At 61.4% G+C, this 113122-nt stretch carries 104 protein-coding genes (2 of these 104 cut by a window edge); 68 read left to right on the forward strand and 36 right to left on the reverse strand.

Annotated elements, in window-relative coordinates:
• A protein-coding gene (locus ACZ1HH_RS04865) for a helix-hairpin-helix domain-containing protein (protein ID WP_472636021.1) crosses the window boundary here: on the forward strand, positions 1 to 293 show its end. It extends 364 nt beyond the left edge of the window; 293 of the gene's 657 nt are visible here — the last part of the coding sequence; the start codon falls outside the window, past its left edge; it ends in the stop codon at positions 291 to 293.
• A gap of 119 nt (positions 294 to 412) precedes the next feature.
• Here the strand turns inward: ACZ1HH_RS04865 and serS are convergent, their stop codons facing one another.
• On the reverse strand, positions 413 to 1705 hold the full coding sequence (gene serS / locus ACZ1HH_RS04870) for a serine--tRNA ligase (RefSeq protein WP_011538337.1): 1293 nt from the start codon (positions 1703 to 1705) through the stop codon (positions 413 to 415).
• Positions 1706 to 1960: 255 nt separating this feature from the next.
• Between serS and yajC the strand changes: the two genes are divergently transcribed.
• The 9 genes from yajC to ACZ1HH_RS04915 all read left to right on the forward strand — a co-directional run bounded on the left by yajC (position 1961) and on the right by ACZ1HH_RS04915 (position 8323).
• Positions 1961 to 2245 (forward strand): preprotein translocase subunit YajC, encoded by a 285-nt coding sequence (gene yajC / locus ACZ1HH_RS04875; RefSeq protein WP_011538338.1) that lies wholly within the window; start codon positions 1961 to 1963, stop codon positions 2243 to 2245.
• A 34-nt stretch (positions 2246 to 2279) separates the two neighbouring features.
• A complete protein-coding gene (gene secD, locus ACZ1HH_RS04880; protein ID WP_472636022.1) occupies positions 2280 to 3944 on the forward strand; it encodes a protein translocase subunit SecD in 1665 nt (554 codons plus the stop codon).
• Positions 3945 to 3947: 3 nt separating this feature from the next.
• The gene (gene secF / locus ACZ1HH_RS04885; protein WP_011538340.1) at positions 3948 to 4916 is read left to right on the forward strand and encodes a protein translocase subunit SecF; all 969 of its coding nucleotides are present in this window, start codon (positions 3948 to 3950) and stop codon (positions 4914 to 4916) included.
• 245 nt (positions 4917 to 5161) lie between these two features.
• Complete coding sequence (locus tag ACZ1HH_RS04890) at positions 5162 to 5515, forward strand: Mth938-like domain-containing protein (protein ID WP_011538341.1); 354 nt, start codon at positions 5162 to 5164, stop codon at positions 5513 to 5515.
• 84 nt (positions 5516 to 5599) lie between these two features.
• Positions 5600 to 6214, forward strand: a complete 615-nt coding sequence (ccmA, locus tag ACZ1HH_RS04895) for a heme ABC exporter ATP-binding protein CcmA (RefSeq protein ID WP_416368235.1) — start codon at positions 5600 to 5602, stop codon at positions 6212 to 6214.
• Positions 6211 to 6867 carry a heme exporter protein CcmB gene (ccmB, locus tag ACZ1HH_RS04900; RefSeq protein WP_011538343.1) on the forward strand — a complete coding sequence of 219 codons (657 nt, stop codon included), beginning with the start codon at positions 6211 to 6213 and terminating at the stop codon, positions 6865 to 6867. The genes ccmA and ccmB overlap by 4 nt, the downstream gene beginning before the upstream one ends.
• 44 nt (positions 6868 to 6911) lie before the next feature.
• Positions 6912 to 7646 carry a heme ABC transporter permease gene (locus ACZ1HH_RS04905; protein WP_472636023.1) on the forward strand — a complete coding sequence of 245 codons (735 nt, stop codon included), beginning with the start codon at positions 6912 to 6914 and terminating at the stop codon, positions 7644 to 7646.
• Positions 7639 to 7794, forward strand: coding sequence for a heme exporter protein CcmD (gene ccmD, locus ACZ1HH_RS04910; RefSeq protein ID WP_011538345.1), 156 nt, complete (start codon positions 7639 to 7641; stop codon positions 7792 to 7794). Before ACZ1HH_RS04905 ends, ccmD begins: the two co-directional genes overlap by 8 nt.
• Complete coding sequence (locus tag ACZ1HH_RS04915) at positions 7787 to 8323, forward strand: DsbE family thiol:disulfide interchange protein (RefSeq protein ID WP_472636024.1); 537 nt, start codon at positions 7787 to 7789, stop codon at positions 8321 to 8323. The genes ccmD and ACZ1HH_RS04915 overlap by 8 nt, the downstream gene beginning before the upstream one ends.
• Before the next feature lie 2 nt (positions 8324 to 8325).
• On the opposite strand, the gene ACZ1HH_RS04920 is transcribed toward ACZ1HH_RS04915, so the two are convergent.
• From ACZ1HH_RS04920 to acnA, 3 genes are all read right to left on the reverse strand, one after another.
• Entirely contained in the window at positions 8326 to 9030 is a 705-nt protein-coding gene (locus ACZ1HH_RS04920) for an SDR family NAD(P)-dependent oxidoreductase (protein ID WP_472636025.1), read from the reverse strand.
• Positions 9031 to 9214: 184 nt separating this feature from the next.
• Positions 9215 to 9562: an antibiotic biosynthesis monooxygenase family protein gene (locus ACZ1HH_RS04925; RefSeq protein ID WP_011538348.1), complete on the reverse strand. Its 348-nt coding sequence runs from the start codon at positions 9560 to 9562 to the stop codon at positions 9215 to 9217.
• Positions 9563 to 9702: 140 nt separating this feature from the next.
• Complete coding sequence (gene acnA / locus ACZ1HH_RS04930) at positions 9703 to 12450, reverse strand: aconitate hydratase AcnA (RefSeq protein ID WP_472636026.1); 2748 nt, start codon at positions 12448 to 12450, stop codon at positions 9703 to 9705.
• A 219-nt stretch (positions 12451 to 12669) separates the two neighbouring features.
• Between acnA and ACZ1HH_RS04935 the strand changes: the two genes are divergently transcribed.
• Positions 12670 to 13377 carry a DUF1223 domain-containing protein gene (locus ACZ1HH_RS04935; RefSeq protein ID WP_472636027.1) on the forward strand — a complete coding sequence of 236 codons (708 nt, stop codon included), beginning with the start codon at positions 12670 to 12672 and terminating at the stop codon, positions 13375 to 13377.
• 3 nt (positions 13378 to 13380) lie between these two features.
• Here ACZ1HH_RS04935 and ACZ1HH_RS04940 read toward each other — a convergent pair whose 3' ends face one another.
• From ACZ1HH_RS04940 to ACZ1HH_RS04965, 6 genes are all read right to left on the reverse strand, one after another.
• Positions 13381 to 14301, reverse strand: a complete 921-nt coding sequence (locus ACZ1HH_RS04940; RefSeq protein ID WP_472636028.1) for a lysophospholipid acyltransferase family protein — start codon at positions 14299 to 14301, stop codon at positions 13381 to 13383.
• 154 nt (positions 14302 to 14455) lie between these two features.
• Positions 14456 to 15559 carry a flagellar motor switch protein FliG gene (locus ACZ1HH_RS04945; RefSeq protein WP_011538352.1) on the reverse strand — a complete coding sequence of 368 codons (1104 nt, stop codon included), beginning with the start codon at positions 15557 to 15559 and terminating at the stop codon, positions 14456 to 14458.
• Positions 15560 to 15637: 78 nt separating this feature from the next.
• Entirely contained in the window at positions 15638 to 16183 is a 546-nt protein-coding gene (locus ACZ1HH_RS04950; protein WP_416368243.1) for a tetratricopeptide repeat protein, read from the reverse strand.
• Between the two features lie 141 nt (positions 16184 to 16324).
• Positions 16325 to 17629: an adenylosuccinate lyase gene (purB, locus tag ACZ1HH_RS04955; RefSeq protein WP_011538354.1), complete on the reverse strand. Its 1305-nt coding sequence runs from the start codon at positions 17627 to 17629 to the stop codon at positions 16325 to 16327.
• 114 nt (positions 17630 to 17743) lie between these two features.
• On the reverse strand, positions 17744 to 18004 hold the full coding sequence (locus tag ACZ1HH_RS04960) for a DUF6455 family protein (protein WP_472636029.1): 261 nt from the start codon (positions 18002 to 18004) through the stop codon (positions 17744 to 17746).
• Between the two features lie 84 nt (positions 18005 to 18088).
• Positions 18089 to 19360, reverse strand: a complete 1272-nt coding sequence (locus ACZ1HH_RS04965) for a bifunctional alpha/beta hydrolase/OsmC family protein (protein WP_472636030.1) — start codon at positions 19358 to 19360, stop codon at positions 18089 to 18091.
• Between the two features lie 128 nt (positions 19361 to 19488).
• Here ACZ1HH_RS04965 and ACZ1HH_RS04970 point away from each other — a divergent pair, with 128 nt between their 5' ends.
• Together ACZ1HH_RS04970 and ACZ1HH_RS04975 are read left to right on the forward strand one after the other, a co-directional pair.
• On the forward strand, positions 19489 to 20076 hold the full coding sequence (locus ACZ1HH_RS04970; protein ID WP_472636031.1) for an NUDIX hydrolase: 588 nt from the start codon (positions 19489 to 19491) through the stop codon (positions 20074 to 20076).
• Positions 20077 to 20129: 53 nt separating this feature from the next.
• Positions 20130 to 20981: an endonuclease/exonuclease/phosphatase family protein gene (locus ACZ1HH_RS04975; RefSeq protein ID WP_472636032.1), complete on the forward strand. Its 852-nt coding sequence runs from the start codon at positions 20130 to 20132 to the stop codon at positions 20979 to 20981.
• Between the two features lie 18 nt (positions 20982 to 20999).
• Here ACZ1HH_RS04975 and dddP read toward each other — a convergent pair whose 3' ends face one another.
• The gene (dddP, locus tag ACZ1HH_RS04980) at positions 21000 to 22343 is read right to left on the reverse strand and encodes a dimethylsulfonioproprionate lyase DddP (protein WP_472636033.1); all 1344 of its coding nucleotides are present in this window, start codon (positions 22341 to 22343) and stop codon (positions 21000 to 21002) included.
• A 192-nt stretch (positions 22344 to 22535) separates the two neighbouring features.
• On the opposite strand from dddP, the gene ACZ1HH_RS04985 reads away from it, so the two are divergent.
• Entirely contained in the window at positions 22536 to 23303 is a 768-nt protein-coding gene (locus tag ACZ1HH_RS04985; RefSeq protein WP_472636034.1) for a heme-dependent oxidative N-demethylase family protein, read from the forward strand.
• A 37-nt stretch (positions 23304 to 23340) separates the two neighbouring features.
• On the opposite strand, the gene ACZ1HH_RS04990 is transcribed toward ACZ1HH_RS04985, so the two are convergent.
• The 3 genes from ACZ1HH_RS04990 to ACZ1HH_RS05000 form a co-directional block, all read right to left on the reverse strand.
• Positions 23341 to 24345 carry a hypothetical protein gene (locus ACZ1HH_RS04990; protein WP_472636035.1) on the reverse strand — a complete coding sequence of 335 codons (1005 nt, stop codon included), beginning with the start codon at positions 24343 to 24345 and terminating at the stop codon, positions 23341 to 23343.
• Between the two features lie 261 nt (positions 24346 to 24606).
• A complete protein-coding gene (locus ACZ1HH_RS04995) occupies positions 24607 to 25419 on the reverse strand; it encodes a lytic murein transglycosylase (RefSeq protein ID WP_011538362.1) in 813 nt (270 codons plus the stop codon).
• Positions 25420 to 25506: 87 nt separating this feature from the next.
• A complete protein-coding gene (locus tag ACZ1HH_RS05000; protein WP_011538363.1) occupies positions 25507 to 26769 on the reverse strand; it encodes an Hsp70 family protein in 1263 nt (420 codons plus the stop codon).
• A gap of 164 nt (positions 26770 to 26933) precedes the next feature.
• Here ACZ1HH_RS05000 and ACZ1HH_RS05005 point away from each other — a divergent pair, with 164 nt between their 5' ends.
• The gene (locus ACZ1HH_RS05005) at positions 26934 to 27395 is read left to right on the forward strand and encodes a hypothetical protein (protein ID WP_044027069.1); all 462 of its coding nucleotides are present in this window, start codon (positions 26934 to 26936) and stop codon (positions 27393 to 27395) included.
• Between the two features lie 146 nt (positions 27396 to 27541).
• Here the strand turns inward: ACZ1HH_RS05005 and glnA are convergent, their stop codons facing one another.
• Positions 27542 to 28948, reverse strand: coding sequence for a type I glutamate--ammonia ligase (gene glnA / locus ACZ1HH_RS05010; RefSeq protein ID WP_011538365.1), 1407 nt, complete (start codon positions 28946 to 28948; stop codon positions 27542 to 27544).
• A gap of 87 nt (positions 28949 to 29035) precedes the next feature.
• Positions 29036 to 29374 (reverse strand): P-II family nitrogen regulator, encoded by a 339-nt coding sequence (locus tag ACZ1HH_RS05015; protein WP_011538366.1) that lies wholly within the window; start codon positions 29372 to 29374, stop codon positions 29036 to 29038.
• A 168-nt stretch (positions 29375 to 29542) separates the two neighbouring features.
• On the opposite strand from ACZ1HH_RS05015, the gene ACZ1HH_RS05020 reads away from it, so the two are divergent.
• Positions 29543 to 31129 carry an NAD(P)H-hydrate dehydratase gene (locus tag ACZ1HH_RS05020; RefSeq protein WP_487320410.1) on the forward strand — a complete coding sequence of 529 codons (1587 nt, stop codon included), beginning with the start codon at positions 29543 to 29545 and terminating at the stop codon, positions 31127 to 31129.
• Positions 31130 to 31143: 14 nt separating this feature from the next.
• Here ACZ1HH_RS05020 and ACZ1HH_RS05025 read toward each other — a convergent pair whose 3' ends face one another.
• Positions 31144 to 31674: a Hint domain-containing protein gene (locus ACZ1HH_RS05025; RefSeq protein WP_472636038.1), complete on the reverse strand. Its 531-nt coding sequence runs from the start codon at positions 31672 to 31674 to the stop codon at positions 31144 to 31146.
• A gap of 268 nt (positions 31675 to 31942) precedes the next feature.
• On the opposite strand from ACZ1HH_RS05025, the gene ACZ1HH_RS05030 reads away from it, so the two are divergent.
• The 9 genes from ACZ1HH_RS05030 to ACZ1HH_RS05070 all read left to right on the forward strand — a co-directional run bounded on the left by ACZ1HH_RS05030 (position 31943) and on the right by ACZ1HH_RS05070 (position 49645).
• Entirely contained in the window at positions 31943 to 34732 is a 2790-nt protein-coding gene (locus tag ACZ1HH_RS05030; RefSeq protein WP_416368255.1) for a bifunctional aconitate hydratase 2/2-methylisocitrate dehydratase, read from the forward strand.
• Between the two features lie 503 nt (positions 34733 to 35235).
• Positions 35236 to 37518 carry a methyl-accepting chemotaxis protein gene (locus tag ACZ1HH_RS05035; protein ID WP_472637301.1) on the forward strand — a complete coding sequence of 761 codons (2283 nt, stop codon included), beginning with the start codon at positions 35236 to 35238 and terminating at the stop codon, positions 37516 to 37518.
• A 638-nt stretch (positions 37519 to 38156) separates the two neighbouring features.
• Entirely contained in the window at positions 38157 to 41903 is a 3747-nt protein-coding gene (locus ACZ1HH_RS05040; RefSeq protein WP_487320411.1) for a chemotaxis protein CheB, read from the forward strand.
• 4 nt (positions 41904 to 41907) lie between these two features.
• Complete coding sequence (locus ACZ1HH_RS05045; RefSeq protein ID WP_011538372.1) at positions 41908 to 42291, forward strand: response regulator; 384 nt, start codon at positions 41908 to 41910, stop codon at positions 42289 to 42291.
• Between the two features lies 1 nt (position 42292).
• Entirely contained in the window at positions 42293 to 44653 is a 2361-nt protein-coding gene (locus ACZ1HH_RS05050) for a transporter substrate-binding domain-containing protein (protein ID WP_472636041.1), read from the forward strand.
• Positions 44650 to 45045, forward strand: coding sequence for a response regulator (locus ACZ1HH_RS05055; protein WP_472636042.1), 396 nt, complete (start codon positions 44650 to 44652; stop codon positions 45043 to 45045). The genes ACZ1HH_RS05050 and ACZ1HH_RS05055 overlap by 4 nt, the downstream gene beginning before the upstream one ends.
• A gap of 471 nt (positions 45046 to 45516) precedes the next feature.
• Positions 45517 to 46638 carry a porin gene (locus ACZ1HH_RS05060; RefSeq protein ID WP_472637303.1) on the forward strand — a complete coding sequence of 374 codons (1122 nt, stop codon included), beginning with the start codon at positions 45517 to 45519 and terminating at the stop codon, positions 46636 to 46638.
• A 297-nt stretch (positions 46639 to 46935) separates the two neighbouring features.
• Positions 46936 to 48267 carry a trigger factor gene (tig, locus tag ACZ1HH_RS05065; protein ID WP_011538376.1) on the forward strand — a complete coding sequence of 444 codons (1332 nt, stop codon included), beginning with the start codon at positions 46936 to 46938 and terminating at the stop codon, positions 48265 to 48267.
• A 436-nt stretch (positions 48268 to 48703) separates the two neighbouring features.
• Positions 48704 to 49645, forward strand: coding sequence for a GGDEF domain-containing protein (locus tag ACZ1HH_RS05070; protein WP_472636043.1), 942 nt, complete (start codon positions 48704 to 48706; stop codon positions 49643 to 49645).
• 144 nt (positions 49646 to 49789) lie between these two features.
• Here the strand turns inward: ACZ1HH_RS05070 and ACZ1HH_RS05075 are convergent, their stop codons facing one another.
• Both ACZ1HH_RS05075 and ACZ1HH_RS05080 read right to left on the reverse strand, forming a co-directional pair.
• Positions 49790 to 51748: a bifunctional 2',3'-cyclic-nucleotide 2'-phosphodiesterase/3'-nucleotidase gene (locus ACZ1HH_RS05075; RefSeq protein ID WP_472636044.1), complete on the reverse strand. Its 1959-nt coding sequence runs from the start codon at positions 51746 to 51748 to the stop codon at positions 49790 to 49792.
• Between the two features lie 287 nt (positions 51749 to 52035).
• Entirely contained in the window at positions 52036 to 52506 is a 471-nt protein-coding gene (locus ACZ1HH_RS05080; protein ID WP_416368262.1) for a transglycosylase SLT domain-containing protein, read from the reverse strand.
• 485 nt (positions 52507 to 52991) lie between these two features.
• Here ACZ1HH_RS05080 and ACZ1HH_RS05085 point away from each other — a divergent pair, with 485 nt between their 5' ends.
• From ACZ1HH_RS05085 to ACZ1HH_RS05100, 4 genes are all read left to right on the forward strand, one after another.
• Positions 52992 to 53840: a flagellin N-terminal helical domain-containing protein gene (locus tag ACZ1HH_RS05085; protein WP_472636045.1), complete on the forward strand. Its 849-nt coding sequence runs from the start codon at positions 52992 to 52994 to the stop codon at positions 53838 to 53840.
• A gap of 329 nt (positions 53841 to 54169) precedes the next feature.
• Positions 54170 to 55015, forward strand: a complete 846-nt coding sequence (locus ACZ1HH_RS05090) for a flagellin N-terminal helical domain-containing protein (RefSeq protein WP_011538382.1) — start codon at positions 54170 to 54172, stop codon at positions 55013 to 55015.
• Between the two features lie 290 nt (positions 55016 to 55305).
• Positions 55306 to 56157, forward strand: coding sequence for a flagellin N-terminal helical domain-containing protein (locus ACZ1HH_RS05095; protein WP_044026718.1), 852 nt, complete (start codon positions 55306 to 55308; stop codon positions 56155 to 56157).
• Positions 56158 to 56479: 322 nt separating this feature from the next.
• Positions 56480 to 57046, forward strand: coding sequence for a hypothetical protein (locus ACZ1HH_RS05100; protein WP_487320412.1), 567 nt, complete (start codon positions 56480 to 56482; stop codon positions 57044 to 57046).
• Between the two features lie 267 nt (positions 57047 to 57313).
• On the opposite strand, the gene ACZ1HH_RS05105 is transcribed toward ACZ1HH_RS05100, so the two are convergent.
• From ACZ1HH_RS05105 to rpsF, 4 genes are all read right to left on the reverse strand, one after another.
• Entirely contained in the window at positions 57314 to 57598 is a 285-nt protein-coding gene (locus tag ACZ1HH_RS05105; RefSeq protein ID WP_044026720.1) for a hypothetical protein, read from the reverse strand.
• A gap of 185 nt (positions 57599 to 57783) precedes the next feature.
• Positions 57784 to 58401 (reverse strand): 50S ribosomal protein L9, encoded by a 618-nt coding sequence (gene rplI, locus ACZ1HH_RS05110; RefSeq protein WP_472636046.1) that lies wholly within the window; start codon positions 58399 to 58401, stop codon positions 57784 to 57786.
• 13 nt (positions 58402 to 58414) lie between these two features.
• Positions 58415 to 58642 (reverse strand): 30S ribosomal protein S18, encoded by a 228-nt coding sequence (gene rpsR, locus ACZ1HH_RS05115; protein ID WP_005608650.1) that lies wholly within the window; start codon positions 58640 to 58642, stop codon positions 58415 to 58417.
• 30 nt (positions 58643 to 58672) lie between these two features.
• Positions 58673 to 59026, reverse strand: coding sequence for a 30S ribosomal protein S6 (gene rpsF, locus ACZ1HH_RS05120; RefSeq protein WP_005608637.1), 354 nt, complete (start codon positions 59024 to 59026; stop codon positions 58673 to 58675).
• Positions 59027 to 59446: 420 nt separating this feature from the next.
• On the opposite strand from rpsF, the gene ACZ1HH_RS05125 reads away from it, so the two are divergent.
• From ACZ1HH_RS05125 to ACZ1HH_RS05135, 3 genes are all read left to right on the forward strand, one after another.
• Positions 59447 to 59980 (forward strand): hypothetical protein, encoded by a 534-nt coding sequence (locus ACZ1HH_RS05125; protein ID WP_011538387.1) that lies wholly within the window; start codon positions 59447 to 59449, stop codon positions 59978 to 59980.
• A 270-nt stretch (positions 59981 to 60250) separates the two neighbouring features.
• Positions 60251 to 60826: a YceI family protein gene (locus ACZ1HH_RS05130; protein WP_011538388.1), complete on the forward strand. Its 576-nt coding sequence runs from the start codon at positions 60251 to 60253 to the stop codon at positions 60824 to 60826.
• 235 nt (positions 60827 to 61061) lie between these two features.
• Entirely contained in the window at positions 61062 to 61844 is a 783-nt protein-coding gene (locus ACZ1HH_RS05135) for a substrate-binding periplasmic protein (RefSeq protein ID WP_011538389.1), read from the forward strand.
• A gap of 147 nt (positions 61845 to 61991) precedes the next feature.
• Here ACZ1HH_RS05135 and ACZ1HH_RS05140 read toward each other — a convergent pair whose 3' ends face one another.
• Positions 61992 to 63224, reverse strand: a complete 1233-nt coding sequence (locus tag ACZ1HH_RS05140; protein WP_472636047.1) for a cytochrome b/b6 domain-containing protein — start codon at positions 63222 to 63224, stop codon at positions 61992 to 61994.
• 246 nt (positions 63225 to 63470) lie between these two features.
• Here ACZ1HH_RS05140 and fabD point away from each other — a divergent pair, with 246 nt between their 5' ends.
• From fabD to ACZ1HH_RS05260, 24 genes are all read left to right on the forward strand, one after another.
• Positions 63471 to 64406 carry an ACP S-malonyltransferase gene (fabD, locus tag ACZ1HH_RS05145; protein WP_472636048.1) on the forward strand — a complete coding sequence of 312 codons (936 nt, stop codon included), beginning with the start codon at positions 63471 to 63473 and terminating at the stop codon, positions 64404 to 64406.
• Positions 64407 to 64426: 20 nt separating this feature from the next.
• Entirely contained in the window at positions 64427 to 65164 is a 738-nt protein-coding gene (gene fabG, locus ACZ1HH_RS05150; RefSeq protein ID WP_011538392.1) for a 3-oxoacyl-[acyl-carrier-protein] reductase, read from the forward strand.
• Positions 65165 to 65548: 384 nt separating this feature from the next.
• Positions 65549 to 65782, forward strand: coding sequence for an acyl carrier protein (locus tag ACZ1HH_RS05155; RefSeq protein ID WP_005645147.1), 234 nt, complete (start codon positions 65549 to 65551; stop codon positions 65780 to 65782).
• Between the two features lie 183 nt (positions 65783 to 65965).
• Entirely contained in the window at positions 65966 to 66709 is a 744-nt protein-coding gene (locus tag ACZ1HH_RS05160; RefSeq protein WP_011538393.1) for a 1-(5-phosphoribosyl)-5-[(5-phosphoribosylamino)methylideneamino]imidazole-4-carboxamide isomerase, read from the forward strand.
• 560 nt (positions 66710 to 67269) lie between these two features.
• Positions 67270 to 68538, forward strand: coding sequence for a beta-ketoacyl-ACP synthase II (gene fabF, locus ACZ1HH_RS05165; protein ID WP_011538394.1), 1269 nt, complete (start codon positions 67270 to 67272; stop codon positions 68536 to 68538).
• A 1-nt stretch (position 68539) separates the two neighbouring features.
• Positions 68540 to 69694 (forward strand): endolytic transglycosylase MltG, encoded by a 1155-nt coding sequence (mltG, locus tag ACZ1HH_RS05170; RefSeq protein WP_011538395.1) that lies wholly within the window; start codon positions 68540 to 68542, stop codon positions 69692 to 69694.
• A gap of 318 nt (positions 69695 to 70012) precedes the next feature.
• Positions 70013 to 70366: a hypothetical protein gene (locus ACZ1HH_RS05175; RefSeq protein WP_416368268.1), complete on the forward strand. Its 354-nt coding sequence runs from the start codon at positions 70013 to 70015 to the stop codon at positions 70364 to 70366.
• Complete coding sequence (locus tag ACZ1HH_RS05180; RefSeq protein WP_487320413.1) at positions 70335 to 71636, forward strand: DNA-packaging protein; 1302 nt, start codon at positions 70335 to 70337, stop codon at positions 71634 to 71636. Before ACZ1HH_RS05175 ends, ACZ1HH_RS05180 begins: the two co-directional genes overlap by 32 nt.
• Before the next feature lie 248 nt (positions 71637 to 71884).
• On the forward strand, positions 71885 to 73090 hold the full coding sequence (locus ACZ1HH_RS05185; RefSeq protein WP_472636049.1) for a phage portal protein: 1206 nt from the start codon (positions 71885 to 71887) through the stop codon (positions 73088 to 73090).
• Positions 73083 to 73307 (forward strand): GTA head formation protein, RCAP_rcc01685 family, encoded by a 225-nt coding sequence (locus ACZ1HH_RS05190; protein ID WP_011538399.1) that lies wholly within the window; start codon positions 73083 to 73085, stop codon positions 73305 to 73307. The genes ACZ1HH_RS05185 and ACZ1HH_RS05190 overlap by 8 nt, the downstream gene beginning before the upstream one ends.
• A 35-nt stretch (positions 73308 to 73342) precedes the next feature.
• A complete protein-coding gene (locus ACZ1HH_RS05195; RefSeq protein ID WP_472636050.1) occupies positions 73343 to 73915 on the forward strand; it encodes an HK97 family phage prohead protease in 573 nt (190 codons plus the stop codon).
• 20 nt (positions 73916 to 73935) lie between these two features.
• Positions 73936 to 75132 (forward strand): phage major capsid protein, encoded by a 1197-nt coding sequence (locus ACZ1HH_RS05200; RefSeq protein ID WP_472636051.1) that lies wholly within the window; start codon positions 73936 to 73938, stop codon positions 75130 to 75132.
• Between the two features lie 178 nt (positions 75133 to 75310).
• On the forward strand, positions 75311 to 75913 hold the full coding sequence (locus ACZ1HH_RS05205) for a head-tail connector protein (protein WP_472636052.1): 603 nt from the start codon (positions 75311 to 75313) through the stop codon (positions 75911 to 75913).
• Entirely contained in the window at positions 75910 to 76248 is a 339-nt protein-coding gene (locus ACZ1HH_RS05210) for a head-tail adaptor protein (protein ID WP_472636053.1), read from the forward strand. Before ACZ1HH_RS05205 ends, ACZ1HH_RS05210 begins: the two co-directional genes overlap by 4 nt.
• Positions 76245 to 76652: a DUF3168 domain-containing protein gene (locus ACZ1HH_RS05215; protein WP_472636054.1), complete on the forward strand. Its 408-nt coding sequence runs from the start codon at positions 76245 to 76247 to the stop codon at positions 76650 to 76652. The genes ACZ1HH_RS05210 and ACZ1HH_RS05215 overlap by 4 nt, the downstream gene beginning before the upstream one ends.
• A 35-nt stretch (positions 76653 to 76687) precedes the next feature.
• Positions 76688 to 77101 (forward strand): phage major tail protein, TP901-1 family, encoded by a 414-nt coding sequence (locus tag ACZ1HH_RS05220; RefSeq protein WP_416368276.1) that lies wholly within the window; start codon positions 76688 to 76690, stop codon positions 77099 to 77101.
• 3 nt (positions 77102 to 77104) lie between these two features.
• Positions 77105 to 77428 carry a gene transfer agent family protein gene (locus ACZ1HH_RS05225; RefSeq protein ID WP_472636055.1) on the forward strand — a complete coding sequence of 108 codons (324 nt, stop codon included), beginning with the start codon at positions 77105 to 77107 and terminating at the stop codon, positions 77426 to 77428.
• Complete coding sequence (locus ACZ1HH_RS05230; protein ID WP_472636056.1) at positions 77425 to 77640, forward strand: rcc01693 family protein; 216 nt, start codon at positions 77425 to 77427, stop codon at positions 77638 to 77640. Before ACZ1HH_RS05225 ends, ACZ1HH_RS05230 begins: the two co-directional genes overlap by 4 nt.
• Before the next feature lie 3 nt (positions 77641 to 77643).
• Complete coding sequence (locus tag ACZ1HH_RS05235) at positions 77644 to 78303, forward strand: phage tail tape measure protein (protein ID WP_487320414.1); 660 nt, start codon at positions 77644 to 77646, stop codon at positions 78301 to 78303.
• Between the two features lie 13 nt (positions 78304 to 78316).
• Entirely contained in the window at positions 78317 to 78949 is a 633-nt protein-coding gene (locus ACZ1HH_RS05240) for a phage distal tail protein, Rcc01695 family (protein WP_472636057.1), read from the forward strand.
• Positions 78949 to 79827 carry a DUF2163 domain-containing protein gene (locus ACZ1HH_RS05245; protein ID WP_472636058.1) on the forward strand — a complete coding sequence of 293 codons (879 nt, stop codon included), beginning with the start codon at positions 78949 to 78951 and terminating at the stop codon, positions 79825 to 79827. The genes ACZ1HH_RS05240 and ACZ1HH_RS05245 overlap by 1 nt, the downstream gene beginning before the upstream one ends.
• Positions 79824 to 80261 (forward strand): NlpC/P60 family protein, encoded by a 438-nt coding sequence (locus ACZ1HH_RS05250; RefSeq protein WP_472636059.1) that lies wholly within the window; start codon positions 79824 to 79826, stop codon positions 80259 to 80261. The genes ACZ1HH_RS05245 and ACZ1HH_RS05250 overlap by 4 nt, the downstream gene beginning before the upstream one ends.
• A gap of 12 nt (positions 80262 to 80273) precedes the next feature.
• Positions 80274 to 84194, forward strand: a complete 3921-nt coding sequence (locus ACZ1HH_RS05255) for a baseplate multidomain protein megatron (protein ID WP_472636060.1) — start codon at positions 80274 to 80276, stop codon at positions 84192 to 84194.
• Complete coding sequence (locus ACZ1HH_RS05260) at positions 84191 to 84502, forward strand: DUF7742 family protein (protein ID WP_472636061.1); 312 nt, start codon at positions 84191 to 84193, stop codon at positions 84500 to 84502. The genes ACZ1HH_RS05255 and ACZ1HH_RS05260 overlap by 4 nt, the downstream gene beginning before the upstream one ends.
• 112 nt (positions 84503 to 84614) lie before the next feature.
• Here ACZ1HH_RS05260 and ACZ1HH_RS05265 read toward each other — a convergent pair whose 3' ends face one another.
• A complete protein-coding gene (locus tag ACZ1HH_RS05265; RefSeq protein WP_011538414.1) occupies positions 84615 to 84821 on the reverse strand; it encodes a cold-shock protein in 207 nt (68 codons plus the stop codon).
• A 358-nt stretch (positions 84822 to 85179) separates the two neighbouring features.
• Between ACZ1HH_RS05265 and cysE the strand changes: the two genes are divergently transcribed.
• Together cysE and ACZ1HH_RS05275 are read left to right on the forward strand one after the other, a co-directional pair.
• The gene (gene cysE, locus ACZ1HH_RS05270) at positions 85180 to 85986 is read left to right on the forward strand and encodes a serine O-acetyltransferase (protein ID WP_011538415.1); all 807 of its coding nucleotides are present in this window, start codon (positions 85180 to 85182) and stop codon (positions 85984 to 85986) included.
• Between the two features lie 169 nt (positions 85987 to 86155).
• Complete coding sequence (locus tag ACZ1HH_RS05275) at positions 86156 to 86455, forward strand: DUF1330 domain-containing protein (RefSeq protein WP_416368284.1); 300 nt, start codon at positions 86156 to 86158, stop codon at positions 86453 to 86455.
• A 148-nt stretch (positions 86456 to 86603) separates the two neighbouring features.
• On the opposite strand, the gene ACZ1HH_RS05280 is transcribed toward ACZ1HH_RS05275, so the two are convergent.
• The 4 genes from ACZ1HH_RS05280 to ACZ1HH_RS05295 form a co-directional block, all read right to left on the reverse strand.
• A complete protein-coding gene (locus ACZ1HH_RS05280; RefSeq protein ID WP_472636062.1) occupies positions 86604 to 87944 on the reverse strand; it encodes a pyruvate dehydrogenase complex dihydrolipoamide acetyltransferase in 1341 nt (446 codons plus the stop codon).
• Positions 87945 to 87955: 11 nt separating this feature from the next.
• Positions 87956 to 89332: a pyruvate dehydrogenase complex E1 component subunit beta gene (locus ACZ1HH_RS05285; protein WP_472636063.1), complete on the reverse strand. Its 1377-nt coding sequence runs from the start codon at positions 89330 to 89332 to the stop codon at positions 87956 to 87958.
• A 17-nt stretch (positions 89333 to 89349) separates the two neighbouring features.
• Positions 89350 to 90363 (reverse strand): pyruvate dehydrogenase (acetyl-transferring) E1 component subunit alpha, encoded by a 1014-nt coding sequence (gene pdhA, locus ACZ1HH_RS05290; RefSeq protein WP_011538419.1) that lies wholly within the window; start codon positions 90361 to 90363, stop codon positions 89350 to 89352.
• A gap of 429 nt (positions 90364 to 90792) precedes the next feature.
• Positions 90793 to 91092, reverse strand: coding sequence for an FtsB family cell division protein (locus tag ACZ1HH_RS05295; RefSeq protein WP_011538421.1), 300 nt, complete (start codon positions 91090 to 91092; stop codon positions 90793 to 90795).
• 314 nt (positions 91093 to 91406) lie between these two features.
• Here ACZ1HH_RS05295 and ACZ1HH_RS05300 point away from each other — a divergent pair, with 314 nt between their 5' ends.
• Entirely contained in the window at positions 91407 to 91805 is a 399-nt protein-coding gene (locus tag ACZ1HH_RS05300; RefSeq protein WP_472636064.1) for an Imm10 family immunity protein, read from the forward strand.
• 488 nt (positions 91806 to 92293) lie between these two features.
• Here ACZ1HH_RS05300 and ACZ1HH_RS05305 read toward each other — a convergent pair whose 3' ends face one another.
• Together ACZ1HH_RS05305 and ACZ1HH_RS05310 are read right to left on the reverse strand one after the other, a co-directional pair.
• A complete protein-coding gene (locus tag ACZ1HH_RS05305; protein WP_487320415.1) occupies positions 92294 to 94066 on the reverse strand; it encodes a methyl-accepting chemotaxis protein in 1773 nt (590 codons plus the stop codon).
• 304 nt (positions 94067 to 94370) lie between these two features.
• Positions 94371 to 95561: a phosphoglycerate kinase gene (locus tag ACZ1HH_RS05310; RefSeq protein WP_487320416.1), complete on the reverse strand. Its 1191-nt coding sequence runs from the start codon at positions 95559 to 95561 to the stop codon at positions 94371 to 94373.
• A 392-nt stretch (positions 95562 to 95953) separates the two neighbouring features.
• On the opposite strand from ACZ1HH_RS05310, the gene ACZ1HH_RS05315 reads away from it, so the two are divergent.
• Entirely contained in the window at positions 95954 to 96460 is a 507-nt protein-coding gene (locus ACZ1HH_RS05315; protein ID WP_011538425.1) for a peptidylprolyl isomerase, read from the forward strand.
• The gene (locus ACZ1HH_RS05320) at positions 96453 to 97001 is read left to right on the forward strand and encodes a peptidylprolyl isomerase (protein ID WP_472636067.1); all 549 of its coding nucleotides are present in this window, start codon (positions 96453 to 96455) and stop codon (positions 96999 to 97001) included. Before ACZ1HH_RS05315 ends, ACZ1HH_RS05320 begins: the two co-directional genes overlap by 8 nt.
• A 91-nt stretch (positions 97002 to 97092) precedes the next feature.
• Here the strand turns inward: ACZ1HH_RS05320 and ACZ1HH_RS05325 are convergent, their stop codons facing one another.
• The 5 genes from ACZ1HH_RS05325 to ACZ1HH_RS05345 form a co-directional block, all read right to left on the reverse strand.
• Positions 97093 to 97725, reverse strand: coding sequence for a calcium-binding protein (locus tag ACZ1HH_RS05325; RefSeq protein ID WP_472636068.1), 633 nt, complete (start codon positions 97723 to 97725; stop codon positions 97093 to 97095).
• Between the two features lie 387 nt (positions 97726 to 98112).
• A complete protein-coding gene (locus ACZ1HH_RS05330; protein WP_011538428.1) occupies positions 98113 to 98634 on the reverse strand; it encodes a bactofilin family protein in 522 nt (173 codons plus the stop codon).
• Positions 98624 to 99955 carry a DUF5930 domain-containing protein gene (locus tag ACZ1HH_RS05335; protein ID WP_472636069.1) on the reverse strand — a complete coding sequence of 444 codons (1332 nt, stop codon included), beginning with the start codon at positions 99953 to 99955 and terminating at the stop codon, positions 98624 to 98626. The genes ACZ1HH_RS05330 and ACZ1HH_RS05335 overlap by 11 nt, the downstream gene beginning before the upstream one ends.
• A 227-nt stretch (positions 99956 to 100182) precedes the next feature.
• The gene (locus ACZ1HH_RS05340) at positions 100183 to 101025 is read right to left on the reverse strand and encodes a ferritin-like domain-containing protein (protein ID WP_472636070.1); all 843 of its coding nucleotides are present in this window, start codon (positions 101023 to 101025) and stop codon (positions 100183 to 100185) included.
• A 526-nt stretch (positions 101026 to 101551) separates the two neighbouring features.
• A complete protein-coding gene (locus tag ACZ1HH_RS05345) occupies positions 101552 to 102013 on the reverse strand; it encodes a peroxiredoxin (protein WP_472636071.1) in 462 nt (153 codons plus the stop codon).
• Positions 102014 to 102074: 61 nt separating this feature from the next.
• Between ACZ1HH_RS05345 and ACZ1HH_RS05350 the strand changes: the two genes are divergently transcribed.
• The 7 genes from ACZ1HH_RS05350 to uvrA all read left to right on the forward strand — a co-directional run.
• Positions 102075 to 105542 (forward strand): YhdP family protein, encoded by a 3468-nt coding sequence (locus tag ACZ1HH_RS05350; RefSeq protein WP_487320417.1) that lies wholly within the window; start codon positions 102075 to 102077, stop codon positions 105540 to 105542.
• 224 nt (positions 105543 to 105766) lie between these two features.
• The gene (gene queA, locus ACZ1HH_RS05355; protein WP_011538433.1) at positions 105767 to 106816 is read left to right on the forward strand and encodes a tRNA preQ1(34) S-adenosylmethionine ribosyltransferase-isomerase QueA; all 1050 of its coding nucleotides are present in this window, start codon (positions 105767 to 105769) and stop codon (positions 106814 to 106816) included.
• 270 nt (positions 106817 to 107086) lie between these two features.
• Complete coding sequence (locus tag ACZ1HH_RS05360; protein ID WP_416368293.1) at positions 107087 to 108361, forward strand: MFS transporter; 1275 nt, start codon at positions 107087 to 107089, stop codon at positions 108359 to 108361.
• 149 nt (positions 108362 to 108510) lie between these two features.
• Positions 108511 to 109089: a DUF924 family protein gene (locus tag ACZ1HH_RS05365; RefSeq protein WP_011538435.1), complete on the forward strand. Its 579-nt coding sequence runs from the start codon at positions 108511 to 108513 to the stop codon at positions 109087 to 109089.
• A gap of 276 nt (positions 109090 to 109365) precedes the next feature.
• Complete coding sequence (gene lpdA, locus ACZ1HH_RS05370; protein ID WP_168610712.1) at positions 109366 to 110760, forward strand: dihydrolipoyl dehydrogenase; 1395 nt, start codon at positions 109366 to 109368, stop codon at positions 110758 to 110760.
• 157 nt (positions 110761 to 110917) lie between these two features.
• Positions 110918 to 112102, forward strand: a complete 1185-nt coding sequence (locus tag ACZ1HH_RS05375) for an MFS transporter (RefSeq protein ID WP_487320442.1) — start codon at positions 110918 to 110920, stop codon at positions 112100 to 112102.
• A gap of 103 nt (positions 112103 to 112205) precedes the next feature.
• On the forward strand, positions 112206 to 113122 hold the beginning of the coding sequence (gene uvrA / locus ACZ1HH_RS05380; protein ID WP_472636075.1) for an excinuclease ABC subunit UvrA. Its footprint extends 1975 nt past the window's final position; 917 of the gene's 2892 nt are visible here — the first part of the coding sequence; the start codon lies at positions 112206 to 112208; its stop codon lies off the right edge, out of view.

The following is a 113122-nucleotide window of genomic DNA, read 5'->3' on the forward strand; positions in this document are numbered from 1 at the left end:
GCGAAAGCCTGCAAAGTGCGGTCGCAGCGGCAGAGGCCGCACGTCTGGCGGCGGAAGAAAAAGCAGCCAAGGCCGAGGCCAAGGCGGCCAAAGCTGCCAAGAAGGCCAAGGCGCTGATGGCCCAGTTTGCTGAGGCCAAGGAAAAAGCCTCCTCCAAAGCCGCCAAGGAAAAGACCAAAGCCAAGAAGGAAATCGCCAAGGAGAAAGCCAAGGCGAAGAAAATCCTCAAGGAGCAATCGGACGAAAAACCAAAGAAGAGCAAAAAAGCCAAGAAAAAGAAGAAAGACAAATAGACTTTGTGGCTTAGGGCCTTTGAGTGAAAAAACCGGTGCGATGTCGCACCGGTTTTTCTGTTTTAACGCTCTGTTGCGATGGGCTGGGGGACACCCCTCGGCCCGGCAGGCGGTTTAGATCAGGCCAGTTGGCCCTCTGCGGTCAAGGTCAACTTGCCGCCAAGATAAGGCGCAAGCGCGTCAGGCAGTTTTACCGACCCATCCGCCTGCTGGCCGTTTTCGAGCACCGCAATGAGACAGCGCCCCACCGCCAGACCGGAGCCATTGAGCGTGTGCAGGAACTCCGGCTTGCCCCCATCTGCGGGCTTGAAGCGCGCGTTCATGCGGCGGGCCTGAAAGTCGCCCGTGGTCGAAACCGAAGAAATCTCACGATAGGTGTTTTGCCCCGGCACCCAGGCCTCGATGTCATAGGTGCGACGCGCGCCAAAGCCCATGTCGCCGGTGCAGAGCACGACGGTGCGATAGGGAATGCCGAGCTTTTCCAGAATGCCCTCGGCGCAGCCCAACATGCGCTTTTGCTCCTCGTCGGAGGTCTCGGGATGCACGATCGACACCATTTCGACCTTCTCGAACTGGTGCTGGCGCAGCATGCCCGAGGTGTCCTTGCCCGCGGAGCCTGCTTCCGAGCGGAAACACAGCGTATGCGCGGTGTAGCGGATCGGCAGCGCGGCCTCGTCGATGACGTCTCCGGCCACCGAATAGGTCAGCGGCACCTCGGAAGTGGGCACCAGCCACCAGCCATTGGTGGTCTGATAGCTGTCCTCGCCGAATTTCGGCAGCTTGTCGGTGCCATACATGGCCTCATCCCGCACCAGCACGGGCGAGTTCACCTCGGTGAGGCCGTTTTCGTCGACATGGGTGTCGACCATGAACTGCGCCAGTGCGCGGTGGATCCGTGCGACAGCGCCTTTCAGCACCACAAAGCGCGAGCCGGAGATCTTGGCAGCGGTTTCAAAGTCCATCGCCTTGGCGACACCGGCGATCTCGAAATGCTCCTTGGGGTCAAAATCGAACGCGGGCACATCGCCCCAGCGCTTTACCTCGACGTTGTCGTCCTCGTCTGCGCCGTCCGGCACATCTTCGGCCGGGCTATTGGGGATGCGCGCGAGCATGTCGGTGAGCTTGGCATCCAACTCCTTGGCTTCGGCCTGCATGGCGGCCACTTCGGCCTTCTTGTCGGCCACTTCGGCGCGCAGGCGTTCAAACTCGGCCTCATCGCCCTTCGCCTTGGCGGCGCCGATGGCTTTGGCGGCCTTGTTCTGGTCGGCCTGAGCGGTTTCGGCCGCGAGGATCTTGGCGCGGCGGGCCTCGTCGAGTTCCAGCACCTGAGACGACAGGGCAGAGTCTCCACGACGGGCCAGGGCGGCGTCGAAAGCGGCCGGATTCTCGCGGATTGCACGGATATCATGCATGGGTCTGCTCCTGTGATGCAGTTTGAATCAGTGACGCTAGCTATGCCCGAGAGGGGCGCGAAGGGGAAGGGGGCAGGGGCTGTGTTCCAGGCCCTGTGGCGCGTGGTGTGGCATAGATGGACGAAAAGCGCCCCTCAGAACGTATTCCGGCACCAGAACAGCATCGCCCCGCCTTGCAAAGCCCTGATGCACCGCATAGGTTCCACGCAAAATCCGGGCGCTGACGTGGCCCCCAAAGACAGAAGGAAATACCCCATGGAAGGTGGCGCAATCGCCCAGTTTATCCCGCTGATCCTGATCTTTGCGATCATGTACTTCCTGCTCATTCGTCCGCAGCAGAAGAAAATGAAGCAGCATCAGAACATGGTCGAGGCCCTGCGCCGTGGCGACCAGGTTGTCACCCAGGGTGGCGTGATCGGCAAGGTCTCCAAGGTCAAGGAAGACGGCGAGCTTGAGATCGAGATCGCAGAGGGCGTGAAGGTGCGCGTGGTGAAATCCACCATCGCTCAGGTGCTGAACAAGACCGAGCCCGCATCCTGAACCCCGCCGCTGAGGCAACGAAAAAGGCAGGGTAATGCTGCAAATTGATACCTGGAAGAGGGTTCTCATCTGGCTGGTCTGTGTGGCCGGCCTTTTGGCTGCCCTGCCCAATGCGTTCTACACCCGTGTAGAGCAATCCAATGACGCCTGGGCCGCGATCGAGCTTGAAGTCGAAACACCGGAGCGTCTGGATGTGGCCGCGCAATGGCCCGAGTGGATGCCTTCGGGGCTGGTAAACCTCGGTCTCGATCTGCGCGGTGGCGCGCATCTTCTGGCCGAAGTGCAGGTGGGCGACGTTTATGCCGCCCGCATGGACGCGCTCTGGCCCGAGGTCCGCAACACCCTGCGCGATGAGCGCGCAACCATCGGTACGTTCCGCCGTATTCCCGACGCCCCGGCGGATCAGATCCGCCTGCGCCTGTCAGATGAGGCGGGCATGAGCCGCGCGCTTGAACTGGTGCGTGGGCTGGCCAACCCGGTGACATCGCTCACGGGGGCCGGCGCCACCGACATCACGGTGAGCGGCCAGGGCGATGTCATCACCGTCTCGCTCTCTGAAGAGGAAAAACTCGCCTCCGATGACCGTACGGTCCGCCAGTCGCTCGAGATTATTCGCCGCCGGATCGACGAGGTGGGCACCCGTGAACCCACGATCCAGCGTCAGGGCAGCGACCGTATTCTCATTCAGGTGCCAGGTATCGGCTCTGCAGCGGAGCTGAAGGAAATCATCGGCACCACCGCGCAGCTGACCTTCAACCCGGTTGTGAGCCGAGGCTCTGACGCCGAGGCAAACGCCGGGATCGGCAACAAGGTGATCCCCTCGCTGGATGAGCCGGGCACCTATTACACGGTTGAAACGGCGCCTGTCGTCACCGGCGAAGAGCTGGTGGACGCGCAGCCCGCATTTGACCAGAACGGCCAGCCGGCGGTGAACTTCCGCTTCAATACGGCTGGGGCGCGCAAATTCGGTGATTACACCGCTCAGAACATCGGCGCCCCCTTTGCCATCGTGCTTGATGATGAGGTGATCTCTGCCCCTGTGATCCGGTCGCATATTCCAGGCGGGTCGGGCATCATCACCGGGAACTTCACCGTCGAGGAAAGCACACAGCTTGCGGTGCTTTTGCGCGCCGGTGCCCTGCCTGCAAAGCTCGAGTTTCTCGAAGAGCGCACCATCGGCCCGGAACTGGGCCAGGACAGCATCGACGCGGGCAAGGTTGCCACTGTGGTCGCCTTTGCCGGGGTGCTGGTTTTCATGATGCTGAGCTATGGGCTCTTTGGGGTCTTTGCCAATGTTGCCTTGATCCTGAACATCGCGCTGATCTTTGGCGCGCTGAGCCTGATTGGCGGCACGCTGACCCTGCCGGGTATCGCCGGGATCGTCTTGACGGTTGGTATGGCGGTCGACGCCAACGTGCTGATCTTTGAGCGCATCCGCGAAGAGCTGAAGGCCGGCCGTGGTCCGGCCCGCGCCATCGATGAGGGCTACTCCAAGGCGCTCTCGGCGATTGTGGACGCCAATATCACCACGTTCATCACCGCCGTGATCCTGTTTGCAATGGGCTCCGGTCCGGTGCGTGGGTTTGCAATCACGCTTGGCCTCGGCATTCTTACGTCCGTTTTCACCGCGATCTTTGTCACCCGACTGATCATCGTGATGTGGTTCGAACGTCGCCGTCCAAAAACCATCGAGGTATAACTGATGCGCTTGAAACTGGTTCGCGAAGGCACCTCCTTCGACTTCTTCAGGCTCTGGAAGCTCTGGCTCGGCATCTCGGCGATGATGGTTGTGATCGGCTTTGCCTCCTTTGCCATCCAGGGGCTGAACTTTGGGATCGACTTTCGGGGCGGTACCACCATCCGCACCGAGGCGACGCAGGATCTCGACATCGGCGTCTACCGCGAGGCCATCGCGCCTCTGGAGCTAGGTGACATCACCATCACCGAGGTGTTTGATCCAACTTTTGACGAAGATCAGCATGTCGCCATGATCCGCATTGAGGCGCAGGAAGATGGCGAGGCGCTCTCCAGCGATGTGATCGCAGCGGTGCAGGGCGCGCTCGACGCGGTGGCGCCGGGGATCAAGTTCATCTCTGTCGAAAGCGTCGGGCCCAAGGTCTCGGGCGAGTTGGTGCAAACGGCCGTGATCGCGGTGGCCTTGGCGATTGGCGCGGTTCTGATCTACATCTGGCTGCGGTTCGAGTGGCAGTTTGCCCTCGGCGCGGTGGCCGCCCTTGTGCATGACGTCATCCTGACCATCGGCGTGTTCTCGGAACTGCAGATCAAATTCGATCTGGCCATCATCGCGGCGCTCCTGACCATCGTGGGGTATTCGCTGAATGATACGGTGGTCGTGTTTGACCGCGTGCGCGAGAACCTGCGTCGCTACAAGAAAAAGCCGCTGGCCGAGGTGCTCAATATCTCGATCAACGAGACTCTGAGCCGGACCGTGATGACCTCGGTGACAACGCTTCTGGCCTTGATCTCGCTCTATGTTCTGGGTGGCGATGTGATCCGCGGGTTTGTCTTTGCGATGATCTGGGGCGTTATCGTCGGCACCTATTCGTCGATCTTTGTGGCCTCCACGATCCTGTTGTGGCTTGGCGTGAAGCGTGACTGGAGCAAGAACAACGACACCACCGGAAATCAGTTCGCCAATATTGATGCCTGATCCCTGTGGTTCGAGATGAGGAGGCAGCCGCGACCTGGTGTCGCGGCTGTTTCGTTTCTAGATCTTTGACCGGGGGCGCTGCCCCCGGACCCCCGGGATATTTGGGGTTAGAAGAAGCCCACGCACGCTTGGTATGTGCGCATGACGACCCGGTGTGGGGCATCGCCACAGAGCCGCAGTTGTCGGTTTCGAAGGGGGGGCTGGCATGGTAAGGAAAGGGCCAAACGCTCTGACAGGAGATCGTGATGCGCCTTAACGAAGTGGTTTATTCGGATGCTTTGCCCATTGATGGCTATGGGCCGGGTTTCTTTCGCGTCGGCGGAGAAATCAAGGAAGGGGCCATGTTGACCGGGGCCAAGGGCACGTCCGCGTGGGGGGGCTATGAGGACGCTGAACCGCTCTTGGCGTTGGCGGGGGAGGTGGATGTTCTGTTCATCGGCACCGGGGCAGAGATTGCGCATATTCCAGGCGCCTTGCGACAGGCGCTTGAGGCAGAGGGACTGGGCGTTGAGGTGATGAATTCTCCGGCGGCCTGCAGGACCTATAACGTCTTGCTCTCTGAAGGGCGGCGGATTGCACTGGCGGCATTGCCGGTTTGATCTGGCGCAAGGATGCGCTGAGCTTTTGATGCGCAGAGTGCGCCGTGGCGCGGCAGGCTGCGCAAGCGATATATCGGGACACGCATGATTGAGGTCAGGGATCTAGGGGTCAGCCGGGGCGGGCTGCCGGTGCTCGCGGGGGTGAACTTCGCGTTGTCGGGCGGTGAGGCGCTTGTGCTGCGCGGGCCCAACGGGATCGGCAAAACCACGCTTCTGCGCACGCTGGCGCGTCTGCAGCCGCCTTTGGCGGGCGAGATCCTCGGGGACGCCGAGGATATTGCCTATGCCGCCCATGCGGATGGGGTAAAACTCACTTTGACCGTAGCCGAGAACCTGTCGTTCTGGTCGCGTGTCTTTGCGGGGGGCGACCCTGCAGTGGCCATCGCGGCGTTTAATCTCGAGGCGCTACAGCATCGCCCGGCCGGCGGGCTCTCGGCGGGGCAGAAACGCAGGCTTTCCTTGGCGCGGCTCATGGTGACGGGGCGGCGGCTGTGGATCCTGGATGAGCCGACCGTGAGCCTTGATGCAGCCTCTGTGCAATTGTTTGCCTCAAGCATCCGCGCCCATCTGGCGTCGGGCGGAGCGGCGATCATGGCGACCCATATCGACCTTGGGATCGAGGGCAGGGTGCTGGACCTTGGTCCCTTTAAGGCCAAGCTTCCGGCGCTGGACGCCGAGGATCTGGGGGGCTTCTTGTGATTGCACTCTTGATGCGGGATCTGCGGCTGGCGTTGCGGGCCGGCGGGGGATTTGGGCTTGGGCTTGCGTTTTTCCTGATCGTGACCGTGATGGTGCCTTTCTCGGTCGGCCCCGAGGCCGAGACATTGGCAAAGATTGCACCGGGCGTTTTATGGCTCGGGGCCTTGCTGGCGTGTCTGTTGTCACTCGATCGCCTTCTGGCGCTGGATTGGGAGGATGGCTCGCTGGACCTTTTGGCCACGGCCCCGCTGCCGCTTGAAGGGGTCCTCAGCATCAAGGCACTGGCACATTGGTTGACCACGGGGCTGCCCTTGGTGCTGGCAGCCCCCGTGCTGGGCGTCCTGCTCGGCCTTCCGGCGGGCGGCTATCTCTGGATCACCCTGTCGCTTTTGCTGGGCACGCCGGCACTTTCGGTTGTGGGCACGTTTGGCGCGGCCCTGACCGTCGGGCTCAAGCGGGGCGGTTTGTTGTTGTCGCTGCTGGTGATGCCGCTCTATGTGCCGACCCTGATCTTTGGCGCCGAAGTGGCGCGTCGGGGAGCGGCGGGGCTTGCGGTAGAAACCCCCATGTTGATGCTTGGGGGGATCACCCTTGGCACCATCGCCCTGTTGCCCTTTGCCTCTGCTGCCGTCCTGCGCGTCAATTTGCGCTAGGACAGGTGATTGTGATGACCAAGAACAAGAGCTAGATAGCCACCATGTCGATCTGGGAATACGCCAATCCAAAGAAATTCCTGCGCACCAGTGAGCGTGTGCTGCCTGCCCTTTGGGGCATTTCAGCTCTGCTCATCGTGAGCGGGCTGATCTGGGGGTTCTTTTTTACACCCGATGATTACCGCCAGGGTTCGACGGTCAAGATCATCTATCTGCATGTGCCTGCGGCGCTGATGGCGATCAACGCCTGGTTCATGATGCTGGTGGCCTCGCTGATCTGGGTGATCCGCCGACATCACGTGAGCGCACTGGCGGCGAAGGCAGCCGCGCCCGTGGGCGTTGTGATGACACTGATTGCCCTCGTTACCGGCGCCATCTGGGGGCAACCGATGTGGGGCACGTGGTGGGCGTGGGACCCGCGGCTGACGTCCTTTCTGGTGCTGTTCCTGTTCTACATTGGCTATATCGCGCTCTGGGAAGCGATCGATAATGGCGATACCGCAGCGGATCTGACGTCGATCCTCTGCCTTGTGGGGTCTGTTTTTGCGGTGCTCTCGCGGTATGCGGTGAATTTCTGGAATCAGGGCCTGCACCAGGGGGCGTCGCTGTCGCTCGACAAGGAAGAAAACGTCGCCGATGTCTTTGCCTTTCCGCTCTATACCTGCATGGCCGGGTTCGGGGCGCTTTTTATCGCGCTGGTACTCTATCGCACCGGTACCGAGATCCGCGCGCGCCGGATGTCGGCGCTGATCGCACGCGAAAGGATGATGGATGCCTGATTTGGGAAAATACGCAGAAACGGTTCTTTCGGCCTATGCTGTCTCGCTGGTGTTGCTGGTCGCACTCCTGGTCGTGACCTTCCTGCGCGGGGCCAAGGTGCGCGCTGCGCTCAAAGACGTTGAGGAAAGGGTGCGCCGAAATGGCTAGGATCTCTTTGATGATGGCTATTCCAGTGGTCGTCTTTTCCGGCTTTGTTGGCCTTGCCCTCGTGGGCATGGGCCGCGACGATCCCGAAAGTCTGCCCTCGGCGCGCGAAGGCAAAGCAGCGCCCTCCGTCGCGCTCAGCGATTTTCCCGGCAAAGAGAGCTTTGACGATGCCACCCTGCGCGACGGCACCGTAAAGCTTGTCAATTACTGGGCGAGCTGGTGTGGCCCCTGCCGCGCCGAACACCCGAGCTTGACCGCGCTTTCCGAGGAAGGCGTGCCGATCTACGGCGTGAACTACAAGGATCAGCTGGCCAATGCCCAGAGTTTCCTCGAGGAACTCGGCGATCCCTATGCCGGTGTGGGTCGGGATGAACAGGGACGTATGGCGCTGGATTGGGGGCTGTATGGCGTGCCCGAAACGTATGTCATCGACGGCGACGGCACGGTGGTTCTGCGCTTTGCCGGGCCGATTACCAGCCGGGTTCTGGAAGAGACCATTCGCCCCGCCATGGAGCGCGCGGCCCAGTAAGCTCAGAGCCGGTAGCCGCCCGCGACCGTCAGGATTTCGCCAGTGATAAAGCTCGCCTCCTCGGAGGCGAGAAAACGCACGGCCTTGGCGATGTCGTCGGGTGTGCCGATGCGCCCCAGCGCCGTGTCTTTCACAAAAATCTGCGTGAGCTCTTCGGAGCGAGGCGCCTCCGGCACATTGATGGCGCCGGGCGCGACTGCATTGACGCGGATTCCTTCGGGGCCAAGTTCCTTTGCCATGGCTTTGGTCCAGAGGTTGAGCGCAGCCTTGCTCGCCCCATAGCTGGCCGCGTCGCGTGGCGGCAGGGTGGCATTAACCGAGGAAATATTGACGATCGCGGCCCCCGGACGCAAATGCGGCAAGGCGGCCGCCAGAACGGCCTGCGGCGCAATGGAGTTGAGTTCAAACACCTTCCGGTGCTCTGAGAGATCAAACTGCGCCTTGGGCGTGCTCTGCACGAGGCCCGCGTTGTTCACGATGACATCGATGCGGCCAAATTGATCCATGGCCTGCGCGACAAGATCCTCGGCTGCAGCGTCCTGTAGCAAGTCGCAAGCGCAGGAGACGACGTTGGGTTGCGCCTCCAGATCGTCGCGAGGCGGCGTCTTCTTAAAAGAGCGCAGGACATTGTGGTCAGGTGCAAACCGCGCCGCGATAGCCAGTCCAAGACCATAGGTGCCGCCCGTAACCAAAACAGTGCGCATCATGAGATCCTCTTTGGGTTTGCCGTGCACCTTGAGCTAAGGCGCTCCGCACCAGCGTTTGTTTGGCCTCAGGATTTATTTCAGGCTTGAAATCGGGCTGTACCTCCGGTTGAGCCTTTGGCTCCGCCTGTCATCAATCTGACTTCCGGCAGAGGGCACTGACCGAGCGGTAAGGCGACCGTTCAGTTCAGGTGCCGAAACGACGCTGAAGCTCGGTCTCTTTGGGCAGTTGGGCATTCACCCCCAGATCGACGGTCTCGTAGACATTGGTGTCGATCTCGCGGCGAAGATAGTGGGACTGAAACTCCATCAAGGAGCCATCAGATGTCACCTTTACCAGGTACTCCTCGAGGATTTCCATGCTTTCCCAGAGGCTTACGGTGGTGATCTCGCCGCCGTCACGATCGCAGAACAGACGGGTCTCAAGGCAGCCCACACGGCATTTTTCCTCGTCCCGGGCCATCACAACGGCACGTTCGAGGACCTCGTCGAAATGCTCCCGGTTCGGGAAAAACCTCGTAAAAGCAGCGATCATTCTTCGCCCCGCACACAATACTCTGGACCTGAATCACTCTATCACAGGTTCCGTTAGCCTTCCATTACCAGCGCAATGGTAGAATAAAAAGGGTGGCCGACTGGCCACCCTCAGTTGTCTTTGGCAAATTGTCCCTGACCTCAGCTCTTGGCCAGGTTGCGCAGCACATAGTGCAGCACGCCGCCGTTCTCGATGTATTCGATCTCGGGCGCGGTATCGATGCGGCACTTCAAGGTGATGGTCTTTTTGCTTCCGTCGCCATAGGTGATGTCGCACTCGACCTCCTGCAGCGGTGTCACGGTCTCCAGGCCCCGAATATCAACCGTTTCATCGCCGGTGAGCTTGAGCGATTTGCGGGTGTCGCCTCCGGTGAACTCGAACGGGATCACGCCCATGCCCACGAGGTTGGAGCGGTGAATACGCTCGAAACTCTCGGCAATAACAGCCTTCACCCCCAAGAGCGCGGTGCCCTTGGCCGCCCAGTCACGCGAGGATCCGGCGCCATATTGTTCGCCGCCAAACACCACGAGCGGGGTGCCAGCCTCCTGATGCGCCATCGACGCCTCATAGACCGAGGTCTGCGCACCATCTGGACCTTTGGTATAGCCGCCCTCAACACCGTCGAGCATCTCGTTCTTGATCCGGATATTGGCGAAGGTGCCGCGCATCATGATCTCGTGGTTGCCGCGACGCGAGCCATAAGAGTTGAACTCGCGCGGCTGCACTTGACGGTCCAGCAGGTATTTGCCCGCCGGTGTGGTGGTCGCAAAAGACCCCGCCGGAGAGATATGGTCGGTGGTGACCATATCCCCGAGAATCAACAGAGGCTTGGCGCCGATGACGTCCTGAATCTTGCCCGGCTCTGGGCCCATGCCCTGAAAATAGGGCGGGTTTTGAATATAGGTCGAGGCAGCGGGCCAGTCGTACGTCTCGGCCTCAGTGGTCTCCACGCTTTGCCATTTTTCGTCACCCTTGAAGACATCGGCGTATTTGGACTGAAACGCCTCGCGGGTCACAGTGGCCTCGACCAGATCGGCGATTTCCTTCTGGGTGGGCCAGATGTCCTTCAGGTAGACGTCATTGCCGTCTTTGTCCTGGCCGAGCGGATCGCGTGCGAGATCCACGTTCATGTCGCCCGCCAGTGCGTAGGCGACCACCAGCGGCGGCGAGGCGAGGTAGTTGGCGCGCACATCCGGGCTGATGCGGCCCTCAAAGTTGCGGTTGCCCGACAGCACCGAGGTGGCGACCAGATCGCCCTCGGCAATCGCCTCGGAGAACTCTTTCTGGATCGGGCCGGAGTTGCCGATGCAGGTGGTGCAGCCATAGCCCACGAGGTTGAACCCGATCGCATCCAGATGCTTTTGCAGCCCTGCGGCCTCAAGGTATGCCGAGACCACCTGAGAGCCCGGAGCCAGCGAGGTTTTGACCCAGGGTTTTCGGTTGAGGCCCAGTTCATGCGCCTTTTTCGCCACCAGACCGGCCCCGATCATCACATAGGGGTTCGAGGTATTGGTGCAGGAGGTGATGGAGGCAATCACCACCGAGCCGTCGCGCAACGCAAAGTCTTCGCCTTTGACGGGGTGCGATTTGCACGGATCCGCCGGTGCGGTCGGGGCAGGGCCCTCTGACGCCATCTCGGCTGCGTTGGCTGACGCATCCACACCGCGATACTCCGATACCACCTGTTTGAAGGCCTGCGCTGCGCCGTCCAGCGCCACATAGTCCTGCGGGCGTTTGGGGCCAGAGATTGCCGGCACGATGGTGCCCATGTCGAGGCTCAGTGTCTCGGTGTAAATCGGCGCGTAGGTCTCATCGCGCCAGAAACCGTTTTCCTTGGCATAAGCCTCGACCAGCGCGATGCGGTCCTCGTCGCGGCCGGTGTTGCGCAGGTAGCGGATGGTTTCCTTGTCGATCGGGAAAAAGCCGCAGGTCGCGCCATATTCCGGTGCCATATTGGCAATGGTGGCACGATCCGCCAGCGGCAGGTTGTCAAGGCCAGAGCCATAGAATTCCACGAATTTGCCCACCACGCCGAGCTCGCGCAGCATCTCCACCACCTTGAGTACAAGGTCTGTGCCGGTGGTGCCTTCAACCATCTCGCCGGTCAGTTCAAAACCCACAACCTCGGGGATCAGCATGGAGATCGGCTGGCCTAGCATCGCGGCCTCGGCCTCGATCCCGCCCACGCCCCAGCCAAGCACAGCCGCGCCATTGACCATGGTGGTGTGGCTGTCGGTGCCCACAAGCGTATCCGGATACGCCACTTCCTCGCCGTTTTGGTCAACATCTGACCAGACGGTCTGGGCCAGATATTCAAGGTTCACCTGATGGCAGATGCCGGTGCCGGGTGGCACCACGCGGAAGTTGTTGAACGCGCCTTGGCCCCATTTCAGGAATTGGTAGCGCTCCATATTGCGCTCATATTCGCGGTCCACATTCATCTGAAAGGCGCGCGGGTTGCCAAATTCGTCGATCATCACCGAGTGGTCGATCACCAGATCGACAGGCACCAGCGGGTTGATCTTGTTGGCATCCCCGCCAAGGGTCTTGATCCCGTCACGCATCGCGGCCAGATCGACCACCGCAGGCACACCGGTGAAGTCCTGCATCAGGACGCGCGCCGGGCGATAGGCGATCTCGCGCGGGTTCTTCCCGCCGTTTTTGGCCCAGTCGCCAAACGCCTTGATGTCGTCGGTCGAGACCGAAAAACCGCCATCTTCAAACCTCAAGAGGTTCTCAAGCACCACTTTCAGGGCTGCAGGCAGTTTGGTGAAATCACCATATCCGGCGTCTGTTGCGGCTGGAATGGAGTAATAAGAAATAGATTTTCCGTTCACGCTCAATGTTTTGCGTGTTTTGGCTGTGTCCTGTCCGACGGTGATGGGCATGTTGGCCTCCCTCGAGAATGGAATTGGGACTTCGCTGCTCTTTTTGTCTGCACGATGCAGGCAAGTCGTTCAATAGGTATGACATGCTGAGATATAGAAATGTATACCAAGGAATACAATATACGCACCGCGTTTTGCGACAGCCTCTCAAGAATGATTGATTGGCCATTGAGCGGCGGCAGGACTAAACCGTTAGTCAAACAATCTGATAGGCGACTCATGCGGCGTATTGCGCTTTCCTCTCTGGTGATCTCTGCGGTTCTGGCTGCCTCCGGCCCGGCTTCTGCCGATCCGGCTCCGGTGGTGATTGAACTCTTCACCTCGCAAGGATGTTCCTCCTGTCCGCCCGCAGACGAGCTGGTGAAGCATTTGGCAGAGCGCCAGGACGTGCTGCCCTTGGCCTTCCATGTGGATTACTGGGACTATATCGGCTGGGCCGATATCTTTGCAGATCCCGCCTATACCGACCGCCAGCGTGGCTATGCGCATGTGGGGGGGCGCAACATGATCTACACCCCGCAGATGATCATCATGGGGCGCGAGGATGTGGTGGGCGCCGATGTGATGGAGGTCTCCGAAGCGCTCAGCGGCTATCTTGGTCAAAAACCAAAGGTGCAGCTGACCACGGGGCGCTCAGAGGAGCAGCTCACGGTCTCCGCACCTGCGCTCCCGGATGGCATGAGCGGTCAGTTCCGTGTGCAGCTGGTGCGCTACATGCCGTTGGAACGGGTGGAGATCAAACGCGGCGAGTTGGCCGGCAACACCGTCGACTATGCCAATATCGTCGAGAGCCTCGAGGTGCTGGCCGAGTGGACCGGTGCAGAGCCGCTCGAGGTCACTACAACCTTTGTAGGAGATCTTCCGGCGGCGGTGTTGGTGCAGGAATGGCCCTTCGGTCCGATTTTTGCGGCCGCACGGGTGGAGTGACCCTCAGCGCTCCGGGTAATCCGGGTGTGGTGTGTCATGCATCGGCTTCCAGCGCCGGTGCAGCCAAAACCACTGGCCCATATGGGCGCGAATGCGCTGCTCCAGATCATCGCAGACCGCCTGGGTCATGGTCACCGGGTCTGAATGGGCGATCTCTTCGGCCACAACCACGTCAAAATCCATCCCGTTTTCGCGCCTGATGCCGTAGATCGGGATAAAGGTGGCATTGTATTTCAACGCAAGCTCCGCCGGTACGGTGGAGGTCAGGGCCGGGCGACCGAAGAAGGGCAGATAGGTCCCGCCCATCGCGTGCATATCCGCGACAATTGCAATATTGCCCCCGGCTTTCAGGTGACGCACCATTTCGACCATCCCGCGTTTTCCCTGTTCAAACATGGGCTTGCCGGTGGCCGAGATCGCTTTGACGTAGTGTTCGTTGAAATAGGGATTGGCCATGCGCCGATAGAGCGATCCCATGTCGAAACCCATCTGCACCAGCTTTGAACGCGCGGCGTCATAATTGCCAAAATGGCCTGTCACCAGGATCACCGGGCGACCTTCGGCCTGCGCGCGCTTCAAGGCTGCTAGACCGGGGCCGCTGATGTCTGCGGCGTTTGCGCGGGCCCAGAAAGGTTTGCCTGCATAAAGTTCGGCGAGGGTGCGCCCCACGTTGTCGGCCACCTCATGACAGAGCCGGTTCACCTCGGCATTGCTCAGGTCCGGGCGGGTATATTCGAGGTTCCGGCGCACGCGTTTGTGGAACCCCACCAAGGGCGCCAGCATACGCAGGATCCAGCCCATGGAAGGCACGCGCCAGCGATAAGGGATGAGCTTTAGCCCGCCGATCAGGGCGCGCAGCACAAGGTTGCTGGCAAAGTATTTTGCACGCTGAGAAAAAACCAGCTCCGACTGAGCTACGGGCATCTGGGTTGGGGCTCCTGCTGGAGGGATTGCAAGGCCGGATCATACTGAGCTGCGCCGGGATGCACAAGAAAGCGCAAAATAGAAACCCGCGCCACCGGGGCGCGGGCATCTGGAGGTCCGACGGGGGAGGACGCAGGGCGCCCAATTTCTCAGATCATTCCTCTTCTTCGTCTGATTTCAGCTCGATATCGCCATTGACGACCATCTCGCGCAACATGTTGACGATGAGTCCAAAGGCAGCCTCGCCATCGGCCTGCTTCACGCGGCCAAGCTGATTGGCCTCTTCGCGCAGGTTGTTGGCCATACGGGACGACATGTTTTCGAGCAGGAAGTTGACCGAGGCCACATCGTCGTCTCTGGTGGCAAAGGCAATCGCGGTGGTGATCTCTTGCGGGCCAAGGGCGCGCACCAGCTTTGGCACATCCACCGGTTCGACCTTCTCTGCGATCAGGGCGAAGGTGAAGATCGACTTGCGCACATCTGTGGCGAACTCCTGATCCTCTTCGTCGAGCGCGGTCAGCACCTCCTCGCGCTTGGCAGCGGCCGATTGGGTCAGAATCGCGCCAACGCGTTGGCCAGGCGTTTGTTCAAAGGCCATTTGCGGACGTGCTTCGATCTGCGAGGCCAGCGACAGGCCGATGCGATCCACTGTATCGGGCGTGACATTGCTGGTCTGGCTGACGGCATAGGTGATCCGCCGGGCCAGAGGACCGGGCAGATGTTGCAGCATCTCGGCCGCCTTGGCCGTGTCGATCTTGGAGAGCAGGACGGCTGCAACCTCGGTGCTTTCGGCCTTTGCTAGTTCCGCGAGCTCCTCTGGGGGGAGCTTGCGCAGCCGCTCCCAAGGATCGCCGAACTGGCGCACTCCGGCTTCTTTGCGCAGACGGCTATGGGTGTGACGGCTGATTTTGCCTTCCATCGCGGTCAGCGCACCGGCAAGACCGTTGGGGAAGGACAGGCCGACGTTTTCCAACTGCTCCGCAAATTCGGCCGCAACCGCGTGCAACGTCTGGCGATCGACCAAACGCATTTTGCCCATCTGCTGCGTGAGCTCCAGCTGGAGATCATCGGGCAACTCTTCCAGGGGCACATCTGCCCCCTCGTTGAGGAGAAGTCGCACGACGATGGCGGCTTTGGCTTTGCCGCTTAACTGAGGGACGCCCCCCGATAGAGCAGGTGCCGGTGGTGCTGGCGAGAAATCGCCAAGCCCCATATCCGGAGATGCCATGGGGAGCGCTAAGGCTGATGATTGTTCCATTCTTGAACCTTGACCCGAAAAGATTCTCTTTCTGTCAGGTCACAAGATAAACCTTCAGCCGTAAAGAAAGCCTGAAGCTTAGTAGTTAACCGTGACACCCGTCTGAATTGCATGCCGGAGCGAGGTTTCAGCCCATGTGCCTTCGCCGCCGCGGGCCTTGATTTCCTTCCATTCCGCCAGTGCCTTGGCATATTCCCCCGTCTCTACAAAGCCTTGCGCCATATAACTGCGGGCAAGAATATTGTCGGGGTTCTGCGCAATTGCGCGGGTGTAATAGTCCAAAGCAATATCGCTGTGGCCCAATTTGCGATGTGTGAAGCCCCAATAGGTCATAACCCTGCTATCCGTCTGCACGGGGTGCGCGGCCAGTACAGCCTGGGCATCGTCAAAGCGTTCGAGATAGGCGAGCTCGCGCGCGGTCTCTAGGAGCTCTTGGCCATTGAGGGATGATTCTTCGGGTTTGACGCATTTCTTGGCTTCGTCATCCCAGACCCGTTTGCCCCAGCATTCCTTGGTGGTGTCGGAGGGCTTTGGCGGCGTGGTGGTATCCCCACCTGCGGCAAGTCCCGCAACCGGCAGAGAGAGGGGTAGGGCAAGTGCAAGCGCGAGGGCCGTGAAACGCATGAAGATCTCCTATCTGTTGTTGCACAAATTACGTTGAAAACGCGCGGATCGTCCAAATTTTGTTTTCACGAAGCTGTGAGGGGGTAAAAGAAAAACCCCGCCGGGGAGGGCGGGGTTTCTGATCTGTGCATGAGGGTGGGATTATTCGCCAAACACCCGCTTGAAGATCGTGTCGACATGTTTGGTGTGATAGCCCATGTCGAATTTCTCGTTGATGCCGTCCTCGCCCAGGGCCGCAACCACCTCGGCATCCGCCAGCAGCAGCTCGCGGAAATCAAGGCGCTCTTCCCAGACCTTGAGCGCGTTGCGCTGGACCATGGAATAGGCGTCCTCGCGGCTCACACCCGCCTGGGTGAGCGCCAGCAGAACGCGCTGGGACATCACGAGGCCGGGGAACTTGTTCATGTTCTCAAGCATGTTTTCCGGGAACACCAGCATCTTGTCGATCACGCCCGCCAGACGGTGCAGCGCAAAATCGAGCGTCACGGTGGCGTCGGGGCCGATGCCACGCTCCACCGAGGAGTGCGAGATGTCACGCTCGTGCCAAAGCGCCACGTTCTCCATCGCCGGGATCACCGACATGCGCACCAGACGCGCAAGACCGGTGAGATTCTCGGTCAGGACCGGGTTTTTCTTGTGCGGCATCGCCGAGGAGCCTTTCTGGCCCATGGAGAAGAATTCCGCACCTTCCAGCACCTCGGTGCGCTGCATGTGGCGGATCTCAACCGCGATGTTCTCGATAGAGGAGGCAATTACGCCGAGGGTGGCAAAGAACATGGCGTGGCGGTCGCGGGGGATCACCTGCGTGGAAATCGGCTCCGGGTTGAGGCCCAGCTGTTCGCAGACATGTTCTTCGACGCGTGGGTCGATATTGGCAAAGGTGCCCACGGCGCCAGAGATCGCACCGGTGGCGATTTCCTCGCGTGCGGCGATCAGGCGTTTCTTGTTGCGGTCCATCTCGGCGTAGAAGCGCGCAAAGGTCAGGCCCATGGTGGTGGGCTCGGCGTGGATGCCGTGGCTGCGGCCAACGCGCACGGTGTCTTTGTGTTCCAGCGCGCGTTTTTTGAGCGCGTCCAGGAGCTTGTCCATGCCGACCATCAACAGGTCCGCAGCGCGCGTCAGCTGCACGTTGAAACAGGTATCAAGCACATCCGAAGAGGTCATGCCCTGATGCACAAAGCGCGCTTCTTCCGATCCGACATGCTCGGCCAGATGGGTCAGAAAGGCGATGACGTCATGTTTGGTTACGGCTTCGATCTCGTCGATGCGGGCGACGTCAAACTCGACATCTTTGGCTTTCCAGACCGCTTCGGCATTCTCGCGCGGGATCACGCCGAGGTTTGCCATGGCGTCGCAGGCGTGCGCCTCGATTTCGTACCAGATGCGGAACTTGGTCTCGGGAGACCAGACGGCAACCATATCGGGGCGGGCGTAGCGGGGGATCATGGGCAGCAGCACCTTTCAAAGACGGTGGAAGAGATGGCGCTCTCATAGACGAGCGATGCCGCGGCGGCAAGCGCCGCGCCGCAGCAGGGCCCGATCTGCCGTTGAAAACGTGCCTTAGACCTGGGTTTCCGGGAGCTCAAAGCTGGCTTTGTTCTCGCAATAGCTGGGGCAGGCCGAAAGATGATCATTCTCGGCTTGAAGCGCGCCACAGGCGACCTGCTCGTGGCATCCGGCGCAGCGCGTGACCATTTGCATCTGGCGGCGCGCTTCACGCTCTGGGTCGCGAGCCATGCGGGCGGCCTGATCTACACCGAGCCGCTGGCTCATTCCATTGACGAGATCGGCGCTGTGGCCGAGTTTGCGCATCAGTCCCATGGCGGGCATCCTCTTGTTGCTGGCTCCGGAGAGCCTAGCCGAGAGGACGCGCCGCACCTTGATGTCGATCAAATGGGATGTCGATCAAATGGAGGCGGTGTCGAGATCCTGCCCTTCGCGGGACATATCAGGCAGCTTGGGTGCATCTTCCAGCCGTGTTTCGACCCGAGAGCTCTGTTCAAGGGTGCGATGCACCGGACATTTGTCGGCAATCTCCAGAAGCTTGGCGCGCTGCTCCGCATCTAGATCTCCCTGCAGATGGATCACCCGCATGAAGCGATCGATCTTGGCAGGGCCAGAGGGGATGGCATCCTGCGCATGGACCTTGTCGTGGCAGACCTCGACGCTGATCCCCTCGAGGGGCCAGTCTTTGCGCCGGGCATACATCCGCAAGGTCATCGACGTGCAGGCCCCAAGGCCGGCGGCCACAAACCCATAGGGTGACAGGCCCCGGTTGGTGCCACCATAGGCTTCGGGCTCGTCGGCCAGCAGATGATGGTAGGGGCCGTTCTGCACATCCTGCAAGAACCCCTGCGGGTCCGCCTCGGTGACGCGGATGACACCCTCTGGGGCGCCGGGCGGCGGCGCGGGGGGCTTCATGTCCACATACCGCGTGGCCCAGGTGGCAATCATGTCTGCTGCATATTCGGCATCACAAGGATCGGTGATCAGGTGATCGGCATCATCAAGGGTGACAAAGCTCTTGGGGTGGCGCGCCGCACCAAAGATCTCGGCCGCGTTGTCGATCGAAACCGTGGCATCCCGCGGCGCATGCATCACAAGAAGTGCGGCCCTGAGGTCCGAGATCGCCTCTCCAAGTTCCGTCTGGCCGATGTCATCGACAAATTCCTTGCCGATCACAAAGGGCCGCCCGCCAAGGTTTACTTCGGCCCGGCCCGTGCGGTTGATTTCCTCCAGCGCATCCTCGAAATGATGCGCCACATGACCCGGATCAAAGGGCGCACCCAGCGTCACCACGCTTTTGACCGAGGGGATACCTGCCCGCGCGCGCAGCACCGCCGCACCGCCCAGCGAATGTCCGATCAGCATATCTGGCGCCATGTTGCGGCTGGCCAGATAGCGCGCAGCCGCAATCAGATCGGCGACATTGGAGGTGAAGCTGGTGTTTGCAAACTCGCCGCCCGAATGACCCAGCCCGGTGAAATCAAATCGCAGCACCGCGATCCCCATGGCGGACAGACGCGCGGCAATACGCCGGGCGGCGGGGATGTCTTTGGAGCAGGTAAAACAATGGGCAAAAAGGGCGGTGGCCAACACCGGCCCTTCGGGCAGGTCGAGGCGCGCGGCGAGGTCATGTCCGGCGTGGCCGGCAAAGCTGATGCGTTCGGTTGGCATGGGCGTCGCTTTCGAGGGTTGGGCTTTCTGGGCTGGCGAGGGTGGATTGACCTCTTTAAACTGCGACGATGGGGGAGCAACGGCAAGTCGGCGATGGCTCCCGTCACGGTAAGGTGAAGGAGCGTCACATGGGCGTGCAGGACATCGCGGCCCCGTCCGAAGCCATGGAGGCCCTCGCAGGTATCGGCCGCTTCGCGCCGCTGGATGCGCGCGATCGCGAGATGTGGGCGCGGCTTTCGGCCTTTTGCGCCGAGTTTGGCGCTGAAGACCCCGGCGCTTTTGGACGTGATCCGGGGATCGGTCATGTGACCGCTTCGGCCTTTGTGTTGTCTGCGGGTCTCGACGCGGTCCTCTTGACCCATCACGCCAAGCTCAACCGCTGGCTGCAGTTGGGCGGGCATTGCGATGGCATCGAGGACGCCTGTTTTGTCGCCACCAAAGAAGCCTATGAGGAAAGCGGTCTGCGCCGCATCCGCCTTCTCAGCCCCGAGGTGTTCGACGTCGATGTGCATGAAATCCCCGCTTCATCGAAAGAGCAGCAGCATCTTCATTACGATGTGCGGTTTCTTTTTGTTGCCGAGGCCGGCGATCCGGTGGCCAGCGCGGAATCTCATGCGCTGGCCTGGGTGCCGCTGAGCGCACTTTCAACAGAGCCCGAAAGCATTGCCGTACTGGCGCGCAAATGGCCCCTGTGGCATGCGCGGTTGGGCCTTTGATGCGGTTGCGCAGATGGGCACGGATGGGGCTCTGGGGAGGCTTGGCACTGAGCATGCTGGCGCTTTCTGGGGGCTACCTTGGTGCGCTGCATCCCCTTGGCGATAGTCTTGCGGTCTTTCGCGTGCCCTTCGCCGGGGGGGCGATCGTTTTTGCCTTCTTGCTGCGCCACGACGTGCGCGCGGCGCTGTTGGGTCTCTTGGCGAGTGTTGTGATGCTGGGGATGTGGCTTGGTCACTCCGGTGGGGGGCAGGATCTTACCGCGCCAGAGCTCACGCTCTATCAGCAGAACATGCTCTGGCGGAACGCAGGCAATGCGCGTCTTGTAGCGGCCATTCGGGACTCCGGTGCGGATCTGGTGACGCTGGAGGAGGTCTCGGACCAGAACCTGCCCATTCTTCAGAGCCTGCAGGCGGATTACCCGGTGCAGCATGTCTGCGCGTTTCGCAACGTTGGTCGGGTGGCAGTGCTGGCGCGCGGGCTGCGCGCGACCCAGCGGCTGACCTGCGCCGAAGACCTTGGACTGGCCGCCATGGAGGTCGAGGGACCGAAGGGGCGTTTCTGGGTGGCAGCCCTGCATCTGCCCTGGCCCTGGCCGCACGAGCAGGCCGCTCATGTGGAGCGCATTGTGGCGGAACTGACTGCGCTTGAGGGGCCAATGATCCTTGCCGGGGACTTCAACGCCGTGGCCTGGTCTCACACGGTGAAACGCATCGGCGCTGCGGGGGGCATGGCGCGGGTTGGTCCCTATGGGGCGACCTTTGAGCTGCCCCCGCTCGGCTACCCCATCGGGATCGACCATGTGCTTGCGCCCAAGGGCCTCGGCGTCATCGAAAGACAGCCCAAGCTGGCGTCGGATCATCACGGGCTTCTGGCCCGCCTGCCATGGCCGGAGGCGCAGGACTGAAGCACGTGAGCCTTGCGGTCACTCCTGTCCCATCAGCGCCGGGTCAAAGGGGTAGGTGGTCAGGTTCTCATATCCATCCTCGGTGATCAGCACCTGATCTTCGAGCTTGATGGAAAAATCCCCTCCCACTTCGCCCACCAGCGCCTCTACGCAGAGCACCATGCCCGGCTCCAGCGGGTAGTCATAGGCGCCCTCCACCGCGTGATCCGGATAGGCCACAAGGGGCCACTCATCACAGAGCCCAACCCCATGCATCAGGCAGCCGTATTTCTGCGCCTGATACTTGGCATCAAGCACATGGGTGCCTGCGCTGAGCTCGGGGATCATCACGCCGGGTTTGAGCATCTCCATATTGGTCATGATGTGCTCATGGGCGTGCTGCATCGCATAGATCATGTCCGGGCGCGGTTTCTGATCCCCGATCCACCAGCTGCGCGAGATGTCGACGCAGATCCCGTAGCTGCCCACAAGGTCGGTATCAAACGAGATGATCTCGTTGCGCTGCGTGATCCGGGGGCCGCATTCCTGAAACCACGGGTTGGTGCGCGGTCCAGAGGCCAAGAGCCGCGTCTCGATCCACTCGCCGCCGCGACGGATGTTCTCGGCATGGAGCACCGCCCAGATATCATCCTCTGATGTCGTGCCGTCGCCCACATTCAGCCGTGCGAAATCCTCCATCGCGCGTACAGCCGTCTCGCAGGCATGTGAGGCACAGCGCATGGCGAGGATCTCGTCCACACCCTTGATGGCGCGCGCCTTCTCGGTGACTTCTTCGCCTTCCATGATCTCAAAGCCCTGCGCTTCGAGCGCGCGCAGCCCGTGGAGCATGATCTTGTCCACCGCGAGGCGCCTGTTGCCACCGCCATGCTCTGCAATCAGGTCCCGGATTTCATTGGAGAGCGCATCCGCTGCCACGTCCACCTTGTCGCCACGATCAAAATAAAACAGATCCGCGCCCGAGCGCTGTTCGCGCACCAAGGGGTTGAACGTCGAAAGAAACGGTGAATTCTTGTAGTCCCACATCACCATGTAGCCGTCCGCACACAACAGCAGGGCGCGAAACGGATTGTGCGTGTTCCAGAGCTGCATGTTGGTGCTGTCGGTGGCATAGCGGATGTTGAGCGGGTCAAACATCAACAGCCCGCCATAGTCCCGGTCGACAATCGCCTGCGTCAATCGCTGCCAGCGATAGCTCCGCATTGCCTCAAGGTTGGGCAGGCTGAGCCCCGCCGCCGTCCATTCCGCAAACGCCAGTTGCGTGGGGCCGATCTCGATGCGGTCATTGTCGTTGGGGGTGCCGTCGCCAAGCACAGCGCCTCGGCTGGGGTCGATCTTGCGACGATCGCGAAAATGTTCGTTCATCTGCACCTCCCTGCGGTCTCAGCTGTGGTCTCAGCGTTAGCCTGCAGGGCGCTGGGCGGGCGGGCGTTCCCAAATGCGACCTCGAAGGGGGGCATTTTGGCGAATTTGGATGGAAAATGCCGGTGGTACCCCTGAAACTGTCCAGAACTGTACAGTGGTAGACAGATTTGGTCGGGCTGCTATGGCTATGCGATGACTGAGATTCTCCACCGCACCCTGCCATATAATCCGATGACACCGCGCCCGCTGCCCGGTATTGAGCCGCTTGCGCCCGAGGACTGGCTGCGCTTTGACGAGGGGTTTGCCCCCCAGATGCAGGAGCGCACGCGTCTGTTGCGCGATCATGCGGATGCAGTGCTGGCAATGGCCCCCGAGGCGGAGCCTGCCGCACAGGAGCTGCTCGATCATGTGCTTGCAGCGCGCTATGGCGCGGGGCGACAGGTGCAGCGGATCACGCGCCCGGATGGGATTGAGGTGGCACTCAATCGTGCCGCCCCGATGGAGACCCTGGGCCACATCGCGCAGCAGGATTTCTGTATTCTTGAAAAGCCCGAAGGCAGCACCGAGCATATCCTGACAGCCGCGGTTTTGTGTTTTCCCGCCAGTTGGACTCTCTCGGAGAAGGTCATGAAACCACTGCTGGCGATCCACGCTCCGGTGCAGGACTATGACAGCGGGATTGCACGGCGGGTGCAGCGATTGTTTGACGGTGTGCAGGCGGGGCGGCCGCTCTGGCGCTTTAATGCACTGTGGTATGCGGATCCGAGCCTGCATCAGCCACGTTTGGAACAGGATCCACGCCCAACGTCGACGCCAGAGACCCGCGCCTATCTGCGCAGCGAATTGCAGTCTATTTATCGGCTGCCCCAGACCAGAGCGGTGGTGTTCTCGATCCACACGCAGGTGCTTGCCCGCGCGGATGTGCTAGGCCAGTGGGGAGACGAGAAAACCCCGCAATAGACTGATATTGCGGGGCTTATATGTTCGTTTTTGCGCGTCAGTTGACGGCGGCGTTCAAAAGAACCGTTGATTCAAGGAACACCAGCACCGCAAGCAGGGCCATCATCTGCACACTGAAACGCATGTCGCCGCCGCGAATGAAATTGACTGCCGCCGCCGTGATGCCAAGCGGGAGCGAGAACAGTGCCATGATTGCTGTCAGCACCCAGGCGCTGGCCTTGTTGGGGGTGCAATTTTCGAGCGAGAGCGCCCCGGAGACCTTCTTGTAAGTCGCAGAGAGATCCTTCTGGGCAGGGGCCCGCCGCTCGATGACCCGGTCGCAGGCCAGGGACAGGCTGCCAAAGGTCTCATCTACCGGCGCAAACCGTGCAGCGCCTTTGGGGCATTGCGGTGCTTCGCGCGCGTCCTGCTCTGCATCGGCATTGCGCGCAGCGTAGCTGTCAAAGGCCATCACTGGCGCCATGACGGGCGTCGCCGCAGGCCGGGCGTCCCCAATCGGGGTGGCGCTTTGGTCGTCGATGGGCAGTTGGATGTCGCAGGCCAGATCGACCCCGTCGAGGGGAGCGGTCTGCTCTTCTGATTGCGTCTCGGGCGCAAAGGCTGCCAGAAACGCGTCGCGATCCAGCATGATCCCGGTCTCCAGCCATTCTACCGTGGTTGCATCAAGCTCGGCCAGAAGGCTCTGCAGGGTGCGCGCCAGGATCATCTCGGTAAGCTCCGCATCCACATGATCGGGAAAGCGGGGCGTCAGGATCAGGTCCAGGTGGCTGCGGCAGGGGTTCCCGTCGCTTTGGCGCATTGGGTGTGGGCTGCGGCGATGGCGGATGTCGACGATATAGTGGTCACATTCCAGCCGGATGCGATGCGCCCTTTTGGTGTGAAACTGATCCACCTCATGCCCAAATTCTTCGAGCGTTTGAACAACAAGCACCGAGGCCTTTGACAGCGCCGCTTCGTCCCGCTCTCCAAACCCGAGCTTGCCGCGATAGGCCGAGGTCTGCACATTCTGTGTTGTCTGATCGAGCACCGTGAAATCCTCCATCGGTTGTGGTCCAACCCAAGGTAGATTCCGAAAACGTAGAAATTTGGGCGGGAACGACAGATATATCGTCGTAAAATTCCAAGGTGCCCGTCGCTCGTCGGTTTGGCGTAAGTTACTATAAATAATAAATATATTTCGCGGAGGTTTTGCGCGGGCGGGCAAATGCGGCAGGAACTGGACCTCTGACAGCCACATTGATGCCCAAGCCCTTACAATCTGGCGACCTCGTCGTTGATTGTTCTTAACGCCCGGATCTCAGGCTCAGGAGCCGTCGATCTGCCGGCCCATGATGGCGAGGGACTGCTGGTACACGGTGGCGGCATTCCATTGTTTGAGCACTTTGTAGTTGGGCTCGCCCTGCTGATAGCCTTTGCCCGGCCGCCAGCCTTTTTGACGCAGGAAATGCGCGGTAGAGGCGAGTGCGTCGCCCATGTCGTAGAAATCCACCCGCCCGTCGCGGTTCCAGTCCTGACCATATTTCAGTGCGTTGCCTGGCAGAAACTGCGTGTGGCCCAGCTCCCCGTGTTTCGCACCTTTGGTGGCCATGGAGATCGCACCCTGATCCACGAGCTTGAGCGCGCCGATGGCGTGGGGTTCAAAAAACTCCGAGCGGCGGCAGTCATAGGTGAGGGTCACAATCGACGACACCACCTGACTGTCGCCCATATAATTGCCAAAGGCGGTCTCCATGCCATGAATGGCGATCAACAGCCCCGCCGGCACGCCATATTTGCGCTCAAGCGCGGCAAAGAACTCTGCATTGCGGGCCTTATGACGGCGGCCCTGTGCCACGATGGTTGTCGCGCCGCGCACCTGCATGAACTTCTCAAGACTATAGCGAAAGCTCTTCTGATTGCGGTCGGCGGCGATGGTGCCGGTGGCATATCGGGTTTGCGCCAGCGCGTTGAGCCCGGCCTGACGGACCCCGGCCCGTTTGGCCGTGCGCGCAAAATCGGCCTTCCAGGCTTCAAACCCCGCGGCGGTGTTGCCACAACTCGCGGCGCGCACGACCTCGGGGGTGGCAACGGCAAGGCAGGTCACAAGACCAAGGGCGGCGAGACGGGAAAACAGCATGAAAGACCCTCATTGGAAATGGCGCGGATAGGATCAACCTACGCGCCGGAGCCTCTGTTTTCATCTCTTATTTGCGGGGAGCTTTTGTCAGGCGGCGCCATCCTGCGTTTCAAGCGCTAGCCCATCGGCCACTGCGGTGAGGGCGCGCTCGGTCTCGATCTCGGCGGTGGGGCAGAGGTCCTGAAGGGCGGCGCGCACCGCCATCAGCAAGGCCGAACCCCCAACCATGACACACCGCGTGACCGCCTCTGGCGCCACATCGGCCAGCCGGAGTGTCTCCTTGGCCTCATCCTGGATCTCGCGCACCATCTGCGCCAGCGACGCTTCCAGCGCGGCGCGGGGCAGGGCGGCAGAAAGACCGCGTTCGATCAGGCGCAGGTCGATCTGGGCGCCCGCGTCGTCGCTGCCATTGGCACGGATTTTCCCGGCCTCCGTTGCAAAGGCCAGATCATGCCCCAGTTCGTCTTCGAGCACCTGCACCAGACGGTTGAGCGTGGTGGGGTCTTCGGCGTTCTGCGCCAGATCCCGCGCGGCGCGGCGAGTGTCGAGACCATAGAGAAAGGGGATCATCTGCCATGTGGCAAGATCGTTGAAGATCCGATTGGGGGCGGGCAGGCTGCCCTCACCAAAGCTGTTGCGGATCATCGCCCCGCGCCCCAGATGCGGCATCACATGGTCGATGCTGATCTGGCGGTCAAAATCGGTGCCCCCCAACCGCAGGCCATGGCTGGCCAGAATACGCGTCCCGCCCGTCGCATCTTGTTCAAAGCAGGTGAAATCCGAGGTGCCGCCGCCGATGTCCACCACAAGGCCGATGCCCGGATGCGGGCGCGCCGCGCGCAAGGCGGCTTCGGGCTCATACATAAAGGTCACATCCTGAAATCCGGCCTTCTTGTAGCAATGGCGCAGGTCTTCTTCGGCGCGGGCGTTGCGGGTCTCATCCTTGGAGTGAAACTTTACCGGCCGCCCCGAGAGCGCATGGGTGAATTCCATCCGGGTTGCAGTTTCGGCGCGGGTTTTCACCTCGCGCAGGAAATGCGCGATCACATCGGTGAAATCCATCGTCACACCACCGAGGCGACGTTTTTCATAAAGGAGCGATGTGCCAAGCAGGCTTTTCAATGCGCGCATGAAGCGGCCCTCTTCGCCCTCAATGAGCGCGCGGGTCGCGCTGCGCCCGATGCGCATCTTCTTGCTGTCGCTGTCAAAGAACACCGCCGTGGGCAGCGTTGTCTCGCCCGGTTCAAGTTCCACCAGCCAGGGCCGCCCCGCCACCGCAAGTCCCGCAGCAGAATTTGAGGTGCCAAAGTCTATGCCAAGCGTGTTGGGGGACATAGCAGGGGAGTTCATTGCGCGGGCTCCTGTCGGGCGATGGAACGCACCTTCCTATGGGAGACAGCATAGGGCTTCAAGAGAAGAACTCCGAACTGGATTGGGGCGATTGTATTGGGGGCTTCAAGCTCTTGTTTAGGGTGAGTGAGCCAGTAAGGTGCCGTAGATTGGGGAGAAATTTCATGACTATTAAACCGGCCCAACGTTTTTTATCGATCGCATGCTGCGTGATGCTTGCGGCCTGCGGCGAGGTGCCTGCGAGCAATCAACTGCAATTCGACAATGATGGGAATGGCCGGTTCAGTGGCAGCGCGGGGTCCGACTGGACGTCTCAGGAAGTCGAAACCCAGCTTTCCGGGCTTGTATGTGGCAATGGCTCGATTGCGGACTTCAACGTCAGTGTCTTGCCCTCGGCGCCCGATTATAAGGTTTTTTCAGGGCGCTGCGCCGCAGGCGTGGTGACAGATTCGAGCACTATGCAGAACCAGCTTGTGTCGAGGCCGGCAGGGGCTTCGGGTGTCGTGCCAATTCAGAATAGGCCAGTTCCTAATGCACCTGCCCAGAATGCGACCTCGGCCCCTGTGCCGGTTCCCACGGCAGGAAACAGGGGCGGCTGGGACGGCTCGACGCCATTCGTGGACTGACCCGGCTTGCACCCTTTGGCCTGGCGCGTCTTGCGGGCGCAACATGTCAGTGAGACGAGGATCGAGCTGAAAACCCCGGCTGCCAGAGCATAGAAAAAGGGCGCCCAGATGGGGCGCCCTTTCCATATCAGTCCAATCTCGAGAGATCAGCAGCTGTAGTACATCTGGTATTCGACCGGATGCGGGGTGTGCTCGTAGGTTTCCACCTCTTCCATCTTGAGGGCGATGTAGCCTTCGATCTGGTCTTTGGTGAACACGTCGCCCTGCAGCAGGAAGTCGTGGTCGGCCGCGAGCGACTCGAGCGCTTCGCGCAGGGAGCCACAGACGGTCGGGATGTCGGCCAGCTCTTCTGCGGGCAGGTCATAGAGGTTCTTATCCATGGCTTCGCCCGGATCGATCTTGTTCTTGATGCCGTCAAGACCGGCCATCAGGAGCGCTGCAAACGCCAGGTAGGGGTTTGCCGCCGGATCGGGGAAGCGGGCCTCGACGCGCTTTGCCTTCGGGGATTCGGTCCACGGAATACGCACGCAGCCGGAACGGTTACGAGCGGAATACGCGCGCAGAACGGGGGCTTCAAAGCCCGGGATCAGACGCTTGTAGGAGTTGGTGGACGGGTTGGTGAAAGCATTCAGGGTTTTTGCATGCTTCAGGATACCACCGATGAAGTACAGCGCTTCCTGCGACAGGTCCGCATATTTGTCGCCTGCAAAGAGCGGCTTGCCGTCTTTCCAGATGGACATGTTGACGTGCATGCCGGTTCCGTTGTCGCCTGCGATCGGCTTGGGCATGAAGGTCGCGGATTTGCCATAGGCGTGGGCCACGTTGTGGATCACGTATTTGTACTTCTGCAGCTCGTCGGCCTGTTTGGTCAGGCTGTCAAAGATCAGACCCAGCTCGTGCTGACAGGACGCAACCTCGTGGTGGTGCTTGTCCACTTTCATGCCCAGACGCTTCATGGTGGAGAGCATCTCGGAGCGCAGGTCCTGGGACTCGTCGACCGGGTTTACCGGGAAGTAGCCGCCTTTGACGCCCGGGCGGTGGCCCATGTTGCCGGTTTCATACTCAGCATCGGTGTTCCAGGAGGCGTCGGTTGCATCGACCTCGTAGGACACTTTGTTGATGGAGTTGGAGAAACGCACATCGTCAAACAGGAAGAATTCTGCTTCGGGGCCCATGTAGGCGACGTCACCGATGCCGGAGGCCTTGAGGTAGGCTTCTGCTTTTTCGGCAGTGCCGCGCGGGTCGCGCTCATAGGCTTCGCCGGTGTCGGGCTCGACCACGGAGCAGTGAATGCAGATGGTCTTTTCGGCATAGAAGGGGTCGACATAGGCGGATTCGGTGTCGGGGATCAGCTTCATGTCGGAGGCTTCAATGGATTTCCAGCCTGCGATGGAAGAGCCGTCGAACATGAAGCCCTCGTCGAGGAAGTCCTCGTCGACCTGATCCGACATCAGGGTGACGTGCTGGAGCTTGCCGCGCGGGTCGGTGAAGCGGATGTCGACATATTCTGCCTCTTCATCCTTGATCAGCTTGAGAACAGCATCTTTGCTCATTTGAAGTTATTCCTCCGTGAGAAACTTGGGTGTTTCGGGGTGTTCATTGTTGCCCGGCGGCACGGGGTCGCGCGCAGGGCAGACCTCTTAAAGGGCGTCAGAGCCGGCTTCACCGGTCCGAATGCGGATGGCCTGTTCAACCGGGCTGACAAAAATCTTGCCATCGCCGATCTTGTCGGTCTTGGCCGCTGCCACGATCGCCTCGATGGCGGCGTCCACCTGATCGTCGTCGAGCACCACTTCGATTTTTACCTTGGGCAGAAAGTCCACGACATATTCTGCTCCGCGATAAAGCTCGGTATGGCCTTTTTGACGACCAAAGCCCTTAACCTCGATGACAGAGAGACCCTGAACGCCGACGTCCTGCAGCGCTTCTTTCACCTCGTCGAGCTTGAACGGCTTGATGATGGCTTCGATCTTTTTCATGTCGGGGCTCCTCGCAACCTTGTCGAATGTGGTCAGATCATTTTCAACTGAGCGCCACAATCCGTAAGCCAAGAGGCAGCCGGTCGTTTGATGCAGATTTCGGCGGGTGCGATGAATATTTAATCGGTGCGGTTAAAAAATAGGCAGAAGTGAATCGGAGGGGTGGAGATGGTTGAGGTTTTGACCGCGCAGCAGATGCGCGCGCTGGAGCAGGCGGCAATTGCGAGCGGTGCTGTGACGGGTTGCGAGCTTATGGAATGCGCGGGCAACGCGGTTGTGGCGGCGATTCTTGAGCACTGGCCGGAGTTTGCCGGTCGGGCTGACGGGCGCGCTGCCCCCCGGCCTGCGGCCGTCCCCCTGGATATTTCTGAAAAGCTGAAGCGCGCCGTGGTGCTTTGCGGGCCGGGCAACAATGGCGGTGACGGCTTTGTGGTGGCGCGGCTGCTGAGGCTCCGAGGCTGGGCGGTGGAGGTTTTTTTCTACGGGGATGCGGCGAAACTGCCAGCAGATGCCAAGGTGAATTACCAGCGCTGGTGCGCGCTTGGTGACGTGCATCGCCTTGAGGCGGCAACGCTTGCGTCAGGGACCAAGGTGCAGCACGCGGATCTGGTTGTGGATGCGCTCTTTGGGACGGGGTTGACGCGTCCAGTGGATTTGCCGCTGGGAGTGATCTGTGAGGTCGCACGGAATGTGGTGGCGATTGATGTGCCCTCGGGGCTTTGCAGTGACAGCGGGCGTGTGATCGGGGCGGCTGCGGTGCAGGCGGATCTGACGGTCACCTTTCATGCACAGAAGCTGGGGCATGTGTTGGCGGAAGGGCCGCAGCACTGCGGGACGGTGAGGGTGGCCTCGATCGGGTTGGAGGGCCATGAGCTGCCCGGCGCAGCGGTGCCCACAGTATCCGTCGATACACCGGATCGCGCGGACCTCGCGAAGGGGTCTGGCGCGCATAAGTTTTCCTATGGCCATGCGCTGATCTTGTCTGGCGGAGCGGGACAGACGGGGGCGGCGCGGTTGGCGGCGCGTGGGGCGCTTCGGATCGGCGCGGGATTGGTGACGCTGGGTGTGTCCCCTGCCGCGCAGATGGAGGTGGCAGGCCATGTCACCGCCGTGATGCTGCGCCGGGTCGAGGGTGCGGACGGGTTGGAGGCTGTTCTGCAGGATGCGCGGATCAATACGCTCTGTCTCGGGCCGGGGCTGGGGCATGAGCGGGCGCGGGCGCTTGTGCCGGTGGCGCTGGCGGCAGGGCGGGCAACGGTTCTGGATGCAGATGCGCTCTCAGCCTACTCAGACGCGCCGGATGCGCTATTCGACCAGCTGCACAAAAACTGCGTTCTGACCCCACATGGGGGCGAGTTTGCGCGGCTGTTTCCGGATCTTGCGCAGCGGCTCGCAGAGCCCGCAACGCGCGGACCCGCCTATTCCAAGGTGGACGCCACCCGCGACGCCGCAGCGCGCGCGGGCTGCACCATCCTGTTCAAAGGGGCCGATACAGTGATTGCAGATGAAGCCGGCGTCTGCGCGATTCATGACGCCGCTGGCGCGCGCGCGGCGCCCTGGCTGGCGACCGCGGGGGCGGGGGACGTGCTTGCGGGGTTTATCACGGGGCTTCTTGCGCGCGGTCTTGCCGCGCACGATGCGGCCACAACGGGGGCCTGGTTACATGCCGACTGCGCGCGGCATTTTGGGCCGGGGCTGATCGCAGAGGATCTGCCAGAGCAATTGCCCCATTTGTTTCGCAAGTTGGGGCTCTAGAGCGGTTGGCATGCCTACGGGATAGGGACGACCCTCGGGGCCAGGGTATCGTCGAAGGCATGCGCGCTCAGCACTTCCATGCCGCGCACATAGAGGACGGACGGCGTGTCGAGCCAGATCTGCACACAGTCCAACTGCTGCATGCCGGCCTCGGTGATATAATGATCGTCAATGAGCGCCGCCGCCTGCACGCGCGCCTCGTGGCGGCCAAAGAGTGCCTCAGCCCGCCAATCCCGGACCAACACCAACTGGCGGGCAGGGAGAAGGACGTCCTGCTCGGGCTTGTCCGTGCCAAGAGCCTCGGCCGCAAAGCGGACCATCCGGCTGCGCGCGAATTGGCGAGTGATACGCGTGATGGGCTGAAGACCACGGTCGCGGGTGATCACATGGTCGCCCACGCTAAGCTCAGAGGCATGTTTATAGCCCGCGCGCGTCAGCACCTCGGTCGCGGCACCAATGCCACTGAGCGGACGCAGACCTGCGCGCACGCTCCGGGCGTGCTGATCCGATCCCGCGAGGGAGGGCGGTGACTTTGAATAGGACACAGGCGGGCCTCCCGGTGATACCGTGTGTGATGTGCAATGATGCAGGTTTCATCACTTGCGCGATAAATATGGCGAAAGAAGGCCGGAGATGAGGTGCATCTGAGCGCAGATGTGCTAATCAAGCGTCGGTAAACCAACCATGCGGGAACGGCTTGCAAGTCATTCTGCATTGGTATACTGCCGCATACAGCAAGCTTGTCACGGCTCGCCAAGAGCGTTTGCGACCCCCGTTTCAGGCTTTTTCTTACACAGGATCGTCGGGACCGTCATGAGCTTGTACACAGACTACCTAAATGAGATCGAAACCCGCAAAGGCGAGGGGCTGCACCCCAAGCCCATCGACGATGGTGCGCTGGTTGCGGAATTGATTGCGCAGATCAAGGACACCGGGAACGAGCATCGTGAAGACTCTCTGAAGTTCTTCATTTACAACACCTTGCCCGGCACCACGAGCGCTGCAGGTGTCAAGGCGGCGTTTCTCAAAGAGATCATTCTGGGCGAGGCCGAGGTGGCTGAAATCACGCCCGAGTTCGCCTTTGAACTGCTGTCGCACATGAAGGGTGGTCCCTCGGTCGAGGTGCTTCTGGATCTGGCCCTCGGTGAGGATGCAGAGATCGCCCAGCAGGCCGCAGACGTGCTGAAGACACAGGTGTTCCTCTATGAGGCGGACACCGATCGTCTCGAAGCAGCTTACAAGGCTGGCAATGCGATTGCGCGTGAGATCCTCGAGAGCTACGCCAAGGCCGAGTTCTTTACCAAGCTTCCCGATGTGGATGATGAGATCAAGGTCGTGACCTACATCGCCGCCGAAGGCGATATCTCCACCGACCTTCTGTCTCCGGGCAATCAGGCGCACTCGCGCTCGGATCGCGAACTGCATGGCAAATGCATGATCTCCGAGGCGGCGCAGAAGGAAATCGAGGCGCTGAAGCTGCAGCACCCCGACAAGCGCGTGATGCTGATCGCGGAAAAAGGCACCATGGGCGTGGGCTCCTCGCGGATGTCCGGCGTCAATAACGTGGCACTCTGGACCGGCAAACAAGCCAGCCCCTATGTGCCGTTTGTGAACTACGCCCCTGTGGTTGCGGGCACCAATGGCATCTCGCCGATTTTCCTCACCACCGTGGGCGTGACCGGCGGCATTGGCCTCGACCTCAAGAACTGGGTCAAGAAGGTCGACAGCGACGGCAAGGCGATCCTCAACAACGACGGCAACCCGGTGCTGGAGCAGAAGTATTCTGTTGAAACCGGCACGGTGCTGAAGATCGACACCAAGAACAAGAAGCTCCTGAGCGAAGACGGCGAAGAGCTGGTGGATGTCTCTTCCGCGTTTACGCCCCAGAAGGTCGAGTTCATGAAGGCGGGCAGCTCTTATGCCATCGTCTTTGGCAAGAAACTGCAGACATTTGCGGCCGAGACCCTCGGCATCGAGGCGCCGCTGGTCTTTGCACCGGCCAAAGAAGTCAGCCACGAGGGCCAGGGCCTGACTGCGGTTGAAAAGATCTTTAACCGCAATGCCGTGGGCAGCACGCCGGGCAAGACGCTCCATGCGGGTTCTGACGTGCGCGTGAAGGTCAACATCGTCGGCTCTCAGGACACCACTGGTCTCATGACCTCGCAAGAACTGGAGGCCATGGCGGCCACCGTGATCTCGCCGACCGTGGATGGGGCCTATCAGTCCGGCTGTCACACCGCGTCCGTGTGGGACAAGAAGGCACAGGCCAACATTCCGCGTCTGATGAAGTTCATGAACAACTTCGGCCTAATCACCGCGCGCGATCCAAAGGATCAGTATCACGCGATGACCGACGTGATCCATAAGGTGCTGAACGACCTCACCGTGGATGACTGGGACATCATCATCGGCGGCGACAGCCACACCCGCATGTCCAAAGGCGTGGCCTTTGGTGCGGACTCGGGTACCGTGGCGCTGGCGCTGGCAACCGGTGAGGCGACCATGCCAATCCCCGAGTCGGTCAAAGTGACCTTCAAGGGCAAGATGGCCGACCATATGGACTTCCGCGATGTGGTCCACGCCACCCAGGCGCAGATGCTCAAGCAGCATGGCGACAACGTCTTCCAGGGCCGCGTCATCGAGGTCCACATCGGCACGCTCCTGGCAGACCAGGCCTTTACCTTCACCGACTGGACGGCCGAGATGAAGGCCAAGGCGTCGATCTGTATCTCCAATGACGATACGCTCATCGGCTCGCTCGAGCTCGCCAAGAGCCGCATCCAGATCATGATCGACAAAGGCATGGACAACGAGGCGGGTACCCTCCAAGGGCTGATCGACAAGGCCGACAAGCGCATCGCCGAGATCCGCTCCGGTGAGAAGCCGGCCCTGTCGCCCGACGACAGCGCCAAGTATTACGCCGAAGTGGTGGTCGATCTCGACGAGATCAACGAGCCGATGATTGCCGACCCGGACGTCAACAACGAGGACGTCTCCAAGCGCTACACCCACGACACCATCCGTCCGATCTCTTTCTATAAGGCGGAGAAAAAGGTCGATCTTGGCTTTGTGGGCTCCTGCATGGTGCACAAGGGCGACATGAAGATCGTGGCGCAGATGCTCAAGAACCTCGAGAAGGCCAACGGCAAGGTCGAGTTCAAGGCTCCGCTCGTGGTGGCCGCGCCGACCTACAACATCATCGACGAGATGAAGGCCGAGGGCGATTGGGAAATTCTGCAGAAATACTCGGGCTTTGAGTTCGACGATCTGTTCCCGAAATCGCAGGCGCGGACCGAGTACGAAAACATCCTCTATCTTGAGCGTCCGGGCTGTAACCTCTGCATGGGCAACCAGGAAAAGGCCGCCAAGGGTGACACCGTTCTGGCCACTTCGACCCGCCTGTTCCAGGGCCGTGTGGTGGAAGATGCCGCCGAGAAGAAAGGCGAGAGCCTTCTTGCCTCGACCCCGGTTGTGGTGCTCTCGGCCATTCTGGGTCGCACGCCAACGATCGAGGAATACAAGACCGCCGTGGAGGGTATTGACCTCACCAAATTTGCCCCTCCGGTCGAAAAACCGGCAGGAACGCGCTCGGCGCATTTCTAAACACCTCTGCGCGGCGCAGACGGCTTTCTGGGGGCAATATGCTCACAGGTGACGTCCGCGGCGCGCAGTCTGGAAAGGTCAGACCGACCGCCAGAATCCGGCCCATCGGATGGCACATCCGGTCTTTGAACGACAAAAGGCGTCTCCTATTGGGAGGCGCTTTTTTCAATCAGAGCGGTCCTGGAGTAAAAATTGCGCGGCTGTGAGCGCAAAGGTTTCCCAAAAATTGACGGTTCGTGAACTTAGCGCAAGGGAAGCGAAATCAGGCCGCAAAGTGGCAGCAAAACGTTAGATTCATGAAGTTTAAAGGCATATCTGCTTATTTTTTCGCCAGGTTACAGGTTTGATGTGCCGCCTCGAATGTTGTTCCGGGGCGGATTGTAAACGAGGGATCGAAGATGTTGCGTTTGAGTAATCTTAAACTCGGTTTGAAATTACCCCTTTTGATTGTATTTCCAGTTGTCGTGATTGTGCTCGTTTCAGGCGCGCTGCAGTTGTTCCAGATGAAGCAGGCGGTGGAACGCGAGCATGAAGCCTCCTTCCTCGGTGTTGTGGAGGGGCGCAAAGACGCGCTGGAATACTGGCTTGCCGAAGTTGAGGCAGAGGTCGTCGCTCTTTCTGACAGCTACGCCGTCAGATTGGCGACACAGGAATTCTCGGAGGCCTGGCAAACTTTTGACGGGGAGGCGTCCTCGGCGCTGCGCAGTCTCTATATTGACGACAACCCCAACCCGGTCGGCCAGAAAGATGTCCTGAATACCGCCGAGGATGGCTCGGCTTGGTCACAGGTGCATGAACGCCATCACGCCGGTCTGCGCGCGCATCTTCGCGCTCATGGCTATTATGATGTCTTCCTCTTCGATCTGGACGGGAACCTGATCTATTCGGTGTTCAAGGAGGATGATTTTGGCCTGAACTTTGAAACTGGGAAATACAAGGACAGCGGTCTAGGCCAGGTCTTCCGCAATGGGCTGACCCTCGCAGAGGGGCAGTTCTTCATGAGTTCCATGGCGCCCTATGCGCCCAGTGCCGGCGCGCAGGCGATGTTCATGTCGACGCCCGTGTTTCTCGAGGGAGAGCGCATCGGGGTGCTGGCGGTTCAGTTCCCGCTCGATGGCATCATGCATATTCTGTCGCAATCCGAGCAACTTGGCGAAACCGGCTTGGTCTATCTGGTCAATGAGCAGGGGCTGTCTCTGACCGCGTCCCCTCGTGAGGGTGGGTTTGCCGCCTTCGAGGCGTTGCCGGAGCGCGAACAGATCAAGAGCGCCCTCTCGGGCCAGTCCGGCTATTTTGATCCCGTGGTGGGGATGCATGGGGATGAGGTCCTCGCGGCCACGACCAGCGTGACCGTTCCCAACGGGAGCGAATGGGGGCTGGTGCTGGAAATCAACCACGATGAGGCGATGGCAGTTGTCAACACGGCGATACGCAGCGCCGTGATCGAATTGGCCATTACCATCGCGTTGGTTGTTGCCATCTCGAGCATGGCGGTGCGCGGCCTGGTAAAACGCCTCGAACGCCTTGCGGGCCATGTGGAGAGCCTCGCAGACGAAAACTATGAAGAGGAAATCTCGGGTTGCGATCAGCGCGACGAGGTGGGCTTTATTTCCGAGACATTGGTTCACCTGCAGGGGCGCTTGCAGGAAGGGGCTGCGGCCAAAGAACGCGAGCGTGTGATCCAGGAGGGCAATGAGATGGTTGTCCGCACGCTCAGCAAGGCATTGATGAACCTCGCCAAAGGCGATTTTCGCAACCATATCCTCGAGTTTTTTCCGATCGAACACAAGAAGCTGCGCTACAGCATCAATGATGCGATGACGGAGTTGAGCGATGTGATCGAAGAGGTGCGCGAGGTGGCCAGCAGCATCTCCAAAGGTGCTGCGGAGCTGAGCGAATCTGCGGACGACATGTCTTCGCGCACCGAAAGCCAGGCCGCCACGCTTGAAGAGACCGCCGCCGCGCTAGAAGAAGTCACGGCGAGCGTCAAATCTGCCAATGAACACGTCATGAATGTGGAGCACACCGTCAGCCAGGCGCGCGGCATGGCCGAGAACAGCGGTGTGATCGTGACCGAAACCATTGAGGCGATGAACGGGATCGAGAGCTCTTCGCAACAGATCAGCCAGATCATTAGCGTCATTGACGATATTTCGTTCCAGACCAACCTCTTGGCCCTGAACGCAGGGGTTGAGGCCGCACGCGCAGGTGAGGCGGGACGCGGCTTTGCGGTTGTTGCCTCCGAGGTGCGCAGCCTCGCCCAGCGGTCCTCCGAAGCGGCGCTGGAAATCAAGACCCTGATCGAAACCAGTGGCGAGCAGGTCGGGCGCGGGGTGCAGATGGTTGGCAAGACCGGCGATGCGCTGACACAGATCGTGGATCAAGTGAAGGAAATCGCAGGCCTCATCGAAGAGATCGCCAAATCCTCGCAAGAACAATCGACCGCGCTCATCGAAATCAACGTGGGCATGTCGCAGCTTGATCAAGTCACTCAGGCGAACGCGGCTATGGTCGAAGAGAACACGGCGGCTTCGCATCTCTTGCGCCAGGACTCGCAGCGTCTTGCAGAATTTGTGAGCCGGTTCCGCACGCAGAATGACGCCAAATCCGAAGAGGCGCTCAAGGCTTTACCAGTGCCTGTAGCAGCCGCAAAACCCACAGCTCACGGGGAAGAGTGGCAAGACAGCGCCACCGAGGCGCCCCCGGTCACCGTCGACCTGGCCGCCGAGGAGGTGGACGACGTGCCCGAACCAAAGCGCGCAAATGAAAGATGGTCGGATTTCTGACACTCCACGCGCGCCCTGCGCAAGAGTTCTAGGGCGCGCCTACCACCTGAGACCACAAACCAAGAGCGTGCCGGTGTACGGCCGCTCTCTTTTGTTTTTGCTGTTCACGATGCAGCGGTGAACAGCGTCCGCGCCAAGCAGCACTTGTTTTGGCTTTGGCCGTGGCATCCACCCGAGCAAAAGGCGGGGATGCCGTGTGAGGGCGAGAGGCGGCGGGAGGAAAGCCGACCATTTCAAAGCTCCCGCAGCACGTGCCATTTCCAGCGCGCTGCGCCCCTCGGAGAACATGACTGAAGGAAGCGCGTCATCGCGCGCACCTGGGCAGCGATTGTGATGAAAATCGAGCTGCATAATTTGCCGCTTTGGCAGGGACTTAGGGCGCGATGCACGCTGGACCTGACAAGAGACACCAGCTAGGCTTGCGCATAGGTTGCGCGGCGACCTGAGGTTTTGAGGGCGGAGCCTGCGGATTGTCTGAGCAAGAGGTCCGAAATATCGCGCCTTCGTAAGTCGGGACCGGGGTAAATCGGGACCGGGACGGTAACACCGGTCAGGTAGTGCCGGTGAAACATGACCGGTACATAAGACTGGTACTCAAGATTGGTACTCAAGACTGGGTAGGCGGTTCAACAACGACCATGACAGAAAACAACATCTCGCCGCTACACCCTGCGCAAACTGGGGCGCACCGCAAGATCGGCAAGGTCGATGAGCGGTTCTACATTGTTGGTGTCGGGGCCTCTGCCGGGGGGCTTGATGCCATCAAGCAGCTTCTGGCGCGTGTGCCTGTGGATTTTGCGCATAGTTTCGTGGTCGTTCAGCACCTGTCGCCGGACTACAAATCCGTGATGACTGAAATCCTCGGGCGAGAGACGCAGCACAAGGTTGTCGAGGTGTCCGACAACATGCGCGTCGAGCCAAAGCATATCTATGTCATCCCACCGGGTGCCAATATCGTCATCCAGGGCACCGAGGACGATTTGGATGATCGTGTGATCGGATCCAGCGCCGCCCCTTCAGCATCCAAGCCTGTTCATGAGGGGTTGCGGTTCTCGCTTTTGGCGCCGCAACCGCGCCCGGCGCTGAACCTGCCGATCGACATCTTCTTTCGCTCGCTGGCCGAGGCTGTGGGCAAGCGTGCCATCGGTGTGATCCTGTCGGGTACCGGCTCGGACGGCAGCCGTGGGTTGCGTTCGATCAAGGACCGTGAGGGGCTGGTGATCGCGCAGGAGCCCGCCACCTGCGGGTTTGACGGGATGCCGCAACAGGCCATCGCCACCGGGCTTGTAGATCAGGTGCTGCAACCGGATGATATTGTTGGTGAAATATCCAGGTTTATCGACTTGCGAGACCGCGGGATTTCGGACGTGGACGAGATTTTCGACGGTGCGCAGGACAGCTTTCGCGCGATCCTTGAAACGGTCAGCAAACAGGCCGAGATCGATTTTGCGCTCTACAAGGAGCCGACTCTGCAGCGCCGGATCGCCCGGCGTATGGGGTTTCTTGGGCTGAGCAATCTTGAAGATTACCTGAGCTATCTTGGCGAAAACTCCGGCGAAGTCCAACTTCTCTACCGCGAGTTTCTGGTCGGAGTGACCAACTTCTTTCGGGATCTGCCAGTCTGGCAGGCGATGGAAACCCGGGTGCTGAAACGTCTGTTTGAAGAAGGCGACACCGATCAGCCTTTGCGGGTGTGGTCGGCGGGCTGCTCCACGGGGGAAGAGGCCTATACGCTTGCGATGCTGTTGCAGAAGTTTCGCGACGACAACCAGATCGAGCGTGATTTCCGGATCTATGCCACCGATGTGAATGAAAACGCGATCAACACCGCCAAACAGGGCATCTATCCCGATCACACGCTGGAAGAAATTCCCGAGGCCTATCGCAACGCGGGATATATCACGCATCATCCGGGCACATTCGCGATCTCGCCCACCATTCGTAGCCAGATCGTTTTTGCGGTCCACGACATTACGCTTGATCCGCCCTATACGCGGACCGATCTTATCGTGTGCCGGAACCTGCTGATCTATCTCGGCCCCGATGTGCAGGCCAAAGTCATGGTGAACTTCTCCATGTCCCTCAGGATAAACGGCTATCTGCTGCTGGGCGCGGCAGAGACACCCGGCTCTGACGGGGTGCGGTTCGAGTATTTCATGGGCAAGGAGCGTATCTTTCGTAACAAACGCGTGGCGCGTGCGGGCAGTGGGCGGGCCAAGCTGACCACGCAGATGCCAGCCCTTGGGATGCTGCCGCGAACGCGGCGCATGATGTCCTCTGGTCTGTCAATCCAGGATGACCTCAGCGCGCTGTTCCAGTTTTCCCTAGAGGCTGGCCAGATGTCGATCTGCGTGCTGGATCAGGGTTCCAATGTTCTGAAAACATTCGGGAATATGCAGACCCTTCTGCATATTCCCGAAGGCGGGTTCTCCACCAACATCTTCGATCTCTGCGATGATCGTCTGCGTAGTTCCATCGCGCTGGTGGTCCGTGGTGTCGAGGATCAGACCACCGCACAGGCCTCGGATATGCGTCTGATCGAGGGTGACAGCGTGCGAACCGTGTCAGTGTCTGCGCGCAAGATCATCTGGGAAGGCCATGCCTCTGCTGTTGCGCTTTTTGTGCGGCAGATCACGCAGACCCTGCCCAAAGCGGCGGTCGAGAACAGTGACGAAGAATCTCAGATCGAGAGCAGCGCCTATATCGAACATCTCGAGAGCGAGGTGCGCTCGCTTCAGGAGATGCTCGGGGTGACGGCGCAGGATCTTGGTGCTTCGAACGAGGAGTTGCAGGCCGCCAATGAGGAGTTGATCGCCGCAAACGAGGAACTTCAGGCCAACAACGAGGAAACCCAGAGCATCAATGAAGAGCTCCATACGGTGAACAGCGAGAACATTGATCGCATCACCGAGCTCGAAGAGGTGAATGCGGATGTCGACAACCTGCTTGAGACGGCAGCTCTGGGGATCTTGTTGCTCGACACCGATATGTGCATTCGCCGCTTCAGTGCCGGGGTGACGCGCTATCTGGATCTCAAACACAGCGATCTGGGTCGCCCGCTCGAGAGCTTTGCCACCGCGCTGCTGCCCGAGGCTGTCACGCTGCTGGTGGATGATGCCCGGCTGGCGCGGGATCAGGGCGAGGAAACCCAACGCGAGCTGCGTCGGCGCGATGGCGGCTTTGTACAGACCCGCGTGCGCCGCTTTAACCGCCAGCGCGGAGACTCGCATGGGGTGGTGATCACCTTGCTCGACATCACGGATACCAAACTGCTCGAGCAGGAGGCCCGGCGTCAGAGCGAAATCCTGTCCAGTGTGCTGGAGAGCGAGGAATCCGGCTATTGGGATTGGAATATCCCAGAGGACACACTCTATATTTCTCGCCGTTTTGTGGAGTTCCTGGGCTTTGGCGTCGGGGAACTGGCGCCAAATTCCTCAGCGTGGCAGGGCCTGATCCACAGCGATGACCGACCGCAGTTTCACGAGGCGTATCGGGCACATGTGAACGCGCGCGGCGAGGTGCCCTTCCTGATCGAGGCGCGCTATCTCACCAAGGAGGGTGAGGAGGTCTGGATCAGGAGCCGCGGTCAGGTGACCGATTGGGGGCAGGACCATCGCCCCTTGCGCATGATCGGCGTTCACCAGAACATCAGTGACCTCAGGGCGCGCGAGGATGACATCGAGAAACGCGCTGATGACATGCGCCGCTTTGCCTATGTTCTTGCGCATGATCTCAAGCAACCGCTTAATACCATCGAGGGCAGCGTTCAGGCGCTCGACGAGGAACTCCCCAAGACGCTGGACGCCGATATTCACGAGCTCATGCGCTTTTTGCAGCAGGGCACGCAGCGGCTCAAAACGCGGGTGAATGCGGTTCTGGATTATGCGCGTTTGCAGGATCAGACCACCCGGTTTGAACCCTGTGATCTTGCGCAGATCATCGACGCATGTCTTGCCGATCTCGAGGACACGGTGGCGCAGGCCAATGCGGAAATCGTGGTCGAGCCTCTGCCCGCTGTATCTGGCACCCCGGAGCTGCTGGCGCGCCTGATGCGGAACCTTCTGAGCAACGCCTTGAAATTCCGCGATCCGGCGCGACCGTTGAAGATCACGATCGCCGCGATCAACGCCCCCTATGGCCGCGTGGGGCTCCGGGTGGATGATACCGGCATAGGTATCGCGCCGCAGGATCGCGCGCGGGTGTTTGAGCTCTTTTCACGATTGCATGTCGAGTCAGAGATCGAAGGCAGCGGCCTTGGTCTGGCGATGTGCGATCAGATTGTGTCCATCCACGGTGGGCAGCTCGAGGTGGTCGAAGCCGAGACCGGCGGCGCCAGCTTCCGTTTCACCCTACCGGCAGCCCCTGCCGCCCCAGACGGAGCGTGACGCCATGACGACCTCGTCCCCCCGGATCCTGTTGATCGACGACTGCGATGCGGATCGCTATTTTTTCAAACGCAACCTGCGCAAGCTCGATCCGGAGGCAAGATTGATCGAATTTGCCTATGCGGATGAGGCGCTCGAATATCTGAAGACCCCCGGGAAGGCACCTGTGGACTTCATCTTTGTCGATATCGACATGCCCAGACTGAACGGGTTTCAATTCGCGGATGTCTATCATTCGCTTTATCCTGAACTAAAAGGGCATGCGCGGCTTTTTGTCTGCTCGTCCTCCATCGACCCAACGCACCGCCAGCGCACAGAAGACCATCCCGACATCGACGGGTTCTATGAAAAGCCGCTGTCGCGTGATGCACTGAACGAGATCCTCTGAGATGGCCGGGCTGCGCACGCTCTTCGTGGGTTTGTTGACCTTTGCGTGTGCCTTGGCCCTCTCGGTGGGCGCCTCTCTGGCGCAATCTCAGGAGACCGTGCGGGTCCCATGGACCGAAGCCCCGCCGATGATGATGTCCGATGCACAGGGTCAGCCAAGCGGATTTACAGTGGAGCTGGCGCAGATGCTCGCCCAAGAGGCGGGCTTTGACATTGAGTTTCGCCACTATGACCGCATTGATGAGGTCACAGCCGCGCAGGCCCGTGGCGAGACAGATATGCTCGCCGGTGTTGATTTGATTGACGTTTTTCAACCCGAGAACCGGATCTCCGATCCCATTGCGCGGATCACGGTCTCCCTTGCGGTGCCAACGGAACGGGCCGAGCAGTTCGATCCAACCAATCTGGACGGCAAGCGCGTCGCGGTGATCCCACCGATCCTAGGCTCTGATCCGGACTTGTTGCCGGGGGCCACGCTGGTGAATCACACCAATCCCGAGGCGGCGTTGGTTTCGGTATTGTCGGGGCAGGCGGATGCAATGTCCTACTCCACCAATGTGACCTTTGCCATGTTGCGTGCTGCGCGTCTGGATGGTCGGATTGCCTTTTTGGACCCGCCGCTTTTGGAAACAACACGTGGCGTGGTGGTGCATCAGAGCCGGCCGGAGCTTCTGGAGCGGATCAATGCGGTGCTGCCCCAACTTGAGGCCAAGGGCAGCCTGCAGGCGCTGCGCGAGAAATACCTGCTGGCGATTCCGGCGCCTGTGCCGGACACGCTGACCGTGGGGGTACATCATGTGCCGCCTTTTGTGTCGATCTCTGAGGATGGCACGCCGGGCGGGTTCGGGGTCGAAATTCTTGAGAGCCTCGCAGAGCGGGCCGGGCTCAAACTGCGCTATCAGCGTATTACCGACGCCGAATTTGGCCGCGGCCCGCGACAGGGTGGGGTGGATGTTATGCCGATGATGGCCTCGAACCCGACCCGTCGCGCGCGAATGGATTTTACCTTTCCCGTGCATCGGGTGCCGTTTTCAATCTTCACCCTGCATGAGGCGGCGATTGCGCCGCAGGGTCTGGATGATCTGATCGGGCTCAGGGTCGGGGTCGAGGATGGCAAGAACGCCGCCCAGTTGGCGGAGGCGCATGGCGGTCTGACGCTTTCGTATCACGAGGGCAAGGACGGCCTCATGAACGCGCTGCTGCAAGGGCAGGTGGATGCCGTGTTGGCACCCAACTCTGCCTTCACATCGCATCTTGAGCGAAACCACCTGCGCGACAAGGTCCTCATCAGCCGGGAGCCGTTTTATACATCCGAGTCCGGGCCTGCATTGCGATTGGGGCTGGGGGAGGTCCGGGAGGCGCTGAACGCGGTGATCCCGGCCTATCTGATCTCGGAGGATTATGAGCGGCTGCAGCAGGATTGGTTTGGCACCCCCACCTTCTGGACGTCTGCCCGGCTGCGCATGCTGCTGGCGCTTGGGCTTGCGTTCCTTCTGACCGCGCTTGGCTTTGGCATCTGGCAAAAGATGCAGCGCTCGCGCGCGCAGGAACGTCAGGCCCGCCTGTTGCAGCAATCGCGCCAGCTTGAGGTCCTGGTGGACGAACTCGAGCGCTCGAACCGGGAACTCGACAGTTTTGCCGATATTGCCTCTCACGATCTCAAGGAACCGCTGCGCGGCATCCAGTGGCAGGTTCAGGCGCTGCAGGAGCGCGCGGGAGAGGCGCTGCCGGAGGAAATCTGCCGTATCGAGCAGCTCTGCGCACAGATGGAGACCACGATTTCGGATCTGTTGGCCTCTGCTCAGCATCGCGGCAAGGGCAGTGACATCGCCGACATCGAAACCGGTGACGTGGTCGATGAGATCCGCACCGAGCTTGCAGAGCTTCTGACAGAGACCAAGGGGGAGCTCCGCGTGGAGACGCCCTTGCCGCGCGTGCATGCCAGCCGAGCCAAAGCCAAGGTCGTGTTTCAGAACCTTATCGCCAATGGTCTGATCTACAATCGGTCCGACACTCCGGTTGTGCGCGTCGGCTATCTGAGCGAGGACACCCCCGACGACAGCGGACTCTTGCATGTGTTTTATGTGCGCGACAACGGCATCGGCATCGCGACCGAGGATCAGGGGCAGATTTTCCAGCCGGGCGTGCGGGGCAAACACTCTGGCATGCGACGCTTGCCCGGCACCGGGGGAAATGGTCTAGGCCTTTCCTTTGCCAAAGAAATCGTGGAAAGTTACGGCCAGTTGATCACATTTGAAACCACCCCCGGAGAGGGGACTACCTTTTACTTTTCGCTGCCCAATGCGAAAGGTGAAGAGGCGATTTCTGTGACGGGCGAGGCGAGATTGGCGGACGCAAAATGACCAAGGTTCTGATTGTCGATGACAGCCCGGAGGACACCGAGATGCTGCGCAGGTTCTGCAGCGAGCTGCCCTCCTGCGTGATCGAGACCGCTGCCAGCGGTAGCGAGGGCGTGGCGCGGTTTGAAAAATGGCGCGCAGATTGCGTGCTGCTGGACTATCACCTCGCCGATAACAATGGTCTTTCGGTACTGGCGGATCTTAAGGCGCGCGACCCCTTTGTACCGGTGATCGTTCTGTCGGGACGCGGCAGCGAAGAGCTGGCTGCGGCCACGATGAAAGCTGGCGCCACGCGCTATCTGACCAAGCGCGGGCTGTCGCTTGATATGCTGCGCACCGCCATCGAGGCCTCGATCCGCTGGATGCAGCACGCAGCCTTGTCGCAGCGCAAATAGGCGCTGCTGGCCAGCCCTCGCTGCACCCGAGGCGCCGGGGTGTGGCTCCGTTTCCCAAAACCGATTTCCGTGGTTGACGCTAGCCTAACCGGGAGCCGGGGGGCGCCCGCGCTGGGTTTGTGCGTGTGTCGGTCGCCGGCTGCGGGCGCGATGCCTTTTGTGCTGAGGTGCGGCGAAGGGCTTGATTCGATGCCTGCCCGCCCTCCACACCGAGCCATGCACAGAGCGACTACCTGAGTCTTTGAAAAATCAAACGTCAGGGGTTGAAGTCGACCAGGTAAATTCCTTGCCGGATCAGCCCATTGGCGAAAAAGTGCCTTTGTTACAGCGCTCCCCCTTATGTGAACTGACCCGTTCAGTTGCCCTCGCTTTCAAGACCTTTTCCCAAAAAACTTAGGTGTTAGCTCCGTTGTCAGCCGGGTCCGGGGATGGAGGACGTCCGGCTGGCTAAAAAACCAGGAGACTCAGATGATGAGCACCAAAACCCTTGCGGTGGGCTCCAGCGCCCTTGCGCTGTCCGCCCTTCTTGCCGCCCCCGCCGTTGCGGGCCCCACCTATACCTCGGACAATGGTGGGTCCTTCCGTTGGTACGGTCAGCTCAACCTGGCCTATCAGGGCTATGACGACGGTCAGGAAGACTACAACCGACTCGTTGATAACGGAAATTCCGGATCGCGCGTTGGCTTCTGGCTGGAGCAGCCCTTTGGCGAGAACACTCTGAAATTCCGCTTTGAGACCTCCTTGTCGTTGCGCAGCTCGGATGGTGTGAACCAGAACGACCAAGGCGACATCACCGATTGGACCCGCAGCGATCTGCGTCACGTTGATCTGCAGTGGCACACCCCGCGCTACGGCACCTTCTCGCTGGGTCAGGGCTCCATGGCGGCAGATGGCGCCACCGGCATTGATCTCTCTGGCACCGGCGTTGTGGCTGGCTCTGCCGTCGCGGATGCTGCGGGGGGATATTTCCTGCGTGACACCGCAGGCAACCTCACCGGGATCGAAATCGGCGATGTTTTCTCGACCTTTGACGGCTCGCGTCGGGGCCGTATCCGCTATGACTCGCCGGAATTCTCGGGCTTTACCGTCTCTGCCTCTTATGGTGAGGACATCCTGACCCGGGACGCTGACACCCAGCAGTACGACATTGCCCTGAATTACCTGAACGAAGACCTCGGTGATTTCACTGTTGCCGGTGCGTTGGCCGTCAGCTGGACCGAAAAGGGCGGCTCTGAGGACACCCGTGACACCATCGCTTCGGCGGCGGTTCTGCACGAACCCACGGGCCTCTCGCTGAGCGCGGCCACTGGCGACCGGGATACCGGTGGCGACTACGGCTATGTCAAGCTGGGCTACACCGCGAACCTGATCTCCGTTGGCGCCACCGCCTTCTCTGTCGACTACTATGACGGCTCGGATCTGGTTTCCACCAACGACAGCGCCGAGTCCTTTGGCATCGCGGCGGTCCAGAACTTCGACCAGCAGAACCTCGAGGCCTATATCGCGTATCGCGAATATTCCTACGATGATGCCTCCGCCACCAACTACCAGGACGGCTCTGCCATCCTTGCGGGCGCGCGCTGGAAGTTCTAAGCCACGTCTCAAGACAAATGCGGCGGCTGCGAGGAGTTTTTACCTCGTGACTCACTTGCCTCCGCCGCATGTCGTCATGCTGCGCCCTCCGGTCCCTGGCCGGAGGGCGTTTGCGCTCTCTTGGGGAGAATTGCGGCCTCGACCCCCGAAAACAGGGTGAAAAAGCCCCATTGAGGCGCTTGCCGGGGCGGATCAAGGCGGATGCCTCTTGCACCGCGACGCGCAGGCCAATAGAAGGCCACAAATTGTCTGGGGGCGGAGCCTGCGCGCGCGCCCCGAATCTCTATGGGGAATATGATGCAGGTCACTGAAACTCTGAACGAAGGTCTGAAGCGCGGCTACGCGATCACCATTCCGGCAACCGAGTTGGAAGAAAAGGTCAACGCGAAACTGGCCGAAGCGCAGCCCGAGATCGAGATGAAGGGCTTCCGCAAGGGCAAGGTGCCGATGCCGCTTCTGAAGAAGCAGTTCGGCGCGCGCCTGATGGGCGAAGTCATGCAGGAAGCTGTCGATGGTGCGATGAACAAGCACTTTGAAGAATCCGGCGACCGTCCGGCGCTGCAGCCCGACGTCAAAATGACCAACGAAGACTGGAAAGAGGGCGACGACGTCAACGTCGAGATGTCCTATGAAGCGCTGCCCGCGATCCCCGAGGTCGACGTATCCGGCGTGGAACTGGAAAAGCTCGTTGTCAAAGCCGAAGACGCAGCCGTGACCGAGGCGCTCGAAAACCTGGCGTCCTCCGCTCAGGAATTTGAAGCCCGCGAAGAAGGTGCTGCATCCGAGGATGGCGATCAGGTTGTGATCGACTTCGTCGGCAAAGTGGACGGCGAAGCGTTCGACGGCGGCTCTGCCGAAGATTACCCGCTGACGCTGGGCTCCAACTCCTTCATCCCCGGCTTCGAAGAGCAGCTGGTTGGCGTGAAGGCAGGCGACGCAAAAGACGTTACCGTGACCTTCCCCGAAGAATACGGCGCCGAGCACCTTGCTGGCAAAGAAGCCGTGTTCTCCTGCACCGTCAAAGAAGTCAAAGCCCCCAAAGCGGCCGAGATCAACGACGAACTGGCGAAGAAATTCGGTGCCGAGGATCTCGACCAGCTCAAAGGTCAGATCTCCGAGCGTCTCGAAGCAGAATACGCCGGTGCCGCCCGTCAGGTGATGAAGCGCGCCGCGCTTGACGCCCTGGCAGAGCTGGTCTCCTTCGACCTGCCGCCGAGCCTCGTTGAGGCCGAAGCCAAGCAGATCGCACATCAGCTGTGGCACGAGGAAAACCCGGACGTGCAGGGCCACGATCACCCGGAAATCGAGCCCACCGATGAGCACAACAAACTGGCCGAGCGTCGCGTGCGCCTTGGTCTGCTGCTCGCCGAGATGGGTCAGAAAGCCGAAGTCGAAGTGACCGACCAGGAAATGACCCAGGCGATCATGCAGCAGGCACGTCAGTACCCGGGCCAGGAACGTCAGTTCTTTGAGTTCATCCAGCAGAACGCCCAGATGCAGCAGCAGCTGCGTGCGCCGATCTTCGAAGACAAAGTGATCGATCTCGTGTTCGATCAGGCAAAAGTGTCTGAAAAAGAAGTCTCCAAAGAAGACCTGCAGAAAGCCGTTGAGGCACTCGAAGAAGAGTAAGATCTACTCGTTTTGTATTTTCGAAAAGGCCGCCGTTCTGGCGGCCTTTTTGTTTTTGTGAGCGGCCGCGCAAAATGTAGCGCGCGTCAAAGACCGAGCCCACGGCAGAGGCTCGCAACTTGAGAGGGTGACGCAATCAGGCTAAGGTTGCGGGGCCTGGGCGACAGCGATGCCCGCGAGCCTGCACGATTGGAGAGAGTTCCAAATCCCCTTGGCAGAAAGGAAAGTTTCCGTTTCTACTCTTGCGTGCTATCGGATTGTGCGCAGCGATCCTGCCTATCGGTCAGGCGCTGGCTTAGGGGGAGAAGCCAAAGATTTTTCCCTCGCGATTGTCTTTGATGCAGACTTCATTTCTGCCCGCGGAAAATTCATTAAGTTTGGAAATACGAAAGTCTTGGGGTGACTCGTTGCCTCGCCGTGGTCATAGGACGGACAAATGGCAGCACAGACCGCACACACGCGCGTTGATTTCTACCTCGGAGCCTGTTTGGCCGTGGTCTGCGCTGGCATGGTGGTTCTGAATGTCTGTCGCGCGGATTACATCCTTGCGGGCGCCATTGCTGCTTTGCTGCTGAGTGTTGGCGCTGATCTTCAGGCTGCGTATCGCGGCAGGACGCTGCCGATTCCCATCCCGGCGATCCTGATCGGGCTTGGCGCCGTGATTCTGTTCTCGGTCTGGCGTCTGGGGCCACAGCTTGGGTTCTATGTCTTTCCCACATTGATTGGCGGCTATCTTGCCATGCCCGGACGCGGCGCCCTGTGGTATTCCATCATGCTGATCGCGGGCGTGACCGCAGTTCTTGTGGCGATAGGCGCCGACACCGCGATGGTGCTGCGATTGGGGTTTGCCCTGCTGATCTGCGTTGTTTTCCTGAGCTATGCCGCCAAACGCATTGTTGAGGCGCGGGATTCTCTTGAGGATAGCGCCTTTCTGGATCCGCTCACCGGCTGCTTCAATCGCCGCCATCTTGCACGGGTGGCGCAGAGCCAGGACCTGAGCAAAGCCGCCCTTATCTTGTTCGACCTTGATTACTTCAAAAGCGTCAACGACACCTATGGCCACCCCACCGGGGACTTTGTGCTGCGGGCTGTCACCTCGCTTGTGCGCCAGTTCCTTGGCCCGGAGGATCTGTTTTTCCGCATCGGTGGCGAAGAGTTCATGGTGTTGCGCCTGCGTTCGGAGGAGGGCAGTACGCGCGCCCTCGCGGAGAAATGTCGTGCGGCGCTTGATGACTCGCAGATCCTGTCGTCCCGGCGTGTCACGGCCACCTTCAGCTGCGCAGAGTTCGACGGGCGCACCGAGATCGAACCGGTATTGGGGCAAGCCGATGTGGCGCTGCTGCAGGCCAAAAGGGCAGGCCGCAACCGGGTCGTCTGATGGGGAAGCCGGGGGCGGGATCAAGGACGCCGTCCAGTCGGCCAGTCTCCCGGTTGCCCGGTTGCCCTGTCGCCCAGTGGAAAACGCCACCAAAAGAAAAACGCCGCCCAGTCCAATGCTGGGCGGCGCGATGCCGTTTTTCGCTCAGAGCGTGATCTTGAAGCGGGCAAACCCGTCCGGCCCATCCCCTGCAGGTGCGATGGTAACACCGGGGACGCTCTCGGCATAGGCGGCGGCTTTGGGGCCGGTGTCAAACAGAACCGAGGTGTCCGGCAGCGGGGCAAAGCTCCAGTTGCCATCCGCCTTAGGGCTGATGGTGCTCTGTTCGACGATATAGCGCACGATCACATCGCGGTTGGTGTCTGGCCCTTCAAAGACGATGGTATCACCCATCGCACCGGGGAAGCTGCCACCGCCGCTGGCACGGTAGTTATTGGTGGCAATGATGAACTCCTGCGCGGGATCAATGGGGGCTCCGTTGAACTCAAGGTTCACGATCCGGTTGCTATCCGGGTTGATCAGCTCGCCCTTGGGCGCGAACATCGGCGGCTGGCTCAGGTCAATCTGATAGGTCACGCCGTCGATCACATCGAAGTTGTAGCTGGGGAACGACGGGTTGAGCAGCACCTGGTCGGCCTTGCCGGGCTCGATCTGGTTGAACATGCCCGCCGAGCGCTCAAGCCAGTCCTTCACCTGCTGGCCGGTGACTTTCACGGCGCGTACGGTGTTGGGATAGAGGTAGAGATCGGCGACATTCTTGATCGCCACATCCCCCACCGGAACATCGGTGTAATACTCCGGACCACCTCGGCCACCTGCCTTGAAGGGGGCGGCGGCAGAGAGGATCGGCAGAGCCTCATACTCGGTGCCCTTCAGCATCTGAGAGATATACCAGGTCTGTGCAATCGACACGATCTGCACCGAAGGGTCATCTGCCACCAGCGCAAAATAGCTGTGCAGCGGTGCGTCGGTCTTGCCCACCGCGCGGCGCACATAAGCAAGCGTGGCGTCGTGATCGGCCTGCACCGCCTCCAGCACGCTCTGATCGCTCTCGACCAGTGCGGTCACGCTGCGATCTTCGTTGCGCTTGGAAATTGGGCGCGCCTCGGAGGCATGGCCCACAACGCGCCAGCCATTGCCATCGCGCTCCAGCATCAGGTCAATGAGCCCCATATGGCTGCCCCAATAGCCGCCCATGACGGCGGGCGTGCCGTGGATCGTGCCTTTGTCGGCGTCAACGCCCGCAAAATCCGCATAGGTGGAGGAGGGGAACACCAGATGGCTGTGACCGGTCATGATGGCGTCAATGCCCTCTACTGCCGCCAGCGGCACCGAGGCATTTTCCATGCCGTCACTGTGATCGGCCGAGCCGATGCCGGAATGCGAGAGCGCGATGATGATATCTGCGCCTTTTTCTTTCATCTCCGGCACATAGGCGCGGGCGCATTCGACGATGTCGCGCGCCTGCACGTTGCCTTCAAGATGTTTGCGGTCCCAGTTCATCACCTGCGGCGGCACAAATCCGATGAGGCCGATCTTGATCGGGTGCGCCTTGCCCGCGCCATCGGTGAGTTCGCGCTCCAGAATCACATAGGGCGGCAACAGGGTCTCATCCTCGCGCGGTGAGGCACCGGTTTTCTTGGCGACATTGGCACAGACCACCGGGAACCCGGCGCCCGCAAGGGATTTCATCAAAAAGGAAATCCCGTAGTTGAATTCGTGGTTGCCCAAGGTCGAGGCATCAAAGCCGACGGTGTTCATCGCGGTGATCACCGGGTGCTGGTCGCCTTCTTTCATGCCACGCTCATAGGCGATGTAGTCGCCCATCGGGTTGCCCTGCAGGAAATCCCCATTGTCCACCAAGAGCGAGTTTGTGGCCTCGGCGCGGATGTCGTTGATCAGCGATGCGGTGCGCGCGAGGCCCAGGGTGTCCACGGGTTTGTCGCCATAATAGTCATAGGGAAACACATGGACGTGCAGATCCGTTGTTTCCATCAGGCGCAGGTGAACCTGCCCCGAGGCCGCAGCCACCGAAAACGGATGTAGCGCAATAAGGCCCGCGCTCCCTGCGAGAAAGGATCTACGATTAATCTGCCACGACATTTAACTCTCCTGAAGTCTTGAGATCGTCACGCATGCGTCGAGCGACAGCTGCGCGATTCCACTTATGATAGCGCTATACTGTGACAGTTTGTCATGAGTTTTTGCGCGCGCGTCGTCCTTTGCGCAGGGGGCGCGGCACCTCGCCATTGGATTGGGCACGACACTGTGGACGGAGCGGAGCGGCGCGATGCAGAGAGCCGCCTGCGCGCAGGGCGACACCGGACCTCAGGTCCCAATTCCAAAATGGGCCCCTTATATGGATGTGGCTGACAGAGACGGCGCAGACTTCAGCGCAGGCCGGTCTCTTTGAGCATGCCGCGGCGTTTGGCTTCGTAGTAATAGCCGCGCGAATAATGTTTGACTGCGTTGTCTTGACTGCCATCGGAAATCAACCAGGCCCCGCGCAGATAGCGCACCGCGTATCTCAGGTTGGTATCCGCATCCAGAAGCTCCTGCGGCTGGCCCCGAAACCCCATGGATCGCGCTGTGGCAGGCAGAATCTGCAACAGACCGTAATAGGGGCGATTGACGGCCCAGGGGCGGTGCGTGCTCTCGCGGATGGCGAGTCGGTGCACGAGGCTGCGCGGCACCTCATAGTAATCGGCCCAATAATTGATCTTTTTCCGCAGCTCCGGCGTTTCATTTGGATAAAGCGGAGGGTTGAAGCTGCGGCTGACATCATTGTCGGTGCGCGCGCATCCCGCCACGGAGCTGAGGGAAAGAGCCGCCAAGGTCAAAATCAGATGACGACGATGCATGGGGATAACTCACGGTTGTTTCGCCCTTTCACTCTATCGAGGCGGCTTGGGGCGGCAAACCTGCAATTTTAGACAAGGCGGAGCCTTGCCGACCTTTCGGATTTTGTAGGGGAGGTGCGGGTGTTGATGTAGTAAAAACAATAACTTGCTTTCTGATCTGGCGCGCCAGGATTCTGGGGCGGGCAGGGGGGGCAAGCGCCGAAATTCACGCGTGTTTTACTCAATTATCCATCGCAATTGTCATGGATTTTCGAAGATTAGCAAATCATTCAGATGGGTTAAAATTGTAGAGATGGTCGGGGGCCACATTAATCAGTCAGTAAGAGACGCTGTGGCATTCAGAGGATGCATCTGGAGACGGATGGCGCTGACGCCGCGAGGCGGGATGCAGGTTTAGGACGGGACCACTCGCCCCCGTGTAACGGGATAACCTGAATTTAGGACAGCTGTAAAAGCCACTGTCCTGCCACTAGATAAGGTGCTCTATGTCCAGCATTCTGACAAACAACGGCGCAATGGTTGCGCTCCAGACCCTGAAGTCCGTCAACGACGACCTCGGCAAAGTTCAAACCAGCATTTCCACCGGTAAAGAGGTGGGTACAGCGAAAGACAATTCCGCTGTTTGGGCGATCTCCAAGACCATGGAATCCGACATCGCAGGCTTTGAAGCCATTGAGGATGGCCTCTCCGTGGGTGAAGCCACCGTTGCGGTTGCCTCCGCCGGTGCCGAGCAGATCGTTGAAAAACTGACCGAGATGAAAGAGCTGATCGTCTCCGCGCAGTCCGAAAACGTGGACCACGCCAAGATCCAGACAGACATCGACTCCAAAGTGGCACAGGTCGATGCGATCATCTCCGCTGCGCAGTTCAACGGTGCCAACCTGCTGGCGACCGACGTTGACGGCAATGGCGCAACCAGCCTGGGTGTTCTGGCGTCGCTGGACCGTGAGGGTGCCGGTGGCACTGTGACCGCGGTTGAGATCAGCGTAGCGTCGGTTGACTTCGAGGCGGACCTTGATCTGTCTGCCAGCTTGACTTCGATCACCGACTCCACCACCGCGGCCACCGCGCTGGGTGAGATCGAGACGATGATCCAGACTGCAATCACCGGTGCGGCTTCGTTGGGTGCGGATGCTGCACGTCTCGAAGACCAGTCCGAATTTGTGGGCAACCTCGTTGACTCCATGACCCTCGGTGTGTCGACCATGACGGACACCGACATGGAAGAAGCCTCCGCGCGTCTGTCTGCTCTGCAGACCCAGCAGGATCTTGCGACCCAGTCGCTGACCATCGCGAATGAAGCGCCGAGCTCGCTGCTGCAGCTCTTCCGCTAAGACGTATTTCACGCGTTGAATTGGATCGCCGGCCCCTTGGGGTCGGCGATTTTCGTTTTTATCCCAAGTGTTTGGCAGGATTTTATGATGCATTTTCGACGCTTAGAGAGTTGTTTAGATGTCCTAAAATTGTAGTAATGCGCCGCGAGATCATTAAGGTTTTGTAAGGGTCTTTATGGCAATTTGACGGTGCATCTGGAGACAGTTGGCGCTAACGCCGCAAGGCGGGAAGCAGGTTTAGGACGGGACCACTCGCCCCCGTGTAACGGGATAACCTGAATATAGGACAGACATAAGAACAACTGTCCTGCCAAAAAATAAGGTGCTCTATGTCCAGCATTCTGACAAACAACGGCGCAATGGTTGCGCTGCAGACCCTGAAGTCCGTCAACGACGACCTCGGCAAAGCTCAAACCAGCATTTCCACCGGTAAAGAGGTGGGTACAGCGAAAGACAATTCCGCTGTTTGGGCGATCTCCAAGACCATGGAATCCGACATCGCAGGCTTTGAATCGATCGAAGACGGCCTCTCCGTGGGTGAAGCCACCGTTGCGGTTGCCTCCGCCGGTGCCGAGCAGATCGTTGAGAAACTGACCGAGATGAAAGAGCTGATCGTCTCCGCGCAGTCCGAAAACGTCGACCACGCCAAGATCCAGACAGACATCGACTCCAAAGCGGATCAGATTGACGCGATCATCTCCGCTGCGCAGTTCAACGGTGCCAATCTCCTGGCGACCGACGTTGACGGCAATGGCGCGACCAGCCTGGGTGTTCTGGCGTCGCTGGACCGTGAGGGTGCCGGTGGCACTGTGACCGCGGTTGAGATCAGCGTTGCCTCTGCTGACTTTGAGTCCGGTCTGGATGTTGCAGGCATGACGTCGATCACCGACGCCACCACCGCGGCCACCGCTCTGGGTGAGATCGAGACCCTGATCCAAACCGCAATCACCGGTGCTGCGGCTCTGGGTGCGGACGCCTCACGTCTTGAAGACCAGTCCGAGTTTGTGGGCAACCTCGTGGACTCCATGACCAAAGGTGTGTCGACCATGACGGACACCAACATGGAAGAGGCCTCCGCGCGTCTGTCCGCTCTGCAGACCCAGCAAGACCTGGCAACGCAGTCGCTGACCATTGCGAATGAAGCGCCGAGCTCGCTGCTGCAGCTCTTCCGCTAAGACGTATTTTACGCGTTTGAATTGGACCGCCGGCCCTTCGGGTCGGCGGTCTCCTACGCTTTATAATACTGAAATTAAACAGATTTCAGTCATGGAGCGCGTTAACGCCTGCGTAACTGTTAGGCATATGTTAATCTTTTTCTGTATATCGTTAACAGGCATCCTGCGGGACAATCTGGGGATGGCGCCGGGCCTTTGGTTTGGCAGTGTCCAAAGCGATACGGGGCGATCTTAGAAAACGGGATCTTCACCTGTGGGACGGCATGTCCCTCTCGATGGAACCTTCTCAAATGTCCAGTATATTGACCAATTACGGGGCGATGACGGCCCTGCGCACTCTCAAGGCCATTAACGGCAACCTGAACGACGTGCAGACCTCGATCTCCACCGGCAAGCGGATCGGTGCGGCCAAAGACAATTCTGCGGTCTGGGCCATCTCCAAGACGATGGAGGCCGACATCTCTGGCTTCCGCTCAATCAAGAGCAGCCTCGCGTTGGGCGAGGCAACCGTGGCCGTGGCCTCTGCCGGAGCGGAGCAGATTGTTGAAAAACTTACGGAAATCAAAGAACTGATTGTTTCGGCGCAGTCCGAGAACGTCGATCATGATACCATTCAGACCGACATCACCTCCAAGGTGGACCAGATCGAGGCGATCATCTCTGCCGCGCAGTTCAACGGTGCAAATCTGCTCTCGACCGATGTTGATGGCAATGGCGCCACCTCACTTGGGGTCCTGGCTTCGCTGGATCGCAGCGGCGCTGGCGGCACCGTCACGTCGAGCGAGATCTCCGTGGCTTCGGTGAATTTCGACTCCTCTCTGGATCTGGCCAGCAACCTCACGGCGATCACGGATTCCACAACCGCGGCCACCGCGCTGACCGAGATCGAGGATTTCTTGCAGGTGGCGATCAACGGCGCGGCGTCGCTGGGCTCATCGGCCTCGCGGATCGAGGATCAATCGGACTTTGTGGGGCGTCTGGTGGACGCCATGGAGCAAGGTGTCTCCGCCATGACCGACACGGATATGGAAGAGGCCTCGGCGCGTCTCTCGGCGCTGAAGACCCAGCAGGAACTGGCGATCCAGTCGCTCACCATTGCCAATCAATCCCCAAGGCTGCTGCTCGAGCTGTTCCGCCGCTAGAGGGCGGCGAATGGGCGGCGCACCGCAAGCAAATCTAGTGAGCACAATAGAAAAGTAGTGTCCGCAAATCGTGTTGGTCCTCGTCGCTTTTGGCGTAGGTGGCCAATATTATTCGGCTTTCTGAAAGGAGCCGAAAATGCACCAGCACCAATTTACCCAGTTCCTCAAGCACTTTGATTTACTGGGCACTGCGCAGATTGAAGAAGCGAGGGCTCGGATTAGGATAAAGGAAGCACTCGCTCAAATCGAGGGTTGCGGTGCTCGTGAATGCCCCCAGTGCGGTAGCGGCAAGCGGTAAAAATGGGGCAAGACGCGCACGAATGTGCAGCGCTACCGTTGTGGCAGCTGTAAAAGGACCTTCAATGGACGCACTGGCACACGGATTGCGCGCATTCATCGGCCAGGGCTGTTCTTCGATGTGTTGAAGGATATGCCGGGGCCACGCCCGCTATCATCCGTTCGCGTGCTGGCAAGATGCCTTGGTCTCAACAAACACACAGTATGGCGCTGTCGTTTGATTGCACTCTCCGCTCTTTCTGGCACATCCGATACGGACTTTTCAGGCATCGTTGAGGCCGACGAAACATACCAGAGGGAATCCCGCAAAGGCAGTCGTGAGTGGGTCAGACATCAGCGCGATCCTCTCGACGACCCCAAGCCTCCTAGAATGCGCTGGTATGAATACGGCAAGAAAGGGGTGCCCATGCTGTGCGGTCTCTCCAAGTGGCAGTTGCCCATTCTCACTGTTGTTGATCGTTACCGTGCCCGCTGCTTTGAGCGCATTCCCAATCGCAATCATTCTACCATCAGGCGAGCACTGTCTCCGATGCTGGCTCCCGATGAGGTTCTCTGCACTGACGCTCATCCCGCCTATAAGGCGCCTTCATAGGCCCAAGGCTTCGAGGACTGTATGGTTCGAAGCAAACCGGATCAAAAGACCATGTCGGCCTCATATCACATCCAGAACGTCAATTCTCTGCATTCGCGCTTCAAAGATTTTCATCGCCCATTTCGCGGCGCCGTCTCCAAGAAACTCGCGGGCTATATTCAATGGTTCCATGCACGCGCCAGAAGTATTAACCCTTCGGACGCCATGCAACGGGCATTGAGGTGAGGTGCTTTAGGTTTGGATAACGATTGCTGTGATCTGTCAGGTTCAGCTTGCACGACGGATGAAGCGGATGACGCCAAGAAGGATAAGCCCGATTGGAATCCACAGAAAAACACCCATCAAGTAGAATCCCAGCGACCAAAGCGGGTAGATGTATTCGCCGACGTCCGTTCCTAAGAATAGGCATTCTTCAGGGCCTCTTGCCCATATCCTACAGCCATTGAGCCGGGCAAGTTGAGCGACGAAGAAGCCAATGAGCCAGAGGCCAGCCGGCCAAAGGACAACTAATAGGGCGAGCGATGTGGAAACCCTGTCATTCTTGTCTTCCATGCCAACTGCGCCCGAAATCTGGTTTGTCGTGTATCAAATTGGCCAGACGCCGCGAAACCACAAGATGCTATAAACAGATCAAACGATTTGAAGACACTACTAAAGAAAAAGGCGGCATCCGAAGATGCCGCCTTTTCTGTTCCCGACAAAGGGCAGCCTCAGCCGCCTTTGCCTTAAGCCAAAGCTTACTTGGACTCTTCTTCGTCTGCGGCGGCTGCCGGAGCGTCGCCTTCGTCGTCGTCGGAAGCTGCGCCACCGATGTCGTCGAAGAGTTCGGAGATTTCGAACTCTGCTGCGGCTTCTTCTTCAGCGGCCAGTTCCTGGATGGACTTGCCGGAGGCCTGAAGTTCCGCTTCCTCGGGGGAGCGGGCCACGTTCAGCTCGATGGTCACCATAACCTCGGGGTGCAGGTGCACTTCTGCGATGTGCAGACCCAGGGTTTTGATCGGCTCACGGATGATGACCTGCTTGCGGTCCACCGAGAAGCCTTCTTCGGTTGCAACGTCAGCCGCGTCACGGGTGGTGACGGAGCCGTAGAGGTTGCCGCCATCGGAGGCAGAGCGAATCACGACGAACTGCTGGCCGCCGAGTTTCTCGCCGAGAGCTTCTGCTTCTTTTTTGGTCTCCAGGTTGCGCGCTTCGAGCTGCGCTTTCTGGGCTTCAAAAGCTGCGATGTTGGCGTCAGACGCGGTCTGAGCCTTGCCCTGCGGCAGCAGGTAGTTGCGTGCGAAACCGGGCTTTACGTCAACGACGTCGCCCATCTGGCCGAGCTTTGCGACACGTTCAAGAAGGATAACTTGCATGGATCAGGTCTCCTTACTTCACGGCGTAGGGCAGCAGGGCGAGGAAGCGGGCGCGTTTGATGGCACGGGCCAGTTCACGCTGCTTCTTTGCCGAAACGGCGGTGATACGGGACGGCACGATCTTGCCACGCTCAGAGATGTAGCGCTGCAGGAGACGCGTGTCTTTGTAGTCGATTTTGGGTGCGTTCTCACCAGAGAACGGGCACACTTTCCGGCGACGGAAAAATGGTTTGGCTGCCATGGTTTAGCGTCCTTTTTCTCAAGCGTTAGATCAGCGGCGCTCGCGACGGTTGTCGCGTTCGTCACGTTTCTGCATCTGGACCGAGGGGCCTTCGGCGTGCTCTTCGACCTTGATGGTCAGAACGCGCATCACGTCATCATGCAGACGCATCAGGCGCTCCATTTCCTGAACGGCCGACGACGGGGCGTCGGAGCGCAGGAAGGCATAGTGGCCCTTGCGGTTTTTGTTGATCTTGTAGGCCATCGTCTTGACGCCCCAGTACTCCTGGTCGACCAGCTTACCGCCGTTGTCGGACAGAACAGCACCGAAGTGTTCGATGAGGCCTTCAGCTTGCGAGTTGGACAGGTCCTGACGCGCAATCATGACATGCTCGTAGAGTGGCATGCGAACTCCTGTTTGTGTCTGGGCGCATTTCATAGGAGGGGCATATTTGCCTTCCGCTGCCCCACCACGAGAGTCTGCGCGGATCAAAAGATACGGAAGGAGGCCTTCCCTTAGACGGCTTTGCCCCAAAGCGCAAGCGGCCATCCTGCCCCGTCACATTACCGCCTGTCGCGATGCCATCTGTGCAGCCTGTCGTCGATCGCAAACCGCGGGCCAACCGGGCAGGGGGCGGCGGGCCAACCGGGCAGGGGGCGGCGTGACGAGGCCGTCACAAAGGCGGCGCAGGGTAAGGCGGCGCAGGGTGAGGTACGGATTTTTCCCAATGACGGCCACACTGCTGCCCCAATCCGACGCAATCAAATAGGTTAACAACTCGTTAACGACGCCCAGCGGCGCGGTGGAGCAGGAAGGATTAAAGCCATGGCCATGATCGATCAGAACGTCATCGATTTCACCCGTGTTGCTCCGATTGACCATGTGCCGGGGTTTCGTACCGATGCGCCGTCGCAAGTCACCCTTCGTCCCGGCGGATCCGTGTCTGCCCTGCTGCTGCGTCTGCTCGGCGGTGGCATGGTGCTGGCCTCGACCGGACTCTGGCTGATGCCCGAGTCCGGTGCGGATCCGCAGATGGCGCTCATTCGGATCGGGGTCTCGGTGTTCCTGCTGTTTGCTGGGCTATGCCTCTTGCTGCAGCGGGACGTGAAACTGCCCCCGGAGTTTCATTTCGACGCCCAACGCAACGAGCTGCGGATCGAGGAAATGCGCAGCGATGGTCGCCCGGTGGTGCTGATGCGGCGCAGCTATGCCTCGCTCGGCGCGGCGCGGTTTGATGGCAAGGTGTTGCAGATCCTCGAAACCGATGGCCGCCTTCTGGCGGAGCTGCCGCTCGAAGGCCGCGCCACCCGCAAGCTCCTCTTGGCGCAGCTGAGGCCGCATCTGCGCATCGTGAGTTGACCGCGTCCGCACGGCGCCGCTGATCCCGCCCGCGCGGGGCGTGGCCCGGGCGCGTCAAGACCCCACATTTTATGACATTCCCGTGAGGCCCGCCCGATCCGACAGGATTTGGCGGGTCAATTGTGCAGCGCCGTTTTATACCAATCGCATCCGGCGCACAGCCGGGTGTTCATTTCCCAACATCACATGTTGGGTTTTGCGGACTAGCTGAAGCCAACCGCATCGCCGACATTAGACCCATCAAACACACACACTCTGGAGCCCAGACACATGAAAAAGATCCTCCTTGCTGCTGCGCTGATCGGCACCACTGCGACCACTGCTTTTGCAGCCCCCGAGAAGTACACGCTGGATGCGAGCCACAGCCAGATCCTGTTCAACTACAACCACCTTGGTTACTCGACCACTTGGGGCATGTTCTCCGGCTTTGAAGGCGAGATCATGTTCGATCAGGAAGATCCGGCGAACTCCTCCGTGTCCGTGTCCATGCCCGTGAAATCCATGTTCACCGGCTGGGAAGGTCGTTTCAACCACTTCATGTCCGATGACTTCTTTGGCGCGACCGACGACGAGATGGTGTCCTTCACCTCCACCGCGATCGAAGTGACCGGCGAGGACACCGCCAAGATCACCGGCGATCTGACCCTCAACGGTGTGACCAAATCCGTGGTGCTGGATGCCAAGCTCAACAAAGTCGGCGAGCACCCGATGGCAAAGAAACCCTGGGCGGGCTTTGACGCCACCACCACTCTGGTACGCTCTGAGTACGAGCTAGGCCAGTTCGCGCCCTTCGTCAGCGACGAGGTCGAAGTGCAGATCTCTGTCGAGGCGATGAAGGCCGAGTAACGGCGACCCCACTCACGGCGCCAATCGACCACCGGCCCCGAGGGACCGGTGGTTTTTTGTTGCCGTGCTGCACCTGCTGATTCCGCATGGGCAGCTCTGCGCGAACTTCAAGACGTTTGCTAAACTCTTAGACAGATCGGCCGCTCCCACCTCTGCGGTGTTAAGGCCTCGTTAGTGAGCCTGCCGGATCATAATGGCACTTGGATATACATGCTGCCCGATCAGGAGCCTTACGATGTTAAAAGCCACCAGTTTTGTTGCCGCGCTCTCGCTGGCTCTGTTCCAGAGCCCGTCTCATGCCAGCGCGGATGAGATCACGATCCTCGCCGGAGATCTGCCGCCCATGTTCAACGAGGACGGCAGCGGGCGTGAGGCCGAGGTGATCTCTACCGTGATGGAGCGATGCGGGCATACGGTGACGTTTGAAATCCAGCCCTTCACCCGCCACTGGAAGACCTATTCCAATGGAACCGCTGACGCCGTGGCCACCGTCCCCGTTGGCATGCCGCTCGGCGGCACCCAGAGCGATGTGTATGTGCAGTATCAAAACGGCGTGTCGTTCCTCAGCGAGGCGGGTGAGAGCTATGGCGATCTTGCCGCGCTTGCGGGCCATTCCGTGATCGCCTTTATGGGGGCGTCCGACATTCTGCCGGGTCTGAAGGACGCGGTCCCGAGCTTCAAGAGCTACAAGGAAATCGCGGATCAGATCGGCCAGAGCCGGATGATCTTTGGCAAACGCGTCGATGCGGTTGTGGGCGATGGTATGATCTTTGCCGAATATAACCGCCAGCTGCGCGAGCAATCCGGCGATCTGATGTTCGACCCCAATCAAAGCGTGACCTTCCAGGCGATCTTTGCGCCCTCGGATTATGCGATGAACTTCCGGGATGCGGCGCTCGCAGAGGATTTCAACCGCTGCTATGCCGAGGCCAAGGCGGATGGCTCGATCGATGCGATCAACAAAGCCTGGGCGGAGCGCTATCGCGACACGCTCGGCACCCAGTACCTCGGTCATTGATCGTGCGGGTGCGCGGTCTCTGATTGCGACGATTGCAACAAAGACCATGACATGAAAACAGGCCGCCGCGCGTCCCTTTTATGGAAGCGCGGCGGTTTTTGCTTGGAGCGGCATTTACGCGCAAGCGTTTGATCTAGGGTGCGCGTCTCAGGGCGCGCGTGTGGCGACCAGATCCACCGTGATGTCGACGCCAAAGGCCAGGGTGCCCTCGTCTTGCGTGCCGGTCCCGATGTTGAAATCGAGACGGTTCACCTCCGTTCGCCCGCTCATGGTGGCCGTATCCCCGTCAAGATCGAGCGTGAAGGGCAGGGTGGTCGCCACCGTCTGGTCTCGAATGGTGAGCGTGCCTTGTGCCTCGTACTGCGCGCCCTCGATCTGGATGATCTCGGCCTCAAACGTCGCCTGCGGATAGGTCTCGGCGTCAAAGTAGTCCGACCCCATGGCCTGATCGGTCACAGACCCGAGCGTGAGCGATGGGATGGCAATGGCGACCTCGACACGACCGGCCGGGCCGGGGCTGGTGGGTTCTTCAAAGTCGATCTTGGCGCGCCAGTCGGAGAATGTACCCGTGATGGCGCTGCCCATCTGGACCACTTCGATCGCCAGCGTTCCGTTTTCGACAGTCCAGCCCGAGCCTTCAACCGGTGCAGCTGCCACCGGTGCCACGGTGCCTTTGGCGCTCTGGGTGTTTAGAAAGAGCATTGTGCTGCCACCGATCACCGCGCCCCAGACCACGAGCGCTGTCAGCAGCGGCAAGGCAGAATGGTGTTGTGCGGGCGGCTCGGGCAGAGCGCGACGGCCCGGCAGCATGCGCACCAACGTGCTGTCCTTATCGATCACATGATGTTTGAGCGCGCCACCCACATGCGCCAGGATCGACGCGCCAAGCAGCAGCATCGCGTAGAAATGCACCGAAGACGACAGTTTGGAGACAAACTCGGATTTGGGCACCAGCGGCAGGTTTTGCCCAAAGGGCCACCAGATCGGCGCAAACCCATCGGTCGCCGCGTGATGAATCCAGCCCGAAAGCGGCACAATCACCATCGCGCCATAGAGCACCCAATGGGCCGTCTCTGCCGCCCAGGCCTCCAGCTTGCGATCCGGGTGCAACAGGCCCGGCTTTTCCTGGGTGATGGCCCAGAGGATGCGCAGGAGCGCGGTAAAAAACACCGCAACGCCAATGGTTTTATGAAGCGAAAACAGGAGCGTAGCGCGATCAATCGTCGCTTGGGAGCCGTCAAACGCGCTGCTCTGGATATGCTCTGCCAATTCGGTTGCAAAATATCCAAGCGGAAAGGCGGTCAGGATCAGGAGAGCGGTCAGCCAGTGAAAGCTCTTGGTGATGGAGCCGTAGCTCTGCGGGGTGTTTTGGCGCGACATGGAACATCTGTCCTTGATGAGAGGAAAACTGGGATAAGAGGACTCCGGACGCGGGGCCGGGTGTTATAGCCAAGGTAATGACACTGGGCCTGCACGCAAGGGTGCGCGCTCTTCACTGGCGCACAGAAGGCCTGCGTGTCGGCGCGAGGTGTGCGCTCTGGAACTCTCGCACTCGTGAAATGCTTGTGTGCCTTCCCTTGGGTCGCTAAACCAGCCCGAAAGACAGTTTTAGGAATGAGGACAGCCATGTCGATCGCTTTTGTTTTCCCCGGCCAGGGGGCTCAGACCATCGGAATGGGCAAAGCGCTGGCGGAGGCTTATCCGGCCGCCAAAGCCGTGTTCAACGAGGTGGACGAGGCCCTCGGAGAGAGCCTGAGCCACCTGATCTGGGAGGGCGACATCGAGACCTTGACCCTGACGCAGAACGCTCAGCCGGCGTTGATGGCGACCTCCATGGCGGCAATGCGCGCGCTGGAGGCAGAGGGCGTCAGCATCGACAAGGCCGCCTTTGTGGCCGGGCACTCCTTGGGGGAATATTCCGCGCTGGCGGCAGCCGGTGCGCTCTCGATCGCCGACACCGCTCGCCTGCTGCGCACTCGAGGGCAGGCGATGCAAAGCGCCGTGCCGGTGGGTGTCGGTGCGATGGCCGCGCTTCTCGGGCTTGATTTTGAAACCGTAAAAGCCGTGGCCGCCGAGGCCGCAGCCGAGGGCGAGGTGGTGCAGGCCGCAAATGACAATGACCCGACGCAGGTGGTGGTCTCCGGCCACAAGGCCGCGGTAGAGCGCGCCGCCGAGATCGCCAAGGAAAAAGGCGCCAAACGCGCGGTGATGCTGCCGGTCTCCGCCCCCTTCCACTGTGCCCTGATGCAGCCCGCCGCCGATGTGATGGCCGAGGCACTTGCAGGCGTGGAAATCAAGGCGCCTGCGGTGCCGCTGATCGCCAATGTGCGCGCCGATGCGGTCACCGACCCCGACACCATCCGCGCCCTTTTGGTGGAGCAGGTCACAGGGTCGGTGCGCTGGCGCGAGAGCGTCGCGGCGATGGCGGCCAAGGGCGTCACAGAGTTCTGGGAGATCGGCGCGGGCAAGGCGCTTTCGGGTATGATCCGCAAGATCGACCGCGCCCTGGTCTCAAAACAGGTCGGCACCGACGCTGACGTCAAAGCCGTGACCGGCGCATAATCCATAAGGAAGAGACAAAGATGTTTGATCTGACAGGTAAGAACGCGCTGATCACAGGCGCATCCGGTGGCATCGGTGGCGACATTGCGCGCGCGCTCCACGCAGCGGGGGCGACTGTTGCGCTCTCCGGCACCCGGCCAGACCCGCTGCACGCCTTGGCCGAGGAGCTTGGCGAGCGGGCTCATGTTGTGACCTGCAACCTCTCCGACGCCGAGGCCGTCGAGGCGCTGCCGAAACAGGCCGCAGAGGCGATGGGCTCTGTTGACATCCTGGTCAACAACGCCGGCATCACCAAGGACAACCTCTTCATGCGCATGAAGGACGAGGAATGGCAGAGCGTCCTCGATGTGAACCTCACCTCCACCATGCGCCTGTGCCGCGGTGTGCTGCGCGGCATGATGAAGGCACGCTGGGGCCGGATCGTGAATATCTCCTCCGTTGTGGGCGCCACCGGCAACCCCGGTCAGGGCAACTATGCGGCCTCCAAGGCGGGCATGGTCGGCATGTCCAAGTCGCTGGCCTATGAGGTTGCAAACCGTGGCATCACCGTGAACGCCGTGGCGCCGGGCTTCATCGCGACCGCCATGACCGACAAACTCAACGACACCCAGAAAGAGGCGATCCTCAGCCAGATCCCCGCAGGCCGTATGGGGGATTCGAAAGAAATCGCCGCCGCAGTGCTTTATCTGGCGTCGCAAGAAGCCGCCTATGTCACCGGCACCACGCTGCATGTGAATGGCGGCATGGCGATGCTCTAAGCGCCACACCCGCTCAAACGACCAAGCCGCGCCTTTATTGAGGTGCGGCTTTTTTATGTGTTTCAACGGCTTGCATGACCTAACGGCAGTCTGTTCAGACCCATCGGTGGCAGTGCCCGGAGCAGTGCCATGACGCCATCGCGCGGGTTCGGGGCGGGCGCGATGGCGGCAGCCGCAAAGGTGGGTAAGATATTGGAAATCATTTGCGTCGGCTTGCGTCTGTGCTATAGGCCCCCCATCTTGCGTGTTGGCAGGCGTCTCGTCTGGCCATCTCGCTTCCGTTTCCAAAACGGGACCCCCACCGCCCGCTTGGGCAAAAACCAACCTTCCCGAGTGGGCAAGGGCAGAACCGGGCGCAAGCCCAGTAAAGAACGAGGAATAGACATGAGCGACGTCGCAGATCGCGTGAAAAAGATCGTTGTAGAGCACCTGGGTGTTGAAGAAGACAAGGTGACCGAGAGCGCCTCCTTCATCGACGACCTTGGCGCAGACAGCCTCGACACAGTTGAGCTGGTTATGGCGTTCGAAGAAGAGTTCGGCATCGAGATCCCGGACGACGCGGCCGAGACCATCCAGACCTTCGGCGACGCAGTGAAGTTCATCTCCGAAGCGTCCTGATCGGACTTAGTAAGAGACCTCACGATTTCGTGATTGAAGAGGCGGCGCTTTCCTGAAGGGAAGCGCCGCTTTCTGTTTGTCTGCCCGCTTGTGTTAACCATTCACCTGCCGGCAGCGGGTCGAATTTTGCTGACTTCGTGCTACACTCATAATCATTATGAAATTGATCGGAGAGAACAGCGCATGATGATTTATCCCACGATGGAACTTTTGGACGGGCGGTGTGTGACGCTGGACAAAGGCAATCTGGATGCGCCGATGATCTGGCATGTGGACCCGGTTGAAACCGCCAAGGGCTTTGCCGAGGCGGGCGCCGAGTGGATGCATCTGACCGATTTCAATGCGCTTCAGGGCGACAGCAGCAATCAGGACCTTGTGGAGGAGCTCATTCGCACGGCGGGTCTGCCCATCCAGCTCGGCGGCGGCATCCGCTCGCGAGAGCAGGCCGAGTTCTGGATCGAAAAGGGCGTGGGGCGCGTGGTGATCGGCACCATGGCGGCTTATGATCCTGCTGCGGTGGCAGAGCTGGCCAAATACTACCCCGACCAGGTGGTCCTCGCGGTGGATGTCTGGCAGGGGCAGGTGATGACCGAAGGCTGGCGTAAATCCGGGGCCTGGACCCCCGAGGCTTTTGTCAAAGCCTTTGGCAACGCCCCATTTGCGGGCATTCTGGTGACCGACATCGATAGTGACATGAGCGATCTGGACGCCCAGCTTGGCTTGATCTCAGGCCTTGCGGAGCAGGCGCATTCTCCGGTGATCGCAAGCGGCGTGGTGCGCAGCAAGGACGATATTTCGAGGCTGAAATATCTGCCCAATATTTCTGGCGCTCTGGTGGGCCGGGCACTCTTCAACAAAACCATCACCCTCGAAGAGGCGATGGAGACGGCGCAGCCCAACCCCGAACCCGTGGCAGAGTTCCTCTGATCACTCGGGGGCTCTGGTCCCCGCTCCGAGCGGCCCGCGTTGAACCTGTGCTGACACCGAATGCGGTCTTGGCCAGTCTTAGCGCGACGCGCCGGTTCAAGGCCGCTGACGATGTATAAGTCAGACCTTGGGTGCAGGGGGCTCTGCTCTCCTTTGCCCCAAACCCGGCGTCCCCCAGTCTCTCTCGGGGGGCATCATAGGGTCTGCGGCCAAACGCTCCGCCTGCGGACGCCTGCGAACGTGCCCCCTCGGAACTGCAGCCCTGAGAGCCGCGCCACGAAAATTTTCAAAGGGTTTGAAACGTCACAGGCCGCAGGCAAATTATTCGCCTACGGCCTGTTTTCTTGAGAGAGCGCCATCTGCGACCCCTGGAATGTTGCTTCGTCCAAGGACCAGTCTCCTTGATCACGCTTACCAAACCCTTACGTCCTGTGGAAAGTTCGGCGAGATTTGACGCAAATATGCCGGAACGCCCCGCGCGGCTTCCTGCACTTGCGCCCTTTGGTCATTCCAAGCTATTTGGGTGGGCAAATCGCCTGAAGCGCTAAGGAGAGCAAGGAATGCGTCGAGTAGTAGTTACCGGTCTGGGCCTGGTGACCCCCCTGGCATCTGGGGTTGAGGAAACTTGGGCACGTCTTCTGGATGGCCAGTCCGGCGCGGGCCCCATCACTCTGTTTGATGCAGAGGCCAGCGGTGTTGCAACAACCTATGCCTGTGAAGTGCCCCGTGGCGACGGCAGCAATGGCACCTTCAATCCTGACGATTGGGTTGTGAAAAAAGATCAAAAGAAGATCGACGATTTCATCCTCTACGGGATCGCCGCCGCTGAAATGGCCGTGAAGGACGCAGGCTGGACCCCCGAAGCCGAAGAGGACCGTCTGCGCACCGGCGTGATGATCGGCTCCGGTATCGGTGGTCTGAGCTCGATTGCAGATACAGCCGTCATGATTAAGGAAAAGGGCCCGCGTCGCGTGTCTCCGTTCTTTATTCCCGGCGCGCTGATCAACCTCATCTCCGGTCAGGTCTCCATCCGTCATGGCTTCAAAGGTCCAAACCACTCGGTTGTGACCGCGTGTTCCACGGGCGCTCATGCGATTGGCGATGCGTCGCGTCTCATTAAATCCGGCGATGCGGATGTGATGATCGCAGGCGGGGCCGAGGCGGCAATCTGCGAGATTGGCATTGCGGGCTTTAACGCGTGCAAGGCGCTTTCGACGAAATATGCCGAGGATCCCACCAAAGCCTCGCGTCCCTATGATGCAGACCGTGACGGCTTCGTGATGGGCGAGGGCGCAGGCATCGTGGTGCTCGAGGAATACGAACACGCCAAGGCACGCGGCGCCAAGATCTACGGCGAGGTTCTGGGCTATGGTCTGTCGGGCGATGCCTATCACATCACCGCCCCCTCCGAGGATGGCGAAGGCGGCGAGCGCTCCATGCGCGCAGCGCTGGCCAATGCGGGGCTGAGCGCGGCAGATGTCGACTATATCAACGCGCATGGCACCTCCACCATGGCTGACACCATCGAGCTTGGTGCCGTGGAGCGTCTGTTGGGCGATCACGCCAAGAATGCGACGATGTCCTCGACCAAATCCGCAACCGGGCACCTTTTGGGCGCGGCGGGCGCGATCGAGGCGATCTTCTCCATTCTGGCGATCCGCGATCAGGTGGCCCCGCCGACCATCAACCTCGACACTCCCGCTGTGGAGACGCCGGTTGATCTGGCCCCCAATGCCAAGCGCGAACGCAAGATCGACGTGGCGCTGTCCAACTCCTTCGGCTTCGGCGGCACCAATGCTTCGGTGGTCTTCGGGAAAGTGAGCGACTGATATGTGGCGCAGTCTGGCCTCGAACATGCTGACGATCCTGATCGTCGGCCTGTTTCTCTTCGCGGGGGTGATCCTGTGGGGCAAGAATGAATACACCGCCGAGGGCCCCCTGTCCGAAGCGATCTGTTTTCAGGTGCCCTCGGGGACCAATATGGCACGGGTGTCTCGCCGTCTTGAAAGCGACGGCGTGGTCTCGAGCGGCACCATCTTTCGCATCGGGGTGAAATATTCCGACAAGGCGCAGGACCTCAAGGCAGGCAGCTACCTTGTGGAGCCCGGCGCTTCGATGGAAGGGATCGTGGATCAGATCACCCGGGGCGGGGCCTCCACCTGCGGCACCGAGATCGTCTATCGCGTTGGTGTGACCCGCGTGCTGGCCGAGGTGCGCGAGCTGGACCCGGCGACCAATGCCTTTGTGGAACGTGCGGAGTTCGTCCCCGGCGTGGATGAGACCCCCGCGGTCTATACCGAGAAAAAGTCCGAGGCTGACACGCGCTACCGTATTGCACTGGCAGAAGGCGTGACCAGCTGGCAGGTGGTCGAGTCCCTGAAGGCGATGGACATTCTCGAGGGGGAGCCGGGCCGACGTCCGCCGGAGGGCAGCCTTGCACCCGACAGCTATGAGGTCCGCCCCGGAACCTCGCGCGAGGCGGTGCTGGCCGAGATGCAGGCGCGGCAAGACAGGCGGATCGCGGACGCCTGGGAAGCCCGTAGCCCCGATGCGGCTGTCAAAACCCCAGAGGAAATGCTGATCCTCGCCTCGATCATCGAGAAGGAAACCGGCGTTGCTGAGGAACGCGGTGTGGTGGCCTCTGTCTTCACCAACCGCCTGCGGCGCGGCATGCGCCTTCAGACCGACCCGACGGTGATCTATGGCGTGACCAAGGGCGAGGGCGTCCTGGGCCGGGGCCTACGGCAGAGCGAGCTGCGCGGCGCAACGCCGTGGAACACGTATGTGATCGAAGGTCTTCCACCAACACCCATCGCCAATCCCGGGCTTGAAAGCCTGGTGGCGGCAGTGAACCCGGATCAGACCGACTATGTGTTCTTTGTGGCCGATGGCACCGGCGGCCATGCTTTTGCCGAAACGCTCGAAGAGCACAATCGCAACGTCGCGAAATGGCGAAAGATCGAAGCCGAGCGCAACAACAACTGACAGTCATGAGGGGGGCGCTGCCCCCCTTGTGCTTTGCTGGGCAAAGCCCCCCCCCCGGGATATTTTAGGTTAGAAGAAGGGCGGCCATGCGAGGGGCTGCTTCTTCTAACGCCAAATATCCCGGAGCGCGAGGCAGAGCCTCGCATCCCCTGTTGCCACAGGGGCGAACGCCGGATTGACGAGACCTTCAGGCGGCAGGTGTAAAACCTATCACAGCAGCTGGAAAACGTGGGGGCAAGGATCGCAGGACCTGGACGGGCCTTGATCCTCGCCTCCCGTTTCTCCCGTCGGATCGTTCAGAGACGAGGCTGTGCCCCCATGACATCACAGACCCCCGAAGAGCTGATCGAGATCAGTTCGGAGCTTTTGCGCTCGCTCCATGAGAGCCTCCGGCGCGCGCGCCGCGTGAGCGAGGAGTACCTCGCCCAGTATGAGGCCGAGCAGGACATCAATCCCGACACCGCCCAGTTGAAACCGCAGATCGCAAGGCTCGATGGCCTGATCCGTGACATTCAGAAAGTGGAGAAAACCCTTGTCGATCGCAAAGACTCCCCTGGTGCCGCCCGCATGGTGGCCTTCGACCTCTGTGCCGCCCGCGATGAGATCGAGCGCCGCCTGGCTGGCCTGCGCGCCGCGCTTCATGACGCAGATCTGGCTGGAGGAGATGGATGATCACACATTGGCCGCGCTGCCCTATATGTTTGATCTCTGGGCGCTCCCGCATCAGCGCCCCCCGCTGGGCGACTGGCGCGCCTGGGTGATCCTTGGCGGGCGCGGGGCGGGAAAGACGCGCGCCGGTGCGGAATGGGTGCGCGGCCAGGTCGAGGGGGCAGGGCCCTTTGGCGTCGGGTCTGCGCGTCGCGTGGCGCTGGTGGGGGAGACCTATGATCAGGTCCGCGACGTGATGATCCACGGTGACAGCGGTATCCTTGCCTGTTCGCCACCGGATCGACGCCCGGAGTGGCGTGCGGGCGAACGCCGATTGCTCTGGCCCAACGGGGCAAGCGCGCAGGCGTTCTCGGCCTCTGATCCAGAGGCGCTGCGTGGGCCGCAGTTCGATGCGGCCTGGGTCGACGAACTGGCCAAGTGGCGCCGCGCACAGGAGGCCTGGGACATGTTGCAGTTTGCCCTGCGGCTTGGGACAGCGCCGCGCGTCTGCGTCACCACCACACCGCGCAATGTACCCCTTCTGAAGGGGCTGCTCGAAAGCCCCTCGACCGTCACCACCCATGCCCCCACCGAGGCCAACAGCGCAAATCTTGCACCAAGTTTCCTCAGTGAAGTGCGGGCGCGCTATGCGGGCTCCCGACTGGCGCGGCAGGAGCTTGATGGCGTCTTGCTTGCGGATGTGGACGGCGCGCTCTGGAGCTCTGACATGCTGGCAGAGCTTCAGCGGCGCGACACCCCGCGTCTTGATCGCATCGTGGTGGCCGTCGACCCCTCGGTGAGCGCGCACAAGGGCTCTGATGCCTGCGGGATCATCGTTGCAGGCGCGCAGACACAGGGGCCGATCTCGTCGTGGCGGGCCCATGTGCTGGCTGATCATACGGTACAGGGGCTTGGTCCCACCGGCTGGGCTCGAGCGGCGATTGCGGCGCGCGATGCCTACAAAGCGGACCGCCTGGTGGCAGAGGTCAACCAGGGCGGCGCGCTGGTGGGCACGGTGTTGCGCCAGATTGATCCGCTGGTGCCTTTCACCCCCGTGCATGCCAGCAAAGGCAAGGTGGCGCGGGCGGAGCCGGTGGCGGCGCTCTATGAGCAGGGGCGCGTGCATCATGCACCGGGCCTGCAAGAGCTCGAAGAGCAGATGTGCCTGATGACGGCGCAGGGCTATCGCGGGGATGGATCCCCGGATCGTGTGGATGCGCTGGTCTGGGCGCTGCATGCGCTGATTATCGGCCCAGCAGAGCAGCATCGTTGCCCCAATATCCGTCGCCTGTAACGCGAAGGCGGGGCCGATCCACGGCAGGGGGATTATACCCTCGCCGAAGATCAGGGTCTGTCCTTTGAAACCTCTGGTGAAACGCCCGCCCCGCGCGGGCGTTTTTCATTTTTATCAGTCTCTTACGGTTGGTGTTGCGCCCCCAGCGCGCGCCCTGCTGGCAGGATGTTCAAACCCCTGTGGCAGATTGTTTTCCAACACGACGGGCATGGCCCCGACGCAAAACCGGACCAACAAAGGAGAGCACCATGGTCTTTGACCTGCTGCGACGCAAGACGGGGCGAGTGGATCAGACGGCGGCTGCGGCCCCGTCGCTCAAGGCCAGCGCGGCTGCGCGGGTGCTGCCCATGGGCAATGGCACACGCGCTGCCTGGGGGCCGCGCGACACGGTCTCTTTGACCCGGGCCGGGTTTCTGGGCAACCCGGTTGGACATCGCGCGGTGAAGCTCATCGCCGAGGCCGCAGCCGCGCTGCCTCTGGTGCTGCAAAGCACGGAGGCCCGCTACGAGAGCCATCCGCTGCTGGCGCTGCTCTCCCGACCCAACGCCACCCAGGCGCGGGCCGAGATGCTGGAGGCGCTCTATGCCAACCTTTTGTTGTCAGGCAACGCCTATCTGGAAGCGGTCGCGGCAGAGGAGGGCTGGCCCGTCGAGCTGCATGTGCTGCGCCCGGATCGCATGCGGGTGGTGCCGGGGGCAGATGGCTGGCCCGTGCGCTATGACTATGCGGTGGGCGGCAAGACGCATCGCTTTGCGATCGACCCCGCGCGCCCGGCGATCTGCCACCTCAAGAGCTTTCACCCGCTGGACGATCACTACGGGCTCGCGCCGCTTCAGGCGGCTGCCACCGCGGTCGAGGTCCATGGCGCCGCCGCGCGCTGGTCAAAATCCCTGCTGGACAATGCGGCGCAACCCTCCGGCGCGCTGGTCTGGACCGGATCGGATGGGCTGGGGCAGATGGGCGACGACCAGTTCCGCCGCCTCTCCGAAGAGATCGAGGCCAATTTCCAGGGTGCGCGCAATGCCGGGCGGCCCATGGTGCTGGAGGGCGGGCTCGACTGGAAACAGATGGGCTTCAGCCCCTCAGACATGGAGTTTCACCGCACCAAGGACAGCGCTGCGCGCGAGATCGCGCAGGCCTTTGGAGTGCCGCCGATGCTCTTGGGCATTCCGGGCGATGCCACCTATGCCAACTATCAGGAGGCCAACCGGGCGTTTTATCGCCTGTCGGTGCTGCCCTTGGCGATGCGGGTGGCGGCAAAGCTCTCGGACTGGCTGATGCGCTTTGGCACGGAGGCGGTCGAGCTCAAACCCGATCTTGACCAAGTGCAGGCCCTCAGCAGCGAGCGCGAGGCCCAGTGGCGGCGCATCACTGAGGCTGATTTCCTGAGTGAGGCCGAGAAACGCCAGATGCTTGGGCTGCCCCCGCGCACGGCGGAGGTGGCGGATGACTGACTATCCGTTGCCGCCCTTTGACTGCGCCCCAAGCCAGCGCCTGAGCGCCCATGAACGGGTGAGCGAAATTCGCCAGGAGGCGCTGAACCGGCGTCTGGACCGGATGGAGCAGATGATGGAGCGGCTGGAAAAACGGCTCTGGATCACCGTCTATGGCGTCGCTGCCGTGATCCTTGCGCAGGCCTTTCAGGGCTTTCTCTCCGTGCAGATGCCCTGAGTGATAATCAAGCAATTTCAGAAAGGTAGAGCGATATGCTGACAGAGCATACCCCCGAGCTTGAGACCAAATTTGCCCGTTTTGGTGAGGCGCTGACCCTGACTGAGGGCGAGGTGATCGAAGGCTACGCAAGCCTCTTTGGCGTGGCCGATCAAGGCAAGGATATCGTCACGCGTGGCGCTTATGCGGCCTCGCTGGCGGCGCATCAGGCGCGCGGCAGCAAGGTCAAGATGCTCTGGCAGCATGACCCAAGCCACCCCATCGGCGTCTGGGACGAAATCCTTGAGGACGAGACCGGCCTGCGCGTCAAAGGCCGTATCCTGACGGAAACCCAGAAAGGCGCGGAGGCCGCCGCCCTCGTGCGCGCGGGCGCCATCGAGGGGCTGTCGATCGGCTATCGCACCCTCAAGGCCACCCGCGACAAGGAAGGCCATCGCCGGCTTGAGGACCTCGCCCTCTGGGAGGTGTCTCTGGTGACGTTTCCGATGCTGCCCTCCGCGCGGGTGTCCCGCACGGCCCGCCGCGCGGCAGAGGCCGCAAAATCCGACGCCCCCGAGGCAGGGCTGCGCGCGCTCGCCGAAGCGCTGCGGGCCGCCACAAATCCCTAACCCCCGAAAGAGGATCAGAGATGACAGACCATCCTTTCACGGGCCGCGCGCCCGAGGATGCGGCGACCCCGCCGCAGAATGTGGCCACGGAAGTGAAACAGGCTGTTTCGCAATTCGTGCAGCATTTCAAGGGGTTCCAAGACGACGTGACCCAAAAACTCAAACAGACGGAAGAGCGTATGACCATGTTGGATCGTAAAACCCAAACCGCGGCGCGGCCGCATCTCGCAGCAGCCGAGGTCGATGGCGCGCCGCATCAAAAGGCGATGCAAGCCTATCTGCGCCACGGCGACGAGGAGGGCTTTCGCGGCCTCGACCTGGAGGGCAAGGCCATGTCTTCGGCAGTGAATTCCGATGGCGGTTTCCTGGTCGATCCGCAGACGGCGGATGTGGTGAAATCGGTGCTGCACTCCACCGCCTCGATCCGTTCGGTGGCCTCGGTGGTCAATGTGGAGGCGACCTCCTTTGACGTGCTGATCGACCATTCCGACGTGGGCGCGGGCTGGGCCACCGAGACCGGCTCGGTCACAGAGACCGGCACGCCGTCCATTGACCGTATCGTGATCCCGCTGCACGAGCTTTCGGCCTTGCCCAAGGCGTCGCAACGGCTGCTGGATGACAGCGCCTTTGACATCGAAGGCTGGCTTGCGGGCCGGATCGCCGACAAATTCGCCCGTGCCGAGGCGCAGAGTTTTATCTCGGGGGATGGCATCGACAAACCCACCGGCATCCTGACCCACCCCACGGTGGACAATGACAGCTGGAGCTGGGGGAACATCGGCTATGTGGCCACCGGCAGCGATGGCGGCATTGGCTCGGCGGATGCGATCGTGGATCTGGTCTATGCGCTGGATGCGCGCTACCGCGCTGGGGCGAGCTTTGTGATGAACTCCAATACGGCGGGTCTGATCCGCAAACTCAAGGACGCCGATGGTCGTTTCCTGTGGTCCGACGGGCTTCAGGCGGGCGAACCTGCGCGGCTGATGGGCTATCCGGTGCTGGTGGCCGAGGATATGCCGGATGTGGCCTCGGATAGTCTCTCGATTGCCTTTGGGGATTTTGCCGCCGGCTACACCATCGCCGAGCGTCCCGATCTGCGCGTTCTGCGCGATCCCTTCTCTGCAAAACCGCATGTGCTGTTCTACGCCACCAAGCGCGTGGGCGGAGACGTGAGCGATTTTGCCGCGATCAAGCTGATGAAATTCGGGCTGAGCTGAGGCTTCCAGCCCGAATGACGGGGCCGGCAGCCCGGCTCCGTCGGTGGGTGCGCGTCCATATGGGTTTGTCGTCCAGCTGCTCCCCTCCGTCCGAGCGGCAGACCCGGCGCGCACCCGCCCCCTAAGGGAGGCACAGCAGACCCTGTGCGCGGAGCGAGATTTCCAGCGGAGATTGCCGATGATTTTGCACGAACTGACCCCGCTGCCGGACAGCGCCCTACCGCTCGCGGCCTTCAAGGCGCATCTGCGTCTGTGCACGGGATTTGGCGAGGAAACGCTGCAGGACGCGGTGCTTCTGGCCTTCTTGCGCGCCAGCCTTGCGGCCATTGAAGCGCGGATCAACAAGGCGCTGGTGCAGCGCGACTATGTGTGGCGCCTCAATGCCTGGCCCCGCGTGGTGGAGCTGCCGGTGGCGCCGGTTTCCAGCGTCACGCAGGTGGCACTGGTGGACCAGACCGGCGCGGAGACCGAAGTGCCCGCGGCGGCCTATGCGCTGGCCCCCGACGCCCATGCGCCGCGCCTCACTCCGGTAGCGGGCCTCTGGCCGATGCTGCCCACGCAGGGTGGCGCGGTGATCCGTTTCACCGCCGGGATGGCGGCGACATGGGATGCGATCCCGGCGGATCTGGCGCAGGCGGTGATGCTGCTGGCGGCGCATTACTACGAGTATCGCGATGACACCTCCTTGCATGCAGGCTGCATGCCCTTTGGGGTGGCGAGCCTGTTGGACCGCCACCGGATGCCGCGCCTGAGCCTGGCCCGGAGCGGGGTGCAATCATGAGCGCGCCACGTCTGAACCGCCTGTTGCACCTCGAAGATCCGCAAGCGACCAGTGACGGCGCCGGAGGGTTTGAGGTGACTTGGGTCGTTGTGGGCCAGCACTGGGCCGAGGTTGATGCGCTCACGGGGCGCGAAACGGGGCGCGGCGGCACTTCACTGTCGCTCCAGCGCTATCGGATCATCCTGCGCGCCGCCCCTCAGGGCTCATCTGCGCGGCCCCGGCCGGACCAGCGGTTTCGCGAGGGCAGTCGCATCTACAAGATCGATGCGGTGGCCGAGCATGACCCGCAGGGGCGGTACCTTCAATGTTTTGCAACCGAGGAGCTGGCCACATGACCTATGCGCTGTCTCACAGCCTGCAAACCGCGGTATATCAACACCTTATGGCCGACGCGGCGCTGGCCGCCGAGGTGGGCACTGCGATCTATGACATGCTGCCCTCCGGCAGTTTGCCCGGGCTTTATGTGACCCTCGGCGCGGAGAGCGTGCGGGACCGATCCGATGTCACAGGGGGCGGCGCGCTGCATCGCTTTACCGTGACCGTGGTGGCCAATGCAGCCGGGTTCAGCGCCGCCAAACGCGCGGCGGCGGCGGTATCGGATGCGCTGGTGGATGCGCCGCTGACCCTAACGCGCGGGCGTCTGGTGGGGCTGTGGTTTGACCGCGCCACAGCCAAACGCCTGAGCAACGGGGATCGCTCCATCGCGCTGCGGTTTTCCGCGCGTCTCGAAGACTCCTGACATGATTTCAACGCATTAGAATAAGGACCCCTCTCATGAGTGCTCAAAACGGCAAGGATCTCCTGATCAAGGTGGATATGACCGGCACCGGCAGTTTCACCACCATCGCAGGCCTGCGCGCCACCCGTATCAGTTTCAACGCCGAGAGCGTTGATGTGACCAGCCTCGACAGCACGGGCGGTTGGCGCGAGCTGTTGGGCGGTGCGGGTGTGCGCTCGGCAAACCTCTCGGGCTCTGGCGTGTTTCGCGATGCGGATACTGATGAGCGCGCGCGGCAGCTGTTCTTTGATGGCGAGACCCCGGCGTTTCAGGTGGTGATCCCGGATTTTGGCACAGTTGAAGGGCCATTTCAGGTCACAGCACTTGAATACGCCGGGAGCCACAATGGCGAGGCCACCTATGAGCTGTCGCTGGCCTCTGCCGGAGCGCTGACCTTTACGGCGGCCTGAGCCATGGCAAACCCCTACAGAGGCGAAGTGACGCTGGTGCTCAACGGCCAGCCGCAGTTGCTGAAGCTGACACTGGGTGCGCTGGCGGAACTGGAGGCGGAGCTGGGCGAGGGTGACCTTATTTCCCTGGTGCAACGCTTTGAAAGCGAGAGATTTTCCTCGCGCGATATGCTGGCGCTCTTGGCGGCAGGGCTGCGCGGGGGCGGGTCTGAGATCAGCCGCGCAGATCTGGCGCAGGCCGAGATCGAGGGGGGCGTGATGCAGGCCACCAGGGTCGCGGCGCAGTTGCTGGCGCTGAGTTTCGCGCTTCCAGCGGAGGACGCATGAGCCGTGCGGCGATGCTGGACTGGCCCGCCCTGATGCGCGCCGGGATGCTGGGGCTGCGGCTGACCCCGCGTGAGTTCTGGCAACTGACCCCGGCAGAGCTGCGGCTGATGCTGAACCTTGAGGCCAGCGCGCCGCCCATGGACCGCGACCGCCTGAGCCATCTGCTGACGCAGTTCCCGGATCATATCAACGACGTGAATCAACCGGAGTGACCCATGGCAAACACAACAGATTCCGACTTTGAATCCCAGACGGGGCCGCTGGAGGACAGCCTTGGCGATGCCGCCGGGATGGCGGCGCAGTTCACCGCCGAGATGGACCGGGTGCGCGCGGCCTTTGCCGCCACGCAGGCGGATGCGGCGGATTTTGAAACCGGCCTCAGCCGGGGGCTGCGCCGCGCAATGAAGGATCTGGTGGTGGATGGCGACAGCCTGAGCGATGCGCTCACCGGCCTCGCCAAGACGATGATCAACACCACCTTCAACTCCGCCATGCGCCCGGTGACGGATCATCTCGGCGGGCTGGTGAGCGACGGGATCGGCGCGCTTGTGGGCGGCATCCTGCCCTTTGCCGATGGTGCGGCCTTCAGTCAGGGAAAGGTGACGCCCTTTGCACGCGGTGGCGTGGTGTCCTCGCCGACGCATTTCCCGATGCGCGGCGGGCTTGGCCTGATGGGCGAAGCGGGGCCGGAGGCGATCCTGCCATTGGCGCGCGGCCATGACGGCAGCCTTGGTGTCAAGACGCAAGGCGGCGGCACATCTCCGACCGTGGTGATGCATGTCACAACCCCCGACGTGGCCGGGTTCCAGCGCTCCCGTGGGCAGATCGCAGCCCAGATGAGCCGCATGCTCGCACGCGGAAACCGCAATCGCTAGGGAGGCTAAGCCCATGAGTTTTCACGAAGTTCGTTTTCCCGAAACGCTCTCCTTTGGCTCTGTTGGCGGGCCGGAGCGGCGCACGGATGTGGTGACGCTGGCCAATGGCCACGAGGAACGCAACACCCCCTGGGCGCATGCGCGGCGGCGTTTTGATGCTGGGCTGGGCCTGCGCAGCCTTGAGGATATTGCCGCGCTGATAGCGTTCTTTGAGGCCCGTCAGGGCCAGCTCCATGGGTTTCGATGGAAGGACTGGACCGATTATGCGTCGTCACTGCCGGGTCAGGATGTGACGTTCGGGGATCAGCTGATTGCCACCGGCGATGGCGACAGGCGTGTGTTCCAGCTTGCCAAACGCTACCGCTCCGGCCCGCATGAATACCTGCGTCCGATCAGCAAACCCGTCGCCGGAACGGTGCGCCTTGGGATCGACAATGAGGCGCTGGTGGAGGGCGTGGACTATGACCTCGACCTCACGACAGGTCAGGTGACGCTGGCCTATGTGCCTGAAATCGGACGTGAAATCCGCGCGGGCTTTGAGTTTGACGTGCCAGTGCGCTTTGACACGGATCGCATCCAGACCTCGGTGGCGTCGTTTCAGGCGGGCGAGGCTCCGAATGTGCCAGTGGTGGAGGTGCGGGTGTAATGGATCGCGAAGGCTTGAACACGCATCTCAAATCCGGGGCCACCACGGTGTGCCGCGCCTGGGAAGTCCGTCGCACGGATGGCGTGACGCTGGGGTTCACCGATCACGACCGGGATCTGAGCTTTGAGGGCGTGACCTTTCGCGCTGGCACCGGCCTCAGCGCGCGCAGCCTGATGCAGAGCACCGGGCTTGCGGTCGACAACAGCGAAGCACTCGGCGCACTCAGCTCCGATGCGGTGCGCGAGGCGGATATTGAATCCGGGCGCTATGACGGGGCCGAGGTGCGCGCGTGGTTGGTGAACTGGGCGGACACAACTGAGCGCGCCCTGCAGTTTCGCGGCTCCCTCGGCGAGATCCGCCGCGCAGGCGGCGCCTTTGAGGCCGAATTGCGTGGCCTGACCGAAGGGTTGAACCAGCCGCTTGGGCGGGTGTTCCAAAAGCCGTGCAGCGCGGTTCTGGGCGATGCGGCGTGCAAATTCGACCTGAGTACGGCGGGCTATGCTGTTGAAATTGATGTTGAAACATCACGCGATGGGCAGTTGTTCGCGTGGGCGAGCCTCGATGGATTTGCGCCGGGGTGGTTCACTGGCGGGCGGCTTACGGTTCTGGGGGGTGCGGGCGAAGGTCTCTGGGCCCCGATCCGGTCGGACAGTCTGAACGCGCGCCGCGAGATCACCCTCTGGCAGCCGATCCGCGCCGATATTCAGCCGGGCGACTTGGTGCGTCTGAGCGCAGGCTGCGACAAACGGCAGAGCACCTGTCGGCTGAAGTTCGACAATCTGGTGAATTATCAGGGCTTTCCCGACATTCCCGGCGAGGACTGGATGGTGGCAGTCCCCAAGCGCACCGGCCAGAACACCGGTGGCAGCCGCAGATGAGCCGCGACATCAACACAGAGGCGGTGGCCCTCGCGCGGCACTGGCTGGGCACGCCCTATCGCCATCAGGGGGCCACGCGGGGGGCGGGCTGCGATTGTCTCGGGCTGATCCGGGGCCTCTGGCGCAGCCTTTATGGCAGCGAACCCGAACCCGTGCCGCCCTATACCCGCGACTGGGCCGAACGTGGCAGCGAGGAACGCCTGTGGCGGGCAGCACTGCGGCACATGCAACCCGCCCAAGACCCCATGCCCGGGCAGGTCATCCTGTTTCGCATGCGCGCAGGGGCGGTGGCCAAACACCTTGGCCTCCAGAGCGACAGCGCGCGCTTTATCCATGCCTACAGCGGTCATGGCGTTGTCGAGAGTGCGCTGACGCCCGCGTGGCAACGGCGCATCGTGGCGCGCTTTGCCTTTCCCGACCCCAACGATCTCTGAGGAGGACATTTCATGGCGACACTGGTTCTGGCAGCGGCAGGCTCCGCCGTGGGCGGGGCAATCGGCGGCTCCGTGGCGGGGCTCTCGACGGCGATCATTGGCCGTGCGGTGGGCGCTAGCCTCGGCCGCGTCATTGACGAGCGCCTCCTGGGCAGTGGCAGTGCGGCGGTGGAAACCGGTAAGGTCGACCGCTTTCGCATAACCTCCGGCAGCGATGGCGAGCCGATGGCGCAGGCCTTCGGCCGGATGCGTCTGGGCGGGCAGGTGATCTGGGCGACAGAGTTTGTCGAGACCGCCACCACCACCTCCTCTGGTGGCAAGGGCACCACGCCCTCGCACAGCACCACCAGCTATTCCTATAGCCTGTCGATGGCGGTGGCGATCTGCGCGGGCGAGATCACACGCGTGGCGCGGGTCTGGGCCGATGGCGAAGAGGTCGCACCGCGCGACCTTAACATGACCGTGTATCGCGGCACGCCGGATCAGCAGCCCGACCCCCTGATGGAGGCGGTCGAGGGCGCGGGTCAGGTGCCGGCCTATCGCGGCACCGCCTATGTGGTCTTTGAAAACCTCGATCTGGAGCGGTTCGGCAACCGGGTACCGCAGTTCTCATTCGAGGTGCTGCGCGCCGAGCAACCCTCGGGCGAGGCTTATGAACAGGATCTGGCGCAGATCGTGCCCGGCGTGGCGCTCATTCCCGGCACCGGTGAATACAGCCTCGCCAGCCAGCCGGTCTATATGCAGCAGGGGCCGGGCGCGCAGACCGCGGCCAATATCAACCAGATCTCGGGCGAGACCGACCTTGTGGCCTCGATCGATGCACTCTCTGAGGAGCTGCCGCTGGCCGAGGCGGTATCCATGGTGGTGTGCTGGTTTGGCGATGATCTGCGCTGTGGTGACTGCACCCTTGCGCCCAAGGTGGAGCAAAAACTGGCGGATGGGTCGATGCCGTGGCAGGTGGCGGGGCTCACCCGGGTCAGCGCGGACGAGGTCATCAACGACGCAGGCACCGCCGTTTATGGCGGCACGCCGGCGGATCAGGCGGTGGTGCAGGGCATCCAGCATCTGAACGCCCAAGGCAAGCGGGTGATGTTTTACCCCTTCATCCTGATGGAGCAGCAGGCGGGCAATACCCTCCCTGATCCCTATAGCAACGCCGAGAGCCAGCCGGTGTTGCCCTGGCGGGGGCGGATCACGCTCTCGACCGCACCGGGACGTTCCGGCAGCCCGGATGGCACTGCGCTTGCGGATACCGAGGTCGCGAGCTTTCTCGGCACGGCCTCGGCCAGCGATTTCACCATCTCGGGCGGGCAGGTGAGCTATCACGGCCCCAATGAGTGGAGCTTTCGCCGATTTATCCTGCATTACGCAGCGCTTTGCGCGGCGGCTGGCGGCGTGGAGGCGTTCTGCATCGGCTCGGAATTGCGCGGGTTGACGCAGATCCGGGGCGCGGGCGGCTTTCCATTTGTGCAGGGGCTGAAGGATCTGTTGGGTGAGGTGCGCGCGCTTTTGGGGGCGGAGGTCAAACTGGGCTATGCGGCGGATTGGTCGGAGTATTTCGGCTATCAGACGCCGGAGGGCGACCATCTGTTTCACCTCGATCCGCTGTGGTCCGACCCGCAGATCGATTTTATCGGCATCGACAATTACATGCCGCTCAGCGACTGGCGCGAGGGTGAGGATCACCTCGACGCGCAGGAGTGGCCCGCGATCTATGATCTCGGCTATCTCAAGGCCAATATCGAGGGCGGCGAGGGCTACGACTGGTATTACCATTCCCCCGAGGCCGAGGCGGCGCAGATCCGCACGCCGATCACCGATGGCGCCTATGATGAGCCGTGGATCTACCGCAACAAGGACATCCGCAGCTGGTGGTCGCTGCCGCATCACGACCGGATTGGCGGGGTGCGGTCCGAGACCGCGACCGATTGGGTGCCGCAATCCAAACCGATCTGGTTCACAGAACTGGGCTGTGCGGCCATCGACAAGGGAACCAATGAGCCGAACAAATTCCTCGACCCGAAAAGCTCTGAATCGCAATTGCCGCGTGCCTCCAATGGCTTGCGTGACGATCTGATCCAGCAGCAATATCTGCGTGCGCAGCTGACCTATTGGCAGGAGGCGGCGCATAACCCGACCTCCAGCACCTATGGCGGTACCATGGTGGACCTGAGCCACGCCTACGTCTGGGCCTGGGACGCGCGGCCCTTTCCGGCCTTTCCCAACCGGGTGGAGGTCTGGGACGATGGTGAAAATTACGCGCGCGGGCACTGGCTCAACGGGCGGGCGGGGCAGCGCACGCTGGCCTCTGTGGTGGAGGAGATCTGCCAAGAGGCGGGCGTGACGGAAATCGACGCAAGCCAGCTCTGGGGCATTGTGCGCGGCTATGCGGTCTATGACGTGGCAGAGGCGCGCAGTGCCTTGCAGCCCCTGATGCTGCGCCACGGGTTTGACGCCATCGAGCGGGATGGCACGCTGATCTTTCGTCTGCGTGACGGGTTGCGCGCACGCGACATCAAAGCCGAGACACTGGCGGTGCTGCCGGAGATGGACGGCGATCAGGAACAAAGCCGCATGCCCGAGGCAGAGCTGATGGGCCGCGTGCGCCTGCGCTTCGTCGAATGGGGCGGCAGCCATGACACCGTCGCCGAAGAAGCGGTGCTGCCGGACGAGGCCACCCATGCGGTCAGCCAGAACGACCTGCCGATGGCGCTGACACGTGCCGAGGGGCGGCAGGTGGTGCAACGCTGGCTGGCAGAGGCGCGGATTTCGCGCGACACTGCGCGTTTTGCGCTGCCGCCCTCCATGGCGCTGGAGGTTGCGGCGGGGGACGTGGTGCGCTTGCCGGGGCAGGACGGCGAAGGGGCGGCGCGCTACCGGGTGGACCGGGTGGAGCAGGCCGAGGCGCAGATCCTCGAGGCCGTGCGCATTGAACCTGTGGTCTACCAGCCGCTCGCAACGGCCGAGGATCTGCCGCGTGACACCGCCTTTGCCGCACCAACGCCGGTGCTGCCGCTGTTTCTCGATCTGCCGTTGATGCGCGGTGATGAGGTGGCCCATGCGCCCCACGTCTGCGCCACGGCCCGCGATTGGCCGGGGGCGGTGGCACTCTACGGGGCGGATCTGGGCGGGGATTTCCAGTTCGAAGACCTCTTGCCCGCCCGTGCGACCGTCGGGATCACGCAGACCGATCTTGTGGCTGGGCCGATGGGACGCTGGGATCGTGGCGCGGATCTTGAGGTGGAGCTGATTGCCGGCACGCTCGAAAGCCGCGACGGGCTGTCGGTGCTGGGCGGGGCCAACCGGCTGGCGATTGGCGATGGCAGCCCGGACACCTGGGAAGTCATCCAGTTTGCAGAGGCAGAGTTGATCGCGCCCGGGCGCTACCTGATCCGGGGCCGTCTGCGTGGCCAGTACGGCAGCGACGCGGTGATGCCAGAGGTCTGGCCTGCGGGCTCTTATGTGGTGCTGCTGGACGCTGCCGTCGAGCAACTGGATCTTGCGCTCTCGGACCGCCGGATTGCACGGGACTATCGCTTTGGCCCCTCGCGGCGCGCCTATGATGATCCCGCTTATGTGGGGCTCTCTGCGGCCTTTGACGGGATCGGCCTGCGCCCCTATGCGCCGGTGCATCTGAGGACAGCGCAGACCCTTGGCGCCGACATGGGGTTTGACTGGATCCGGCGCACCCGGATCGAGGGCGACAGCTGGGACCTAGAGGAGGTGCCGCTTGGCGAGGAGACAGAGGTCTATCGCGTGCGGGTGCGCTCTGGTGCAACGATTTTGCGCGACGTGCGTGTCACCGTGCCCGCATGGACCTATTCTGCGGCAGAGCAGGCCAGTGACGGCGTGCAGGCCGGGGATGTGGTGGAGGTGGCGCAGATCTCGGCCCGGTTTGGCGCCGGGGCGGTGGCGCAGTGGGCGCTGGCATGAGGCCGGTGCCTTGTGCGCCAGACGTTCTGCGCCCGGTGCTCTGGGAGGACATCCGAAGCCTTGCGCGCGCGCTTCTGGCGCATCCGGCGCAGCGCCGGGGCGCGCTCTGCCAAGAGATCCTGAAGGGGGCGGCGCGGGCACGGGTTTACGCCGCCGCGACCGGGCGCTGCCACCCGCGCTGGGGCGATGGATCGCTGGATCGGGCGGCGCGCCGGTTTCCGCTGGCGCCGGAGCCGTTTCCCGGCGCGCCGGACTATGCGGGATGCCTGCAAATGGCGCTTGCGGCCGCTCAGCACCGCAAACCCTAAGCGACGACGTGAAACCTATCGGGCCACAAAAAACGCCCCGGCGCGCTGCGACCGGGGCGTTTCAAATCTCGATCCGTCAAAAGAGGCGGGCAGCGCCCCTTTTGTCCGATGCTTAGGCCAGAGCCAGATCGGTTGCGGATTCGCGGCCGTCGCGACCGGACTGGATCTCGAAGGTCACCGCCTGGCCGTCGGCCAGACCGGTCAGACCGGAGCGCTCCACTGCGGAGATGTGCACGAACACGTCGTTGGAGCGGCCTTCAACCGCGATGAAGCCGTAACCTTTGGTGGAGTTAAACCACTTCACGGTACCATTAGCCATTTTCAAAGTTCCTTTTGGTCTTTGTCGCCCGCAACGTGCGGCGACCCGGCAGCTTAACGTCGAAAGCGGTCGGGTAGACAGAACTTCGAAAGTATAAGGTTGCTCCTCTCTTTTGACCTTAAATCAGAGTCGTGACAAGTAGGTTTCTGGGGCTTTCACGTTGGGTTTGCGAGAACTTGCCTCAAGAAAACAAGGGTTTTTACCACGTTGTTACATTTCAAGCGATGATGGGAGACATCACGGGATTGCGCTTGGCAATTGAGGACATAGATAGCTAGGCTAGGAACCCGGAGTGTCGCGAGATACTGACATTTCGCCCGGATCGCGCGGGAGCGCTGCAAAAGCAAGGACCAAGCCTATGTTGGATACACATAAGGCCGTGAGGCAAATCGACCCTGTCTGGGGCCGGATCACCGAAGAAGCGGAAAGAGCCGTCGCAGAACAACCCCTGATGGGTGGGCTGATTCATGCCTGCATTCTCCACCACAAGACGCTCGACAAGGCGCTGAGTTATCGGATTGCGGCCAAGCTCTGTTCCAACGAGATGTCGATGGTGATCCTGCGCGAGATCGTTGATGGCGCTTATGAGGCCGAGCCCGCGCTGGTTGAGGCCGCGCGCGCCGACCTGATGGCCGTCTTTGAGCGCGACCCTGCCTGCCACCGGCTCTTGCAGCCGATCCTCTACTTCAAAGGCTATCAGGCCATTCAGGCCTACCGCGTGGGCCATTGGCTGTGGCAGCAGGGCGATTGGGACCTGGCCTATTTCTTCCAGATGCGGATCTCCGAGATCTTTGGCGTCGATATCCATCCGGCGGCGAAGATCGGCAAGGGGATCATGATCGACCACGCCCATTCCATCGTGATCGGGGAAACCGCCGTGGTGGGGGACAATGTGTCGATGCTGCATTCGGTGACGCTGGGCGGGACCGGCAAGGAAGAAGAGGACCGTCACCCCAAGATCGAGGATGGCGTGCTGATCGGTGCGGGCGCCAAGGTGCTGGGCAACATCCGCATCGGTCACTGTTCGCGCATTGCGGCGGGGTCCGTGGTGCTGCAGGAGGTGCCGCCCTGCAAGACCGTGGCCGGGGTGCCTGCAAAGATCGTGGGCGAGGCGGGCTGCGATCAGCCCTCCGTCAGCATGAACCAGGTGCTTGCCGGAAAATAGCGCTGCGGCGCGGGCCGCGGCGTCTGGCGCGCTCGCTTCCACGTCGATGCGAACAGAGGGGTCGGACCAGTCCGGCCCCTTTGCGTTTGTGTCCCGCGCGGGATTTGGCAAATGCGCACGCAGGCTCTAGGCTCCTGAGGGATCAACAGCGAGACGGGGAGGCAGCCGCATGACGGCCTATATCATCGGCCAGTTGCAGATTCAGTCGCGGGACTGGATGGAGGAATACTATGCCAAGGTGCCGCAGGTGCTCGAAGCGCATGGCGGGCGCTTTTTGGTCCGAGGGGGAGACCCGGCGCGCATGGAGGGCAGTGATCCGACGCCGGATGCGGCTGTGGTTCTGGAGTTCCCCGACCGCGCCCATGCAGAGGCGTTCTGGAATTCGGATGCCTTTCAAGCGCTTGCGCAGCTGCGCCGGACGGGCTCCTCGCTGAACGCGATCCTGGTGGATAAGCTCCCCGACGCCTGATGCATGCCGGAGAAGGCCGTACGCTGGCGCGGGATGCGCAGTTGGCACAGCGCTCAAGACGGGGAGCCTGGCAGATCGAAGAAGCAGATAGAAAAAGGGCCGGACGTCTGTGTCCGGCCCTTCTGCGTTCGGTGTGAGTCGCAGCCGATCAGGCCAGCATCACCATCGGGTTTTCCAGATTGTCGACGATGGCCTTCAAGAGGTCCGCGCCCAATGCGCCGTCGATCACGCGGTGATCCACGGACATGGTGACGCTCATGACGGTGGCAACGGTCAGCTCGCCATCGGCGCCCACCACGGGTTTCTTGACGCCGGAGCCGACGGCCAGAATACCCGCATGCGGCGGGTTCACGATGGCGTCGAAATTGTCGATGCCGAACATGCCGAGGTTGGAAATCGCGAAGGAGCCGCCCTGATACTCGTGCGGCGCAAGCTTGCGGTCGCGCGCACGGGTGGCGAGGTCTTTCATTTCGCTCGACAGGGCCGACAGCGACTTCATGTCGGCGTCCTGCAGGACCGGCGTGAAGAGACCGCCCTCAATCGCGACCGCAACGGCCACATCGGAGGCTTTCATCTTGAGCACACGATCCCCGGCCCAGACCGCATTGGCGTCCGGCACGGACTGCAGCGCCAGCGCCACGGCCTTGATGATGAAGTCATTGACGGAGAGTTTGACGCCCCGCGGCTCCAGCTGCTTGTTGAGCTGGGAGCGGAATTTCAACAGCGCGTCGAGCTGGATGTCGCGGCGCAGGTAGAAATGCGGGATGGTCTGCTTGGCCTCAGAGAGACGCGCGGCGATGGTCTTGCGCATCCCGTCGAGTTTGACTTCCTCGAAGCTGCGACCCTCGTACATCTTGGCCACCTGATCGGCGGAGGGGCCGGAGGGGGCTGCGGCTGGCGCGGGGGAGGCGCTCGCCGCAGGGGCGGCTGCAGCCTGCGCGTCGGTCTGTGCGTCGGCCTTGGGCGCGGCGGTGGCGTTTTCCACGTCCACCTTGATGATGCGACCACGGGGGCCGGAGCCTTTGATGGCGCTCAGGTCGAGACCCTTGTCGGCAGCGATGCGACGCGCCAGCGGCGAGGCAAAGATGCGCGAGCCATCTGCCGCAGCGGGCGCTGCCGGGGCAGGGGTTGCCGCAGCCGGAGCGGCGGCTTTCTCGGCGGCGGCAGGCGCCTCCTCGGCAGCCGCGTCAGCGGCCGGGGCCGCTTCCGATGTTGCCGCCGATGTGTCGATATCATCAGCGCTTTCGCCATCTTCGAGCAGGACCGCGATGGGGGTGTTGACCTTTACCCCCTCGGAGCCCTCAGGGATCAGGATCTTGCCAACGACACCTTCGTCCACGGCCTCGAATTCCATCGTGGCCTTGTCGGTCTCGATCTCGGCGATCAGATCGCCAGAGGAGACGGTGTCGCCTTCTTTGACAAGCCATTTCGCCAGCGTGCCTTCCTCCATCGTGGGAGAGAGGGCGGGCATGAGAATTTCAGTGGGCATCCTTGCTCTCCTTAGCGGTAGGTCACTTGCTTCACGGCTTCGATCACCTCGTCGGTGGTGATCAGCGCGTGTTTTTCGAGGTTGGCGGCATAGGGCATCGGCACATCCTTGCCGGTGCAGACCGCGACCGGTGCATCGAGATAGTCAAACGCCTGTTGCATCACCTCGGAGGCGATGTAGGAGCCAACGGAGCCCTGCGGCCAGCCTTCCTCGACGGTGACCAGACGGTTGGTCTTCATCACCGATTTGATCACGGTGGGCAGGTCCATCGGGCGCAGGGTGCGCAGGTCGATGACCTCGGCGTTGATGCCGTCCTCGGCCAGCTTGTCCGCCGCTTCAAGCGCGTAGGTCATGCCGATGCCGAAGGACACGATGGTCACATCATCGCCCTTGCGCCAGATCTTCGCCTTGCCGAAGGGCACGGTGTAGTCATCAAGCTTGGGCACCTCAAAGGATTTGCCGTAGAGGATCTCATTCTCGAGGAAAATCACCGGGTTGGGGTCGCGGATCGCCGATTTCAGCAGGCCTTTGGCGTCGGCAGCGGAGTAGGGCATCGCCACTTTGAGGCCGGGGATCTGCATGTACCAGGCCGCATAGTCCTGAGAGTGCTGGGCGGCCACGCGGGCGGCGGCGCCATTGGGGCCACGGAACACCATCGGTGCGCCCATCTGACCACCGGACATATAGAGCGTCTTGGCGGCAGAGTTGATGATGTGGTCAATCGCCTGCATGGCGAAGTTGAAGGTCATGAATTCCACGACCGGGCGCAGGCCCCCAAAGGCCGCGCCGGTGGCGATCCCGGCAAAGCCATGTTCGGTGATCGGGGTGTCGATCACACGTTTGGAGCCGAATTCGTCCAGAAGACCTTGGGTGATCTTGTAAGCGCCCTCATATTCGGCGACTTCTTCACCCATCACAAAGACATCTTCGCTGCTGCGCATTTCTTCGGCCATGGCGTCGCGCAGGGCTTCGCGGACGGTCTGGCTGACCATCTCGGTGCCTTCGGGATAATCTGGGCTTTCATCCACCTCGGGTGCGGCCGGGGTGGCGGCAGCCGCGGCGACCGGCGCGGGCGCAGCGGCCTCTGCGGCGGGGGCTTCGGCTGCAGGCGCGGCTGCGGAGGAGACCGCATCCTCGACGCTTTCCCCTTCTTCAACAAGGATCGCGATGGGCGTGTTCACTTTTACGCCCTCGGAGCCCTCGTCGATGAGGATCTTGCCGACGATACCTTCGTCGACGGCCTCGAATTCCATCGTGGCCTTGTCTGTTTCGATCTCGGCAAGAATATCGCCGGAATTCACGGTATCGCCTTCCTTGACCAGCCATTTGGCCAGTGTGCCTTCCTCCATGGTCGGCGACAGGGCGGGCATCAGAATTTCAGTTGCCATAGTCTCAGTCTCTCCCCTCAGGCGCTCTTTTGCGGAATATCGTCGGCGTAAATATCGGTCCAAAGCTCCTCGAGCGCGGGCTCGGGGCTCTCTTTGGCGAAATCAGCGGACTTGTTGACGATATCCTTGATCTCTTTGTCGATGGCTTTGAGGTCTTCCTCGGAGGCGTGCTTGCCGGTGAGCAGCATCTCGCGGACCTGTTCGATCGGATCGCGTTCCTCGCGCATTTTCTGCACTTCCTCGCGGGTCCGGTATTTCGCCGGGTCCGACATGGAGTGGCCGCGATAGCGGTAAGTCTTGACCTCGAGGATATAGGGACCCTTGCCCGCGCGGCAGTGGGCCACGGCGCGCTCGCCGGCCTCTTTCACGGCCAGAACGTTCATGCCGTCCACTTCTTCGCCCTTGATGCCGTAGGCCTCGCCGCGTTTCCAGAGCGCGGGCGACTTGGTGGAGCGCTGGACGCTCGTGCCCATGGCGTATTGGTTGTTTTCAATGACAAAAATCACCGGCAGATCCCAGAGCTGCGCCATGTTGTAGGTCTCGTAGACCTGGCCCTGGTTCGCCGCGCCATCGCCAAAATAGGTGAAGGTCACGCGGTCGTTGCCCTTGTATTTGTCGGAAAAGGCAAGGCCTGCGCCGAGCGGCACCTGCGCGCCGACGATGCCGTGGCCACCATAGAAATGCTTCTCCTTCGAGAACATGTGCATGGAGCCGCCCTTGCCCTTGGAGTAGCCGCCCTCGCGACCGGTGAGTTCGGCCATCACGCCGCCGGCATCCATGCCGCAGGCGAGCATGTGCCCGTGGTCGCGATATGAGGTGACGCGTTTGTCGCCTTCTTCTGCGGCGGCCTCAAGGCCGACCACAACGGCTTCCTGACCGATGTAGAGGTGGCAGAAACCGCCAATCAACCCCATGCCGTAGAGCTGACCCGCCTTTTCCTCGAATCGCCGGATCAACAGCATTTCGCGGTAGTACTTGGTCAGTTCTTCGGCGGAAACATTTGATTTCTGAGCGCTTTTTCTTGCGGCCATAACGGCTTGCTCCCCCTAAAGCTTAGGTAGTTTAACACTAAACTATCTCATAGTGTATTTTGCTCCAGCATGCGAGGGATAATCTCGAAGCAGTTGAAATCCGGCTTGGATTTGCTGTTTTTTGCACCAAAACAGGCCCCACATCTGGCAGTCTTCTGGTCCCAGCGAGCGCCGCTTGCTGTGCGACGGAACCGCTGTGACAACTGCGGCAGGGTGGCGGGTTGCGCGCATAAAATCAAGCCCGGGCGCCGCGCAGCGGATCTGCGCAACGTCCCCGCGACGAGACATCCGCCCAACGGGAGGCTTGCGGGCGCTCTGGGAGGGAAAGAGGAGAGATCTGGTGGCTCTATGCGGGACCTGAGCGCGCAAGCATCAAACCGCGGTCAATATCAAGGGGGGCACAGGCGATTGGGCGTCAAGCCGCGTGGATCAGTCGATGATGATCTCATCGGCGCGCGCCATGCCCAGCACCGAGCGCGCTTGTTCATCCAGAAGATCCAGATCGAGATAGTCATCCGACAGGCGCCGGGTGAGGTTCTCCATCCGCGCGATCTCCACTTCGAGCCGCTCCAGATCCTTGGCCAGCCCGTCGGCCTCGGCCTGCAGCTCCACCCGCCGGAACAGGCCAAAATCCCCTTGCACGGCGGCAAAGGTGAAATAGGCGCTCAAAAGGAACGCTGCGGCAAAGAACAGCAAGGTGCCCAGAGAAGGCGTGGATTTTCGCGTCACGTTGATGGTGCCTGTAAAGATCTTGCTCGATTGCGCCGGTTTGTCCGACGTCTGAGAGGGTTATGGCACAGGCACCGGCGCCTGTGAATCCCCAAAAGGGTTAACACTGCATCGTGTCGCATAGGCGGAACAGGTGGGCGAGGCGCATGTCTTCTGAAAGACAACTTTGAACCAAAGGTTTCACTGATTGATGCAGTGGCACGGGCTGATAGGCAATTCGGCGAAGCCATGGAGTGCACTGAGTTAGATGCCTTTACCTGGCGGCTGAGACACTTTAGCTTGGCGTGAAATAAGGACCATTCTGGCACGTAGCAGTGTACTCGCAACAATTTCAATCTGCATCCGCATCGAAAGAAGCCGACTTTGAAATGGTGGCGTTCGGGGCCGCAAGTGACGGTACAAACGATTATGTGCTTCTGCAGATGGCAGATGAATTCGACGATCAAGATCGCTCGGCGGGCATGGATGGGATCTATTTAGAAATCAACGACCAAGCGCATAGCGACTATAAGGCAGTGTCTCGAGTTGAAGTTTTTCTGAACGTTGTGATAATTCATTTTGCATCTGAGCAATTAGATCTGCCACACACTTTCGATCCGCTTTGCATTCGGCTTGATGGTGGTATCCATTTTGGCGCGGACGTACGCGAGATGCTCGTCAGCATGGCCCATCGTGCTGAAATAGGCATTGAGAGTACGCCGATAGTGTATTGAGACATCGACACCGGCTGATAGGCGCTGAGGCGAAGCGTCTCAATCGGGGAATGGCGCGCCTTTGCGGGAAGCCCTCTGGGGATCACTTTCATATTGAGAAAAACCGAAATTCAACGCGAATTGCGAGCAACGCTATTGTGACCTGCAGTACGCCAGCGATAATCCGCACGACAGAGGTCCGGTTTTGTCACCGAGCACAGGGCTGATACAGGCTTCTCGTCCGAAGTCTCTTGATGCAGCCGTGTAGGGCGAGAGTGCGGTCAACACATCGAAAAGAGCGCAGTGCTTCAGTCGGGCCTACGTCTAGCGCTGTGTCTTTACCGCTGAACATAGGCGCGTGCGCTCGCTCACGAAAGGCCAGATTTGCCGACAGAGAGATTTGAGTTGCGTTTGACTACATATGGCTACGGGGCGGGCGCGGTCGGCGAGCTCCCGGCGGTCGACGAACGCCAGGAGCTCGGGATGTCGCATCGGATATGGCCCGTGGATCAGGCCGCGCGGGCGGGAGCTGCGGTGCTAGAGCTTGCCTGCCCACCGGTAAAGCCTTCTAGCAGGTTGGTGAGGCGGGAGGCCTGGGTGCGCATCTCCTGGCTGGCGGAATAGGTTTCCTGCACCATGGCGGCGTTTTCCTGCGTGGCCTTGTCGAGCTGCGCCACGCCGATGTTGATTTCCTGGATGCCGGCAGCCTGCTCGCTGGAGGAGCTGGCGATGGCGGAGACCATGCCAGAGACATTGGTGACGCTCTCGACGATCTGGGTCAGGGTTTCGGCGGTGGCCTGTACCAGCTGCTCTCCCTCTTCGACCTGGCTGGAGCTTTCCTGAACCAACTGCTTGATTTCACTTGCAGAATGGGCCGCTTTCATGGCCAGTCCGCGCACTTCGGAGGCCACCACCGCAAAGCCACGGCCGGCTTCCCCGGCCCGCGCGGCCTCGACGCCCGCGTTGAGCGCCAACAGACTGGTCTGAAAGGCGATATCGTCGATCGCGGTGATGATCTGGGAGATGCGGTTGGAATATTCCGCAATCGAGGCCATGGCGCGGCTCGCCTGCGCCATCACCTCGCCGCCCTGTTCGGCGCGGCGGCGGCCTTCCTCAACTTCGCGGTCGGCGGCCTTGGCCTGCGCGGCGCTGGATTGCACGGCGGTCGACATTTCTTCCAGCGCGGCAGCGCTTTCTTCCAGCGTGGCGGCCTGGGTCTCGGAGCGCTGCGACATCTGATCCGACATCCGTTCCATTTCGCGCGCGTTTTGTTCCACGACGGTGGAGCTTTGATTGAGCTGGGCCACCAGATCCGAAAGCGAGGAGGAGAGCGCGTTGAAATCCTCGCAGAGCGTGGCGTAACCGGGGCCGAGGTCCTCCCAGTCCTGCGCTACGATGTTCTGGTCGAGATCGCCGCTCTTGAGACCGCTCATGGAGGCACCGAGGACGCCAAATAGCTCGACCCGGCGCGCGTTTTCGGCGGCGTTCTGGCGGTCATGCGCGTCGGCCTCGGCGAGCTGAGTGCGCAAATCCTTGAGATTGCGGGCAATCTGACCGAGTTCGTCGCCACGCTGAGTGCCGGAAATCTCTGCCGCGTAGTCCTTCTTTGCCAGTGCCGCGATGCTCTGCGCTGCGTCAGACACTGGCTGGCTCAACTTGCGCCCAAAGACAAAGGCCACGGTCACCGCGACAAGCGCCGCTGCGACGCTGGTGGCGATCTGTATGATCTGGCAGAACAAAATGAGGGAGTCGACCTCTGCGCGGACGGATTTGCTGGTGGCGGCCAGTTTGTCCTGAAGCGCATCCACCACATCGCGCACCTGTCCGGCGAGCGGGAACACCTTGTCAAAGACCACGCGCAGCTGCGCCTCGCCTTCGGTGCGCTCTACCTCCTGCAATGTTGCCTCAAGCTGATCCAGAAGCGGCTCGGTCGAGACCAGCGCGTCGTAGGCCTGCATGTCCCGTGCGGCGATGATGGGGGTGGATTTGAAATTATCCTCTGCGACGGCAAGCTCGCTACGGATCTCTTCGATATTGGCGCGCAGGTCGCTCAGCCCCTCGGGCATGCCGACGGTATAGGACAAGAGATCGCCGATACCTTGTTCGATGTCTTCCTTGATGGCGTCGAGGCTTTTGCTTTGGGTGCTGACCGCGCGATAGTGATAGGTGGCCCCGGCAAGGCGTTGGTTTGCAAACCACGAAATCGCGGCGATGATCAGGATCATCGCAATAAATATTCCCGCAAAACCAAAGATTTGCTTGCGCAGCGAGAGATTCGTCATCCGGGGGCCCCTTAATACAGATGGGCGCATAGGCGCGCGCATCGCAGAAAGCCTACCGTAAACTGTGTAAAAATTCGGTTGTTGCCCCAGGGGAAAGACGCAATCCCGGGCCGCGCGCGGCACCCATAAAGATCAAATTTTAACAAAGGCGCCCCGCCGCAGGGATTCTGCAGCGGGGCGATGAAAGGCTTCATCTGGCTGGGCCGACAGGTCTGGCCGGGCTGGCCGAGTTGACCGAGTTGGGCGGGGGCAGGGCGCGTCAGTTGGCCCTAGCCCTTGCGGAAGGGCGGGGCCGGGCGCAGGTTCAGGTCTGCAGGGCAGCGACGCCGGGCAGGACCTTGCCCTCCATCCACTCAAGGAAGGCGCCCCCGGCGGTGGAGATGTAGCTAAAGGCCTCTGCCGCTCCCGCCTGATTGAGCGCAGCGACGGTGTCGCCTCCGCCCGCAACGGAAATCAGCTGGCCGGCCTTGGTGAGTTCTGCCGCCTTTTGCGCCGCTGTATTGGTCGCAATATCAAAGGGCGCGATTTCAAAGGCACCAAGCGGGCCGTTCCAGATCAGGGTCTTGCTCTCGGCAAAGACTGTGGAAATGGCCGCAACCGAGGCGGGGCCAGCATCCAGGATCATCGCATCCGCAGGGCAGGCGTCCGCGGGCACGGTCTCATTGTCGGCGCCGGCCTTGAATTCGCGCGCGACCACCACGTCCGACGGCAAAAGGATCGTGCAGCCTGCCGCCTCGGCGCGGGCCATGATGTCCTTGGCGGTGCCTGTCATGTCATGTTCGCAAAGCGATTTGCCAACGTCGATGCCTTGGGCCGCAAGAAAGGTATTGGCCATGCCGCCGCCGATCACAAGCGTGTCTACCTTGGCCACCAGATTGCCCAGAAGGTCCAGTTTGGTCGAAACTTTGGCGCCGCCCACAACCGCAGTGACGGGGCGTTCAGGCGTGGCCAGAGAGCCTTCGAGCGCTTTCAGCTCTGCTTCCATCAGGCGGCCCGCGCAGGCAGGCAGCAGGCGCGCCAGCGCTTCGGTGGAGGCATGGGCGCGGTGGGCGGCAGAGAAGGCATCATTGCAGTAGATATCACCAAGCGCGGCCATCTCTTTGGCGAGATCGGCATCGTTTTGTTCTTCGCCGGGATAAAAGCGCGTGTTCTCAAGGAGCAGGATCTGCCCGGGCGCGAGCGCGTCAACGGCGCCTTTTGCAGCGGGGCCTCGGCAATCGGCCACAAACATCACCGGCGCGCCAAAGGCGGCCTCCAGCGCGGGGACCAGCGGCTGCAACGACATCTCGGGCACCACCTTGCCCTTGGGGCGGCCAAAATGCGCCAGCAGCACAGGTTTTGCCCCCTTGGAGAGCAGGTCGGAGATCGTTGGCACGAGGCGGCGGATGCGGGTGTCATCGGTGACTTTGCCGTCTTCCATCGGGACGTTGATATCCACGCGGGTCAAAACGGTTTTGCCTTGCAGATCCATGTCGTCGAGTGTCTTCCAGCCCATGTCCGGCTCCTCTGTCAGTGCGGCGCGCCTGCGGAGTGCAGGCGCAGAAAATTCAATGTCCTGCGCCTGTGTCCTGCGTTTCCGGGCGTCAGTCAATGGGCAGGCATCCCGATGTGGCTTTTGCGCGCGTCCTGCCGCCACAAGAGGCGCCCGTCACTGGTGCTCCTTACTGGGGTCCGTCATTGGAGCCGTCACTGGAGACTGCGCGGACGGAGTGCAAATAGGGATGACCGAGACGACCGGGGCGATGCGACAGGTTTGCCGGGAACCCTGGGGGACGACGTCGGGGGACGACTTCCTGCCGACGCAAGAGGATCGCTGCATTGATCCCTTGGCAAGCGCGGGCATGGACTTTAGGTATTCCGGCAATACGAATGTGACAGGAGGGCCTCATGGCCGAGATCAAGGATCCCGAAAACACCATCATCATCGAGCTGAAAGATGGCAATGTGGTCATCGAACTGCTGCCGGATGTGGCACCGATGCATTGCGACCGCATGAAGGAGCTCGCACGTGAAGGTCAGTATGACAACGTGGCCTTTCACCGGGTGATCGACGGCTTCATGGCGCAGACCGGCGACGTGCAGCACGGCGATATGGAAGATGGCTTCAACCTCGGCCGCGCCGGCACCGGTGGCTCCGACAAGAAAGACCTGCCCGCGGAATTCTCTGGCGTGCCCCATGACCGTGGCACCCTGGGCGCGGCGCGGTCGCAGAACCCCAACTCCGCCAACTCGCAGTTCTTTATCAACTTCAAGGACAACCACTTCCTGAACCGCCAGTACACGGTCTATGGCCGCGTCATCGAGGGCATGGAGCATGTGGATGCGATCACCCGTGGCGAGCCGCCAGCAAAGCCTGATCGCATGATCTCCGTGAAGGTGGCCGCCGATGCTTAAGCGTCTGAGCGCACTGGCTCTTTTGGCGGCGTCGCCCGCTTTTGCCACCGGTCTGGAGATCCAGGTCGAGGGCGAGGCCAATGGCACCATCGTGATCGATCTCTTGGAAGACGTGGCGCCGAACCACGTCGAACAGATCGCTGCACTGGCCGCTGAGGGCCAGTATGATGGCGTGGTATTTCACCGCGTGATCCAGGGCTTTATGGCGCAGACCGGTGATGTGCAGAACGGTCGTCTCGGGTCCGACATGCGCTATGCTGGCACCGGCGGCTCGGACCGCCCGGATCTGGCCGCCGAGTTCTCTGACGTGCCGTTCGATCGCGGCGTCGTCGGCATGGCGCGCTCGCAGGATCCCGACAGCGCCAACTCGCAGTTCTTTATCATGTTTGATGAGGGCCACTTCCTGAACGGTCAATACACCGTTGTGGGCCGTGTCACCGAAGGCATGGAGATCGTCGATCAGATCAAACGCGGCCACCCGCGGTCTGGTGCAATCACCGGCAAGCCGGATGTGATGAGCAAGGTCACCGTCACCGAGTAAGGGCGCGGGTCTGTTAAGATAGAGAGGGGCTCTGATACGAGATGTATCAGAGCCCCTCTTTTATTTATCAGGTCTGTTCTTTTAGGGGCGATCAAGTGAAGAGGAAGAAATCTTCGCTCTGCAGATCCTCAACCTCCCAGTCGCGCACAATAATAGTGGTTTGGGCATAGGCGATCCGGACGTCATCGCCATCTTGGCTGAACGTCAGGCCACGCATGCCGCGTGCGCCATGCTGGATCTCGATGACATCATTGCCATTTCCGAAATCCCGGATCACGTGGGCTCCATCGCGGTGCCTGAATACAAATGTATCATCACCCGTGTTGCCGGTCAGACGATCCGTGCCACGGCCAGCGATCAGGGTGTCATGCCCGCTCCCGCCTTTGAGGATGTCCCGTCCAATGCCACCGTTGAGGTCGTCGTTCCCGCTGCCGCCGATCAGGATGTCGCGACCGGTCTGCCCATGGATTCGGTCCTGACCTGCTCCGCCCAAAAGGCGATCATGGCCACTGTAGCCGTTTACAATGTCATTGCCGCCTCCGCTCAGGACCCGGTCGTTGCCGGTGCCCGCGAAGACAAAATCATCGCCTGATCCGAGCTCTGCGACATCATTGCCGGAGGAGAGGTTGAGATTGAGATCCACATTCAGGTCTGACACGAAATCGTCATCCCCGGCCATGTCGGTTTCAAGGACGTTCACGAGATCCCCGAAGCTCTGGAACAAGAGCAAGTCCGTGATTGGAATCCAAACGTCAGATACAGAGATGATCTGATTGCCGTAAAAGCTTACATCAAGACCCGAGACCGAGGAGAGCGCGGCATTCCCATAGATGAAAGAACCATACAGTGTGAAGTTGTACCCCGACCCGACCACGGTAATTTGGTTGGATGTCGACGTTGTGATCTGTGGATTCTCTTCAAACCGCCAAAAGTTGATGAAGCCGTTCAGGGAATAGTTTCCAAACGAAAATTCGATATTCTACACCGCTAAAGTCCTAAATCAATTAAACGTTTCAGTCTGGTCAGGGGCGCTACGGTTAAGACATCGCCCACCAAGAAAAATCGGACCCCGATCCGGGATCCGATCATATCTCTGAGCAAGTAGAAAGTTTTAGTCAACTTTTGCGGGTGCTGCCGCAGCGGGTGCCTTGGACGCCGCTTTGCCGGGGCTGAGCGGGTCATCCTGACGCTGCACGGAGCCCTCAAAGTGGGCGCCGGACTCGATCGCGATGGTCTTGTGGATGATGTCACCCTCGACGCGCGCGGTGGAGGTCAGGCGGACCTTCAGGCCACGCACACGGCCCACGATACGGCCGTTGATGACCACGTCATCGGCGGTGATCTCACCCTTGATGGTAGCGCTTTCACCGATGGTCAGCAGATGCGCGCGGATGTCGCCTTCGACGGTGCCTTCGACCTGGATGTCACCGGTGGTTTTGACATTGCCGGTGATGTGCAGATCCGAGCTCAGCAGCGATGCCGGCGGCTTTGCTTTGGGCGCGGCAGGCTTGCTGTAGTCGCTGGCACCAGAGGATGCGCTGCTCGAAGAAGGCGCCGGGCTGGAGGCCGGGGTTGCCGTTGCGGTATCGGCTTGTTTCGGGCCGGGCTCGTTGATTTTGCTCTTAGAAAACATTTCTCGCAGCCTTGATGTAGATCATGGGGTTTACGGGTTTACCATTGACCCTGACCTCGTAATGGAGGTGGGTCCCGGTGGACCGTCCGGTGTTACCCATATCAGCAATGTGATCCCCGCGCGAGACCCTTTGGCCGACTTTGACGCGCAGGTTGGAATTATGGGCATATCTGGTTTCGATGCCAAAGGCATGTTGGATCTTGACGAGCCTGCCATAGCCCGACTGCCAGCCCGCATGGGTGACAACACCGTCGGCGGTGGCAAAGATGTCGGTGCCGGTGCCGCCTGCAAAATCCGATCCTTTGTGGAGCCTGCGACCACCCGTCTTGGGGTCGCGGCGATAGCCAAAGCCAGAGGTCTGGCGCACCTGGCCGAGGTTCACGGGGACCGAGAAGGGGGCCTGAGCGGCCGCTATCCGATAGAGGTTGAGCTGGCTCATCTGATTAAGAAGCGCATTGGCGCGGATTTCATCGGGGCTTGGCTCTTCGCCACGGGTCGAGAGCGACAAGGGCTCCAGCGGGCCGCCTTCGCCATTATAGCCGCGGCGCACCTGCTCCAGAATACGATCGGGCGGCAGGCCCGCAGAGGAGAACATCTTGTTCAGAGGCTCCACGGAAATCGCCATCGCCTCTTCGAGCTGGCGGAAGATCTGATCGTTGCGCTGTGCGCTGAGGCGCAGTTCCAGCTCCAGATCATCACGCTGTGCAAGGGCGGATTGGGCATTGGATTCGATCTTGTCGCGCTCGGCAGCGGTTTCCGCCAGCGCCGTGGTCAGGAATTCGAGCTGCTCTGGCGCGGTTGCCGCGAGCACCTGCTCGGGGCTGTCGGGCGCGGTTTTCTCGCGCAGTTCCAGCACTGTGCGTTTCAAAAGTTCCCGCTCGCTGATGGCCTTGCGCAGGTTCGACTGGATCACGTCGATCCCGGTCTCAAGCTCGCGACGGCGGGTCTCTGAGGCCAGAAGCTCGGACTGCATGGTGGAGATCTGTTCAAGCGCCGCATTAAAGCGATCCTGCGCGGCCAGCGCCTCTTCGGCGCGGCGGTCGCGTTCCGACGAGAGCGCATTCAGGCGTTCCTGATAGACCTGCTGGTCGCGCCGCGCCTGATCACGGAAATTGCCAGAGCCGATGCTGTCCATCAGAACGATGGCGGTGGCAACGATCGACCAAGACACAAACAGCGTCAGCCCTGCGACCGCGACGATCTGGGTCTCGGAGCTCAGGCGTATGAAACGGGTGTCGCTGTCGGATTTGAGAAAGACCCGGCGCTCGGGGAACCGACGCTCAAGGAACGCATGAAACCGTAAGAAAAGTCTGCCGCGCAAAGCCTGCTATCCTCATTCCACCCCTGTGAGGTTGCGCCTCTCCTGCTGTTGGGAGCTTGTGGGCAACCTACCTTGGCCGAATGGAATAGCCAGACTGTGGCCATTCAGCAACCCTGTTCCGCGACACCGGCTGATTTGGGGCGCAATTCCTTGGCCTTGGGCAAAAAACTGCCGATATGAGCCGGTTTGGCATTGCGCCGGGCCTTCTTGCGCCGGGCCCGGCCAGTTCAGCGCGCGTAGGCCGGGGCCTCGCCATCCGCGAGCGGCCAGTAGAAATCGGGCGGCAGCCCGGCATCGGCGCGTTTTTCCTCGTTGAAGGGAGGCTTCAGGGCGCCGTGGAAATACTTTTGCACCAGGGCGTGAAACTCGGCCTTGGGGTCGAGATTGTCGCGCCCGCAGAGAAAATTGAACCACTTCGCACCATAGGCCACATGTCCGACTTCCTCGGCATAGATGATCTCGAGCGCGTCGAGCGCCTGCTGCACGCCGGCCTTGCGAAAAAGCGCGATCATGCCGGGGGTGACATCAAGCCCGCGCGCCTCGAGCACCATCGGCACCACCGCCAGACGTCCCATCAGATCATCCACCGTATCCTCGGCCGCGCGCCACATGCCCGCATGGGCTGGTAGCGCGCCGTAATGGCTGCCTAGGCTCTCGAGGCAGTCGCACATCAGGTTGAAATGTTTGGATTCTTCATCCGCCGATTTCACCCAGTCATCGTAAAAGCCAAGCGGCATCGGGATATGGGTGAAGCGGGCGATGATGTCCCAATGGAGGTCAACCGCGTTGAGCTCGATATGCGCAACCGCATGCAGGAGCGCGATTCGACCCTGTGGCGAGCCGGGTTTGCGCTTGGGCACATCGCGGGGGTGCAAAAGTGCGGGCTCGGCCGGGCGGGCCGGGTGCAGGGGCGGGGTTGCATGGCCTATGTCGATCTCAGGCCCGTCGCCGGACCGCGCGGCCCGCCAGGCCGCCGCATAGTGATGCGAGAGCGCGGTTTTTTCACGCCCATCGGCGCAGTTCAGCACGTTGGTGGCCATTTGGGCGAGGGAAAGGGGGCTTTGGGTCATGGCGTCTTTGTCTTGAGGCGCGGGGTGCCCGTGGGACGGGCAGGGGCGCGGGTGTGGGCAATCGTGATGGGCGATCGGGGTGGGCGATCTTTTGCAGGCGGGTATGCCGCGCTTGGGGCAAGCCTTGCAAGTTAGGAGTGGCTTTTGTGTGACGCGCGGGCTCTTCGGTGCGGTCGTCTCGTGGCGTCTGGCCCGCAGCGTTACCGGTGGAATGTTGTCGCTCGGATCACGCGGAGTATGGCGGCGAAACTGAGCGAGGCGCCATGGTTATTACCGCTCGGGTCAGCGCGAACTTTCCGAGGGCTTGCGCTTTGCCATGCAAATCGCCGGGGGCGGGGCCGCGCCTTTGGCGCGGCCCCGCCCGGCCCAACGCTTTTCGGGGTGGCTTTGCCACATCTTTGAAAAGGGGCGGGAGGGCCTCCGTCCGAGCGAAAGGGGCGAGCGTGACCCCGCTAAGCCCCTCTCCTGAGCCCAGAGCCTGAGCTCCTCTCCTGAGCCCCCCGGCCTGAGGCCGCGCCGTCGGTCCTCAGAGCTCTTCGACGGCTTCCAGAACCTCTTCGACATGGCCGGGCACTTTGACCTTGCGCCAGATCCGGGCGATCTTTCCGTCGCGGTCGATCACGAAGGTCGAGCGCTCGATCCCCATGCTTTTGCGGCCATACATGTTCTTTTCCACCCAGACGCCATAGTCCTCGCACATGGTGCTTTCGGCATCCGACAACAGCGGCACGGTGAGCCCATGTTTGGCGACAAATTTGTCGTGTTTGGCCACGGTGTCGCGCGAGATGCCATAGACTGCGGCGCCTGCATCGGCAAAGGCTTGCAAGTGTTCGGAAAATCCAATGGATTCCTTGGTGCAACCCGGCGTATCATCGCGGGGATAGAAAAACAAAACAACGACCTGACCCTTCAGGTCCGAAAGGGAAACTTCACCGCCGCCATCGCGCGGCAGGGTGAACGCGGGGGCGAGGTCAGAGGGTTCGAGCATGTGTTGGGTCTCCTCAAGGGTTCGCGCAAGTTTAATTGTACCTGCGGGCCATATATAGATCATGTCGGACAAAGGAAAACCATATATCGTGGCCGCGCCACCAGAGCCTGCGTCCGAAGCGGGCGGCAACCGGGTGCAGGAGACTGGCGCGGGCGCGTCCGACATGGGCCAGAACACGGCACAGCCCCGGCGAAACCGGTGGCGCCGCCGCCTTTGGAAAAGCACGGTCTGGACCCTGGCGCTTTTGGCGGGGTTGACGGTCGCGGCCTGGGTGCTGCTCGACAAGCGGCTGGATGCGCCCGAGTGGCTGCGCAGCGAGGCCGAGCGGCGCATCGAGCGCCATTTGGGCGGGCTTCAGATTGAGTTTGGTGAAATCGAGCTGGTGGTGCGCCGGGGCTGGCGGCCGCGTCTGTCGCTGCGCGATGTGACGCTGTTTTATCCTGACGGCAGCCCGGCTGTGCATCTGGAGGACGCGCAGGCGGCCCTGGCGATGCGGCCCTTGCTGCGCGGGCAGCTCCGGCCCAAGCTGATTTCCTTGTCGGGGCTGTTTGCCACCCTGGAAACCGGCAGCGACGGGGCGGTGGCGCTCAGTTTTTCGGATGGGGCGGCGCCGCTGCGGCAAGCGCGCAACCTGCCGCAACTCATCGAGGCCTGGGACCGTCAGCTGGAACTGCCGATCCTGTCGGCGGTGACGCAGGTGGAAACGCAGGCGGTGACGCTCAATTATATCGACCGTCGGATCGACCGCGCCTGGACGCTGGATGGCGGCGCGGTTCTGTTGTCGCGCAAGGGCGATCGTGTCAGCATCGACGCGGGTTTCTCGGTGCTCAGCGGGCGCGAGTATGCCAGCACCGTGGAGGCCAACTACCAATCCGACATCGGGGATACCGCAGCGGAATTTGCGGTGGTGGTGGATCAGGTGCCCAGCAGTGACATCGCCAGCCAGAGCCCGGCCTTTGGCTGGCTGGATGTGCTGCGTGCACCCATTTCAGGCGCGCTGCGTGGTGCGGTCGACAGCGAGGGCGCGTTGCGTCCGCTCAATGCGAGCCTGCAGGTGGGGCGCGGTGTGATCCAGCCCAATGACCAGCTCAAACCCATCCCCCTGCAATCGGCCGAGAGCTATTTCACCTTTGATCCTGCGCGTCAGGAGCTGGCCTTTTCGCGCCTCTCGGTGGAGAGCGGCTGGATCAGTGGCCAGATGGAAGGCCGCGCCGAGCTGGTGGGCGTGCGCGACGGGCGGCTGACGCAGCTTGTGGGCCAGCTGAGCTTTTCCGATCTCAAGCTCAACCCGCTGCGTCTCTATCCTGAACCTCTGGCGTTCTCCGGGGTGCAGGCCGATTTCCTCATGGAGCTGCAACCCTTCCGGCTGCGCCTTGGCGAGGCGCTGGTGCAGCAGGGCGAGACCGACGTGCTGTTGCGTGGCGACGTGCGCGCGGGCGAAACAGGCTGGCACTATGATCTCCAAGGCGCGGCGGATCGGCTTGATGTGGCGGTGGTCAAGGAAATGTGGCCGCCCTCCGCCCCGCCAAAGCCGCGGGCGTGGTTTACAGAGAACGTGCTCGCCGGAGACATCCACGACGTGCAGTTTGCCCTGCGCGGACGCGATGGGCAAAAGCCCTTTGTGGCGCTGGATCTTGGATTTCTGAACGGCGAGGTGCGGTTCAACAAGTTCTATCCGCCGCTGACCCAAGCGGCGGGTCAGCTCAGTATCTATGGCCGGCGCCTAGTGGTGACGGCCACCGAGGGCGGCGTGGACGCGGATCTAGGCGGGCGGATGAATGTGGCAGGGACTTCTTTCATCATCCCGGATACGTCGCTCAAGGGCGACAACAGCCTTGGGATCCTGCGCGCCGAACTCGCGGGGCCCGCGCTGGCGGCGCTGTCGCTTCTGGACCGCGAGCCCCTGTCGATCCTGAGCAAGGTGAACCTTCCGGTGGCGCTTGGCACGGGCGAGGTGGACCTGAGCGCAACCGCTGCGATGCCGCTCAAGAAAGGGGTCAACGTCGCGGAGATTGACTATCACTACGCTGGCCAAATCAAGCAGGCCCGCAGTGAGGTCCTGGTGCCGGGCTATCCGATCGAGTCCGAGGCGTTGCAGATCTCGGGGGACAATCACCATGTCACGGTGGCGGGGCCCGGCCTTTTTGCCGGTGTTCCAATCGAGGCGCGCTGGCGTCAGGGTATCCGCCCCGGAAATGCACCCGATGGCACCATCGAGGCGGAGATGGAACTCTCGCCGCGCACCTTGGCGGCGCTCAACATCGGGCTCCCTGAGGGCATGGTGCGCGGGCAGGGGCAGGCGCAGGTCGAGGTGGTTCTGCCCCCCGGCGAGCCGGTCGCGCTCTCGGTGCAAAGCGATCTTCGCGGCATTGGCCTGTCGCTGCCCGAGGTAGGCTGGCGCAAGGCCGAAAACAGCAGCGGCAGACTGTCGTTTGAAACAGTGCTGAAGGACACGCCCTCGATCGAGAGTTTTACCCTCGAGGCCAATGGCTTGCGCGCGGCCGGGCGGATCACGGTAAAGCCGGATGGCGGGCTGGATCAGGCGCAGTTCTCGGCCGTGTCGCTTGGAAACTGGCTGTCGGGGGCGGTGACATTGCGCGGGCGGGGCGACGCGACCCCTGCGCTGTCGATGACCGGGGGCTGGATCGACCTTGAGCGCGCGCCCTTTGACAGCCGCGCGGAGGGCGGCTCTGGCGGTGGTGGCAGCAATACGCCGATCTCGCTGGCCATTGATCGGCTGCAAGTCACCAAGGAACTGGCGTTGACGCGCTTTCAGGGGCGGTTTGACACGCTTGGCGGGTTCAACGGGGCCTTCAGCGGCAACCTCAACACGCTCACCCCGGTCGAAGGGGTGGTGGTGCCGCAGTCCGGGGGGCTTGCGATGCGGCTGCGTTCGGCGGATGCGGGCGGGGTCTTTCGTGCGGCGCAGGTGATGCAGAACGGCTATGGCGGCAGTTTCGAGATGACCATGCTGCCCGCTTCCGATCCTGGCGAATATGTCGGCCAGCTCCGCGTGAAGAACATCCGCGTAAAACGTACCCCCGCCATTGCGGCGCTGATCAACGCGCTCAGTCTTGTGGGACTCTTTGATGAGCTGTCGGGGCAGGGCATCCTCTTTACCGCGATGGAGGCCGATTTCCGCCTTGGGTCGCGCTATCTCACGCTGGTGAAGTCCTCGGCGGTGGGGCCGTCGATGGGGATTTCGCTCGATGGGGTCTATGACCTCAGCACCAGCCAGATGAACATGCGCGGGGTGCTCTCGCCGATCTATCTGGTCAACGCCATTGGCAGTGTGCTGACACGCAAGGGCGAAGGGTTGTTTGGATTCTCGTTCACCCTGAAGGGCAAGGCCGAGGACCCGGTGGTGTCGGTGAACCCGCTTTCTGGCATCGCGCCGGGGTTCCTGCGCGAGATCTTTCGCGGCGAGGCGCCACGGGCGCCCGGGGCGGCCCCCTTGCCGGAGGACGAGCAGAACCAGACCGCCGAAGAGCTGCGCGAAGAACGCGAGCGCCGCCGCGAGTCCCGCTAGGCAGTCTGTGCAGGGCAAAGATCGCGTCACGCGCGCCGATGCCCCATGGACTTTTGCGCAGGCGCGCAGTATCGCGCGGCCCAAGATGAAATCGGCGGTGCAAGAGCCTGCGCGGACGGTGCAACAGGTGGCACGACGAACGGCAATCCGCCGGCAAGACAGACGACATCCCAAGCGGCGACGCAGTTGGTGAAACAGACGGTGAGCAGACCATGACAGAGTCCTTGAAACTGGGCGATTTTGATTTTGACCTGCCAGAAGAGCTGATCGCGACACGCCCTGCCGTGCCACGCTCTTCGGCGCGTCTTCTGGTGGCAGAGCAGGACCGGATTTCGGACGGTCGCGTCACCGACCTTTTGGACTGGCTGGCACCGGGGGATCGGCTGGTGCTCAATGACACCCGCGTGATCCCTGCGCGTCTCAGCGGTCAGCGCCACCGCAACTCGGCGCAGGGACCGGTCTCGGCACGCATCGAGGTAACGCTTCTGGAGCCGCAGGCCGATGGCAGCTGGGCGGGTCTCCTGAAGCCGCTGAAAAAGATCAAGATCGGCGAGACCCTGCGGTTCTCCGATGCGCTTTCGGCCGAGCTTGTCGATGTGGTCGATGGTCAGGGACGGCTTCGGTTCAACCTCGCGGGCGATGATTTTGATGCGGCGCTGGCAGAGGCGGGCGCGATGCCCCTGCCGCCCTATATCGCCGCCAAACGCCCTGCCGACGAGCAGGACAAGACTGACTATCAAACCGTCTGGGCGCGCAATTCCGGCGCGGTGGCGGCGCCCACCGCGAGCCTTCACTTTGACGAACCTCTCCTGAAAGCGCTGTCCGAGAAGGGCGTGACCTTTACCTATGTGACCCTGCATGTGGGCGCGGGCACCTTCCTGCCCGTGAAGGTCGAGGATGTGACCACCCACAAGATGCACGCCGAATGGGGCCAAGTGACGCCGGAGGCCGCCGCCGAGATTGCAGCCACCAAGGCCGCAGGCAATCGGGTGATCCCCGTGGGCACCACGGCGCTGCGCCTGATCGAAAGCGCGGCACGCGAAAGCGGCGCCATCACACCCTGGGAAGGCGAGACGGACATTTTTATCTATCCGGGTTTCGAGTTCCGGGTGGCCGATGCGTTGATGACGAATTTTCATCTGCCAAAATCGACCCTGATGATGCTGGTCTCTGCCCTGATGGGGCAGGACCGCATCCGCGCGATCTATGCGCATGCGGTAAAGGAGCGGTATCGCTTCTTTTCCTACGGGGATGCCTCGCTGCTCATTCCCTGATCGCGGCCCGTTGACGGCGCTGTGTCGGGGACCGGCAAGGGGTTGACCCATGTTGTCACTGTGCGAAAGGTCGCCCTAAGACCGCCCCGAGTCGGAATTGCCGGGTCAGGGCACCCTGAATGAGAGCATAACCAGACCCTTGGGGTGTGCTGGGGCTTATGGCCCTTTGCCCCTCTGACAGCCCACCGCGGCCTCGGGCCGGTTTTACTGAAAATACTTCCCGTATGCCGCTGTGCTGCGGGCTCCTCACGGACCGAAGGAGAACACGTCATGCTGCAAGTTCTGTCGAGCGCCTGGGCGCTTTTGCTGGGCATTGGCCTTTTGATGCTGGGCAACGGCCTGCAAGGCACGCTGCTGGGTGTGCGCGGTGGCATCGAGGGCTATTCCGCGCTCACCATGTCGCTGGTGATGTCCACCTATTTTGTGGGCTTGCTCCTGGGGTCTTGGGTGGCGCCGGGGATGATCCGGCGTGTGGGCCATGTGCGGGTCTTTGCGGCGCTGGCCTCGCTTATTTCGGCGGTGATGGTGATCTATCCCGCGCTGCCCAACCCGATTGTCTGGATGCTGGGCCGTCTGGTCGTGGGGTTCTGCTTTTCTGGCGTGTATGTCACCGCCGAAAGCTGGCTCAACAATGCGGCTGACAACCAGAACCGAGGCAAGGCGCTCTCTCTCTATATGGTCGTGATGACGCTGGGGCTGGTGGCCGCACAGGGTTTCATCCTGATTGGGGACCCGGCGGGCTATCTGCCGTTTGTGATCGCCTCCATCGCGGTTTCGATCTCCTTCGCCCCGATTTTGCTGTCGATTTCGCCGACCCCCGCCTTTGATACGGCCAAGCGCATGACGCTTCGCGAATTGATGCATGCCTCGCCCCTTGGGTGTGTGGGGATGTTCCTCATTGGCGGCGTGTTCTCGGCGCAGTTTGGTATGTCTGCGGTCTATGCCACCGAGGCTGGGATGGAGCTGCATCAGGTTTCGCTCTTTGCGGCGAGCTTCTATGTCGGTGCGCTCTTTATGCAGTTCCCGCTGGGGCTGCTGTCGGACCGGATGGATCGACGGGTGCTGATCATGATCGTGGCAGGGGTCGCCGGGGTGACCTCGGTGCTGGCGATGCTGCTTGGGGGCACGTTCAGCCTGCTTCTGCTGGCCGCCTTTGTGATCGGCGGGCTGATCAACCCGCTCTATTCCTTGCTGCTGGCCCACACCAATGACTTTCTCGATCACGACGATATGGCCTCTGCCTCGGGCGGGCTGATCTTTATCAATGGGCTTGGCGCCTGTAGCGGGCCGGTCATCATCGGCTGGCTGATGTCGGACGCGATGTTCGGACCCAACGGGTTCTTCCTCTTCATGGCGATATTGCTGGGCGTGCTGGTTCTTTATGCCGGGTATCGCGCAACGCAGCGTGCGACCATTCCAGTCGAAGAGACCGGTGTCATGCCCGCCATGAGCCCGACTGCGACCTCGGTCGCGGTAGAGGTGGCGCAGGAATACGCCATCGAAACCGAGCTCGAAGAGCAAGACAGCGCCACAGCCACGGGCTGACGGCAATAACCTGCTGAAAAATTGGCCATCTCTTCACAAAAGTGACGGAGGTGGCCTTTTTTGTAACGTAACGTCACTTGTGCTTGGGGGGTGAATCAGGCTTTTGATGGGTGTGTGGAAAACGTTTTACAGCCGGTGGAGAGAAACCAATGGCAGCCCCTGAAGAGATCCTGAAATTCTGGCTCGATGAGGTCGGAGAATCAGGGTGGTACCGTCAAGATGATGCGTTGGATGCTGAAATCCGCAAGCGGTTCGAGCAGGCCTGGATCAACGCCTGCGAAGGCAGCTACTCGCTCTGGCTCACCTATCCCAGCGGCACCTTGGCGTATATCATCCTCACCGATCAGTTCCCGCGCAACATGTTCCGTGGTCAGGGCAAAGCCTTTGAATCAGACCATATCGCGCTGGCGGTGGCCAAGGCTGCGGTGGATCGCAAATGGGATCTCAAGATCAACGAACCCGCGCGGCAATTCTTTTACCTGCCGATGATGCACTCCGAGAGCCTCTGTGATCAGGAACGCTGCGTGCGGCTGATCCACGAACGGCTCGACAAGACGGGCGCGCAGAACCTCCTGCATGCGCGCGCGCACCGCGAGGTGATCCGTCTCTTTGGCCGCTTCCCCTATCGCAATGATGCGCTCGCGCGTCACAGCACCGCCCCCGAACGCGACTATGTAAGCGCGGGCGGCTATGGCTCTACCGTGCGAGAGCTGCAGGCCTACGCCTGACAGGCACCTGACTAAGTGACCAAGGGCCCTGTCGATTGCCACGGCGGGGCCTTTTTCATGTGGCGCGCGGGGTCTGAGACACGCGCAAGACGTTGCCACGCGCGCGGAAAGGATGGGATTTTTGGTTGAACCTGTAGGCTTGCTTGTTAGGGTCAGAGGGTCTTTGCCGCCGCCACAGCAGGGGCAGGGCGGCGCGCCCGCTTCGACAGTTGCGGCGTGTGAGAAATTAGTTTAACGGTAAACTAGTTTTTGGATCTTAGTTCATGAGGGAACACAATGGCCGCAGCATCCTATGACGTGATCGTAATCGGCGCAGGCCCCGGTGGCTATGTTGCCGCGATCCGCGCTTCGCAACTTGGGCTCAAGACCTGCGTGGTTGAGCGCGAGCACCTGGGCGGCATCTGCCTCAACTGGGGCTGTATCCCCACCAAGGCGCTGTTGCGGTCCTCGGAAGTGTTTCACCTGATGGAGCGGGCCAAGGATTTTGGTCTCAAGGCCGAGAACATCGGGTATGATCTGGGCGCGGTGGTGAAACGCTCGCGCGGGGTGGCCAAGCAGCTCTCGTCCGGGGTCAAAGGTCTGCTGAAGAAGCACAAGATCGACGTCATCATGGGCGAAGCCACACTCCCCGCAAAGGGGAAGGTCGCGGTCAAGACCGACAAGGGCTCCGAAGAGCTGACGGGCAAGAATATCATTCTCGCCACCGGCGCACGGGCGCGTGAACTGCCCGGCCTCGAGGCGGATGGCGATCTGGTCTGGACCTACAAGCACGCCCTTGATCCCAAGCGCATGCCCAAGAAACTGCTGGTCATCGGATCCGGCGCGATCGGCATCGAATTTGCGAGCTTCTACAACACCTTGGGCGCGGATACGACCGTCGTTGAAGTGATGGATCGGGTGCTTCCCGTCGAGGACGAGGAAATCTCCAAATTCGCCAAGAAGGCCTTTGAAAAGCAGGGCATGAAGATCATGCAAAAGGCGATGGTCAAGCAGCTTGATCGCGCCTCTGGCAAGGTCACGGCGCATATCGAGGTGGGCGGCAAGGTCGAAAAACACGAGTTTGACACCGTGATTTCCGCGGTGGGGATCGTCGGCAACGTCGAGGGGCTCGGGCTTGAGGGGCTGGGCGTCAAGATTGACCGCACCCATGTGATCACCGATGAGTATTGCCGCACGGGTGTCGACGGGCTCTATGCCATTGGCGACATCGCGGGTGCCCCCTGGCTTGCGCACAAGGCGAGCCACGAGGGCGTCATGGTGGCCGAGCTGATCGCGGGCAAACATGCGCATCCGGTGAAGCCCGAAAGCATCGCGGGCTGCACCTATTGTCACCCGCAGGTGGCCTCCGTGGGCTATACCGAAGCCAAGGCCAAGGAGCTGGGCTACAAGGTCAAAGTGGGCCGTTTCCCCTTTATCGGCAATGGCAAGGCGATCGCGCTCGGAGAGCCCGAGGGCCTGATCAAGACCGTCTTTGACGAGAAAACCGGCGAGCTGTTGGGCGCGCATATGATCGGCGCCGAGGTCACCGAACTGATCCAGGGCTATGTGGTCGGGCGCCAGCTGGAAACCACAGAAGAAGACCTGATGAATACGGTCTTCCCGCATCCGACCCTGTCTGAGATGATGCACGAAAGCGTGCTGGACGCCTTTGACCGGGTGATCCACATCTGATTTCGCCAGCATATGTTTGATGAAAGGCCGGGTCTCATGCCCGGCCTTTTTTGTGGGGTTTGTGTGGGTACAAAATAGCGCGTTATCGATCTGGCGCCCCGGAGCCGGAAGGCATAAGTTGGCCGCTCATTTTCTTCACAGGGTCGAGGGCGACGAGATGCAGCAGCAGGGGCAGGGGACGAACTGGGTCATGGTGCTCTTGATCTGGGCCGCGGGCCTCGGGGCGGCGGCGCAATACGGCAAGATCGCCGTGATCTTTGACCAGCTGCCTGCGCTTTATCCCGGTGTGGGCGCGGCGATGGGCTGGACGGTGTCGCTGGTGGGGGTGCTGGGGATCATTTTTGGCGTCGTGGCGGGGCTTTATGTGTCGGCCATCGGTTTTCGGCGTTCGCTTGTTCTGTCGCTGGTGCTTGGCGCGGGGGTCTCGGGCCTGCAGGCGCTGCATCTGCCCTTTGGCCTGTTTCTCATCACGCGCATGGTCGAGGGGATCTCCCATTTAGGCGTGGTTGTTGCGGCGCCGACGCTGATGGCGATCCTGGCGCGTGGCCCGGCGCGTGGGGTGGCGCTGACGATCTGGAGCACGTTCTTTGGCGTTGCCTTTGCGCTCTTGACGTGGTTCGGGCTGCCGCTTGTCGAGGCACGGGGCATCCCTGCGCTTTTTGCGGTGCATGCAGGGATGATGGGCCTTCTGGCGCTCATCCTGTATTGGGGTCTGCGCGACTTGCCGGTGCCGCCGCGCGCCAGCTATCCTGATCTGCGCGCCTTGCCATCGCTGCATCTGAATATCTACCGATCACCGCACAAGCTGGCGCCTGCCGCCGGCTGGCTCTTTTATACCTGCTGCTTTGTGGCGGTGCTGACGGTGCTGCCGCCCTATATCGCCGAGAGCCAGCGTGCGCATGTGATGGGGGCGATGCCTCTGGTGTCGATTGCGGTCTCTCTGACGCTTGGGGCTGGCCTGCTCCGCGTGACCTCGGGGGTCAAAGTGGTGCAGCTTGGGTTCCTCATCGGCACGGTGGCGATGCTCTGGCTTTGGGCGATGCCGGGGCACTGGCTGGCCTGCATGGTATTGGCGGCGGGGTTCGGGCTGGTGCAGGGGGCCAGCTTTGCCGCTGTGCCGCAGCTCAATGACACGCCTTCGACGCAATCAGAGGCCAATGGCGCCATGGCGCAGGCGGGCAACATGGGCAATGCCATCGGCACGCCGCTGTTTGTCGCCGTGCTGACCTATGGGGGCTATGGCACGCTGGTGCTGACCGTGGCGCTGCTGCTTTTGGCCGGGGCCGTGGTGCATCAGGCGCTTGCGCTGCACCGGCAACGGGTGGCGCGGGGGGCGGTCTGACAGTTTCTGTCAGGACAGATTTGCGCGTTCCCCCTCTGTTCCTCTTTTTCTCTTGGAGACTCGCGGCGGCTCACCTATGTGTTGTTCAAAGTTTGGGGGCAATATGGCTGAGTTGAAGAACATTGAGGTGCGCGGCGCGCGCGAGCACAATCTCAAGAACATCGACGTGGACATCCCGCGGGATGAACTGGTGGTGATCACGGGCCTCTCCGGTTCCGGCAAGTCGAGCCTTGCCTTTGACACCATCTACGCCGAGGGGCAGCGCCGCTATGTCGAATCCCTCAGCGCCTATGCGCGCCAGTTCCTCGATATGATGGAAAAGCCCGATGTGGATCATATCTCGGGCCTGTCGCCTGCGATCTCCATCGAGCAGAAGACCACATCGAAGAACCCGCGCTCGACCGTCGGCACCGTCACCGAGATCTATGATTATCTGCGACTGCTGTTTGCCCGCGCCGGCACGCCCTACAGCCCTGCCACCGGCCAGCCCATCGAGGCGCAGCAGGTGCAGGATATGGTCGATCGGATCATGACGCTTGAGGAGGGCACGCGGGGCTATCTGCTGGCGCCCATCGTGCGCGACCGCAAGGGCGAGTACAAAAAAGAGATGCTGGAGCTCAGGAAACAGGGGTTCCAGCGCGTGAAGGTGGATGGGGAGTTCCACGACCTTGATACGCCGCCCACGCTCGACAAGAAGTTCCGCCATGACATCGACGTGGTGGTCGACCGGCTGGTTGTAAAAGAAGGCATCGAGACCCGGCTGGCGGACAGCTTGCGCACCGCGCTGGATCTGGCCGACGGGATCGCCATTCTGGAGACCGCCCCGCGTGAGGGCGACCCGGAGCGGATCACCTTTTCCGAGAATTTTGCCTGTCCCGTCAGTGGCTTCACCATCCCCGAGATCGAACCACGGCTGTTTTCCTTTAACGCGCCCTTTGGGGCCTGTCCGCATTGTGACGGTCTGGGCGTGGAGCTGTTCTTTGACGAACGTCTCGTGGTGCCGGATCAGAGCCTCAAGGT

It is taken from the genome of Epibacterium sp. HA2-3 (assembly GCF_055693725.2).

What these genes read in the sequence shown, in the direction of transcription:
- ACZ1HH_RS05365 (WP_011538435.1), top strand. Translation starts at nt 108,511, where the DNA reads ATGGCAGCCCCTGAAGAGATCCTGAAATTCTGGCTCGATGAGGTCGGA.
- ACZ1HH_RS05235 (WP_487320414.1), top strand. Translation starts at nt 77,644, where the DNA reads ATGGCAAACACAACAGATTCCGACTTTGAATCCCAGACGGGGCCGCTG.
- ACZ1HH_RS05160 (WP_011538393.1), top strand. Translation starts at nt 65,966, where the DNA reads ATGATGATTTATCCCACGATGGAACTTTTGGACGGGCGGTGTGTGACG.
- yajC (WP_011538338.1), top strand. Translation starts at nt 1,961, where the DNA reads ATGGAAGGTGGCGCAATCGCCCAGTTTATCCCGCTGATCCTGATCTTT.
- ACZ1HH_RS05360 (WP_416368293.1), top strand. Translation starts at nt 107,087, where the DNA reads ATGCTGCAAGTTCTGTCGAGCGCCTGGGCGCTTTTGCTGGGCATTGGC.
- ACZ1HH_RS05200 (WP_472636051.1), top strand. Translation starts at nt 73,936, where the DNA reads ATGACAGACCATCCTTTCACGGGCCGCGCGCCCGAGGATGCGGCGACC.
- ACZ1HH_RS05005 (WP_044027069.1), top strand. Translation starts at nt 26,934, where the DNA reads ATGACTATTAAACCGGCCCAACGTTTTTTATCGATCGCATGCTGCGTG.
- ccmD (WP_011538345.1), top strand. Translation starts at nt 7,639, where the DNA reads ATGCCTGATTTGGGAAAATACGCAGAAACGGTTCTTTCGGCCTATGCT.
- ACZ1HH_RS05240 (WP_472636057.1), top strand. Translation starts at nt 78,317, where the DNA reads ATGAGTTTTCACGAAGTTCGTTTTCCCGAAACGCTCTCCTTTGGCTCT.
- ACZ1HH_RS05255 (WP_472636060.1), top strand. Translation starts at nt 80,274, where the DNA reads ATGGCGACACTGGTTCTGGCAGCGGCAGGCTCCGCCGTGGGCGGGGCA.
- serS (WP_011538337.1), bottom strand. Translation starts at nt 1,705, where the DNA reads ATGCATGATATCCGTGCAATCCGCGAGAATCCGGCCGCTTTCGACGCC.
- lpdA (WP_168610712.1), top strand. Translation starts at nt 109,366, where the DNA reads ATGGCCGCAGCATCCTATGACGTGATCGTAATCGGCGCAGGCCCCGGT.
- ACZ1HH_RS05280 (WP_472636062.1), bottom strand. Translation starts at nt 87,944, where the DNA reads ATGCCCACTGAAATTCTCATGCCCGCCCTCTCTCCCACGATGGAGGAA.
- ACZ1HH_RS05155 (WP_005645147.1), top strand. Translation starts at nt 65,549, where the DNA reads ATGAGCGACGTCGCAGATCGCGTGAAAAAGATCGTTGTAGAGCACCTG.
- ACZ1HH_RS05265 (WP_011538414.1), bottom strand. Translation starts at nt 84,821, where the DNA reads ATGGCTAATGGTACCGTGAAGTGGTTTAACTCCACCAAAGGTTACGGC.
- ACZ1HH_RS04970 (WP_472636031.1), top strand. Translation starts at nt 19,489, where the DNA reads ATGGGCGTGCAGGACATCGCGGCCCCGTCCGAAGCCATGGAGGCCCTC.
- ACZ1HH_RS05230 (WP_472636056.1), top strand. Translation starts at nt 77,425, where the DNA reads ATGAGCCGTGCGGCGATGCTGGACTGGCCCGCCCTGATGCGCGCCGGG.
- ACZ1HH_RS05125 (WP_011538387.1), top strand. Translation starts at nt 59,447, where the DNA reads ATGGCCATGATCGATCAGAACGTCATCGATTTCACCCGTGTTGCTCCG.
- ACZ1HH_RS04950 (WP_416368243.1), bottom strand. Translation starts at nt 16,183, where the DNA reads ATGCGTTTCACGGCCCTCGCGCTTGCACTTGCCCTACCCCTCTCTCTG.
- secD (WP_472636022.1), top strand. Translation starts at nt 2,280, where the DNA reads ATGCTGCAAATTGATACCTGGAAGAGGGTTCTCATCTGGCTGGTCTGT.
- ACZ1HH_RS05260 (WP_472636061.1), top strand. Translation starts at nt 84,191, where the DNA reads ATGAGGCCGGTGCCTTGTGCGCCAGACGTTCTGCGCCCGGTGCTCTGG.
- ACZ1HH_RS04995 (WP_011538362.1), bottom strand. Translation starts at nt 25,419, where the DNA reads ATGCTGTTTTCCCGTCTCGCCGCCCTTGGTCTTGTGACCTGCCTTGCC.
- ACZ1HH_RS05055 (WP_472636042.1), top strand. Translation starts at nt 44,650, where the DNA reads ATGACCAAGGTTCTGATTGTCGATGACAGCCCGGAGGACACCGAGATG.
- ACZ1HH_RS05210 (WP_472636053.1), top strand. Translation starts at nt 75,910, where the DNA reads ATGAGCGCGCCACGTCTGAACCGCCTGTTGCACCTCGAAGATCCGCAA.
- rpsF (WP_005608637.1), bottom strand. Translation starts at nt 59,026, where the DNA reads ATGCCACTCTACGAGCATGTCATGATTGCGCGTCAGGACCTGTCCAAC.
- ACZ1HH_RS05085 (WP_472636045.1), top strand. Translation starts at nt 52,992, where the DNA reads ATGTCCAGCATTCTGACAAACAACGGCGCAATGGTTGCGCTCCAGACC.
- ACZ1HH_RS05320 (WP_472636067.1), top strand. Translation starts at nt 96,453, where the DNA reads ATGCTTAAGCGTCTGAGCGCACTGGCTCTTTTGGCGGCGTCGCCCGCT.
- ACZ1HH_RS05340 (WP_472636070.1), bottom strand. Translation starts at nt 101,025, where the DNA reads ATGACCCAAAGCCCCCTTTCCCTCGCCCAAATGGCCACCAACGTGCTG.
- ACZ1HH_RS05035 (WP_472637301.1), top strand. Translation starts at nt 35,236, where the DNA reads ATGAAGCAGGCGGTGGAACGCGAGCATGAAGCCTCCTTCCTCGGTGTT.
- ACZ1HH_RS05060 (WP_472637303.1), top strand. Translation starts at nt 45,517, where the DNA reads ATGAGCACCAAAACCCTTGCGGTGGGCTCCAGCGCCCTTGCGCTGTCC.
- ACZ1HH_RS05205 (WP_472636052.1), top strand. Translation starts at nt 75,311, where the DNA reads ATGATTTTGCACGAACTGACCCCGCTGCCGGACAGCGCCCTACCGCTC.
- ACZ1HH_RS05180 (WP_487320413.1), top strand. Translation starts at nt 70,335, where the DNA reads ATGACGCAGATCTGGCTGGAGGAGATGGATGATCACACATTGGCCGCG.
- ACZ1HH_RS05225 (WP_472636055.1), top strand. Translation starts at nt 77,105, where the DNA reads ATGGCAAACCCCTACAGAGGCGAAGTGACGCTGGTGCTCAACGGCCAG.
- ACZ1HH_RS05195 (WP_472636050.1), top strand. Translation starts at nt 73,343, where the DNA reads ATGCTGACAGAGCATACCCCCGAGCTTGAGACCAAATTTGCCCGTTTT.
- ACZ1HH_RS05345 (WP_472636071.1), bottom strand. Translation starts at nt 102,013, where the DNA reads ATGCTCGAACCCTCTGACCTCGCCCCCGCGTTCACCCTGCCGCGCGAT.
- ACZ1HH_RS05220 (WP_416368276.1), top strand. Translation starts at nt 76,688, where the DNA reads ATGAGTGCTCAAAACGGCAAGGATCTCCTGATCAAGGTGGATATGACC.
- ACZ1HH_RS05040 (WP_487320411.1), top strand. Translation starts at nt 38,157, where the DNA reads ATGACAGAAAACAACATCTCGCCGCTACACCCTGCGCAAACTGGGGCG.
- ACZ1HH_RS04925 (WP_011538348.1), bottom strand. Translation starts at nt 9,562, where the DNA reads ATGATCGCTGCTTTTACGAGGTTTTTCCCGAACCGGGAGCATTTCGAC.
- glnA (WP_011538365.1), bottom strand. Translation starts at nt 28,948, where the DNA reads ATGAGCAAAGATGCTGTTCTCAAGCTGATCAAGGATGAAGAGGCAGAA.
- mltG (WP_011538395.1), top strand. Translation starts at nt 68,540, where the DNA reads ATGTGGCGCAGTCTGGCCTCGAACATGCTGACGATCCTGATCGTCGGC.
- ACZ1HH_RS05080 (WP_416368262.1), bottom strand. Translation starts at nt 52,506, where the DNA reads ATGCATCGTCGTCATCTGATTTTGACCTTGGCGGCTCTTTCCCTCAGC.
- ACZ1HH_RS05245 (WP_472636058.1), top strand. Translation starts at nt 78,949, where the DNA reads ATGGATCGCGAAGGCTTGAACACGCATCTCAAATCCGGGGCCACCACG.
- dddP (WP_472636033.1), bottom strand. Translation starts at nt 22,343, where the DNA reads ATGAACGAACATTTTCGCGATCGTCGCAAGATCGACCCCAGCCGAGGC.
- ACZ1HH_RS05175 (WP_416368268.1), top strand. Translation starts at nt 70,013, where the DNA reads ATGACATCACAGACCCCCGAAGAGCTGATCGAGATCAGTTCGGAGCTT.
- rpsR (WP_005608650.1), bottom strand. Translation starts at nt 58,642, where the DNA reads ATGGCAGCCAAACCATTTTTCCGTCGCCGGAAAGTGTGCCCGTTCTCT.
- ACZ1HH_RS05140 (WP_472636047.1), bottom strand. Translation starts at nt 63,224, where the DNA reads ATGTCGCGCCAAAACACCCCGCAGAGCTACGGCTCCATCACCAAGAGC.
- ACZ1HH_RS04935 (WP_472636027.1), top strand. Translation starts at nt 12,670, where the DNA reads ATGCGGCGTATTGCGCTTTCCTCTCTGGTGATCTCTGCGGTTCTGGCT.
- ACZ1HH_RS05015 (WP_011538366.1), bottom strand. Translation starts at nt 29,374, where the DNA reads ATGAAAAAGATCGAAGCCATCATCAAGCCGTTCAAGCTCGACGAGGTG.
- fabF (WP_011538394.1), top strand. Translation starts at nt 67,270, where the DNA reads ATGCGTCGAGTAGTAGTTACCGGTCTGGGCCTGGTGACCCCCCTGGCA.
- rplI (WP_472636046.1), bottom strand. Translation starts at nt 58,401, where the DNA reads ATGCAAGTTATCCTTCTTGAACGTGTCGCAAAGCTCGGCCAGATGGGC.
- fabD (WP_472636048.1), top strand. Translation starts at nt 63,471, where the DNA reads ATGTCGATCGCTTTTGTTTTCCCCGGCCAGGGGGCTCAGACCATCGGA.
- ACZ1HH_RS05105 (WP_044026720.1), bottom strand. Translation starts at nt 57,598, where the DNA reads ATGGAAGACAAGAATGACAGGGTTTCCACATCGCTCGCCCTATTAGTT.
- ACZ1HH_RS05215 (WP_472636054.1), top strand. Translation starts at nt 76,245, where the DNA reads ATGACCTATGCGCTGTCTCACAGCCTGCAAACCGCGGTATATCAACAC.
- ACZ1HH_RS04965 (WP_472636030.1), bottom strand. Translation starts at nt 19,360, where the DNA reads ATGCCAACCGAACGCATCAGCTTTGCCGGCCACGCCGGACATGACCTC.
- tig (WP_011538376.1), top strand. Translation starts at nt 46,936, where the DNA reads ATGCAGGTCACTGAAACTCTGAACGAAGGTCTGAAGCGCGGCTACGCG.
- ACZ1HH_RS05375 (WP_487320442.1), top strand. Translation starts at nt 110,918, where the DNA reads ATGCAGCAGCAGGGGCAGGGGACGAACTGGGTCATGGTGCTCTTGATC.
- ACZ1HH_RS05250 (WP_472636059.1), top strand. Translation starts at nt 79,824, where the DNA reads ATGAGCCGCGACATCAACACAGAGGCGGTGGCCCTCGCGCGGCACTGG.
- ACZ1HH_RS04945 (WP_011538352.1), bottom strand. Translation starts at nt 15,559, where the DNA reads ATGGAACAATCATCAGCCTTAGCGCTCCCCATGGCATCTCCGGATATG.
- ACZ1HH_RS05310 (WP_487320416.1), bottom strand. Translation starts at nt 95,561, where the DNA reads ATGGGCTGGAAGACACTCGACGACATGGATCTGCAAGGCAAAACCGTT.
- ACZ1HH_RS05045 (WP_011538372.1), top strand. Translation starts at nt 41,908, where the DNA reads ATGACGACCTCGTCCCCCCGGATCCTGTTGATCGACGACTGCGATGCG.
- ACZ1HH_RS05190 (WP_011538399.1), top strand. Translation starts at nt 73,083, where the DNA reads ATGACTGACTATCCGTTGCCGCCCTTTGACTGCGCCCCAAGCCAGCGC.
- ACZ1HH_RS05285 (WP_472636063.1), bottom strand. Translation starts at nt 89,332, where the DNA reads ATGGCAACTGAAATTCTGATGCCCGCCCTGTCGCCGACCATGGAGGAA.
- purB (WP_011538354.1), bottom strand. Translation starts at nt 17,629, where the DNA reads ATGATCCCCCGCTACGCCCGCCCCGATATGGTTGCCGTCTGGTCTCCC.
- ACZ1HH_RS04940 (WP_472636028.1), bottom strand. Translation starts at nt 14,301, where the DNA reads ATGCCCGTAGCTCAGTCGGAGCTGGTTTTTTCTCAGCGTGCAAAATAC.
- ACZ1HH_RS05350 (WP_487320417.1), top strand. Translation starts at nt 102,075, where the DNA reads ATGTCGGACAAAGGAAAACCATATATCGTGGCCGCGCCACCAGAGCCT.
- secF (WP_011538340.1), top strand. Translation starts at nt 3,948, where the DNA reads ATGCGCTTGAAACTGGTTCGCGAAGGCACCTCCTTCGACTTCTTCAGG.
- ACZ1HH_RS05050 (WP_472636041.1), top strand. Translation starts at nt 42,293, where the DNA reads ATGGCCGGGCTGCGCACGCTCTTCGTGGGTTTGTTGACCTTTGCGTGT.
- fabG (WP_011538392.1), top strand. Translation starts at nt 64,427, where the DNA reads ATGTTTGATCTGACAGGTAAGAACGCGCTGATCACAGGCGCATCCGGT.
- ACZ1HH_RS05330 (WP_011538428.1), bottom strand. Translation starts at nt 98,634, where the DNA reads ATGTTTTCTAAGAGCAAAATCAACGAGCCCGGCCCGAAACAAGCCGAT.
- ACZ1HH_RS04905 (WP_472636023.1), top strand. Translation starts at nt 6,912, where the DNA reads ATGTCGATCTGGGAATACGCCAATCCAAAGAAATTCCTGCGCACCAGT.
- ACZ1HH_RS04960 (WP_472636029.1), bottom strand. Translation starts at nt 18,004, where the DNA reads ATGGGACTGATGCGCAAACTCGGCCACAGCGCCGATCTCGTCAATGGA.
- cysE (WP_011538415.1), top strand. Translation starts at nt 85,180, where the DNA reads ATGTTGGATACACATAAGGCCGTGAGGCAAATCGACCCTGTCTGGGGC.
- ACZ1HH_RS04990 (WP_472636035.1), bottom strand. Translation starts at nt 24,345, where the DNA reads ATGGAGGATTTCACGGTGCTCGATCAGACAACACAGAATGTGCAGACC.
- ACZ1HH_RS05130 (WP_011538388.1), top strand. Translation starts at nt 60,251, where the DNA reads ATGAAAAAGATCCTCCTTGCTGCTGCGCTGATCGGCACCACTGCGACC.
- ACZ1HH_RS05315 (WP_011538425.1), top strand. Translation starts at nt 95,954, where the DNA reads ATGGCCGAGATCAAGGATCCCGAAAACACCATCATCATCGAGCTGAAA.
- ACZ1HH_RS05135 (WP_011538389.1), top strand. Translation starts at nt 61,062, where the DNA reads ATGTTAAAAGCCACCAGTTTTGTTGCCGCGCTCTCGCTGGCTCTGTTC.
- ccmA (WP_416368235.1), top strand. Translation starts at nt 5,600, where the DNA reads ATGATTGAGGTCAGGGATCTAGGGGTCAGCCGGGGCGGGCTGCCGGTG.
- ACZ1HH_RS05075 (WP_472636044.1), bottom strand. Translation starts at nt 51,748, where the DNA reads ATGTCGTGGCAGATTAATCGTAGATCCTTTCTCGCAGGGAGCGCGGGC.
- acnA (WP_472636026.1), bottom strand. Translation starts at nt 12,450, where the DNA reads ATGCCCATCACCGTCGGACAGGACACAGCCAAAACACGCAAAACATTG.
- ACZ1HH_RS04975 (WP_472636032.1), top strand. Translation starts at nt 20,130, where the DNA reads ATGCTGGCGCTTTCTGGGGGCTACCTTGGTGCGCTGCATCCCCTTGGC.
- ACZ1HH_RS05020 (WP_487320410.1), top strand. Translation starts at nt 29,543, where the DNA reads ATGGTTGAGGTTTTGACCGCGCAGCAGATGCGCGCGCTGGAGCAGGCG.
- ACZ1HH_RS05095 (WP_044026718.1), top strand. Translation starts at nt 55,306, where the DNA reads ATGTCCAGTATATTGACCAATTACGGGGCGATGACGGCCCTGCGCACT.
- ACZ1HH_RS05305 (WP_487320415.1), bottom strand. Translation starts at nt 94,066, where the DNA reads ATGACGAATCTCTCGCTGCGCAAGCAAATCTTTGGTTTTGCGGGAATA.
- pdhA (WP_011538419.1), bottom strand. Translation starts at nt 90,363, where the DNA reads ATGGCCGCAAGAAAAAGCGCTCAGAAATCAAATGTTTCCGCCGAAGAA.
- ACZ1HH_RS04920 (WP_472636025.1), bottom strand. Translation starts at nt 9,030, where the DNA reads ATGATGCGCACTGTTTTGGTTACGGGCGGCACCTATGGTCTTGGACTG.
- ACZ1HH_RS05000 (WP_011538363.1), bottom strand. Translation starts at nt 26,769, where the DNA reads ATGAACTCCCCTGCTATGTCCCCCAACACGCTTGGCATAGACTTTGGC.
- ACZ1HH_RS05275 (WP_416368284.1), top strand. Translation starts at nt 86,156, where the DNA reads ATGACGGCCTATATCATCGGCCAGTTGCAGATTCAGTCGCGGGACTGG.
- ACZ1HH_RS04915 (WP_472636024.1), top strand. Translation starts at nt 7,787, where the DNA reads ATGGCTAGGATCTCTTTGATGATGGCTATTCCAGTGGTCGTCTTTTCC.
- ACZ1HH_RS05030 (WP_416368255.1), top strand. Translation starts at nt 31,943, where the DNA reads ATGAGCTTGTACACAGACTACCTAAATGAGATCGAAACCCGCAAAGGC.
- ACZ1HH_RS05185 (WP_472636049.1), top strand. Translation starts at nt 71,885, where the DNA reads ATGGTCTTTGACCTGCTGCGACGCAAGACGGGGCGAGTGGATCAGACG.
- ACZ1HH_RS05070 (WP_472636043.1), top strand. Translation starts at nt 48,704, where the DNA reads ATGGCAGCACAGACCGCACACACGCGCGTTGATTTCTACCTCGGAGCC.
- ACZ1HH_RS04985 (WP_472636034.1), top strand. Translation starts at nt 22,536, where the DNA reads ATGACTGAGATTCTCCACCGCACCCTGCCATATAATCCGATGACACCG.
- ACZ1HH_RS05090 (WP_011538382.1), top strand. Translation starts at nt 54,170, where the DNA reads ATGTCCAGCATTCTGACAAACAACGGCGCAATGGTTGCGCTGCAGACC.
- ACZ1HH_RS04890 (WP_011538341.1), top strand. Translation starts at nt 5,162, where the DNA reads ATGCGCCTTAACGAAGTGGTTTATTCGGATGCTTTGCCCATTGATGGC.